This is a genomic window from Parabacteroides faecalis (assembly GCF_022809355.1).
Lineage (GTDB): Bacteria > Bacteroidota > Bacteroidia > Bacteroidales > Tannerellaceae > Parabacteroides > Parabacteroides faecalis.
On sequence record NZ_JAKZMM010000005.1, the window covers coordinates 1 to 115,343 of the forward strand.

112 protein-coding genes and 9 pseudogenes (1 of these 121 running past the window's edge) are annotated in these 115,343 nt (G+C 44.4%); 58 read left to right on the plus strand and 63 right to left on the minus strand.

All coding sequences use genetic code 11. The features are described from left to right. Positions 1-106: 106 nt before the first annotated feature. Positions 107-437: pseudogene (locus MUN53_RS02610) on the minus strand (transposase); the annotation flags it as partial. A 170-nt stretch (positions 438-607) separates the two neighbouring features. On the opposite strand from MUN53_RS02610, the gene MUN53_RS02615 reads away from it, so the two are divergent. From MUN53_RS02615 to MUN53_RS02705, 21 genes and pseudogenes are all read left to right on the plus strand, one after another. After that, positions 608-1,303, plus strand: coding sequence for a flavodoxin family protein (locus MUN53_RS02615; RefSeq protein WP_243323293.1), 696 nt, complete (start codon positions 608-610; stop codon positions 1,301-1,303). An 18-nt stretch (positions 1,304-1,321) separates the two neighbouring features. After that, positions 1,322-1,870, plus strand: a complete 549-nt coding sequence (locus tag MUN53_RS02620) for a cyclophilin-like fold protein (RefSeq protein WP_243323294.1) — start codon at positions 1,322-1,324, stop codon at positions 1,868-1,870. 20 nt (positions 1,871-1,890) lie between these two features. Next, the gene (locus MUN53_RS02625) at positions 1,891-2,757 is read left to right on the plus strand and encodes a DUF3737 family protein (protein WP_243323295.1); all 867 of its coding nucleotides are present in this window, start codon (positions 1,891-1,893) and stop codon (positions 2,755-2,757) included. A gap of 12 nt (positions 2,758-2,769) precedes the next feature. Further along, entirely contained in the window at positions 2,770-3,948 is a 1,179-nt protein-coding gene (locus MUN53_RS02630) for a MalY/PatB family protein (protein WP_243323296.1), read from the plus strand. Between the two features lie 4 nt (positions 3,949-3,952). Then, a complete protein-coding gene (locus MUN53_RS02635) occupies positions 3,953-5,194 on the plus strand; it encodes a DUF418 domain-containing protein (protein WP_243323298.1) in 1,242 nt (413 codons plus the stop codon). A gap of 1 nt (position 5,195) precedes the next feature. Beyond that, positions 5,196-6,620 (plus strand): MATE family efflux transporter, encoded by a 1,425-nt coding sequence (locus MUN53_RS02640; protein ID WP_243323299.1) that lies wholly within the window; start codon positions 5,196-5,198, stop codon positions 6,618-6,620. A gap of 150 nt (positions 6,621-6,770) precedes the next feature. After that, positions 6,771-7,301, plus strand: a pseudogene (locus tag MUN53_RS02645) (flavin reductase family protein); the annotation flags it as partial. Positions 7,302-7,340: 39 nt separating this feature from the next. After that, entirely contained in the window at positions 7,341-7,529 is a 189-nt protein-coding gene (gene dmpI / locus MUN53_RS02650) for a 4-oxalocrotonate tautomerase DmpI (RefSeq protein ID WP_317236336.1), read from the plus strand. Between the two features lie 11 nt (positions 7,530-7,540). Further along, positions 7,541-8,179 carry a flavodoxin family protein gene (locus tag MUN53_RS02655; RefSeq protein ID WP_243323301.1) on the plus strand — a complete coding sequence of 213 codons (639 nt, stop codon included), beginning with the start codon at positions 7,541-7,543 and terminating at the stop codon, positions 8,177-8,179. A gap of 19 nt (positions 8,180-8,198) precedes the next feature. Continuing rightward, positions 8,199-9,146, plus strand: coding sequence for an aldo/keto reductase (locus MUN53_RS02660; RefSeq protein ID WP_243323302.1), 948 nt, complete (start codon positions 8,199-8,201; stop codon positions 9,144-9,146). A 138-nt stretch (positions 9,147-9,284) separates the two neighbouring features. Then, positions 9,285-9,578: a hypothetical protein gene (locus MUN53_RS02665; RefSeq protein ID WP_243323303.1), complete on the plus strand. Its 294-nt coding sequence runs from the start codon at positions 9,285-9,287 to the stop codon at positions 9,576-9,578. A gap of 78 nt (positions 9,579-9,656) precedes the next feature. Continuing rightward, on the plus strand, positions 9,657-9,722 hold the full coding sequence (locus MUN53_RS18375) for a twin-arginine translocation signal domain-containing protein (protein WP_394803028.1): 66 nt from the start codon (positions 9,657-9,659) through the stop codon (positions 9,720-9,722). A gap of 39 nt (positions 9,723-9,761) precedes the next feature. Then, complete coding sequence (locus MUN53_RS02670) at positions 9,762-10,295, plus strand: flavodoxin family protein (RefSeq protein ID WP_243323304.1); 534 nt, start codon at positions 9,762-9,764, stop codon at positions 10,293-10,295. Between the two features lie 303 nt (positions 10,296-10,598). Next, positions 10,599-10,818: pseudogene (locus MUN53_RS18415) on the plus strand (putative quinol monooxygenase); the annotation flags it as partial. Between the two features lie 9 nt (positions 10,819-10,827). Next, positions 10,828-11,043, plus strand: a complete 216-nt coding sequence (locus MUN53_RS02675) for an aldo/keto reductase (RefSeq protein WP_394803029.1) — start codon at positions 10,828-10,830, stop codon at positions 11,041-11,043. After that, positions 11,040-11,746, plus strand: a pseudogene (locus tag MUN53_RS02680) (DUF362 domain-containing protein); the annotation flags it as partial. The gene MUN53_RS02675 and the pseudogene MUN53_RS02680, both read left to right, overlap by 4 nt. An 11-nt stretch (positions 11,747-11,757) precedes the next feature. Further along, positions 11,758-12,267: an ECF transporter S component gene (locus MUN53_RS02685; protein ID WP_243323305.1), complete on the plus strand. Its 510-nt coding sequence runs from the start codon at positions 11,758-11,760 to the stop codon at positions 12,265-12,267. Next, positions 12,267-12,458, plus strand: coding sequence for a Sec-independent protein translocase subunit TatA/TatB (locus MUN53_RS02690; RefSeq protein WP_018711874.1), 192 nt, complete (start codon positions 12,267-12,269; stop codon positions 12,456-12,458). The genes MUN53_RS02685 and MUN53_RS02690 overlap by 1 nt, the downstream gene beginning before the upstream one ends. Positions 12,459-12,473: 15 nt before the next feature. Next, entirely contained in the window at positions 12,474-13,274 is an 801-nt protein-coding gene (gene tatC, locus MUN53_RS02695; protein ID WP_243323306.1) for a twin-arginine translocase subunit TatC, read from the plus strand. Beyond that, positions 13,255-15,573, plus strand: a complete 2,319-nt coding sequence (locus MUN53_RS02700; protein ID WP_243323309.1) for a hybrid sensor histidine kinase/response regulator — start codon at positions 13,255-13,257, stop codon at positions 15,571-15,573. The genes tatC and MUN53_RS02700 overlap by 20 nt, the downstream gene beginning before the upstream one ends. Then, on the plus strand, positions 15,554-16,837 hold the full coding sequence (locus tag MUN53_RS02705; protein WP_243323310.1) for a sigma-54-dependent transcriptional regulator: 1,284 nt from the start codon (positions 15,554-15,556) through the stop codon (positions 16,835-16,837). Before MUN53_RS02700 ends, MUN53_RS02705 begins: the two co-directional genes overlap by 20 nt. Before the next feature lie 3 nt (positions 16,838-16,840). On the opposite strand, the gene MUN53_RS02710 is transcribed toward MUN53_RS02705, so the two are convergent. From MUN53_RS02710 to mobA, 6 genes and pseudogenes are all read right to left on the minus strand, one after another. Continuing rightward, the gene (locus MUN53_RS02710; protein ID WP_243323312.1) at positions 16,841-17,254 is read right to left on the minus strand and encodes a hypothetical protein; all 414 of its coding nucleotides are present in this window, start codon (positions 17,252-17,254) and stop codon (positions 16,841-16,843) included. A gap of 293 nt (positions 17,255-17,547) precedes the next feature. Continuing rightward, positions 17,548-18,666: pseudogene (locus MUN53_RS02715) on the minus strand (TraM recognition domain-containing protein); the annotation flags it as partial. Between the two features lie 121 nt (positions 18,667-18,787). Then, on the minus strand, positions 18,788-20,440 hold the full coding sequence (ltrA, locus tag MUN53_RS02720; protein ID WP_005647985.1) for a group II intron reverse transcriptase/maturase: 1,653 nt from the start codon (positions 20,438-20,440) through the stop codon (positions 18,788-18,790). 640 nt (positions 20,441-21,080) lie between these two features. Next, positions 21,081-22,001 (minus strand): annotated as a pseudogene (locus MUN53_RS02725) (YWFCY domain-containing protein); the annotation flags it as partial. A gap of 36 nt (positions 22,002-22,037) precedes the next feature. Further along, complete coding sequence (gene mobB / locus MUN53_RS02730; protein ID WP_008766671.1) at positions 22,038-23,291, minus strand: conjugal transfer protein MobB; 1,254 nt, start codon at positions 23,289-23,291, stop codon at positions 22,038-22,040. Beyond that, complete coding sequence (mobA, locus tag MUN53_RS02735; protein ID WP_032560424.1) at positions 23,281-23,748, minus strand: conjugal transfer protein MobA; 468 nt, start codon at positions 23,746-23,748, stop codon at positions 23,281-23,283. Before mobA ends, mobB begins: the two co-directional genes overlap by 11 nt. A gap of 641 nt (positions 23,749-24,389) precedes the next feature. Between mobA and MUN53_RS02740 the strand changes: the two genes are divergently transcribed. From MUN53_RS02740 to MUN53_RS18285, 5 genes are all read left to right on the plus strand, one after another. Then, positions 24,390-25,154, plus strand: a complete 765-nt coding sequence (locus MUN53_RS02740; protein ID WP_008766669.1) for a ParA family protein — start codon at positions 24,390-24,392, stop codon at positions 25,152-25,154. Beyond that, positions 25,151-25,606, plus strand: a complete 456-nt coding sequence (locus MUN53_RS02745) for a DUF3408 domain-containing protein (protein ID WP_008766668.1) — start codon at positions 25,151-25,153, stop codon at positions 25,604-25,606. Before MUN53_RS02740 ends, MUN53_RS02745 begins: the two co-directional genes overlap by 4 nt. 2 nt (positions 25,607-25,608) lie before the next feature. Beyond that, positions 25,609-26,064 carry a DUF3408 domain-containing protein gene (locus MUN53_RS02750; protein ID WP_008766667.1) on the plus strand — a complete coding sequence of 152 codons (456 nt, stop codon included), beginning with the start codon at positions 25,609-25,611 and terminating at the stop codon, positions 26,062-26,064. 2 nt (positions 26,065-26,066) lie between these two features. Continuing rightward, positions 26,067-26,816, plus strand: coding sequence for a DUF4122 family protein (locus tag MUN53_RS02755; protein WP_008766666.1), 750 nt, complete (start codon positions 26,067-26,069; stop codon positions 26,814-26,816). A gap of 114 nt (positions 26,817-26,930) precedes the next feature. Beyond that, positions 26,931-27,056, plus strand: coding sequence for a hypothetical protein (locus MUN53_RS18285; protein WP_262918188.1), 126 nt, complete (start codon positions 26,931-26,933; stop codon positions 27,054-27,056). A 75-nt stretch (positions 27,057-27,131) separates the two neighbouring features. Here the strand turns inward: MUN53_RS18285 and MUN53_RS02760 are convergent. The 10 genes and pseudogenes from MUN53_RS02760 to MUN53_RS02805 form a co-directional block, all read right to left on the minus strand. After that, a pseudogene (locus MUN53_RS02760) lies at positions 27,132-27,410 on the minus strand (MATE family efflux transporter); the annotation flags it as partial. 286 nt (positions 27,411-27,696) lie between these two features. Beyond that, on the minus strand, positions 27,697-28,395 hold the full coding sequence (locus MUN53_RS02765) for a hypothetical protein (protein ID WP_008766663.1): 699 nt from the start codon (positions 28,393-28,395) through the stop codon (positions 27,697-27,699). Between the two features lie 2 nt (positions 28,396-28,397). After that, complete coding sequence (locus MUN53_RS02770; protein WP_243323314.1) at positions 28,398-29,060, minus strand: ABC transporter permease; 663 nt, start codon at positions 29,058-29,060, stop codon at positions 28,398-28,400. Next, positions 29,057-29,905 carry an ABC transporter ATP-binding protein gene (locus MUN53_RS02775; protein WP_016270784.1) on the minus strand — a complete coding sequence of 283 codons (849 nt, stop codon included), beginning with the start codon at positions 29,903-29,905 and terminating at the stop codon, positions 29,057-29,059. Before MUN53_RS02775 ends, MUN53_RS02770 begins: the two co-directional genes overlap by 4 nt. Before the next feature lie 123 nt (positions 29,906-30,028). Continuing rightward, entirely contained in the window at positions 30,029-30,619 is a 591-nt protein-coding gene (locus tag MUN53_RS02780; RefSeq protein WP_008766657.1) for a TetR/AcrR family transcriptional regulator, read from the minus strand. A gap of 133 nt (positions 30,620-30,752) precedes the next feature. Next, positions 30,753-31,114: pseudogene (locus tag MUN53_RS02785) on the minus strand (VOC family protein). Positions 31,115-31,273: 159 nt separating this feature from the next. Beyond that, positions 31,274-32,047, minus strand: coding sequence for a class I SAM-dependent methyltransferase (locus MUN53_RS02790; RefSeq protein WP_008766655.1), 774 nt, complete (start codon positions 32,045-32,047; stop codon positions 31,274-31,276). Between the two features lie 204 nt (positions 32,048-32,251). Beyond that, the gene (tnpC, locus tag MUN53_RS02795; RefSeq protein WP_243323315.1) at positions 32,252-34,033 is read right to left on the minus strand and encodes an IS66 family transposase; all 1,782 of its coding nucleotides are present in this window, start codon (positions 34,031-34,033) and stop codon (positions 32,252-32,254) included. A gap of 87 nt (positions 34,034-34,120) precedes the next feature. Next, a complete protein-coding gene (tnpB, locus tag MUN53_RS02800) occupies positions 34,121-34,465 on the minus strand; it encodes an IS66 family insertion sequence element accessory protein TnpB (RefSeq protein ID WP_007567398.1) in 345 nt (114 codons plus the stop codon). A 1-nt stretch (position 34,466) separates the two neighbouring features. Further along, on the minus strand, positions 34,467-34,835 hold the full coding sequence (locus tag MUN53_RS02805; RefSeq protein WP_317236338.1) for a hypothetical protein: 369 nt from the start codon (positions 34,833-34,835) through the stop codon (positions 34,467-34,469). Positions 34,836-35,286: 451 nt separating this feature from the next. Here MUN53_RS02805 and MUN53_RS02810 point away from each other — a divergent pair. The 15 genes and pseudogenes from MUN53_RS02810 to MUN53_RS02880 all read left to right on the plus strand — a co-directional run. Next, positions 35,287-35,487 (plus strand): annotated as a pseudogene (locus MUN53_RS02810) (hypothetical protein); the annotation flags it as partial. Between the two features lie 300 nt (positions 35,488-35,787). Then, the gene (locus MUN53_RS02815) at positions 35,788-36,084 is read left to right on the plus strand and encodes a DUF4134 domain-containing protein (RefSeq protein ID WP_008766654.1); all 297 of its coding nucleotides are present in this window, start codon (positions 35,788-35,790) and stop codon (positions 36,082-36,084) included. Position 36,085: 1 nt separating this feature from the next. Continuing rightward, on the plus strand, positions 36,086-36,418 hold the full coding sequence (locus MUN53_RS02820; RefSeq protein ID WP_032841196.1) for a DUF4133 domain-containing protein: 333 nt from the start codon (positions 36,086-36,088) through the stop codon (positions 36,416-36,418). Continuing rightward, positions 36,415-38,922: a TraG family conjugative transposon ATPase gene (locus MUN53_RS02825; protein ID WP_016270782.1), complete on the plus strand. Its 2,508-nt coding sequence runs from the start codon at positions 36,415-36,417 to the stop codon at positions 38,920-38,922. Before MUN53_RS02820 ends, MUN53_RS02825 begins: the two co-directional genes overlap by 4 nt. A 20-nt stretch (positions 38,923-38,942) precedes the next feature. After that, positions 38,943-39,563 carry a hypothetical protein gene (locus MUN53_RS02830; RefSeq protein WP_008766652.1) on the plus strand — a complete coding sequence of 207 codons (621 nt, stop codon included), beginning with the start codon at positions 38,943-38,945 and terminating at the stop codon, positions 39,561-39,563. A gap of 41 nt (positions 39,564-39,604) precedes the next feature. Then, positions 39,605-40,234: a DUF4141 domain-containing protein gene (locus MUN53_RS02835; protein WP_008766651.1), complete on the plus strand. Its 630-nt coding sequence runs from the start codon at positions 39,605-39,607 to the stop codon at positions 40,232-40,234. Positions 40,235-40,253: 19 nt separating this feature from the next. Continuing rightward, entirely contained in the window at positions 40,254-41,258 is a 1,005-nt protein-coding gene (gene traJ, locus MUN53_RS02840; RefSeq protein ID WP_008766650.1) for a conjugative transposon protein TraJ, read from the plus strand. 27 nt (positions 41,259-41,285) lie between these two features. Further along, the gene (traK, locus tag MUN53_RS02845; RefSeq protein WP_008766649.1) at positions 41,286-41,909 is read left to right on the plus strand and encodes a conjugative transposon protein TraK; all 624 of its coding nucleotides are present in this window, start codon (positions 41,286-41,288) and stop codon (positions 41,907-41,909) included. An 11-nt stretch (positions 41,910-41,920) separates the two neighbouring features. Beyond that, positions 41,921-42,226, plus strand: a complete 306-nt coding sequence (locus tag MUN53_RS02850) for a TraL conjugative transposon family protein (RefSeq protein ID WP_008766648.1) — start codon at positions 41,921-41,923, stop codon at positions 42,224-42,226. Beyond that, a complete protein-coding gene (gene traM, locus MUN53_RS02855; protein ID WP_008766647.1) occupies positions 42,219-43,517 on the plus strand; it encodes a conjugative transposon protein TraM in 1,299 nt (432 codons plus the stop codon). Before MUN53_RS02850 ends, traM begins: the two co-directional genes overlap by 8 nt. 20 nt (positions 43,518-43,537) lie before the next feature. After that, a complete protein-coding gene (traN, locus tag MUN53_RS02860) occupies positions 43,538-44,518 on the plus strand; it encodes a conjugative transposon protein TraN (RefSeq protein ID WP_008766646.1) in 981 nt (326 codons plus the stop codon). A 2-nt stretch (positions 44,519-44,520) separates the two neighbouring features. Continuing rightward, positions 44,521-45,093: a conjugal transfer protein TraO gene (locus MUN53_RS02865; RefSeq protein WP_008766645.1), complete on the plus strand. Its 573-nt coding sequence runs from the start codon at positions 44,521-44,523 to the stop codon at positions 45,091-45,093. Between the two features lie 13 nt (positions 45,094-45,106). Then, positions 45,107-45,982: a toprim domain-containing protein gene (locus MUN53_RS02870; protein ID WP_243323317.1), complete on the plus strand. Its 876-nt coding sequence runs from the start codon at positions 45,107-45,109 to the stop codon at positions 45,980-45,982. Positions 45,983-46,055: 73 nt separating this feature from the next. Then, the gene (locus MUN53_RS02875; RefSeq protein ID WP_370645661.1) at positions 46,056-46,559 is read left to right on the plus strand and encodes a DUF3872 domain-containing protein; all 504 of its coding nucleotides are present in this window, start codon (positions 46,056-46,058) and stop codon (positions 46,557-46,559) included. Further along, on the plus strand, positions 46,550-47,068 hold the full coding sequence (locus MUN53_RS02880) for a glycoside hydrolase family protein (RefSeq protein WP_016270779.1): 519 nt from the start codon (positions 46,550-46,552) through the stop codon (positions 47,066-47,068). Before MUN53_RS02875 ends, MUN53_RS02880 begins: the two co-directional genes overlap by 10 nt. 76 nt (positions 47,069-47,144) lie before the next feature. Here the strand turns inward: MUN53_RS02880 and MUN53_RS02885 are convergent, their stop codons facing one another. From MUN53_RS02885 to MUN53_RS03025, 29 genes are all read right to left on the minus strand, one after another. After that, positions 47,145-48,068, minus strand: a complete 924-nt coding sequence (locus MUN53_RS02885; protein ID WP_008766256.1) for a hypothetical protein — start codon at positions 48,066-48,068, stop codon at positions 47,145-47,147. A gap of 57 nt (positions 48,069-48,125) precedes the next feature. Beyond that, on the minus strand, positions 48,126-48,416 hold the full coding sequence (locus MUN53_RS02890; protein ID WP_016270778.1) for a DUF4120 family protein: 291 nt from the start codon (positions 48,414-48,416) through the stop codon (positions 48,126-48,128). Between the two features lie 243 nt (positions 48,417-48,659). Continuing rightward, positions 48,660-49,178, minus strand: a complete 519-nt coding sequence (locus MUN53_RS02895; RefSeq protein WP_008766255.1) for a hypothetical protein — start codon at positions 49,176-49,178, stop codon at positions 48,660-48,662. An 11-nt stretch (positions 49,179-49,189) separates the two neighbouring features. Continuing rightward, positions 49,190-49,900, minus strand: a complete 711-nt coding sequence (locus MUN53_RS02900) for a hypothetical protein (protein ID WP_008766254.1) — start codon at positions 49,898-49,900, stop codon at positions 49,190-49,192. A 32-nt stretch (positions 49,901-49,932) separates the two neighbouring features. Then, a complete protein-coding gene (locus tag MUN53_RS02905) occupies positions 49,933-50,955 on the minus strand; it encodes an LPD29 domain-containing protein (protein ID WP_008766253.1) in 1,023 nt (340 codons plus the stop codon). Between the two features lie 12 nt (positions 50,956-50,967). Continuing rightward, entirely contained in the window at positions 50,968-51,177 is a 210-nt protein-coding gene (locus MUN53_RS02910; protein ID WP_008766252.1) for a hypothetical protein, read from the minus strand. A gap of 1 nt (position 51,178) precedes the next feature. Continuing rightward, positions 51,179-51,796: a hypothetical protein gene (locus MUN53_RS02915; protein ID WP_008766251.1), complete on the minus strand. Its 618-nt coding sequence runs from the start codon at positions 51,794-51,796 to the stop codon at positions 51,179-51,181. After that, the gene (locus tag MUN53_RS02920; protein ID WP_008766250.1) at positions 51,793-52,386 is read right to left on the minus strand and encodes a hypothetical protein; all 594 of its coding nucleotides are present in this window, start codon (positions 52,384-52,386) and stop codon (positions 51,793-51,795) included. The genes MUN53_RS02915 and MUN53_RS02920 overlap by 4 nt, the downstream gene beginning before the upstream one ends. A 37-nt stretch (positions 52,387-52,423) precedes the next feature. Beyond that, positions 52,424-53,353, minus strand: a complete 930-nt coding sequence (locus tag MUN53_RS02925) for a hypothetical protein (protein ID WP_008766249.1) — start codon at positions 53,351-53,353, stop codon at positions 52,424-52,426. Between the two features lie 90 nt (positions 53,354-53,443). Continuing rightward, positions 53,444-53,731, minus strand: coding sequence for a hypothetical protein (locus MUN53_RS02930; protein WP_243323318.1), 288 nt, complete (start codon positions 53,729-53,731; stop codon positions 53,444-53,446). A gap of 17 nt (positions 53,732-53,748) precedes the next feature. Next, positions 53,749-54,117, minus strand: a complete 369-nt coding sequence (locus MUN53_RS02935; protein ID WP_008766247.1) for a hypothetical protein — start codon at positions 54,115-54,117, stop codon at positions 53,749-53,751. A gap of 16 nt (positions 54,118-54,133) precedes the next feature. After that, entirely contained in the window at positions 54,134-54,448 is a 315-nt protein-coding gene (locus tag MUN53_RS02940; RefSeq protein WP_008766246.1) for a hypothetical protein, read from the minus strand. A 13-nt stretch (positions 54,449-54,461) separates the two neighbouring features. After that, complete coding sequence (locus tag MUN53_RS02945; RefSeq protein WP_032559782.1) at positions 54,462-54,959, minus strand: hypothetical protein; 498 nt, start codon at positions 54,957-54,959, stop codon at positions 54,462-54,464. 225 nt (positions 54,960-55,184) lie between these two features. Continuing rightward, complete coding sequence (locus MUN53_RS02950) at positions 55,185-58,187, minus strand: N-6 DNA methylase (protein WP_008766244.1); 3,003 nt, start codon at positions 58,185-58,187, stop codon at positions 55,185-55,187. A gap of 79 nt (positions 58,188-58,266) precedes the next feature. Then, the gene (locus MUN53_RS02955; protein ID WP_008766243.1) at positions 58,267-59,208 is read right to left on the minus strand and encodes a hypothetical protein; all 942 of its coding nucleotides are present in this window, start codon (positions 59,206-59,208) and stop codon (positions 58,267-58,269) included. A gap of 19 nt (positions 59,209-59,227) precedes the next feature. Then, positions 59,228-60,046, minus strand: coding sequence for a DUF4121 family protein (locus MUN53_RS02960; protein WP_008766242.1), 819 nt, complete (start codon positions 60,044-60,046; stop codon positions 59,228-59,230). A 541-nt stretch (positions 60,047-60,587) separates the two neighbouring features. Continuing rightward, positions 60,588-61,376, minus strand: a complete 789-nt coding sequence (gene lpxA / locus MUN53_RS02965) for an acyl-ACP--UDP-N-acetylglucosamine O-acyltransferase (RefSeq protein WP_243323319.1) — start codon at positions 61,374-61,376, stop codon at positions 60,588-60,590. A gap of 14 nt (positions 61,377-61,390) precedes the next feature. Then, positions 61,391-62,776 (minus strand): bifunctional UDP-3-O-[3-hydroxymyristoyl] N-acetylglucosamine deacetylase/3-hydroxyacyl-ACP dehydratase, encoded by a 1,386-nt coding sequence (locus MUN53_RS02970; RefSeq protein WP_243323321.1) that lies wholly within the window; start codon positions 62,774-62,776, stop codon positions 61,391-61,393. 5 nt (positions 62,777-62,781) lie between these two features. Beyond that, the gene (lpxD, locus tag MUN53_RS02975) at positions 62,782-63,828 is read right to left on the minus strand and encodes a UDP-3-O-(3-hydroxymyristoyl)glucosamine N-acyltransferase (RefSeq protein ID WP_243323323.1); all 1,047 of its coding nucleotides are present in this window, start codon (positions 63,826-63,828) and stop codon (positions 62,782-62,784) included. An 88-nt stretch (positions 63,829-63,916) separates the two neighbouring features. Next, positions 63,917-64,747 carry an orotidine-5'-phosphate decarboxylase gene (gene pyrF / locus MUN53_RS02980; RefSeq protein WP_243323324.1) on the minus strand — a complete coding sequence of 277 codons (831 nt, stop codon included), beginning with the start codon at positions 64,745-64,747 and terminating at the stop codon, positions 63,917-63,919. A gap of 21 nt (positions 64,748-64,768) precedes the next feature. Further along, a complete protein-coding gene (gene prfA, locus MUN53_RS02985) occupies positions 64,769-65,878 on the minus strand; it encodes a peptide chain release factor 1 (protein WP_022454957.1) in 1,110 nt (369 codons plus the stop codon). 87 nt (positions 65,879-65,965) lie between these two features. Continuing rightward, entirely contained in the window at positions 65,966-67,135 is a 1,170-nt protein-coding gene (locus MUN53_RS02990) for an AIR synthase related protein (RefSeq protein WP_243323325.1), read from the minus strand. A gap of 44 nt (positions 67,136-67,179) precedes the next feature. Further along, a complete protein-coding gene (locus MUN53_RS02995; RefSeq protein WP_022454955.1) occupies positions 67,180-68,073 on the minus strand; it encodes a glucosaminidase domain-containing protein in 894 nt (297 codons plus the stop codon). A 64-nt stretch (positions 68,074-68,137) separates the two neighbouring features. After that, entirely contained in the window at positions 68,138-68,818 is a 681-nt protein-coding gene (locus MUN53_RS03000) for a hypothetical protein (RefSeq protein WP_243323326.1), read from the minus strand. Next, positions 68,799-69,623 carry a metallophosphoesterase family protein gene (locus MUN53_RS03005; RefSeq protein ID WP_243323327.1) on the minus strand — a complete coding sequence of 275 codons (825 nt, stop codon included), beginning with the start codon at positions 69,621-69,623 and terminating at the stop codon, positions 68,799-68,801. Before MUN53_RS03005 ends, MUN53_RS03000 begins: the two co-directional genes overlap by 20 nt. A gap of 23 nt (positions 69,624-69,646) precedes the next feature. Next, positions 69,647-69,856, minus strand: coding sequence for a hypothetical protein (locus MUN53_RS03010; RefSeq protein WP_243323328.1), 210 nt, complete (start codon positions 69,854-69,856; stop codon positions 69,647-69,649). Positions 69,857-70,266: 410 nt separating this feature from the next. After that, a complete protein-coding gene (locus MUN53_RS03015) occupies positions 70,267-71,553 on the minus strand; it encodes a TolC family protein (protein ID WP_243323329.1) in 1,287 nt (428 codons plus the stop codon). 32 nt (positions 71,554-71,585) lie between these two features. Beyond that, a complete protein-coding gene (locus MUN53_RS03020) occupies positions 71,586-74,693 on the minus strand; it encodes an efflux RND transporter permease subunit (RefSeq protein WP_243323330.1) in 3,108 nt (1,035 codons plus the stop codon). A gap of 9 nt (positions 74,694-74,702) precedes the next feature. Continuing rightward, positions 74,703-75,728, minus strand: coding sequence for an efflux RND transporter periplasmic adaptor subunit (locus tag MUN53_RS03025; protein WP_243323332.1), 1,026 nt, complete (start codon positions 75,726-75,728; stop codon positions 74,703-74,705). Between the two features lie 198 nt (positions 75,729-75,926). Here MUN53_RS03025 and MUN53_RS03030 point away from each other — a divergent pair, with 198 nt between their 5' ends. Then, the gene (locus MUN53_RS03030; protein WP_317236337.1) at positions 75,927-76,820 is read left to right on the plus strand and encodes a helix-turn-helix domain-containing protein; all 894 of its coding nucleotides are present in this window, start codon (positions 75,927-75,929) and stop codon (positions 76,818-76,820) included. A gap of 95 nt (positions 76,821-76,915) precedes the next feature. Next, entirely contained in the window at positions 76,916-77,395 is a 480-nt protein-coding gene (locus MUN53_RS03035) for a cytidine deaminase (protein WP_243323333.1), read from the plus strand. A 219-nt stretch (positions 77,396-77,614) separates the two neighbouring features. Here MUN53_RS03035 and MUN53_RS03040 read toward each other — a convergent pair whose 3' ends face one another. The 13 genes from MUN53_RS03040 to MUN53_RS03100 form a co-directional block, all read right to left on the minus strand. Further along, positions 77,615-79,474: a ChbG/HpnK family deacetylase gene (locus MUN53_RS03040; RefSeq protein WP_262918187.1), complete on the minus strand. Its 1,860-nt coding sequence runs from the start codon at positions 79,472-79,474 to the stop codon at positions 77,615-77,617. A 19-nt stretch (positions 79,475-79,493) separates the two neighbouring features. Further along, positions 79,494-79,910, minus strand: coding sequence for a PaaI family thioesterase (locus MUN53_RS03045; protein WP_243323335.1), 417 nt, complete (start codon positions 79,908-79,910; stop codon positions 79,494-79,496). 42 nt (positions 79,911-79,952) lie between these two features. Then, complete coding sequence (locus MUN53_RS03050) at positions 79,953-82,913, minus strand: PEP/pyruvate-binding domain-containing protein (protein WP_243323336.1); 2,961 nt, start codon at positions 82,911-82,913, stop codon at positions 79,953-79,955. A gap of 4 nt (positions 82,914-82,917) precedes the next feature. Continuing rightward, positions 82,918-83,655, minus strand: a complete 738-nt coding sequence (locus MUN53_RS03055) for a nucleotidyltransferase family protein (RefSeq protein ID WP_022455033.1) — start codon at positions 83,653-83,655, stop codon at positions 82,918-82,920. Beyond that, positions 83,652-85,082 (minus strand): RapZ C-terminal domain-containing protein, encoded by a 1,431-nt coding sequence (locus tag MUN53_RS03060; protein WP_022455032.1) that lies wholly within the window; start codon positions 85,080-85,082, stop codon positions 83,652-83,654. The genes MUN53_RS03055 and MUN53_RS03060 overlap by 4 nt, the downstream gene beginning before the upstream one ends. Before the next feature lie 154 nt (positions 85,083-85,236). After that, entirely contained in the window at positions 85,237-86,571 is a 1,335-nt protein-coding gene (locus MUN53_RS03065; RefSeq protein WP_022455031.1) for an NADP-specific glutamate dehydrogenase, read from the minus strand. A 164-nt stretch (positions 86,572-86,735) separates the two neighbouring features. Beyond that, the gene (locus tag MUN53_RS03070) at positions 86,736-86,927 is read right to left on the minus strand and encodes a hypothetical protein (RefSeq protein ID WP_022455030.1); all 192 of its coding nucleotides are present in this window, start codon (positions 86,925-86,927) and stop codon (positions 86,736-86,738) included. Positions 86,928-86,950: 23 nt separating this feature from the next. Continuing rightward, positions 86,951-87,559 (minus strand): HU family DNA-binding protein, encoded by a 609-nt coding sequence (locus MUN53_RS03075; RefSeq protein ID WP_243323337.1) that lies wholly within the window; start codon positions 87,557-87,559, stop codon positions 86,951-86,953. Between the two features lie 175 nt (positions 87,560-87,734). Continuing rightward, the gene (locus tag MUN53_RS03080; RefSeq protein ID WP_243323338.1) at positions 87,735-88,622 is read right to left on the minus strand and encodes a hypothetical protein; all 888 of its coding nucleotides are present in this window, start codon (positions 88,620-88,622) and stop codon (positions 87,735-87,737) included. A gap of 30 nt (positions 88,623-88,652) precedes the next feature. After that, on the minus strand, positions 88,653-89,099 hold the full coding sequence (locus tag MUN53_RS03085; protein ID WP_243323339.1) for a DUF6108 family protein: 447 nt from the start codon (positions 89,097-89,099) through the stop codon (positions 88,653-88,655). Positions 89,100-89,109: 10 nt separating this feature from the next. After that, the gene (locus MUN53_RS03090) at positions 89,110-89,613 is read right to left on the minus strand and encodes a hypothetical protein (protein WP_243323340.1); all 504 of its coding nucleotides are present in this window, start codon (positions 89,611-89,613) and stop codon (positions 89,110-89,112) included. Next, the gene (locus MUN53_RS03095; protein ID WP_022455025.1) at positions 89,610-90,134 is read right to left on the minus strand and encodes an RNA polymerase sigma factor; all 525 of its coding nucleotides are present in this window, start codon (positions 90,132-90,134) and stop codon (positions 89,610-89,612) included. The genes MUN53_RS03090 and MUN53_RS03095 overlap by 4 nt, the downstream gene beginning before the upstream one ends. Before the next feature lie 290 nt (positions 90,135-90,424). Further along, entirely contained in the window at positions 90,425-92,374 is a 1,950-nt protein-coding gene (locus tag MUN53_RS03100; protein WP_243323341.1) for an alpha-L-arabinofuranosidase C-terminal domain-containing protein, read from the minus strand. Positions 92,375-92,669: 295 nt separating this feature from the next. On the opposite strand from MUN53_RS03100, the gene MUN53_RS03105 reads away from it, so the two are divergent. The 7 genes from MUN53_RS03105 to MUN53_RS03135 all read left to right on the plus strand — a co-directional run bounded on the left by MUN53_RS03105 (position 92,670) and on the right by MUN53_RS03135 (position 100,460). Then, positions 92,670-93,746, plus strand: a complete 1,077-nt coding sequence (locus MUN53_RS03105; protein WP_243323342.1) for an aldose epimerase family protein — start codon at positions 92,670-92,672, stop codon at positions 93,744-93,746. Between the two features lie 38 nt (positions 93,747-93,784). Beyond that, on the plus strand, positions 93,785-95,062 hold the full coding sequence (locus MUN53_RS03110) for an MFS transporter (protein ID WP_022455021.1): 1,278 nt from the start codon (positions 93,785-93,787) through the stop codon (positions 95,060-95,062). A gap of 94 nt (positions 95,063-95,156) precedes the next feature. Beyond that, positions 95,157-96,308, plus strand: coding sequence for a galactokinase (galK, locus tag MUN53_RS03115; RefSeq protein WP_243323343.1), 1,152 nt, complete (start codon positions 95,157-95,159; stop codon positions 96,306-96,308). 26 nt (positions 96,309-96,334) lie between these two features. Further along, positions 96,335-97,027 (plus strand): NUDIX hydrolase, encoded by a 693-nt coding sequence (locus MUN53_RS03120; RefSeq protein WP_022455019.1) that lies wholly within the window; start codon positions 96,335-96,337, stop codon positions 97,025-97,027. Between the two features lie 110 nt (positions 97,028-97,137). After that, positions 97,138-99,171, plus strand: a complete 2,034-nt coding sequence (locus MUN53_RS03125) for a transketolase family protein (RefSeq protein ID WP_022455018.1) — start codon at positions 97,138-97,140, stop codon at positions 99,169-99,171. A 7-nt stretch (positions 99,172-99,178) separates the two neighbouring features. After that, positions 99,179-99,613, plus strand: a complete 435-nt coding sequence (gene rpiB / locus MUN53_RS03130; RefSeq protein ID WP_022455017.1) for a ribose 5-phosphate isomerase B — start codon at positions 99,179-99,181, stop codon at positions 99,611-99,613. Between the two features lie 214 nt (positions 99,614-99,827). Beyond that, a complete protein-coding gene (locus tag MUN53_RS03135) occupies positions 99,828-100,460 on the plus strand; it encodes a cytidylate kinase-like family protein (protein WP_022455016.1) in 633 nt (210 codons plus the stop codon). Positions 100,461-100,546: 86 nt separating this feature from the next. Here MUN53_RS03135 and MUN53_RS03140 read toward each other — a convergent pair whose 3' ends face one another. After that, positions 100,547-102,088 (minus strand): alpha-N-arabinofuranosidase, encoded by a 1,542-nt coding sequence (locus MUN53_RS03140; protein WP_243323344.1) that lies wholly within the window; start codon positions 102,086-102,088, stop codon positions 100,547-100,549. A 331-nt stretch (positions 102,089-102,419) separates the two neighbouring features. Between MUN53_RS03140 and MUN53_RS03145 the strand changes: the two genes are divergently transcribed. Continuing rightward, a complete protein-coding gene (locus tag MUN53_RS03145; RefSeq protein ID WP_022455014.1) occupies positions 102,420-102,974 on the plus strand; it encodes an NADH peroxidase in 555 nt (184 codons plus the stop codon). A gap of 91 nt (positions 102,975-103,065) precedes the next feature. Here MUN53_RS03145 and MUN53_RS03150 read toward each other — a convergent pair whose 3' ends face one another. Then, the gene (locus MUN53_RS03150) at positions 103,066-103,716 is read right to left on the minus strand and encodes a DUF2490 domain-containing protein (protein WP_243323346.1); all 651 of its coding nucleotides are present in this window, start codon (positions 103,714-103,716) and stop codon (positions 103,066-103,068) included. Positions 103,717-104,116: 400 nt separating this feature from the next. Between MUN53_RS03150 and MUN53_RS03155 the strand changes: the two genes are divergently transcribed. From MUN53_RS03155 to MUN53_RS03185, 7 genes are all read left to right on the plus strand, one after another. Further along, positions 104,117-105,298, plus strand: a complete 1,182-nt coding sequence (locus MUN53_RS03155) for an ATP-binding protein (protein ID WP_243323347.1) — start codon at positions 104,117-104,119, stop codon at positions 105,296-105,298. A 31-nt stretch (positions 105,299-105,329) separates the two neighbouring features. Continuing rightward, positions 105,330-108,878, plus strand: coding sequence for a pyruvate:ferredoxin (flavodoxin) oxidoreductase (gene nifJ / locus MUN53_RS03160; protein WP_243323348.1), 3,549 nt, complete (start codon positions 105,330-105,332; stop codon positions 108,876-108,878). Between the two features lie 233 nt (positions 108,879-109,111). Further along, positions 109,112-110,509: an undecaprenyl-phosphate glucose phosphotransferase gene (locus MUN53_RS03165; protein ID WP_243323349.1), complete on the plus strand. Its 1,398-nt coding sequence runs from the start codon at positions 109,112-109,114 to the stop codon at positions 110,507-110,509. A gap of 66 nt (positions 110,510-110,575) precedes the next feature. Next, on the plus strand, positions 110,576-110,998 hold the full coding sequence (gene ruvX, locus MUN53_RS03170; protein WP_022455009.1) for a Holliday junction resolvase RuvX: 423 nt from the start codon (positions 110,576-110,578) through the stop codon (positions 110,996-110,998). Position 110,999: 1 nt separating this feature from the next. Beyond that, on the plus strand, positions 111,000-111,557 hold the full coding sequence (def, locus tag MUN53_RS03175) for a peptide deformylase (protein ID WP_022455008.1): 558 nt from the start codon (positions 111,000-111,002) through the stop codon (positions 111,555-111,557). A 78-nt stretch (positions 111,558-111,635) separates the two neighbouring features. Further along, on the plus strand, positions 111,636-113,183 hold the full coding sequence (locus MUN53_RS03180) for an acyl-CoA carboxylase subunit beta (protein WP_022455007.1): 1,548 nt from the start codon (positions 111,636-111,638) through the stop codon (positions 113,181-113,183). A gap of 10 nt (positions 113,184-113,193) precedes the next feature. Next, complete coding sequence (locus MUN53_RS03185) at positions 113,194-113,520, plus strand: acetyl-CoA carboxylase biotin carboxyl carrier protein subunit (protein ID WP_022455006.1); 327 nt, start codon at positions 113,194-113,196, stop codon at positions 113,518-113,520. Positions 113,521-113,670: 150 nt separating this feature from the next. On the opposite strand, the gene MUN53_RS03190 is transcribed toward MUN53_RS03185, so the two are convergent. Together MUN53_RS03190 and ettA are read right to left on the minus strand one after the other, a co-directional pair. Beyond that, entirely contained in the window at positions 113,671-114,276 is a 606-nt protein-coding gene (locus tag MUN53_RS03190; protein WP_394803030.1) for a 3-keto-disaccharide hydrolase, read from the minus strand. Between the two features lie 76 nt (positions 114,277-114,352). After that, on the minus strand, positions 114,353-115,343 hold the 3' portion of the coding sequence (ettA, locus tag MUN53_RS03195) for an energy-dependent translational throttle protein EttA (protein WP_243323350.1). Its footprint extends 698 nt past the window's final position; 991 of the gene's 1,689 nt are visible here — the last part of the coding sequence; its start codon lies off the right edge, out of view; the stop codon is at positions 114,353-114,355.

A 115,343-nucleotide genomic window follows, 5' to 3' on the forward strand; every position in this document is an offset into this window, starting at 1 on the left:
GGATGGTGGCTACATATTGATGTTGTGCTGTTGCTTTTTACTGAAAGCTGCTACTAACGACTCATAAATCTACCCTTAATCGTGTATTGGATGATAGTTGCGGATTTTAGGACTTCTTGAAAGTCTGTAATTTGATAAAATAACATAGATTCGATATAAAATCAAAAATAGTAAGCCTGTCAGTGACAAAATTTGTGTCATTGACGGGCTTCTTTTCAAAAAAACAGTATGCTGCGATAGCTGAAAAAGAATTGGATATGAATTTGCTGCATGAAGTTGTATGGATTGAAGAATGTTTAGCTGTACAATATTCTTCAGTTCGTCATTGACAGGTTCATGTAAGGCTTTTTTAAGAGCAGTATATCGTCTACTACATTCATCAGTGAGTTCTTCATCTTGCTTTCAACTTTAGTGATAAACTGTATACCATTAAGGAAATAGCATTTCAGATATTTCTAGACATAAATTGGAATAAAGAGTCTTTCTGATTGATATATTCTTTTTTATGCTATCTGTAATTGGGGTAATCTTCTCTGTAATTCATCTACCGTTTAGTTTATGTTTTCAACTTAATTTTGTAATATAAGAATGATAAAGATAATAAGATATGGAAAGAAGAACATTTTTAAGAAACTGTATACTGACTGCTGGTAGCGTACTGATTGGAGGGTCAGCAATCTTCCGCTTTCTGAAAGTCAGTAAACAGAAAGAAGAGCCTCTCTCCACAACAATAGAGACAATATGTCAGGGTAATGGGAAGAATGTTCTTGTACTGATGAGTGCAGGTACGCGGAAAGGTAATACGGACCGTTTGACTGATGCTTATATCAGAGGGCTGTCTGAAAAGGGGCACAGCGTGACGAAAGTGTATTTGGGAAGTATGCACATGGCGGGATGTCGAGGATGCGGAGCTTGCCAACACAATGGAAACCGTTGTGTAGTACAGGATGACATGCAACTACTTTATCCACTTTTTGTCGCATGTGATATGCTTGTAATGGCCTCACCTCTCTATTTTTGGACGATTACAGCGAAACTGAAATCTTTTATTGAACGTTTATATGCCATTTCTGTTGAGGATAAATATCCGGAGAAGGAAACCGTACTGCTTATGACCGCAGGAGACAATAATAAGCATACTTTCGACCAGGCTTTGAACTATTTCCATATCATCAGCGGAGTGCTGGGAGGAAAAGAGATTGGAACTTATTTAGCGGGAGGTTGCACGGGCTGTGAGAATATTTCCCGTCAAATTGCTCCAGAGCATCTTGAAAAAGCATATAAAATGGGACTGGATTTATAAATATTAAATAGAAAAGATATGAACAAATGTATTATTATTCTGACTTTGTTGCTGATGTCTGTCACAACTGCACTGACTTCTTGTAGCCCAGAAGATGAACCGATAACGGAAAATATAATTCCACCTTCCATTCCGGATCCAGAGGAGCCGGAAGACGATAACGGTGATGAAAATGATAATGAAAATAACGGTAATAATGAAGGAGAAAACCAAATGAATAGAAATATTACAATTCGTGTAGGTGATCGTAGTTTTGTTGCTACACTTGAGGATAACGCTACAGCACGTGCTTTTAATTCTCTACTACCCATGAGAATAACGATGAACGAGATGAACGGGAACGAGAAGTATTATTACTTGTCTAAGAATTTGCCCACAAATAGTTATCGACCGGGAACAATTCGTAACGGAGATTTGATGCTTTACGGTTCGAATTGTCTCGTTTTATTCTATGAAACATTCTCCTCGTCTTACAGCTATACACGTTTAGGACAAATTGATGATCCGTCTGGATTATCTTCTGTTCTTGGTCGAGGCAATGTGACCGTAACTTTTGAAATTAAATAATCTTTAAACAAATATTTCAAATGAAACTTATTAAAGATACCGAATTTGGGGGCGAACGCCCTCTGTTTGAATCACATAATCTTCGTCTGGAGAATGTGATTATCCGCGCCGGGGAATCGGCCATCAAGGAGTGCAGCAACATTGAGGCGGTGGACTGCCGCTTTGAAGGGAATTATCCCTTCTGGCATGTACACGGTTTCAAGATAGAACGCTGCTATTTCGATGTGGGAGGACGTTCGGCCTTATGGTATTCCGACCATCTGGTGATGAAGGATACTGTGATTGATGCTCCGAAAATGTTCCGCGAAATGAGTGAGATCGATATCGAAAACGTTACGATGAACGATGCCGATGAGGTGTTCTGGCGTTGCAACGGTATCCGTGTAAGAAATCTCAAACTGCACGGAGGAACTTATCCATTCATGTTCAGCCACGACATTTATGTGGACGGACTGGAGAGTGACAGCAAGTATGTGTTCCAGTATGTGAAGAACGTTGAAATCCACAATGCCAGAATTACCACAAAGGATGCCTTCTGGGAAGTGGAGAATGTGACCATTTACGATTCCGAACTGAATGGTGAATATTTGGGCTGGCATTCGAAGAATCTGCGTCTGGTCAATTGTCATATTACCGGCGAGCAGCCGCTCTGTTATGCCCATGACCTTGTGTTGGAGAATTGTACATTCGGACCGGATTGTGACCGAGCCTTTGAGTATAGTACGTTGCAGGCCGACATCCGTGGTGCCATAACTAACATCAAGAATCCTACATCCGGACGTATCGTGGCAGATGAATACGGTTCGATAACCATTGACGAGAACATCAAGGCTCCTGCCGATTGCGAAATCCGGCTTAGAGATGAGCACACCTGTTTTACTGACTGATATGTACGGACAATGAAATACGATTTTGACACGATTGTTCCTCGCCGTGGAACCAATTCCTACAAGTGGGACAGTATGCCGGCCGGTAAGGACGTACTTCCTTTATGGGTGGCCGACATGGATTTCCGTACGGTTCCAGCCATTACCGAAGCATTGGCAAGGCGGGTGCAGCACGGCATATTCGGGTATGTGCGTGTTCCCGATGAATATTATACGACCGTAACCCGATGGTTTGAAAGGCGTCATGACTGGTATATCGATAAAGAATGGATGATATATACCTCCGGAGTGGTGCCGGCTGTATCTGCTGTCATCAAGGCATTGACAGAACCCGGTGACGGTGTGGTCGTGCAGACTCCGGTATACAACTGCTTTTTCTCGTCCATCCGCAACAACGGATGCCGCATCGTCAGCAATCCGTTGATATATGAGGACGGTACATACCATATTGACTTTGATGATTTGGAGCGCAAGACTTCTGATACAAGTGTAAAGCTATTGCTTCTGTGCAACCCACATAATCCGGCAGGACGTGTATGGACCCGTGAGGAGCTGTCCCGTATAGGGGAAATCTGTCATCGGAATAACGTGATGGTTATCACGGATGAAATACACTGTGAACTTGTCTTCCCGGGACATACCTATACTCCGTTTGCCTCAGTCTGCGAGGAGCATTTATGGAACTCGGTAACTTGCGTATCACCCAGCAAGTCATTCAATATTGCAGGACTGCAGATAGCCAATATCATAGCCCGTGACGAAGAGGTACGTCGGCGTATAGACCGAGCCATCAATATCAACGAGGTGTGCGATGTGAATCCGTTCGGCATAGAGGCCACTATCGCAGCCTACAATGAAGGCGAGGAATGGCTCATGTTGCTGCTAGACTATCTGAAGGCCAATTATGACCTTCTACGGGATTTCTTCCATACGTACCTGCCGGAAATATCTGTCACTAAGTTGGAAGGAACCTATCTGGTATGGACTGACTGCAGGATATTCAAACAGTCTTCCGATACATTGCAGTCCCGTCTGTTGGAAGAAACCGGACTTTGGCTCAACAGCGGTACCATGTATGGAGCCGAAGGAGAAGGATTTTTGCGTTGGAACATTGCCTGCCCGCGTACGGTACTAGAAGATGCTTTGGAAAGATTCAAATGTTTTGTTGACTCATTAAGTACTGATAAGTAATGATATGGAACATACACTAACCAATGACCTATCGCCTGTAAAATCATCGGAGCGCGTTGTCATTCTGGATGCATTGCGTGGCTTCGCTCTTTTGGGCATTGTCATCGCCAATTTCCCAGAGTTTTCACTGTATACGTTCATGTCAGCAGAAGATACAGCACTGCTGCCGTTTTCTGCTGCCGACAGGTATGTGCGATATTTGCTCTATTTCTTTATTGACGGTAAATTTTATACCATATTTTCCCTGCTGTTCGGCATAGGTTTTTCCATTATTCTGGAGAATGTGGCAAAAAGAGGTGGAAATGCGATGAGGGTATTCTACAGGAGAATGTTTGTCTTGGCATTTATTGGAGCATTGCATCTGATGTTTATCTGGAGCGGAGACATCCTGCTGCTCTATGCATTGCTCGGGATGCTTCTTCCGCTTTTCAGAAAACTGTCGGACCGCATCTTGCTTACTGTTGCAGCCGTGTTGTTGTTCATTCCTGTAGTCATTGATTTTCTGTGTGAGGCCACGCGAACTGACCTTTCAGCCCCAGTAGTGCAGATGCAGCGGATGTATTGTACCCGATTCGGTATTACAGATGATAATTTTGCTTACTGGCTGCGTGACGCCTCAAGTTACAGGGAAGTTTTCCAGTTTCTGATTCAGGGAGCGCTTGTCCGTATACAGGAATTCATCGACGGGAACCGGTATTTCAAGGTGCTGGGACTATTTATCATCGGATTCTACATCGGACGACAACATCTTTATGCCCGTCTTGAAGAGAAAAGAATAGGGTTGAAAAAAATTTTCGGAGCAGGAATTCTTATAGGATTACCATTCACAGTACTATATGCATACAGTACTGTGAACAGTCATCCATGGGGATTGGCCATGCATAGCCTAATCTATTTCTTTGGAGTATATCCATTGGCTTTTGCATACATATCCGGCGTCTGTCTGCTTCTAGTCAAGCATCCAGGCCTAGCTGTTTTCCACCAGTTTGCAGTCCCCGGAAGAATGGCCCTAACAAACTACATAGGACAGTCTGTTATAGGTATCCTGCTATTTTACGGTATAGGATTGGGGTTTGGCGCAGGAATCGGGTTGGGTCTTGTAGTATTGATTGCAGCCGGCGTTTGGATGTTACAGGCGATAATCAGCAGAGTATGGCTGCATTATTGTCAATTCGGCATTCTGGAATGGATGTGGCGTATGCTGACATACGGCAAGACATTCAGACTTGTCAAGAAACGGAGTTGATATGTTGGAGGAAAAGAAAACAGACATTCTGCTCGGCTTTATCCGTGACGGCAAGCCGATGACACTCAAACAGCAGTTACGCCTGACCGTGCAGCTCAGTGTTCCTGCCATCATCGCGCAACTGTCATCCATTATCATGCAGTATATCGATGCGGCTATGGTGGGGAGTCTCGGTGCGGAGGCATCCGCTTCAGTCGGACTGGTAGCGACAACCACGTGGCTTTTCTGGGGGCTTTGTTCGGCTGCCGCTACCGGCTTTTCCGTACAGGTGGCGCACCGGATTGGAGCAAATGATATGAAGGGAGCCCGTATGGTGTTGCGACAGTCACTGGTTGCCACGCTTTTCTTCAGTCTGCTGCTGGCTGCTTTGGGAGCGGCAATCAGCCCTTCATTACCGGGATGGTTGAGGGGAGATATCTCCATACGCCAGGATGCTTCCGTCTATTTCTTCATTTTCTCCCTTTTCCTGCCTGCCCTGCAAATGAATTTTCTGGCAGGTGGCATGCTGCGATGCAGCGGAAATATGCATATCCCCAGTCTTATGGGAGTTATCATGTGTGTACTGGATGTCATATTCAATTTCTTTCTGATTTTTCCGGTGCGCGAGTGTTGTGTTTCCGGAGTGTGGTTCACTATACCGGGAGTCGGACTTGGAGTGATCGGTGCGGCATTGGGTACTGCTGCGGCAGAAATGGTTGCAGCGGGAGTCTTGTTATGGTATCTTCTGACACACTCTGATAAATTGAAGCATGTTCGCAGTGAAGGTAATTTCTGGCCGAAAACTAGAACTTTGAGAAAAGCACTCCGTATTGGTCTCCCTATGGGAATAGAGCATGTGGTCATTTGCGGTGCCCAGATTCTGACAACGGTTATTGTGGCTCCGCTCGGAGTTTTTGCTATCGCTGCCAATTCTTTTGCCATTACGGCCGAAAGTCTGTGTTATATGCCTGGTTATGGAATAGCAGATGCGGCGACGACTCTCGTAGGGCAAAGTATCGGAGCCGGACGGCGGAAACTGACCCGCAGTTTCGCACATATCACTATTCTGATGGGCATGACCATAATGGGGATGATGGGAATACTTATGTATGTATTCGCTCCTGAGATTATCGGTCTGATGACTCCTGTCGAGGAAATACGGACACTTGGCGTAATGGCCTTGCGAATAGAGGCATTTGCCGAACCGATGTTTGCTGCCTCGATTGTGGCATACGGTGTTTTTGTCGGTGCTGCCGATACGCTTGTTCCGTGTCTTATGAACTTCTTCAGTATATGGGCAGTACGCCTGACATTGGCCGCCTGGCTTGCCCCGGCATTTGGTCTGAAAGGTGTATGGATAGCCATGTGTGTCGAGTTATGCTTCCGTGGACTGATTTTCCTTATTCGGTTGAAACGGGAACGGTGGATGAAACAGTTCAGCATATAACGTAAAATCGAGTATAGGGGTATAAATATCGGTAATTTGTCTATGCGCATCTTTACCTTTTCAAACTATTTTTGCAGGAGAATCAGTAAGTTAAGAGCAAAATAGATATGTTGTAAGTTTATAAAAATTAGAATAATAAATTAATATACAATGAAAAGAAATTTAGGTAGTGTACTTGGCCTGTATCCGACCCCGTTAGTGGTCGTCGGTACATTTGTTCAGGAAAAAGTCAATTGGGTATTGGTTGCCCATGTAGGAATCATCGGTCATAACCGTATTCTGGTTTCACTTGCCAAACCGCATTTCACCAATCAGGGAATTAAGGTTTCCGGACGCCTGTCTGTAAACATCGTGGATGAATCCTTGCTTCAGTCCGCCGACTATGTCGGTTGCGTCAGCGGAGCAAAAACGGACAAGTCGGAAGTATTCGCCTTCCACGTGAGCGAATTTGGAGCTCCCGTTATCGAAAACTCACCGCTTGTCATGGACTGTGAGGTGCTGGATAATTACGAGACCGACACATTTGACAATTTTATATGCAGTATTTCAGCTACTTACGCTGAAGAGTCAGTGCTTAATGAAAACGGTAAGATCGATTACCATAAACTGAAACCGGTCCTTTTTGAAATGCCGACATATTCATATTTGCGCACTGGTGAAGTAATAGGTAAATGCATGTCTTTTGGAAAATCACTGAAAAATAGATAAGGAGGAATAAGTATGCCATCAATAACCATGGAATTAGTAAAGATGAGCAGAGAGAAAAAGGCTCAGCTTGTTAAAGATGTTACGGAAGCGACTGCACGTGCAACTGGTATAGATCCACAGGCCATTTTTGTATTTATAAAGGAAAATGAACCTGAAAATGTTGGTGTCGGGGGTATATTGTTACCGGATTTGAAAAAGTAAATGGAATAGAAATGGAATCTCTTAAAGTATTATTGGTAAATGGCAGCCCGCATAAAGAAGGATGTGTTTATACCGCTTTGTCTGAAATAGCAAAGACATTGAAGGCGGAAGGCATACAGTCCGAAATATTCTGGATAGGGAATCAACCTTTGGCCGGCTGTATCGGTTGCGGAACATGCATAGGCAAGAGATGTTGCTTCCGAAAGGATATTGTCAATGACTTCACGGCATTGATTGACGAGTATGACGGATTTGTCTTTGGAACTCCTGTCCATTATTCAGGAGCCAGTGGTTCCATGACATCATTTATGGATCGTGTATTCTTTATTGATGAGTTCAATGGAGAACATTTTGCCGGCAAACCAGCGGCAACAATAGCTACCTGTCGTCGTAGCGGTGGTACGGCGACTCTTGATCAATTGAACAAATATATGGCCGATTGTAACATGCCTATTGTCCCGTCTCAGTATTGGAATATTGTCCATGGAAACAATGCTGAAGAAGTTCTGAATGATGAGGAAGGTTTGCAGACAATGCGAGTTTTGGCAAGAAATATGGCATGGCTGCTGAAATGTATTCAAGCCGGACGGAAAGCCGGAATAACTTTCCCGGAACATGGGCCGCACACCATGACTAATTTTATACGTTAAACTAAAAAAAGAATGTACTATGGTAAATAAGCCGTCAATTGTATTGGGAACATGGTCGTGGGGCACAGGAATGGCCGGTGGCGATCAGGTATTTGGAAATTATCTTGGAGAAAAGGAGTTGCGTCCTGTTTTCGAGGAGGCAATGAAGAACGGTTTGAATCTGTGGGATTCGGCTGTGGTATATGGTATGGGATCATCAGAGACCCTGCTTTCTACCTTTACCCGTGAATACCCGCGTGATGAGGTATTCATTTCCACTAAATTCACACCGCAAATTGCCGACAATCAGTCCGGAGACCCGGTTGCGAAGATGCTGGAAGGAAGCCTTGAACGCTTCGGAACGGATTATGTCGATATCTACTGGATTCATAATCCGGCTGATGTGGAACGCTGGACTCCTTTCCTTGCCCTGTTGGTTAAAGAAGGAAAAATCCGTCGTGTAGGCGTATCCAATCATAATCTGTCCCAACTCAAGCGTGCGGAAGAAATCCTCTCTGCCGAGGGTATTCACGTGTCTGCCGTACAGAACCATTACAGTCTGCTTTACCGCTCTTCCGAGAAGGCCGGCATATTGGACTACTGCCGTGAGAGAGGCATCGACTTCTGGGCATACATGGTATTGGAACAGGGCGCCCTGAGCGGAAAGTACGATACGACCCATCCTTTGCCTCAAGGAAGCCAGCGTGGAGAAACCTATAATCCGATGTTGCCTCAGATAGAGGAGCTTGTCCATGCAATGCGTTCCGTAGGCGATAAATATGGAGTGTCCCCTGCTCAGGTGGCAATTGCCTGGGCAATAGCCAAAGGTACTACTCCCATTATCGGTGTAACGAAAGTGGAACAGGTTCGGGATATAGTCCAGGCTCTTCAAGTTACACTTTCACCGGAAAATATGAAGACGATTGAGTATGCGGCAGAAAATACGGGTGTAGATACACGAGGCTCGTGGGAAATGCCGATGATTTGACAATGCCTTATTGGAAAAGACGTTTCCGTTGTCGGAGTGGAGTGTTGAAGTTTATCTGAAGTTCATGGACGAAGCCGGCATTGGCCAGTCTGTGGTTTCCATGCCTGCCATGCAGCTACAACGAGTCGTGCGCCAAGGGTGAAAACCAAGTATCAGAGTTGGTTCCTTTTCTGTACTTCGCTTCCATTGCCTGGTATAGGTGCATCCGTTCGGGAGACCATTTATGCACTGGAAACACTCGGCACAGCGATATCAAGCTGGAAACAAACAACCGAATATGTTGTTGATGCCGGACTTGATACACTCATGGACGTTCAGAATGAGTGGCAGGTTGTGGTGTTCCTACATCTGCACAAACCACCCCCACACCGATATATGAAGGCATCTTCAGAAGACTGGATTGAAACGCTTGTAGGACAGGATGAGAGATGATACGAAGCTGTCTGTTTCTTTACCCGGAATCTTTACCAGAAATGCTGAAACGTCATTCCATAGCAACAAATAAGGAATCTGGATAGAAGAGATTTTTTGAAATATTCGGCATCAGCGGTAGCGACAGTTTTATTGTCACGGTAAATCGTAGCCGATGAATTATTTAATGAAAATAAATATAATATGAAGATTGTAGTATTGACAGGAAGTCCCCGACGCAACGGTAACACGAATTATCTGGCCGATCAGTTCATCGCCGGGGCGCAGGATAAGGGGCATGAGGTGTTCCGTTTCGATTGTACCACCCATAAAGTAAACGGTTGTATGGCTTGCAATCGCTGCGGCATGGATGGTGACTGCGTCTTGAAAGACGATTTCAGTATTGTACGCTCACATCTGCTGGAAGCAGATATGGTGGTATTTGTGACTCCTATGTATTATTTCGGATTTTCAGCACAGATCAAGAGTGTCATTGACCGCTTCTACGCCATCAACGGACGAATAAAAGGTGTTCCTAAAAAGACGGCCTTCCTGATGGCATATGCTAATAGCGCATATAAGGATGCTGAAGCCATGCGGGTACATTACGCTACTTTGGCAGATTACCTTGGTTGGAGAGATATGGGGTCTGTCATAGCTCCGGGCGTATGGACAGCCGGTTCAATACAGGAAACCAAATATGGAAAAGAAGCCTATCAACTTGGTAGAGGTTTATAACCATTAGTGGCACGTTTACTTATAGAATACTGTTTCGGAGATATTTATACGCGTGATGGTCTGAGTTTGCGGCCCCGTGAATTACTTATTTATTGCATTTTCAACACACTGGAAGCCGATTTCCAACTTAAGTCCCATACTTTGGTAAATGTAAAGTTATGAACAGGCGGGGAAATACTTTTGACCGGTGTTATCCAGTATTTGCCTTACATCGGTTTTCCGCCTACCATGAAAGTGCTGAATGCCATCAAGAATGTCGGATGTGAAACTGTAGATCTGGCCAGATAGCTGGTGCGTCTCTTGAAGATTGAAGTCTCTATGCGTCTTGAATCGGGAGTATTGACACTCTATGCCACAGCGAAGAAAGAAAACTTGAACAAAGTCACGATTCTGGAGATTTAAGCAGATGAAGAAGCTTATCGCAAGCACATCCAGACTCTGCATTTCCAAAAATACAAACAAGGAACGCTCAATATGTTCACTTGAACTGATAGATCCCACACCGTTTATCCCCGGACTAAAATCAAATGACATGGAAAAGAGAATATTGGGAAAGAACGGACCGACAGTATTCACTATAGGACTGGGCTGTATGGGCTTCACGCAAAGCTATCCGTCAAGTCCAGAAAAAAGAGCCATTGCAATCTTGTGTAAGTCTATAGAAACCGGTATCACTTTCTTTGATACTGCTGAGGTCTACAGCATGTTCAGAAATGATGAGTTCGTAGACGAGGCACTTGAACCCTAGTACAGAAAGTAAACGGAACCATTGTGGAGTGCAATACGGCATACGATGGAGATCGTTCCAACACGGAAAGTCATCTTAAGGCAGCTGCCGATCACGAGTTTACTGCCATTGCTACGTTAGATATCATGGATACGGAAGGCGAAACTGCATTACCCGTTATAGGCGGGAAACACCTTACGCGCAACATCGTGGGCAAGAATTATCTCAATTATGACTTCACGATTATCCTCTCCCATTTCAAAGGTCGTGCAATGGGTGGATTCGGTGGAGCCATCAAGAATATGTCTATCGCAATAGCGTCCTCCAATGGCAAACGCCTGATTCATTCCGCCGGTACAAGCACCATAAGTTGGGGAAATCTTGCTCTGGACGATTTTCTGGAATCGATGTCAGAAGCAGCCAAGGCTGTAGCTGATCATTGCGGGGGAATATCCTGTATATCAGCGTAGCCAATAACCTGTCCGTTGATTGTGACTGCGATTCTTCTCCAGAAGATCCCAGGATGGGTGATATCGGTATTCTGGCCTCACTGGATCCGGTGGCTCTTGACAGAGCCTGTACGGATCTTGTCCGCTCATCGGATGACCACTGGAAAATCCATTTGATTGAACGTATAGACTCACGCCACGGTATGCATACGCTGTATCATGCCGAGGCTCTAGGAATTGGAAACCAGAAATATGAACTAGTAGAACTTGATTGAATTATTATTTTATGGAAGCAGTAATTAAACTCTATTCATTAGGGTATAAACAAGCGAAAACGTATTTGGCGGCTGCGCTTTTCACCTTGGGGAATATGATTGTCCCCCAGCTTTGCCATACGGTTCATATGGGAGGTCCGACCTGGTTGCCTATCTATCTTTTCACATTAATAGGCGCCTATAAATATGGCTGGCGCGTCGGCCTGTTGACAGCGATAGCTTCACCATTGCTCAATTCCGCACTTTTCGGAATGCCTGCATTGTCTTCATTACCGGCTATTCTTCTTAAATCTGTCTTGCTTGCAGGAATAGCAGGATATACGGCACATAGATTTCAAAAGGTATCTGTTTTTCTGATGCTCGTGGTGGTATTGGGTTATCAGATATTAGGAGCATTGGGAGAATGGCTGTTGAAGGGAGATTTTTATCTGGCATCACAAGATTTCCGTATCGGCATTCCGGGAATGCTCATACAGATTTTTGGTGGATATTTGTTTGTTAAATACTTAATACATAAATAATGATGTTTGGAATTGGTACACAAGAAATTATTTTTATCATACTGATTGTTCTTCTATTCTTTGGAGGGAAGAAGATTCCGGAACTGATGAAAGGCATAGGTAAAGGTGTCCGCAGTTTTAAGGAAGGTATGAATGGGATTGAAAAAGAATTGGATGTGAAAGAAAACAATTCTTCCACAAAAAATGAATGAAAATGAGGAGAGACCATGCAGAAAACCGACATGACATTTTGGGAGCATCTGGATGTATTAAGAAATTCTTTGATTAAGATAGTATTAGCTGTTGTTATTTGTGGTTTAGTTGCTTTCTTTTTCAAAGATACGATGTTTGATGTCATTCTTGCTGCCAAGGACACAACTTTTGTTACCTATCGTTGGTTCAATGAAATATGCAGATTAATGCATCTTCAGACTATGGATCAGTTTTCTATAAAGCTGATAAATACAGGTCTTGCGGAACAGTTTATAATTCATATGAAAACCTCAGTCTGTGCAGGTTTCCTTTTGGCCTCTCCTTACGTCGTTTATCAACTTTTCCGGTTCATTTCTCCAGCATTGTATGACCGGGAACGGAAATATTCATTGGGAATAATAACCGGTGGATATATTATGTTTATCATAGGTGTCCTGTTCGGTTATTTTCTCATATTTCCATTGACCTTGCGCTTTTTGGGAACTTATCAGGTCAGTAGTGAAGTAGAAAACATGATTTCTATACAGTCTTATATTGGTACTTTTATGATGATGAATTTATTGATAGGAATAGTGTTTGAACTACCGGTACTATGTTGGCTTTTGGGTCGTTTGGGCTTGTTGGATTCTACTATTATGCGCCGTTTCCGCAAACATGCAATAGTGGCTATTCTTATTATTGCTGCCATTATAACACCCACATCAGATATATTCACACTTATGCTGGTTGCATTGCCAATTTGGTTGTTGTATGAAATAAGCATTTATGTTGTAAAGGATAAATCATATCACTCGAATGAGCAGTTTGTTACGTAAAAAAATATTTCTGTGTTATATTATCATAACAGCTATAGTTCTATTTCTGACTGTTGTTATGGTCAACGAGCGTTTCCGCTTTCGAAGGTTTGAGGGCGTTATAAATGAAACGAATTATGCCCGTGAAAATATTCATAAAGCTCATTTGTATATTACCAGGTTGGCAACTTTAGGCGAATCGGTTATTGCATGGGATGAATCAGATTATAACAGATACCATTATCAGCGTCTTAAAACAGACAGTATTCTGCTTGAACTAAAATCCGGGTGTGGAAATTTCTTACGTCCTATTCAGATAGACTCTTTACGGGTGCTGCTTGAGACGAAAGAGACACACCTGTTCAGGATAATGAAAGCAGTCCAATCCTGGGTGGAGTCTGACAGTCTTCTTGCTAATGAATTACCTGCATTAGCCACCCAAACGGTCAGGATTAAGACAATAACACAGAAAAAGAAAGGAATTGCCGGATTATTTGGGAAAAAAGAAACGGTACAAGTTCCATATATTACAAATGAAATACAGGACTTTAATAAAAGATTGACTTCTGCTAGAGATTTGCGAAACAATCAGATGGAAATTTATGTGGACAGCTTACGTTTACAGAATAGACTATTAAACCATAAGTTATATGATTTTGTTTCTTCTCTTGATAACCAAATACAGCAATCATTTACAGAACAATATCAGGAAATAACGGAGACAAGATGGAAATCTTTCCGACTGTTTGCTATAGTGATAAGTATTGTTATCGTTCTGTTTGTTATTTCTTTTTTCATTATACTATCTGATTTACGTAAGGAAGAAAAGATAAAAGTTAAACTACAGCAATCTGTTCAGGAAAATGAGGATTTGCTTGAAATGCGCAAAAGAATAATTCTGACTGTTTCTCACGATATACGTGGTCCTCTCGGTAATATTCATAACTGTGCTGATTTGGCTTCCCAAACACGGGAGAAAAAGAAACGTGAACCATATTTGGAGGATATACGTCATTCCTGTCATCATATCCTGCATTTGGTTAATGACCTGATGGATGCCTATCGGATCAATGAAGCCGGTGATTTGCGTAACGATACGCCATTTTATCTTGACCGTTTCCTGCAACGCATCTCAGACGAGTTTTCCCGCAAGGCTGTTGCAAAGGCCTTATATCTTCAATCTGAACATCAAAATTCATCTTTTGTTGTAAAGGGTGATGCTGATAAACTGGAGCAGGTGCTTGCCAATTTACTGACCAATGCTATCAAGTTTACTCCATCAGGAACCATAAGTTTTTATTCAAAATATTTGGAAGGAAAACTGCACATTGAAATCAGAGATACCGGTATCGGAATGGATGAGGAAACGCAGAAAAGAATATTTGCTCCGTTTGAACGTGCTGCACAGAATGTAAATTCGGAAGGTTTCGGCTTGGGCCTTTTTCTGACAAAGGGACTGGTCAAAGTCCTGAATGGTATTATAACTGTGGAAAGCGCACCGGGAAAGGGAAGCATTTTCAGGCTTGAGATTCCTTTACCTGAAACGGATGAACTTGTGGAAGAGGACAAGCCTGATAGTGATTCAATAACTATTTTACCGAAGAATGTGCTTGTTGTGGATGATGATCCTATATTGTTAAAAATAGCGGAGGACATGCTTGGACGTAAGGGAGTTTCCTGCACAACCTGTATGAATTTTCAGGAAGTCGTGGCTGCTCTTGGGAAATCGGATTATGATATTGTGTTGACAGATCTACAAATGCCAGATACCGACGGGTTCGCTCTGTTAAGATTACTCCGAAATTCAGATATTGGAAATTCAAAAACGATTCCGATAGCAGTCATGACAGCCCGTGGTGACAGCAATACAGATATTTATGAAAAAGAAGGGTTCGTAGGTTGTATTCATAAGCCGTTCAATATACATGCATTGCTGACTTTTTTATCATCCGTTATGTCTCAAGCAAAAGTATCAGATGCCGGTGAATTTGATTTTTCCCGTTTATTGGAAGGTACGGATGATAATATGCATATGTTATCTTTGGTTGTCGATGAATCCAGAAAGGAACTTGAGGACCTGGAATCAGCCTTGAAAGATGATAACCGTGAAGTTATGAGAAAAACAATCCATCGAATGATACCTGTATGGGAAATGCTAGGAAAGGAATACTTGTTGCGTGATTTTCAAGAACGGTTACATGATATGGACAGTAGTGATGAATTTATTTGTGAACATGCAATTCAGATTATAGAGTGGGTAAAGAAATTGATAGAAGAAACAGAAAAAGAATTAAGGAAATATGAGAATACTGATTGTTGAGGACAATATGATACTCTGTGGCTTGATTGAAAAATGGCTGCAGAAGGCTGGTTATGATGTATTGACGGCTATAGATGAACCTGGCGCACGTAGTATCCTGAAGAAAAACGAAATCAGTCTGGTATTGGGAGACGTGCGCCTGCCGGAAGGTGACGGTATCAGCCTTCTGGAATGGATGATACGTTCTAAGATGGAAGTTCCATTTATTGTCATGACAGATTATGCCTGTATTACGGATGCAGTCCGTGCTATCAAACTCGGTGCTAAGGATTATTTGCAAAAGCCTGTTCATCAAGAGCAACTGATAGAATTAGTACATAGTATACTTAAACAGCCTGTTATTGTACGTAAAGAGCGTTCTTTTGTTGAACGTACCAGTGAAGCTGCCAGAAAAGCCGCTTCACTGGCTCGTCGTGTGGCACCTTCAGAACTTTCAGTCCTGATACTTGGTCCGAGCGGAAGCGGTAAGGAAGTGATAGCCCAGATGATACATCGTTATAGTGACAGACGTGAGAAGCCTTTTGTTGCCGTCAATTGTGGAAGCATACCTAACGATTTGCAGGCTTCTGAATTTTTCGGTGCAGTCAAAGGAGCTTTTACAGGAGCTGTTGCTGATAGGAAAGGACATTTTGAGACGGCCAACGGAGGAACCTTATTCCTGGATGAAGTCGGTAATATGCCGTATTCCATGCAGATTCTTCTTCTGCGTGTCCTTCAGGAAAAGGAGTTTAATCCGGTAGGAAGTGATAAAGTGAAACATACGGATGTACGTATTATTTCTGCTACCAATGAGGATATGAAAAAAGCGGTGGAGGAAGGTCGCTTTCGTGAGGATTTGTATTATCGCCTTGCAGAACTCGAAATTGTTCAACCGCCATTAAAAGATTGCAAAGACGATATTCTTCCGCTTGCCGAATACTTCAGAAAAGAACATTCCGGTAGAATTCATGTCAAAAATGAGGGATTTACGGAAGGAGCCAAAACATGTATGTTGAATTATGACTGGCCGGGTAATGTGCGGGAATTGAACGCAAAGATCAAACGTGCGGTAATTGTTGCGGATAATGCATTATTGGATGTTTGTGACTTGGGACTGGACAATGTAGATTGTAGTGACAATCCGGATATTCGTATCATTCAGGAAAAGGAAAGGATACGAAATCTGCTTGATAAAAATCATGGTAATGTCAGCAAGACAGCAGCGGAACTCGGTTGCAGTCGTACAGCCCTGTATAAGAAAATGAAGAAACTTGGTCTGAAGTAATCTTTATTCTTTAAGGCGGTATACCAGTCTGCATACATTGTTTCGGAATGTTTTGGACTCACGTAAAGTCCATTGTCCGAATTGAATCTTTCCGGTTATGCTTTTCCCATTTTTGTATGATATTGGAAGCAGGTAAATGACCAGTTCATCTGCGAGTCGGAAGAGAAATACTCCACCGGCATATTCGGCACTTTTTTCGTCCTGTACTTTCATAAAGAAGGTACAGTTATTGTCTCGTCTCTCTTTTGCATCCATCAAGTCAAGCATACCGTAATGCGGATACATGTTGAATGTAGCCCGCTCTTCCCAATAAGGGAAGCCGTTCCGGTCTGTCCTGAGCCATTCCATCAGTATCTCATTTTTGTCCGGCAGGAAACCGTCCAATGTGACGGGCATAATAATCTGAACTTTTGCCATACCTCTGCTATTAAAAATAAAAGCATGAAACCCATGCTGTTTTTAAACTGAGGCTCTGGCAAGCCCAAAACGAAAAACATGCATGGGCTCACGCTATAGGGTACAGCATAAGCCTCACGCAATAATCTTCGTTTTTGAAATTTTGCCAGATTTCAGTTTAAGACACTTGCGACTTATGTATATAATCGACGGAAAACATCCCGTAATCCGCCGTTATGTTCTATTTCAAGTTCAAAGATAAGGAATGTTCCCTGAAAATCAAACTGATTCAGGATTTATTTGTCATTCTGTATCTATTCAGCTTTTCTTTTCTCCTCTTCTGCATTTTCTATTCCCAGCCGTTCACATAGTTCCGGGTCGTTCTTTATACGTTCCATCTCATCGTTAATGATAGCCTGGGCATCCGCCTTTATCTGGTCATAATTACGCTGTATCTGCTGGAGCATGATGTCATTCCCTTCACTGTCCTTGAACGTGTTGATAACCGGGATTTTTTTATAAGCCTTTTCTTCCGCACTTACTTTGGCATGGTCCACGATAATTTCCGCATGGAAAATCTTTTGGTCGATTTTCTCACCGAAATTGTCCGACACGGAACCGACAAACGTACCCTGTGAAAGATTGGAAATCTTGGATGCAGGAATCAGGGAGTCCAGCTGGGTATTGATTGATGTGGAAACATCCTGACGGTTGATGGATATGGACTGCCGTTTTTGTAGAATCTTACCGAAGCGTTCGGAAAGTGTCTTGGCCGTTTCACCGACCACCTGTCCACTGAATATGTTGCCGACTGTATTTTGAATCACCTTGCTCTCCTTTTCACCGTAGTCACGATTAAGCTGGCTGAAGTCCTGAAATCCCAAACAGACCGCCACCTTGTTGGAACGTGCCGTTGCAATCAGGTTGTCCAGTCCTCGGAAATAGATGGTTGGAAGCTCATCTATAATGACCGTGCTTTTAAGTTGCCCTTTCTTGTTTATCAGTTTGACGATTCTGGAATTATACAGTCCGAGCGCAGCGGAATAGATGTTCTGGCGGTCCGGATTATTGCCCACACAAAGGATTTTAGGCTCTTTCGGATTATTGATATCCAGAGAAAAATCATTGCCTGTCATGACCCAGTACAGCTGTGGAGAAATCATTCTGGTAAGCGGAATTTTCGCGGAAGCTATCTGGCCTTGCAACTGATCCTGTGCCCCACCTTTCCATGCATCCATGAAAGGGGAGAGGTAATTCTCTAACTCAGGATAGGATGTCAGGATGGTAAACAAATCAGAGTAAGGTTTATTCAGCAGTTCCACGGCATGAGGAAAACTGCAATAGATACCGTTTTTGTATATTTTCAAATACCAGATTATAGCTGCCAGCAGGATAATCGGAGACTCTACAAAGAAGTCACCCTGTTTTTCAATATCGGGTAAGTCAAGGGCATTGCTGCCCCCTTCTCCCCTAAGAACCGTACGTGAGAGTTTCCCCTCATACGGCTCAAGCAACTCAATATTTCTATTTGTTGTTAGAAATCGGCTCATACTTTCAACATTTTCGTTTATTTCGCTTGTAGCAGTTGTTGTGGACAAGTTGCCGTACAATCGAACCACCAACAGATATTTCGTTGACGTTCCATGCTTTTGTACAGTCTATTTCCTTGCCACATAACGGACAAATCCGGTTCTGCTTGTTCCATAAATATAAGAGAGACTTACGTCCTTTGAGAGATTCCAGCATTTGTTGCTCCTTACGCTGAGAGAAATAATCATCGTATTCCGGGTCAAAAGGATTTGCCTCTCCCTTGACTTGCTTGTACGGAGTATAATGTATATCCGACAATCTTTTAAGGGTCAGGTAGTTCACTTTCATACTTTTCGTTTCATATTTCCACGCAAACGTCCATTTGCGTCCCCGAATTTCATGCCAATACCTGTCTGCGACCCAAGACTTGCGTTTCTTAGGGTGACGACGTAAGGCCCATTTCTTCGTGAGATTATAAATGTGGTAGTCGCAACCATGAAAAGCATCGGTCGATGCACCATATCGGTAATAGTTACCCCATCCTGTGATTACAGGATTGAGCATTCGTATCAGCGATTCCTGCTTACACATCTTATGTCCTTTGACTATGTCACTGATTTTTGCCCTAAAGCGTTTCTGTGCGTCTTTGGACGGAGATGTGTATAGCTTTTTGCCGAACTTCCTTACATTGAAACCCAAGAAATCAAATCCGTCATATATGTTCGTAATAGTAGTTTTCTCTTCGGATAAGGTAAGACCTCTTTCTTTGAGAAATTCTATCACTATTGGTTTGACTTCGTTTTCCAATAGTTCCTTATCTCGGCCTGTGATTATAAAGTCGTCAGCATAGCGAATAAGATTTACCTTGTAATGGAATGTCTTGTTGTTACGCCATAGTCTTTTGAATCTTTTAGCCAAGAGCGGCTGAAGCCCGTCAAGTACCATGTTTGCAAGTGTCGGTGATATGATACCTCCTTGTGGCGTACCCTCTTCTGTCGGGAATAGTTTTCCGTTGAACACAGCTCCACATTTCAACCATTTTCTGAGTATTGTCTTATCCATAGGGATATTCTCAATGAGCCAGTCGTGGCTGATGTGGTCGAAACAGCCTTTTATATCTCCCTCCAAAATCCATTCGGGAGAATGTTGGCGGTTTAAAACCGTATCAATCTGACGGATTGCGTCCATTGTCCTGCGCTTCTTTCGGAAGCCGTAGGAGAAACGGTCGCCTGTCGTTTCGGCTATCGGTTCCAATGCCATGAGATATAAAGCCTGCATCGCCCTGTCTTTCATGGTCGGTATTCCCAACGGTCGGAGTTTACCGTTCTTTTTCTTGATGTGAACCCTACGGAGTGGCTGCGGATTGTAGCCACGGCGTTTCAGTTCACTGATTGCTTTGTACTTGCGCTTGGGAGAGTCCCAAAGCTGTTTATCTACTCCAGACGTTTTCTTCCCTTTGTTGGAAGTAACCCTCTTTACAGCCAATGCCTTGGCGTAAAAAGAGTGAGTGAGCATCCATTGCAAGGCTTTCACCTTGTTATGTCTGCCTTCTTTCTGAGCCTTTACAATACGCGCTTGAAGCTTTCGGACATAGGCTTCGCACTTGGACCAGTTCATACCGTCCCAAGTCAGATTCCTGTTGTCAGCAGGCGCACACGATGTCTTAGTTTCGTTCATTTGCTTTCCTCCTTTTGAAAGTTCTAAAAGTTATCTTGTAAAGAGTTACCATATACGGAAGTCTGCCCACTTTCGTGTCGGATGATGTTATCCACAATCAGCCCGTGATGTCGATTCAATCCGTATCCTCCCCATTACAGGGAGGCGTTCGCTTTCTCCGTTATCTCATACCTGCACCCCTTTCGGCTTGCCTTGCGGTTCGCTTACTCGCGTTGTTACGAGAGAGATACAGGCTTGCCCTGTTCCACGTAATTGACAAAAGGATAGTTTAGGTTCTGTCAAGTCCACCGGCAGTGCCATGTCCGTGTAACCCCAACATGGGCAGGGGTTATCCGACTGCTTACCTTTTGGTGAGAGCTAAAGTATCTTCCGCTCCTTCAAACCTCACGATGGCTAAAGACAGTTCACTTATGTTAACCATGCTATCCAGCCTCGCCACTCGGCAGTATGATACTAACCGCCCTTGACGTTCCCTCACGGTTCAGTCTTGTCCTTTCGGAGAGTGTACTTTGTCCTATAAGCTTGGCACAACCCATCACTGGAGATGCACCTTATAGTAGGCTACCGCTGACGGAACAGCGGGTTAAATCATGCAACTAATATCACTGTTTAACAATCAATTACGCGACTTTACAGGTCACACCCAGGTCTTGTTCAAATTGAGCATAATCGTGTAGGCAGATTCGTAGGCATCCGAGATGTCCGCCATGAATTTCGGGTTGATGGGATTGCACCTGTGCGAACGTCGCGGATCATCGAAATTGATGACATAAAATTCCGGCTTCACTTTGTAATTCTGAGTGTGTTTAAGTAGATGGTTATAAGCAATTTCGGACAAATCTGGAAACTTATAATCGTAAATATACATGGCGAAGGATTTTTCAATCTGCTGTTTTATGTAGTTGTTTACCACTGCGTAGCTCTTACCCGAGCCGGGAGTTCCAAGCACGATGGACGCACGAAAAACATTTACAACATTAATCCATCCGTTCCATTCCCTGCCTTGATAGACGAACTTTGTCGGCAGGTTGACGGAATACTCGTTCTCCATGAGCCGTGTCTCCTGCATGAAACTCTCGTTGGCGGTATTGAATACATCTTCCATGAGGTTGTGTTTCAGCATCCGGCTTATCCACACGCCGGACATCAACAACAGGATATACCCGGCTGTAAGTGTTGCCGTGTACAAGGTGGCATTGACCATCGGACTGAACGGCAGGTCGAGCATCCACCAGTTCATGAAAAACAGCACCAATCCGGCAAGGAAAGAGGCATATATTTTCTGCCATGTCATCTTCTGATTCTTTACGCCTTTTGTTCCCAAACACGAGAGGGCAAGGAATATGACGGCAAATACTTTTGTGATGAGCAGGTTGCTGAAAAGCCCCGCTGTCCTCTGGAAATTCAGGAGTATCCTGTCGACTACCCCGATATTGATACCCATATCCACGAATGAACGGTAGCAGTACCAATAGACGTGGATGACAATAAACACGATGGATATGGCACGCATGAACTCCATGACCTTGGCCAGTCCCCTCAAATCATCTTCTTGTTGCATAATGAATATAGTTTTAATGGTTTATAAAATCTGTAATCAGGATATTCCGCGGGAACGGCGTTTCTTTTTCTTCTTGCGTTGCAGCCTGCGGGCAAGCGCCTCTTCCTGCGGGTCGGGACCGTTGGCGTCAATGCCGAAGATTCCGAAAGCCTGTTCGATGGAGCTTTCCATTTCGGAGGAGAAAACGCCTTGCCGATTAAGAGCAGGCATTGGCATATCCAAGTCAGGCATATTGGTCGGACTGTTAAACAGCCGCTCAAAAGCGTTTGCCGAAAACTCTTTTCCAAGTCGGGAACCGTTATATACCTCACGGTTCTTATGGTCGATGAAAGTTGCGCCATAGATACGTCCTTCATCATTTTCACGGAATACCACATCAATACCTTTCCCGGCGAGCAAACGGGTGAACTCCTCCTTGTTTCCACGGCATCCGTGCATGGCAAGCGCCACTTCGTTCCGTATCTTCGGTTGCCATTTCTTGTTCTTGTATTCACGGGCGTTGTACCCGATACGCTTTTCCAATCCCTCGTAGCCGTAGCGTTTTTCGATAAGAGAAGATTTGACGGGCGTACATATCGGCTTGCCACTATCATCGGTCATCGTATAGACAATTCCATTATAGGGTGTTCCTTCAAATTCGCCTTTTACTTGTTTCGCCTCGATATTGAAACAGGAGAGCAAGGCGCTGTACTCGCCGAAAGACTGGAAACGATAAGTGGAGAATACACTCTTGACGATATTGGAAACCTGCCGCTTCACATCACCATTTTGGTAGTCAGCCTTTTTCAGATACGGCTCCAATAGTTCCTTGCGCTTGTCATCCACCTGTTTCAACCCGAATTTCTTTTCCAGTTCCCGGCAGGCTTTCATCGAGCGGTTCCACTCGTAGGCGTCGTCTATCTTTTCACCTTTTTCGTTCACGCAGGTGGAAACGATATGGATATGCCTCCGGTCTATGTCCTCGTGCATATATACAATGTAAGGCTGGTTGCCATAGCCCATTCGCTGCATATACTCCCTGGCCAGTTCCGTGAATTGCAAATCCGTGAGCCGGTCGTCCAAAGAAGGGTTCAACGATATATGCAGGACTGGCTTTTCTGTATTCTTGTTGGCAAGCAGGTAGTTGTCAAACGCCCACAGGGTCTGTTGCATGACACGCTCCGTGTTCCCCGACACATTGGCAATCATGCGGTTCCCGTAAATGATGCGGGCTGTATTGTCGTTCACTTTCTGCTGGTTGTAGATGATTGCACCGTAGAGCGAAGCACCTCTGTTGATTTTAGCCACCATTTTCCTCCTCCTTCCGTTGTTTTATCAGATAGTTTTCTTCAAACTCACGGGTCAGCATGATAATCCGCTTGCTCAGCAACACTAAGTCTATTGTTGCTTTTTCCAGATTACGGAGCAGGACGAAAGCCCGTTTCTCCCCGAAATTTGTCTTTACGGCTTTCACCGTCTGGTTGTAGTTGTTGCCGATACTCTGGAATTGGTGGTAGAAATTGGTCAGGCGGATATAATAATCCATCGTCGCCTTGTCTATTCTCACCACCTTGATTTCCTTGCCGAAAATCATTGTCTTGATAAACTTGGAGCGTTCTTTCAATCCTGATTTTTGGAATTGAATATCAAAACGTCCGTTCTCTTCCGAGTTCAACCGTACCACATAACGATGCACGGCAGGGTCGGATTTTGGTTTCCTGCCTGCGCTTTTTCTTGAGTTTTTCTTCTTGTTTTCTTCCATACGCATTGATATTTTCAGTTTCTAATCTTCCGGCCCCGGATTCACGACTTTGGAGTGAATCCTCCCCGAGCCGTCAGGCGAGTGGCAAGTTGTTTTGAGTGCCCGAATTTATTTCGGGTGCCTCAAAACACAACTTGCTATGTTCGCTTGAACATGAATTTTCCTTCCGTCAAATTGTGTTTGACCCTCCGGCCTCATTCTTCGGCTTCGGGAAAGCCCCGCAGCGGTGTCCGTTCCGTTGTCGGTGCAAAGTTACGGCGGTATATACTACTGTAAAATAGTGAGTTATATGTAACGTGATGACAAACGATGACACAGGTCGTCACCTCCCTTGAAACATGGTGCCGGTATGAAAAAATACCCTTTTATTTGCAGCGTGAACGGATGAAACCGCACTTCCGATAATGGTATAATGGTCATATTGTTTGATGCTTCCGTTATCGGTCCGGATAGTGGAAGCAATGTCGGATATGACAGTTATCGGAATGTCATGACCAACAGACCGACCATTAACGGAAAGATGCTATAACGGATAAGTTACCGGTCGGAATAACGGATGAAGCATATCGTGGTCGGTTGGAAGGAAGCGTTCACGGATTGACGGATGAAACAGATATATATTCAATAACCCATTAAAAGAAAAGATTATGAGCAAAGAGCCTTTATTCGTTGCAGTCAGCAACCAAAAGGGAGGGGTCGGGAAATCGGCCTTGACGGTAGTGCTTTCCAGCTACCTCCATTTCGAGAAAAACCTGAACGTGGCAATCATTGATTGTGATTCTCCACAGCACAGCCTCGTGCGCATGAGAGAACGGGATAAAAAAGCCATTGCCAACAGTGCCTATTTTCAACAATTGTTACAGCAGCAATGGAATCGCGTACCAAAGAAAGCTTATCCGATTGTCGGGTCTACTTCGGAAAAGGCAAGGGAAGCCGCGGACGAGCTTGCCGCAAGCGGTGACTATGATCTGATTTTTGTGGATTTGCCCGGAACAGTGGAATCCACGGGGGTGTTCCGCACCATCGTCAATATGGATTATGTCCTGACTCCCACCACTCCCGATCTTATCATCATGCAGAGCACGCTCGCTTTTTCCACGACGGTTCTTGATTATGTCAAGAACACGAAAGATGTGCCGCTCAAGGATATTCTCTTCTTCTGGAACAAGTTGAAAAAACGTACCAACGTGGAAATTTACAAATCCTATGCAGAGGTCATGAGGGAACTGCATCTGACTGTCCTTGACACCAAACTTCCCGATTTATGCCGTTACGAGAAGGAAATCACACATGCAAAACGTGATTTTTTCCGCTGCACCCTGCTGCCTCCGCCTCCCAAGCAATTGGAAGGAAGCGGTCTGAAGGAACTGGCGGAGGAGCTTATTGTCAAACTTAAATTGGAACACGCATGACAAAGAAAAAGGTGGAAGTGAATGAGGATATCCTCAAGAATATCATTGTCGGGGATATTCCTGTATTCGGCAGGGCGCAACCCATGAACGAGAATACGGAACAACCCGGACAGGAATCCGTACCCGTCAAAAATACGGGACCGGCTCCAGCTACGGAACCGGTTGAGATACAGTCTGAGAAAACGTCCCCTGTAAAACCTCGAAAAAAGAAAGATGAAGCGGGTAGCTATAGAGACAAGTATCTGGTAAACATTCCGGCATCTAACCGTTCCCATGTCTATATAAATCGCGAGGTGGCCGAATGTATCAAGCGCATCCTTCCGGTCATTGCCCCGGACATGAGCATATCGGGGTATATAAGCAATATCCTCGTTGACCATATCCAGCAGCATTGGGAGGAAATCAGCGAATTGTATAACAAAGAATATTACAAACCATTAAAACCATTTTAGTCATGACACAGATTATCTTTCACATTGCGGCCATTGCCTGCATCGTTTACACATTTTGCCGTTTCGGATTGTTCATTCACAAAAGAATGCGCAAGAACAAAAACATCGGAAAGCACGTCCACGTTCCTCCGCCCGAAACTTCCGGCAAAGCGGAACCGGATACCTGGGAAGACACCGCTTGTACATCTGCCTTAAAGGATGTCATCAACACGTCTTCAATTCAAATCGTTGAAGATCCATCGTATCGAACGACATATCTGGTAAATCACCCTATAGGTAATCGAATCCAGGTTTACATAAACAGGGACAGCTATGCCTACATCAAACGTTTTTTGGCAGTTGTCGCTCCGGAGACATCCATGTCAGGATATGTAAGCACAATCATTGATGAGCATCTGACAAAATATGAGGATGAGATGTCTGAATTATACACGGAAGCCATAAATAAACCCCTGTAGCCATGGAAGCAAAAATTTATTTCACGATAAAACTCGTGTGTGCGGTTTTCATATTCCGGCAACTGTGGATATTCATCTTCAATCGGGAAATGTATGGCATTTGGGAGAAAGCCTACCGCTTGATGCGCATAGTCCGCATCAATCTATGGAAATACCGGAAGAAACGTTCGGAACAAAAAGCGCGTGAGGCCAATAAAAAGGCAAGGCGAAGGGAAAAGACCGACGCACACAACAGGCATACGGCACAGCCGTCTTCTGCTGTTACTGAAGATGTAATCGGCAAGACAAAAATTGTCTATCTCGAAGACCCGGAAGTGGCGAGAAAAACTCCGACACGTTCCGAACCTATGGAAAAAGAGTCGATAGAGGAGGATGAGGAAATCGGTCCGGATGATGTAATACAGGAAGAAAAAGGTCTCACCAAAGAGGAAAAAGAAGAATTGATGGCTCCTGTGGATGCTGAACCTGACCCGGATTTTGACACAGCCATGACCTTTGAGGATATAAACAATGTGGCAGAGGTGCTGATATCTGAAAATCCGGATGAAGAGAAAGCCATACGTGCAGCCACTACCATACATCACAAGATGCACGATACGGTTATACTATCTTTTCTCACGGACAAGTTGAGTAATCAGGAAAAGGTAAACCGCCTGGTCAGCGAATGTCTGGATGAATCGGGCAGACCGTTGGCAAAACGAAAGACCGCATCCAAGAAGGTGGAGGCTTTCAACATAGATAAATTCGTTTAATTGTTTCTTTTTGCTGTCATAGTTTTTGAAGGCATGTCGATGTGATATCGGTGTGCCTTTTCATTTTCAGAGAATATCATCGGATAAAATTCAAATAATCATATCGTTATCATAATGGCAGGATTCGTACCTTTGCAAAAAATGAATGATTATGGCAGTGACAAAAGCGATATTGGAGAAATGGATGGTGGAGCAGAAACGCCACCGCCTTTTCGACAAACAGGTGCAGATGGCCCGTGAACTGGGATTGAACCCTGGCAAGCTCGGAAAGATAGATAACCACAAGCAGGATCACGAAAAGAAAAGCCAAAAAGCGACAAGAAAAAGATGAGTCCTACAAAATGTTCTTCCCGTTTCCGAATACTGCTGTTCCCCGTTACGGCGGGCAATTACCACTTGCAACCCCAAACTGAACCCGAAGCCGAGCATATAAATCGCCAAGAACCATATTCCGGCAATGGCGGATGCGCCCAGTTCCACATCACCCACATGCCCCAAGAACAAGGCATCGGTAATATTTATCAGTTGTTCGATAAGGATGCTCATCATTACAGGAAAAGCGATGAGCCAAATTTTCTTATAGGTATAATCCATTTGTTCAAACCAATATGATACAATAAGCCATGCCGCTTGGACAGCACAACAATCTTGTAGATTTACAATTAGGGATAATGACAAGGCAGTAATAGACAAACTTAAACGATAAGCCTGTCTATTGCTGAATAGCGTTAATCGAGGGCGCTATTCGCCCGGCGTAGCTATATGCACAACTGCCATTTCATATTGTTGAACAACTATTCTTTTTCTGTTAGGGCTACAAAGATAGCGTTTTTCCCTGAATTTGTATCTGTAAACTATCAATTAGCAGTTTTAGGAGAAACTATATTTTTGTGCTATACCTATTATATAATATGCAAATCAGCCCCCCGGAAAGAAAGATAGCTGGCAGAATAAACCAATAGTTGTTACTTATCAGAAACTTGGCTATCCAAAAAGAAGGGAGAAATGAAAATACATATTGGGTACTATCTGTAATGACAAAAGGTATGATCAATCCCACCATAACCAAAGCAGATACTTTTGCAAGTGCCATACCTTCCACTTTATTCCCCGCGTATGCTAAAATAATCATAGCAGCCACAACGCTTAGTATTGTAGCCAATATGGATATGATAAATGTAGTCCATAATGACATATCTGATACGGAACAGAAAGAAAGCAGCACGAAAGAAACAATGGCTGCAAATAAAACAGGAATAATCAATCTTGATATAAGATAACCCTTCTTCCCAAGTGGGGTGATTGTGATATACCTGTTGATTTTCATATCTGTTTCATCCAATACCACCAAGACCGAAGCGAAGCAAATCATGTAAGGACACATAATTGCAAGGAATAAATCCAATATCGGATAATATAGACTGAAATCCTTTAGCATCGGATAATGCTGTACAATTAAGGGGAAAACAAACCTATATATTGCCGCTAATAGTAACGGAATACATATTATTGCAGATAACATACCATCTGAGAATATGTTTCTGATAAACATTTTGAAAGAAATAATATTCTGATTCATAATTATATCGTCATCATTTTTTTTACTGACAGACAAGAAAAAATATACATCGCAATGCACCAAATGCTTATTGCCATTAGAGATATGACACTGATATTTCCAGACATAAGTTCTATCAGACTTATACTTGGATGTAATAGCATAACTCCCGATTTATAGCCCATTGTATAAACAGATATGGGAGCTACGGATATTATTAAAGTGGGAACCATAATCAGCATAAAGTTATTCATGGTTGAAATGAAAGCGGAAAGTGATATTCCAACCAGTGTGAATAATGCTGAACCTAACATAATTCCAACAGCAAGATGTATGTAAGAATGTTCCATGCCTGAGAACAATGCGATGAGAACTCCACTTAGCAAAGAAATTAGTCCAATGGAAATTACCTTTGACAAAATGTATGCGTGTATCGATATGGGCGAAACAGCTAATGCCTGCATTACTTTTTCGCTTTTCTCGAATAATATGATTGCTCCCATAAACATTAATCCAATCAGCACGGGGTCTGAAAATATAAGGGTAGTTGTGCATAGTTCTTTCCACTGCATAGGAAGAATGCGCAATACAGCAATATACACCAGTGTAAATAGCGTATATAGGGCATAAAAACCATATTTGTATTGTTGCCGAATATCGCCAAAGTATAAACCTTTAAGTTTCATAGTAATTTCCTCCCTGTTATTTCTGAGAATATATGGTCTAATGTCGGCTCATTGCTATGTATTGACAATAAGGCATTAGCTTGAATCAGAGATTGCAGCTTTTTGTCTGTACTTATTTTGTCAAGTGCGATTGTAGTATTCAATTCTTGTTGATTCTCCAAATATGAATATGTCACTTCATTATAACGCCTTGACATGATAAGATTATGAGGAGTGTCCATAGCTTTAATGTTGCCATCGACAATAAATGCCACACGGTCACAAAGTTCGGTCGCATCGTGCATATTGTGAGTAGTCAGAATGATTGTCACTCCTTTATTTTTAAGCTCACGAATAATGTCTTTCATCACTTGGGAGTTTGAGGGGTCTAAACCTGATGTTGGCTCATCCAAAAATAACACTTTGGGTTGATGAATGATTGACCGGGCAAAGTTTAATCTGGATTTCATTCCTTTAGAAAAACCTGCCACTTTCTTGTTGGCATGTTGTGACAGTCCGACCATTTCTAATAGTTGTTCGGCAGGAATAAGCTTGCTGTCATATAAAGAGCCAAAGAATTTTAAGTTCTCCAATGCGGTGAATTTCTCATAAAAACTAGGAAATTCAAAATCGACACCAATACTCTCATAGAAATGGTCAGGCTTATTTCTAATTTCATTATTATTAATAGAAACACTCCCCTTATATTTAGGGAGCATACCTATTAATATCTTTTGAAGAGTGCTTTTTCCTGCTCCAGAAGGTCCTAAAAAGCCAAATATTTCTCCGCTTCTTACTTGAAAATTCATATTCTCAATAAATGGTAGTTGAGAATAACTAAACGATAAGTTTTTTACTGTAATCATAATTTTTAATTTTTATATTTTATGACTAAATTAGTCTATATGGTCATATTGTGAATTCAGAGCATCGCCATGTAGCATATTTGCACATAGTCAGTTGATATTATATAATCTTATTGTGTTGGATTAGTCTTTAAGTAGTTGCTTTACTATTCCCCTAACTATAAACTTGAAAACTTCATTGTAAATATCTGTTCCAATTGTTTTCTCGTTTAGAATAGTCAAGAATGCAGCTCTTAAAGCCCCTGCAAATACCTTTGTGTCAATTGATTTACTTTCTGGAATAAATTTCAGCACTTCGTTTGCCAGCATGACATCATCATCTACGTGTTGTGAAAGTACTTCTTGAGGGAGCTTTCTACTTAGATATTCCACGTCACTATTCACAAAGACAGATACAAAGTATGGCTTGTTGTTGATTAGCAAGTCAGATATAATATCTGTCAATGTATCAACCGTAATATTATCGGTATGCTTATTTATGGCATTAAGAAATTCTTTTTCCAATTTCTTATGATAGTCTATTATTGTATCAAAAAAAAGAAGTTCTTTTGATGTATAGAATAGATAAAATGCTCCTTTAGAAATATTAGCATATTTAACAAGCTCATCTACAGAAGTTTTACGTACCCCTTGTTGCTGGATAAATAGCAAAGCTCCTTCTTTGAGTTTATCCTTTATAAGCTTCCTTTCGTTGTCATCAAATGCTTTTGCCATACCGTGTGACTATTTTATTATTATTGGTCACTGCAAACATAAGCGTTATTTTTGAATTGACAAAGAAATATCAGTTTATTTTTCCCCAGAAAGTTACTTCATATCAACTTGCAGTTATATCTTTCGACACAAATTAGTCAGTGTAAAGTCCAATGTGATTGCCCGCAGGGTCAGCAAATACGGCAAAATACCATTTCCCATCGGCTTGAATTTTAGTCTTGGGATAACTATGCTGCCACCTTGCTTCATTACTTGCCGGATTGACCTGTCAATGTCTTCACAGTTAAAGTGAATTAATACACCATGCTCTGAGGGTTTGAAGTTCGGTGCATAAGATATAGTACCTACCGTTTGTCCGTCCTGCACGAAACAAGCCATTTTCTCGTTATTATATTCGGCTACCATAAGTTCAACTCCCAAGATTGTTTGATAGAAATTTACTGATTGGTAGAAGTAGGTAACGGGAATTTCAAAGAATGCGATTAAATTTTTCACGTTCTTTTTCTTTTAGTTGCTATTTTGTCCTGCGCTAAGACAGTGCAAAATTACGATTGGCATAAGGAACTGGATAGAACGAAGGGGACATTTTAGAGGGTGCAACTTCACACGTTGTTGCCCCCTCCCTGTTGTTAACTTTCACTGACAGTGAAAGTTTTAGATTTTCTTTCCGATATAAAATACATAGCCATAAAAGCCTTTATACTTATTGTATAATGCTTCTTCAAGATGCTGAAACTCTATGATTTTCTTTACGGTTTCATTATGGGGATATTTTTTCAGCATTAGTTTACGGGCTTCACTCAAAGGCTGATAGTAATGTTCCGTCCAGCATTTTTCCGGCAACACAAATGAAGCAACTGGGAGATAGCCAGCTCTCTGCATTTGTGCGACTTTAACAGGAATTGTATCTATCTCTTGATACCCCTGCATCCAAAAATCGTGTATTTCAGCCGGACGCTTTTCTGTAAACCATGAACTTTCCGAAACTGCAATATACCCATTAGGTTTCAAATAATCACGCCATTCATTTATACCTCTCTCAAAGCCGATATTATAAATAGCACCTTCCGACCATATCAAGTCTAAAGATTCTTTTTCAAAAGGTAGATTGTCCATTGAGCCGACAATCCCCTTTACTCTATTTTGCAAATTCAGCTTTAAGGCATCAAGATTAAACTTGTCAATAAACCCTGAAAAGAAATCAAGTCCTGTAATAGTTCCTGATACATTTTGTGCCAAAACCATAGTTTGACCTCCCGTTCCACAACCAATGTCTGCAATCTGCGCAGTATCACTCAGATTATCAATGAAACTTAAAGCCTTTAATGTAACATCAGGACTTCCCGGACCTTGCCTTTTTGTATTAAGAAAAAAATCACAAATTAAATTTACATCAAACCCGTAAATTGTGTTGTTATTGTTATTCATTTTTATTGTATATATTGTGTACAGGGAAAATATGATGATACCTTACCTATACACAGATTAAAATTATAATATAAGCACACGAAAATAGCCCCCGAAAAGAATTATCCGAGAGTAAACGTAACCATTCTATTTTCCGCCACGACAATTTTATCGGCTGTTTTTCAGCCGATAAAATAAAAATGTCCGTAAGAAAATATTTTTGTTTTAACATTCCGATTGATAAAAACATGGCAGAAGGGCTTTTTTGTCGCAGTCCTTACCATGAAGAATACATTCAAACAAGTGCTTCAGGTAATCCTGAGGATCTATGTCATTAAGTTTACAGCTTTCTATCAGAGAGAAGATGAATGCCGAGTTTCCTGCTGCATCCTCACTGCCGATGTTCATACAGTTCTTGAGCAGCAGCTTTACAGGTTTCATCCTTTGCTCACAGAGGTTGTTCGATATTTCCGCTGCACCGTCCTTGAGGATATTTTTCAAGGATTTCCACTGGTTTATCGTATAGTTCACAGCCTTTCTCATCAGTTCGTTTGCCATGAGTTTGGTATCCTGCATCATCATGACCACCTTATGATGGATACGTTCAAGAATAGGTCTCGTAAGCTTAAGTCTTTTTTCCTTAATCTGCTCACCGCTGAGTTTCATTGTGCGGAACAAGTCTTCATTTCTGAACATATCACCGATAGGGTCTATTATATCCATCGCAGTTCTGTCTGATGGCAAGGCATCGACCCACAACCTCCTGCAGTGTGTCCAGCAGCCTATATGAAGCACCTTTGAGTCTTCTCCGTCGAACATCCTGTAAACCGTATATCCGTCTGTAGATACAGATCCCATAAAATGTTCAAGGAAGGTCTTTGCTACATCAGAGGCTCTGCTGCCGTTATTGTAATGATAGTAAACCAACTTGACATGCTTTGCAAAAAAAGCCCATAAATACTTTCTCCTGTAAGCCTTGCCTTCCGGTGTTTCAACTCCGACAAGTTCGGTCGTCTCGTCAACCATAAGGTATTTTGCCTGTTGTACAAACTCCTTGAAGACATCTTCCATAAACTCCCTAAGTCTGGAGATTCCGTTATGGATATAGCTGTTCAGCGTGGTGTTGCTTATGTGGATGCCTTCTCTTGCAAGCAGTCTTATCTGTCTGTTTTCAGGCATACTTAAGTCATATTTCAGACAAAGCAGACGGGCAAGCAAATCAGGGGAAAAGATTCCTCCAAGGTTTTTCAAGGGATGCTCCATCGTGTTAGTGAAAGTACCGTCTGCAAGCTTTACCCTTGCCACCTTGTACACATGTTCCACGTTATGAGCACGAACATGTTCTATAAACCTGTATTCCCACACATCAGCCATTCCGTTACGGTTCATAAGCCTTGCGCCATCCGGGAGTTGGTAATAGTCTTCTATCTCATGAACAATTACCTTACCCACCTTCAGTCTGGTCTTTTCTGCACGGGGAGCAGTTTCCTTTTTCCTTGAAGGTCTGCAGTCCTGTGCAGATACGTTACCGGAAGAGGTATTGCTGCCGGTACCGTTACCATCGGTCTTATTATCATCATCACCTTTCTTGCCAGAACCGTCGTACTCGGACTTCTCCATTGCAGACTTGTCAATGTTACGGTTGTTCAGCAGCCTTCTTTGTTCTGAGGTACGGCCGAAACGGTGTTTCCTGCTGCCCTCAAGCTGAAGCCTGAGATTGGATATCTCATTTGCCAGCATCATGTTCACCTCGTCTTTTGCCTCAAGCTGCTTTCTCATAAGTTCCATCTCTTTCCTGTAATGTTCAACCGTACTCAATTGCTTTTCGAGGGATTCTTTGAGGTCATTGATTGTATCAACCAGAGCCTTGGAGTTCTCTTTGTTGGATTCTTCAATAGCCTTAAGCCTCGCAATCAGTTCGTTTACTTGTTTGCGAAGTCCTGCCTTTTCCTCATTAGCCAGACCCAGCTGGCAGCAAAGTAACTCGTATGCCCTTTCATCAATCATGATATAAAGGTACGGAAAATCAGGCAGTTACGCAAACTTTTTATCGTTTGTTTTTGCATCATTTTGTTGATAATCAATGTATTAATATTAATCTTTCGGACTAACGTACATCTTGTCAACTACTATACTTTCAGTAAGATAGGCCATGTCCGACCATTGTATCCGGTAGCATTTGGAGACTTCATCAAACACAGGTTTCTTGAATCTCCCCATGACAGGACGTTTCTCGTAAAGCACATAAAATCCGCGTTCATAATGAAGTATTTTCACAACTTTTCGGTTCCTGGACATAAACATATATACATTGGATGCATCGCTCGGGTCAAGTGACATCTCTTCCCTTATACTCTCACACAGGCGGAAGATTCCTTTCCGCAAATCAACATTACCGTTAAACAGGTAATAGTTCAGGTTAGCACTCAGTCCAAGCATATCATCCTATCATTTTATTAAGCAACAGGCTCAAGTCAAGAACTGTGGTGTTTCTCAGGAACAGTGTGGCACCTGATGTCAATTGCAGCTTAACCCATCTTATAGGAGGTTCACCTTCAGGCTGTTTAACTTCCATCTTCACGGTTGGACTGTTGCAAGGCTTGCCGGTTATCCGGACTTTGGCAACCTTGGGCTGCTCAACCTGGACTGTCTTGCCTAACTTCTCGCTCCACAGCTGGTGACGCTGCCAGTTCATGAACTTGTCGTAATTTACTCCATAATCAGCACAGAACTCCCGAAGATCCTTGGTCTCGCTGCATAACTGGTAGAGGTCATATACCTCCTGGTAGTTTACTTTCTCTTTTGCCATAATCATTTTTGTTAAAGGTTACGGCGCAAAGATATGTCGGCTAACAACTTATGTCAAGGCGGAAAATAGAATGGTTACAGAGTAAACGTAAAGAACAATCTACATTAGAAATGCAGATTGCTTACAACACAATATCCGATTGGTTTGTTTTCTTCATGCGAGCGAAGGTAGTGAATTATTTTATGCCATGCAAATTCAGCTTTGAATTTAGGTCGAGTATGCCTGGGCATTTCAGCCCAAACCTACTCGACCCAATCGTAAAAAGTTTATTTTCAATGATTTGTGTTTGTAGAAATAGAATGGTATCTTTGAACTGAAGATAAAGGCAGACACAATCCCGACAAGGGAAGCCAAATGTCCTTTGAAAAAAGTACCTAATTCGTATCCATCAAAAGATTGAGGTACGCTAAAATATTGATTTTAAGACTTGTGAACTGCTCGATTCAAGTCCCGAGCGGAACCGAGGAAAGTGCCGCTTCCACAGCTTATAGAGCACATCTATTTCAAGCGGTTCAAGCGTGAGAAACCGGAAACGGTCAAGCCGCTGAAACAGATTCTGAAGGAAATGGAGACCAAGAAGAAGCTGCAAAAAGAGAAAAAGGAGGAACGGAGGAAACAGCGTGCCCTCTCTTCCGATTCCGCAGCAGAGTAAACAGCGTTCACATGACATGAAGCGAAGTCTGAAAGCCGTCCGGTTTTCAGGCTTCGCTTTTTTGGTGATTCGAACCAATTGTCGCTTTTTCATTCCTCATGAAGAGTGCCCGTTTTTATTTTCTGTTTTTCCCATCCTTCCCTGCCCAAAATCCTCTTTTTTATCGTTTGGAAAATCCTTGCTGATGTAACGTGATGACATACGATGACACGCATCGTAAGGTTTGTAAATCAATGAATTAAACGCTATATATTCGCTGTCGAAATGATTTTTTGTTTCACCAATTAAAATTTTCGACACATGAAAAAAAGATTCTTTTCGGCAGCTTTCATGCTGCTTGCGACAGTCGGGGCTTTCGCCCAGGGTAACGGTATCGGCGGCATTACGGAAGCCACCAACATGGTCACTTCCTACTTCGACCCCGGCACCAAGTTGATTTACGCCATCGGAGCCGTCGTCGGCCTGATCGGGGGCGTGAAGGTCTATTCCAAGTTCTCCTCGGGCGACCCTGACACCTCGAAGACCGCCGCGAGCTGGTTCGGCGCATGTATCTTCCTTATCGTGGCCGCTACCATCTTACGCTCATTCTTCCTGTAACATGGCGAAGTATCCGGTCAACAAGGGGATAGGCCGCAGCCCGGAGTTCAAAGGGCTCAAGAGTCAGTACCTGTTCATCTTCGCGGGCGGGCTGCTCGCCCTGTTCGTGGTGTTCGTCATCATGTACATGGTGGGTATCGACCAGTGGGTCTGCATCGGTTTCGGTGTCGTTTCCGCTTCGGTGCTTGTCTGGGCGACATTCCGAATGAACGCGAAGTACGGCGAATGGGGGCTTATGAAACTCCACGCGCTGCGTAGCCATCCCCGCTACATCATCAACCGGAGGAAGTTCCTTCGGTTGATTTCTCCAACCGCAAAAAAAGGAAAAGTATGAGAAATGTAATGAAAACAGCAACGCTGGAAAGCAAATTCCCGTTGCTCTCGGTGGAGCACGGATGCATCGTCAGCAAGGACGCGGACATTACCGTGGCTTACAAGGTGGAGCTGCCTGAACTCTTCACGCTCACGAAGGCGGAATACGAGGCCGTCCACTCGACCTGGGCGAAAGCGGTCAAGGTGCTGCCGAACTACAGCATCGTGCACAAGCAGGACTTCTTTATCGAGGAAAGCTACCGTCCCGACATTTGCAAGGACGACCTGAGTTTTCTCAGCCGCAGCTTCGAGCGGCATTTCAACGAACGCCCGTATTTGCAGCACACCTGCTACCTGTTCCTGACCAAGACGACTAAGGAACGCAACCGCACGACCAGCAGCTTCAACGCCCTCACGCGGAATTTCATCATCCCGAAGGAAATGACGGACAGGGAGACCATCACCCGTTTCATGGAGAGCTGTGAGCAGTTCGAGCGTATCGTCAACGACAGCGGTCTCCTTCGCATGACACGCCTGACGGATGAGGAAATCACGGGAACGGACACCTCTGCGGGAATCATCGAGAAATACTTCTCGCTCTCGCAGGAGGACACCGCCTGCTTGCAGGACCTGTCACTCGGTGCCGGGGAGATGAAGATAGGCGACAACTACCTCTGCCTGCACACCCTTTCCGACCCGGAGGACCTGCCCTCAAACGTGGCTACCGATTGCCGCTACGAACGGTTGTCCACCGACCGGAGCGACTGCCGCCTCTCCTTCGCCGCGCCGATAGGCATCCTGCTCACATGCAACCATGTCGTGAACCAGTACCTCTTCATCGACGATTCGGCGGAGAGCCTGCGCAAGTTCGAGCAGACCGCGAGGAACATGCACTCGCTTTCCCGTTACAGCCGTTCCAACCAGATCAACCGCGAATGGATCGAGGAATACCTGAACGAGGCGCACAGCAAGGGGCTGACTTCTATCCGGGCACACTGCAACGTCATGGCATGGAGCGACGACCGGGAGAAACTCAAACGCATCAAGAACGATGTCGGCAGCCAGCTGGCACTCATGGAGGCGAAGCCGCGCCACAACACGGTAGATGTCCCGACGCTGTTCTGGGCGGCGATACCCGGCAATGCCGGTGATTTCCCGTTCGAGGAGAGTTTCCACACCTTCATCGAGCAGGCGTTGTGCCTGTTCATCGGGGAAACGTCCTACAAGGATTCGCTATCGCCGTTCGGCATCCGCATGGTGGACCGGCTGACGGGCAAGCCCGTTCATCTGGATATTTCCGACCTGCCGATGAAGAACGGTACAATCACGAATAGGAATAAATTTATACTCGGACCCTCCGGTTCGGGCAAGTCTTTCTTCACCAACCACATGGTGCGCCAATATTATGAACAAGGGACCCACGTGCTTTTGGTGGATACCGGAAATTCCTATCAGGGACTGTGCAACCTTATCCACGCGAGGACACACGGCGAGGACGGCATCTACTTTACCTACAAGGAGGAAGACCCGATTGCCTTCAACCCTTTCTACGTGGAGGACGGCGTGTTCGACATCGAGAAAAAGGAATCCATCAAGACGCTCATCCTGACCCTTTGGAAACGTGACGACGAACCGCCCACGAGAGCCGAGGAGGTGGCACTGTCCAATGCCGTGAACCTCTTTTTGGCGAATATCCGCAAGGACAGGAGCATCAAGCCCTCCTTCAATAGTTTTTACGAGTTCATCCGTGACGAGTATCAGGACATCCTGAAGGAAAAGCGCACCCGCGAGAAGGATTTCGATGTATTCAACTTCCTGAACGTGCTTGAACCTTACTACCGGGGCGGCGAGTATGACTACCTTCTGAACAGCGACAAGCAGCTTGATTTACTCGGTAAACGTTTCATTGTATTTGAGTTAGACAATATCAAGGACAACAAGGTACTGTTCCCGATTGTGACCATCATCATCATGGAAACCTTCATCAACAAGATGAGGAAGTTGAAAGGTGTCCGTAAGATGATATTGCTGGAAGAAGCCTGGAAAGCCATCAGCAAGGAGGGCATGGCGGAATATCTGAAGTATCTCTTTAAGACCGTCAGAAAGTTCTTCGGCGAGGCCGTTGTCGTCACGCAGGAGGTCGAGGATATCATTTCGTCTCCTATTGTCAAAAGTACCATCATCAACAACAGCGACTGCAAGATTCTTCTTGACCAGCGCAAATACATGAACAAGTTCGACGAGATACAGGCGTTGCTCGGCCTGACCGACAAGGAACGTGCGCAGATCCTTTCCATCAACATGGCGAACAATCCTTCCAGAAAGTACAAGGAGGTCTGGATTGGTCTGGGAGGTACACAATCGGCGGTATATGCCACAGAAGTTTCACTTGAGGAATATTATTGCTACACGACTGAGGAAACGGAAAAGCTGGAACTGTTCCGTCTTTCCGAAAAGTTAGGTGGCAATATCGAGCTTGCCATCAAGCAGTTGTCGGAGAGCAAACGTGAGAAGAACATCTTATAAACCATCTAAAAATCACAAGTATGTATAGCGATTTGGAATCAGACCAGAGGAAACGCGAGGAAGTCATCTCGTCCCTTTATTGGTCATTGATGCAGAATTGGGACATTCCGAAATCCATTTATGACCATTACGGATTTACAGAGGATTACCGGCTGTTCCATCAACTTGAAGAGTTGGAGCCTGCCGAATACAAGCGGAAAAGAGAAACCGGTGAAGTTCCTGATATTCTGGAAGTGGATGCAAGGCTGACCCGCACAGTCGAAAAGGTCTTTGAGAGTTTGTGCGGTAAACCTCCTGCACCGTATCTCGACAAGATGAACGAGGAACTGGAGAAGTTGGGACAGATTGCCGCCTTGCCGGATTCCGTCCATGACATCCTCCATATCACTCCTGCCTTTCTCGTCAAGTACGGTATAGACAAAAATGCCTCTGCCACGGAACGCTCCTGTCAAGCGGAGAAAGCATATCGGGCACTGGATGCCAGGTTTGTGAAGATGACAGGACGCAGACCGTATGCCGATGAGCTTTTCGCTTCCCTCAGACAAAGGAAGGAAAAGACGCCGGAGGCGAAACGTCCGAAGCAGGTACACAAGCCTATCCTCCGCAACTCGCCGTCCAAAGGGCGAAAGATGGGACTTTGACATTCAACAGAATTTTATTCACCAATTAAAACAGTTACATCATGAAAAAGAAAATTCTCATGCTGTGTATGGGCTGTTTCTTCATCAGCCTTACAGCGAAAGCGCAATGGGTCGTGAGCGATCCCGGCAATCTTGCCCAGGGTATCATCAATGCCGCCAAGAATATCGTTCACACGTCTTCCACCGCGAGCAACATGCTCAACAATTTTCAGGAGACAGTGAAGATTTATAAACAGGGCAAGGAGTATTACGATGGACTCCGCAAGATCAAGAACCTTGTCCGCGATGCACGTAAGGTGCAGCAGACCATCCTCATGGTCGGCGACATCACGGATATCTACGTGAACAGTTTCGAGCGTATGCTCAGCGACCCTTATTTCACGCCGGAAGAGCTGAGTGCCATTGCAATCGGTTACACGAAGTTGCTGGAAGAGAGCGCACACCTGCTGAACGACCTGAAAACGGTGGTCAACGAGAACGGACTTTCGATGAACGACAAGGAGCGGATGGATATCATCGACCGCTGCTACACCGATATGCTGCAATATCGCAGCCTGGTGCAATATTACACCAACAAGAACATCGGCGTTTCCTACCTGCGTGCCAAGAAACGGAACGACCTGGACCGTGTGATGGCCCTTTACGGCTCACCGAATGAACGTTACTGGTAATCCCTAATCCGATTCACTTATGGTATTGTTGGCAATAAATTTCGACAACCTGCATCAGATCCTGCAAAACCTCTACACGGATATGATGCCGCTCTGCTCGCAGATGACGGGTGTGGCGAAAGGACTCGCGGGGCTTGGCGCCCTGTTTTACGTGGCCTACCGGGTATGGCAGTCTCTGGCAAGGGCGGAGCCCGTGGATGTCTTTCCCCTTCTCCGTCCGTTTGCGTTGGGGTTATGTATCATGTTTTTCCCGACCATCGTGCTGGGCACGCTGAACAGTGTCATGTCGCCTATCGTGAAAGGTACACATTCAATACTGGAGGCACAGACCTTCGACATGAACGAGTACCGTGCGCAGAAGGACAGGCTGGAGTTCGAGGCGATGAAGCGCAATCCCGAGACGGCCTATCTGGTCGACAAGGAGTCTTTCGACAACAAACTGGACGAATTGGGGGTTATGGACGCGATAGAGGCCTGCGGGATGTATGTAGACCGGGCAATGTACAACATGAAGAAGGCGGTTCAGAATTTCTTCCGCGAACTGCTGGAACTCATGTTCAACGCGGCCGCCCTTGTCATCGACACGCTGCGGACGTTCTTCCTGATTGTGCTTTCGATACTGGGACCGATTTCGTTCGCCCTGTCCTGCTGGGACGGTTTCCAGGCCTCGCTCAGCCAATGGTTCGTCCGTTATATCAGCATTTACCTGTGGCTCCCGGTGAGTGACCTCTTCAGCAGTGTGCTGGCACGGATACAGGTGTTGATGCTCCGGCAGGACATCGAACAGCTTTCCGACCCGAACTTCATCCCGGACGGCTCCAACGGGGTTTACATCACTTTTCTGATTATCGGTATCATCGGGTATTTCACCATCCCAACAGTGGCCAACTGGATTATCCAGGCAGGAGGCGGTGCAGGCAATTACGGCAAGAACGTGACCCAGACGGCATCCAAGACCGGTTCCGTGGTGGCAGGAGCCGGCGGTGCGGCGGTAGGCAACATCGCAGGAAGGCTCATCAAATAGTAATAACCATCTTAAAACGACATTGGAATGGAATTCAAATCATTAAAAAACATCGAGACCAGTTTCAGGCATTTGCGTCTGTTCGGTATCGTCTATCTCTGCGCGTGTACCCTGCTTGTGGGATATTCGGTGTGGAAGGCATACGGCTTTGCCGAGGCGCAGAGGCAGAAAATCTATGTGCTGGACGAGGGGAAGTCGCTCATGCTCGCCCTCTCGCAGGACCTGGAGCAGAACCGTCCCGTGGAGGCGAGGGAGCATGTCAGACGCTTCCATGAGCTATTTTTCTCGCTGGCTCCTGACAAGAGTGCGATAGAGGGCAATATCCAGCGTGCCATGTTCCTGAGCGACCGCTCTGCCTATGCCCATTACCGGGATCTGGCGGAACAGGGCTACTACAACCGGATCATCTCCGGCAACATGAGCCAGCGCATCGGGATTGACAGCGTGAAATGCGACTTCAACAGCTACCCGTATGAGGTAGTGACGTATGCCCGCCTTTCCATCATCCGGGAGAAGAGCGTGACGGAGCGCAGCCTCGTCACGCGGGGCAGGCTGCTCAATTCCACCCGCAGCGACAACAATCCGCACGGCTTCATCCTCGAAGCCTTCCGTGTGGTGGAAAACAGGGACATCAGAGTATATGACCGTTAAATTTTGAATGTATGAAAAAGATGCTTGTAAAAATCAGGGACTTGGCCGAAGAAAAACTGCGCGCTGCCTGCGCCGGGTTGAGTCCTGAAAAGAGAGTGATAACCATCGTCGTGCTGACCGTCCTGTTCGCGCTTGGGAATTTCTACATGATTTTCCGCGCCATATACGACATTGGACGGGAGGATGCCAAACGTGAGGTCATCGAGATAACCCCGCTGGATATCCCGGACTTTATTCAGGCGGACACCCTTACGGACAGTAAAATCCGCGAGATGGAAGAGTTTTTTAACCAGTTCAACAAAGAAGACAATGAGTAACGATGCAAACAAATTGAGACAGAGGCAGGAAATCAGGAAATACCTGGTCTTTGCCGGAATGTTCCTCCTGTTTGTCGGCTGCATGTGGCTGATTTTCGCGCCGTCCAAGGAGGAACGGCAGAGGGAGGAAAGGAATGCCGGTTTCAATTCCGAACTGCCCGACCCGAGAGGGGCAGGTATCGAGGCGGACAAGATTGCCGCCTACGAGCAGGCGGACATGAAACGCAGGCAGGAAGAGAAGATGCGCACGCTGGAGGATTTTTCCGCGCTTGCCGATGAAAACAGGCAGAATGAAACAAGCAGTCCTGTCGTGGAAATACCGCAGGAGCGGGAATCCGAAAGTGCATCATCCTATCGTGGCAGTGGAAACCGCAGGAATGGGGCCATATCTTCGTCCACATCCGCCTATAACGATATTAACGCCACGCTCGGCAGTTTCTATGAGGCACCGAGAGAAGACCCCGAAAAGGAGGCATTGAAAGCCGAGGTGGAGCAGTTGAAGCAGGCTGCCGCGGTACAGCAACCCGCACAGATGACCTACGAGGAGCAGGTAGCATTGCTGGAAAAATCTTACGAACTGGCCGCCAAATATACGCCGGGCAAGGATGGCGCAGGTACGGAAAAACGGGAAGAAACCGAACCTGCCGCCAACGGCAGGAAGGCAAGAGCCGTTCCCGTGGGACAGGTCTCCACACCGGTGGTGTCATCGCTTCCGCAACCCGTCAGTGATTCCGTACTGTTGGCACGGATGGCACAGACCGGATATGCTGGATTCCATACCGCCGTGGGAAAGACGGCTGACGGGCATACGAGGAATACCATCCGTGCCTGCGTGCATGGTGACCAGACCATAAGAAGCGGGCAGAGCGTTAGGTTAAGGCTTTTGGAACCGATGCGTGTCGGCAGGTATGTCCTTCCACGCAACTCCCTTGTCACGGGCGAGGGGCGCATACAAGGCGAAAGGCTCGGCATTGGAATCATACAGGTGGAGCACGACGGCATCATCATTCCCGTGGAGCTTGCCGTGTATGACAATGACGGACAGGAGGGCATCTTCATTCCCGGCTCGATGGAAGCGAATGCCGCCAAGGAGGTAGCGGCCAACTTGGGACAAAACCTTGGCACGAGCATATCCATCACCAACCAGTCAGCCGGAGACCAGCTGCTCTCCGAACTCGGCAGGGGTGCCATACAGGGAGTGTCGCAATACATATCCCGGAAGATGCGGGAGGAAAAAGTACACCTCAAATCCGGTTATACCCTGATGCTTTACCAGAACGATAATCAATAACCCATTAAAATTCACAAAGTATGAAAAAGATTTTTGTAATGTTTGCCCTCATGACGGGCGCAGTGAGTGCTTTTGCACAGAATGCAGCCGATTCTATATCGGCAGAAACAGGCAGAGTCACAATGACCAGGGAACTCTATCCCGGGCAGGAGGATGGCGACCTCTACCACGGTCTGACCCGGAAGCTCACCTTTGACAGGATGGTTCCCCCGTATGGGCTGGAAGTGACCTACGACAAGACCACGCACATCATTTTCCCCTCCGCCGTCCGCTATGTGGACCTCGGTTCCCCGAATCTTGTGGCGGGAAAGGCCGACGGTGCGGAGAATGTTATCCGCGTAAAGGCGGTGGTCAGGAATTTCCGTGACGAGACGAACATGTCGGTCATCACCGAAAGCGGCAGTTTCTACACGTTCAATGTCAAGTATGCGGACGAGCCGTTGTTGCTGAACATCGAGATGAAGGACTTCATCCATGACGGCAGCAAGGTGAACCGTCCGAACAACGCGCTTGACATATATCTAAAGGAACTGGGCAGTGAATCCCCCAAACTCGTGCAACTGATCAACAAGAGTATCCACAAAGAGAACAAACGCCATGTCAAGCACATCGGTAGCAAGGCTTTCGGCATCCAGTACCTCCTGCGCGGTATTTATACCCATAACGGGCTGCTCTATTTCCACACGCAGGTACGCAACCAGTCGAATGTGCCTTTCGAGGTGGATTTCGTGACGTTCAAGATTGTGGATAAGAAGGTAATGAAGCGTACAGCCATCCAGGAGCAGATTGTTTTTCCTCTCAGAGCCTATAACTATGCCACTTTGGTAGCTGGAAATAAGGACGAACGTACCATGTTCACTTTTGACAAGTTCACCATCCCTGCCGGTAAGGTGCTGGTCGTGGAACTGAACGAGAAAAGCGGCGGGCGTCACCAGTCGTTCACCGTGGAGAGCGAGGACATCGTGAGAGCCAAAGTGATCAACGAACTTAAAGTGAAGTAGCCATGCGTAAGGTCATCTATATGTTAGTAGCGGTCGTATCGCTTGCCCTGTTTTCAGGGCAGGCATACGCCCAACGCTGTCTCCCCGGCATGAAAGGCGTGGAGCTGCGGGGCGGATTTGCGGAAGGCTCGAAATCACCCTTGAACCATTATGCGGGATTCGCGGTATCGGGATATACCAAGAAAGCCAACCGCTGGATTGTCGGTGCGGAATACCTGTTGAAGAATTACGAGTACCGTAACGTGTCCGTTCCTCGTGCGCAGTTCACTGCCGAGGGTGGGTACTATCTGAAATTCCTGTCCGACCCTTCCAAAACACTGTTCCTTTCCATCGGCGGCTCGGCTTTGGCCGGTTACGAAACCGTGAATTGGGGGAATAAGATGTTGTATGACGGCTCGAAGTTGCTCGCCAAGGATGCCTTTATCTATGGCGGGGCGATAACACTGGAGCTTGAAACCTATGTCACGGACCGTATCGTGCTGCTTGCCAGCGTCCGGGAACGCGCCATGTGGGGAGGTTCATTATCCGTGTTCACTATGCAATTCGGGCTGGGCGTGAAATTTATCATCAATTAAAACATCACGGCTTATGAATATAGAAGATATAAGGAAGATTCCCATTACGGATTTTCTGGCACGGATGGGACATGAGCCGACGGCCCGGAAAGGGAATGAATGGTGGTATTCCGCCCCTTATCGGGAAGAACGGACACCGTCGTTCAGGGTGAATATTCTAAAGAATGTGTGGCAGGACTTCGGCATCGGGCGTGGCGGGGATATATTCTCGCTTGCAGGAGAAATCATTGGCAGCGGTGATTTCAAGTCGCAGGCTAAATTCATTTCGGAATCATTGGGTGGTATTGTTCCGGAAATAGTTTTCCGTCCGAAAGAAAAATGTTTCGACACCACACCTGGTGAAGAGAATTGCTTCGTGAATGTACGCATTGAGCCATTGAACAACAAAATCCTGCTCAATTATCTGAAAGAGCGTGGCATTTGCAGCGATGTGGCATTGCCGAACTGTGAGGAAGTCAGATATACCTTGCATGGCAAGCGGTACTTCTCCATCGGATTCAGGAACATCAGCGGTGGGTATGAGTTGCGCAGCCGCCTGTTCAAGGGCAGTATGTCGCCGAAGGACATATCGCTCATCGACAACGGTTCGGACACCTGTAACATTTTCGAGGGGTTCATTGACTATCTCTCATGGATGGTGCTCGGCCTGGGATGCGGCGATGACTACCTCGTGCTGAACTCGGTGGCTTTATTGGAACGCTCGTATGGTTTCCTTGACAAGTACGACCGGGTCAATTGTTACCTGGACCGTGACGAAGCGGGGCGAAGGACACTGGAAGCCCTCCGCAAACGCTACGGCAACAAGATAGAGGACTGTTCTTCCCTGTACAAGGGATTCAAGGATTTGAACGAATACCTGCAATATTGGGAAGGAATTATTGAACCATAGAAAAACCATTAAAATGACAATGAACATGAAAAAGAAAAATAAGATGAACGCGTTTGCCGCTATCTTTTCGGCAATGCTTGCGACTGTAGTAGCAATAGCCCTGGTATCCTGTGACAATGATTTGGATGTGCAGCAGGGATATCCCTTCACAGTGGAGACGATGCCAGTACCCAAACGTATCGTGAAAGGCGAGACCGTGGAAATACGGTGCGAACTCAAGCGTGAGGGCCGGTTCTCCGATGCACGGTACACCGTCCGTTATTTCCAGCCTGACGGCAAAGGCTCGCTCCGCATGGACGACGGGATGGTGTTGCTGCCCAACGACCGTTATCCGCTTGACAGGGAGGTGTTCCGGCTGTACTACACTTCCGAGTGCGAGGACCAACAGAGTATTGACATATATTTCGAGGACAACAGTGCCCCTGCACAATTATTCCTGCTTAGTTTTGATTTCAACAACGAGAAAAAGGATGACGCAGAAGATGATACGGGAGGAACCGGCAGAATTCCCCGAACCGGTGGGGAACTTGTGAAAAATCCTTTGGTGAACATTGAAACGGTTACGGTATGCGAGTGATTGTAGCGGCTATATGCCTGATTCTAACCTGTAACTGTCTGGCGGCTCATCCACGGGGAGGCGGTGGCTCGCCTCCCACTGCCACGGAAATCCCGGATTCGCTTTTCGAGCAGGCCATCGCCTGCATCAAGCGGTTCGAGGGTTGGCATGGAAAACATCTGCCTTATGTGGGCTGGGGTCACAAACTTTTGCCGGGAGAGACGTTCAGACCGGATATGAGCAAGGCACAGGCGGATTCATTGCTCAGAGCGGATTTGAGGAAACTGTGCAGGATGTGCAGCCGTTTCGGAAAGGATGCCCTTTTAGTCGCCACCTTGTCTTATAATGTGGGATATTACCGTGTGGTCGGCTATGGCAAGATACCCAAGAGCAGGCTTATTCAAAAGTTGGAAGCCGGGGACAGGGACATTTACAACGAGTATGTCTCATTCCGGTGCTACAAGGGGAAAGTGGTACCGAGCATTGAACGGAGAAGAAAAGTGGAATATATGCTACTGTTTAAGAAGTAAAAAAGAAGAGGGAGAATCATTCGGCATCAGACCGCCAGGTTCTCCCTCTTTTGTGATTTCAATGGAATCCATCCGTTCAGCCTACCGGTATGGCGTCCATGATTTCCGCTTCTTCTGGCAGGCGTGACAGCAATAGCTCCGCCATCGCCCCGTTCTGCGGAATCAAAGCCGGAAAGTCCGTCTTACCAGGTTTGTATATCTCCGTAGCGACATTGTAAAGATCCCAGGCGGTAATCTGTCCCTTTGTCATTACCAGCTTCAGCACCTCTTCCGTGAATACCGATATCTGCCCCTGATTCAAGGGATAGGTCTCCACGGTGGAGGAAAGGTTCTTGTCCGCGCTGTCGTGGGAAACACGCAATGCCGTCAACAGTCCTATATACATATATATTTCTTCCAAAGGGATAACTCTGCGTTTCAATCTCTGTATCCGTTCGATGTCCTCGTTCATGTTCACCTCGAAGTTTGCCATCCAGCCATCCACGGTGTCGAACAACTCTTCTGTAGTCACCTTTTTCTTTCCATAATTACATACGCTTCTTTCCGGAGAAAGGATGCACTGGTTATGGCAGATTTTCACACAAGGGCCTATGGCCGCCTGTACCCCGTCCTGGTGGTAGGCTACGACAAGCGTGGTCGTCAGCTCGTCGGTTTCCCAGTCCTTGATGCGGATGGTGGTGAAGATACGGCGGAGTATATGCGCTTCCACCGCCTTTTCCCCGTGGATTTGTTCCACTTGCGGGAGTATGCTCACGCCGGGTTGTGTCTTGTTCCTGTTTTGTGCGGCGAAGATTTCCTCCACCTCGTAGTCAAGGTTGTGCTTTTCACAGATATCCATCATGCGCTGGATGACCTGGTAATGGTAGATGCCCTGTACCGGATTGTTGTAAATGTCATTCTCCTTGTAGGTACGCTGTAATGTCTCGAAGTCCATCACTTCGATTCCGTTCTGCTGGAAATCAAACTGCTGTTGTCTTTCCAATACTGCCAGATTTGCCATAATCTTGAAGTTTATTAAGTTAATACTATGTTGATGTTACTTTTCCTTTTGTTCCGGTCAGGTATGTATCTGCCATCCGTGGAACGGTTCCAGTGTGACGGCAAAAGACCTGTCCGGTATTCCGTGATAAAGCAGGCCTCCCACGATGCCGGTTCTTCCATCGGGATAGCGTTGCGTGAAGCCGAACGAATACGGGGCATGGTCGTAGTAGAGCGATATTTCATTGGGATGGTCGGGATTCTTCTCCCAGCTTTCCAGCCTGTCCAGGCACTTCTGGAACGAGGTGTCGCCGATGGACTCGGCATAGCGCTTTACATTCTCGAAATGTTCTTCATTCAGGATTTTCATGACTTTTGCATTTTATCTGTTAAACACGTCCGGCTCCGGGAGCCGGTATTTTTATTTCTCGCCTGCCTGACTGTCCCGTGTCCGCATCCGGCAAGGTTTGGCGAAAGAAAATACCGCAGCAGCGGCGAGGATGATTTTCTTTCAGCCAACCCCGAAGGGACCTGACCTTGCAGGATACACAGGACACGGGGCTACCTTTGCAGGGTGGGAAATAAAATAATAGCCCCGTTGTTGCCTGTTTTGTCAGATACGATTCAATTTTTGCATGGATTCCATCTCAGAACGGATTTCATGTTCCAATGCCGTGTATTTTTCCTTTTTCATACGCAGTTTTTCACGAAACCCTACCAGCTGTTCATCTGTATTTTCATCAAAGAACAGGTTGTTTGTACGCTGGTATTGGATATACTCACGTTCTTTACGCTCCGCGATGGAGATTTGGGCTTTGGCTGCTGACAGTCTTGACAGTGAGGAGTTGAAATTGGTACGCAGTCCGGTACGTCTGTCATAATAGCTGTAATAGGTATTGATTTGCCTTTTGGGGTACAGGCATTGCAACCGGGCTTCACGCCAGCGGACTACCCAACGGTAACGCTTGTGCAGTTCCCTCGGAAGGTCATACGAATGAAGCCGGATTGGATTGCCGGCTTCATCCTTGCATTCGATGGAAATGAATACCCAGCGTTCAACCCGCAGTTCACGCTCGGCACGTGCCAGTTCCCTGGCATATTCCATCCAGTCGTCCATTCGTTCCTGTGCCATATCGAGAAAGGTCAGCTTTCGGTAATTGTTTCCAGAAATGTCAGGTAAGCGGCAATAGCCTTGTGGCAGCCGGAAAAATCAGGCGTGCGACAACCGCGTTTCTTGTAGAAACGAATGCTCCCGGACTTATTCAACCCGCATACATGACGGTTCAATGTCCCTTTGGTCCGTATATGGATTTCAAAGCCGTCCCGTTTGGTTATTTCAAGGAACATATTTGCCGGGATGTATTCCCCGTTCAGAAACTTTTGTTTCTCCTCGTCAAGTTCCTGTTGCCACTTCGCTTCCTCCAGCCTGCGTTTCTCCTCTTCCTGTTCTTTTTGCTCCTGCCGTCTTTGTTCCTGTTTCTTCCGGTACGCTTCACGGGCTTGCAGCAAAGGAACTGTGTCAAGTCCGAGTTCTTCAAAAACACGGATCGACAAAAGGGAGACATGGTTCCCGTTTTCCGCATCCTGAAGCATATTCGCAATCCAGTTTTTGCAATACTTGACAAGTTTTTCTTTTTGTTCCTCCCTTCCAAGCATTTCCCTGGAATACTGCCCGCAAGAGAAATAGATGTTTTCAACCTTGCAGACCACATGGAAATAATCATAGTTTTCATTCCCGTATTCGTTCTTGTCCGATAACGAGAGATAGATGTTTTCCGCATACGCTTCCAGTTCCATGTACGGAGCCACGACGGTATTTCCGTCAAACTTGTATTTCAATACTTTCGCTTTCATGATTCATTCTTGTTTTGACATTTCGAGTTGTCTCAGTTGGTTTGTATTCGCCTTGCCTGCCATGCCTGATGTGCAATAATGACCTCTTCGCGTTCTTGTTCCAGCAAAGTCTTCGTCTCCGGGGTATATCCGAGGAATTGGATGTATCCGCCATTATACCCTGTGAGTCTGCACCGCATTCCGGCCTGTTCTAATTTGTCAATCCGCTTTTGCGCGGTTTTGGCACTTGAATACTCTTTCGGCCAGAAATAATGCTCGCCTTGTGAGCCGTAATGGTCTTCCCCGAGTATCATCTCGCCGATATGCCTCCTGTGTTCGATGAAACCGAACCGTGCCGTACCCAATGCCTGCCGCAGGGCCTTGTGCGCCGTACCTTCGGGGTGCTTGAACACTTCCTGCTTCTCCTTTCCCTTGCAGGCGAGTTTCGGCAATTCCACCTTGTAAGGTTTCCGGTAGCTGCCTATGCCCAATGTCAGGTAGAAATTGGTGTGGAAATAGTCCGTCATGGCATTGCTGTCATCGAAGTTGTACGACATGACAAAGTCGCAGACATTCATCATCACCTCCTTCGCACGGTCTGTAAGGTCAGGATTCCACTCTATGTTGTAGTGGTTGATGGTGTCCTGCACCTTGCCGGATTCCTTGGTGAACGCCTCGAAGTCCGCGCTCATCAGCTTGATGTAAATGGAATTGTAATTCTCCCGTCTGACGGAGAACCTGTATCTGGGATAGGTTTCCTTGAGCCAGGTCCGCACCAGTTCCACAATCTCGGGAGCGTGCTGTCCCTTGTAATTGCGGCCTTTCCACCGGTATTCGTTATATACATACTCGGCATATTCCTTTGCCGTGGCCCCGGAATAGTCATATTCGTAGCCGGTGGTGTCAGCGGACATATTAGTGGAGTCCTTCCACACGTCATAAAGTTTTTCAAACTCGACGTTCACCTGCTGCATGACGGCAGTGTCACCACCCTTGTCCGGGTGGTGCTGCAATGCCAGACGGCGGTACTCTTTCTTCAAGTCCGCCAGACTGTGTATGTTCTGAAAATAAGTCATAACCGTAAGTTTTTATGCCCCTGCAAGGCGATTGATAAAATATTCCTGATAGTCGAGGTCGAGACCGAGATTGCTGCAAGCGAGTTCAATGTCGCCTTCCCTCAAATCATCCACATCCTGTAATTCGTGCAGGTATTGAAGTTCGGAATCCAGATACTCCTGCGCTTCTGTCTTGTCGCAACTGCATGAGTTGCAGATTAAGTCAATGATATTTTCTCCCATATTATTCATTGTTAGAGGTATGTTTGTTATAGACATTTCGCTTTCCGTCGTAATCCAGATTATACCACCATTTATCGGTAGCACCGGCAAATGTCTGTGAACTATTGTTGGAAAGATAATCCGTTTCTTTCAGTCCTGTAATGCCTTCCAAAGTCCTGATGTCATTGCCGGTCCACCAACTTTGCATTATCTGCTTGAATTCTTCCAACGAACAGAAGTCAACATTCTCCTCACATTCTTCACACCATTTGCCATCACAATCATGTGCCGTATCGCAGATATACATTTCTGTATTCGCATCTATCCAGGCCTGTGTCTCCACTTGCCTTGAACCACATTCTTCGCATACCAGAACTTTAGAATCATCAGGCTCTTTTCTAAAAGCCTTGCCGTCATAAAGCGATACGGCACGTTCCACCAGCAAAGTCCGGCTGCATTCCGATAATTCGGTATAGAACCGTTCCGCCGCACCATAAATGGAATTTTCAGCCTGTGCGTTCCATTTTTCCCAAAAGTGCAGGTAGTCACCTCCGAACACGACTTTACATTCCTCCTTGCTCCATGCGTTCCACATATAGTAGAAGAAGCTGGAGACTGCATTTTCTGCGTGGTATTTCATGATTTTTCAGTTTCAGGTTCAACATTTTCTTTGCCTTCCAATTGCCTCCATACGACATCATACATTTCGTGGAGCCAGTCGATGTTCCTCGTTCCGAGTTCAAACGGACTGTGACATTCCACTTCATAACCGCTCTCTTTCTCCTCGGCAAAAACGGTCAGGCTGTTTTCCGTTACCCGAAGTCCTGTTACCATACATTCATACGGATCACCGTTCTTACTGAACCATATCACCCAGACCGGGTCGTATCCATCATCTTCAGGGAACCGTATCTCGGTCATGCAGTGTGCTTGAAGCAATTGTCGTATCGCTTCAATGATATCCGCTCGTAATTCCTCAATTCTCCCGCTAAAATCAATGGATGCCGAAGTCCCTTTCCCGTTTCGTTGAGCCACAGAAAGAATCTGTGTGTCGGGGTGAACCCCGAAATTCCAGTCTACATCTTCATCATCGAGAGTAGTGTGGATATTGCCGCCCAGAACCAGCCCACAGTCCTCAGACACCATTTGTCTTGCTTCATCGTGGTCTTCAGCCACTACCGTGTAAGTGCCCTCGAAGGCATACCTTACTCTTACATCATACTTTGCCATAATTCTTATGATTTGATTGTTTGTAATTGATTTAACATTAAGAGACTATGCTGACAGGATTGTTGAAAAATGAATCGTCCACGCCATACACATGCTGTATGGAATAGTCGTACTTGGATCGTTCATCGTCCAGACGGAAACGGAAGCCGTTACAGCCTTTGACTTCCAGCTTGAGCTTCACATCTTGTTTCAGTTCCATTTCAAGCAGGCTTCCGCCGCCATACGTGGAACTGAACAGCCCGCAACAGTTCCCTTTGGGGATAATGACCTCTTTCAGCGAGAAGTCTGCATCATACAACTCTTTCAGACTTACCTTTCCGATATAGGTCAGCAGGTTCGCACCGCAACAGGAATTGATAAGTTCCTCGTAGAATTGCTCGTATGAGACCTGTTCTTTCCCGTTCCTGCTTTTCCGGTTCGGGAAACGCCCGTAAACTTTGTAGCCGTGGCTCGTCAGCAGTTTCTTTACTTGCGCCGGATTGAGGTTCAGGCTGTCTACCATGTCCCCGAAATAGGATTCCTCGTAACTGTAACCGCCCTGCGATTCAAACCAGTTGGAGTTGATGCAGTCGTAGTCGGAAAGCATCTCCACCCGGATGGGAATGTCATCCGTGTACCTTATCAGGTCTTTCACTACGTCCGAATCGTTCCTGCTGTAAATCTCGTCCCGGATTGCATCCTCATGTTCATCGAAAAAGGCATCGACCTCGTGTTCGTCAAAGTCGTTGAATACAAAGCATTCTTCTTTCAGCTTTTCCATAATCCCATGAACAGCTTCATATTCCGCATCGCCATACCATTCGCCCGCCTTTTCCCACAGGCAATCGCAATTCCGCCTGTCCAGACATTTCCGGATGATGTCAAGGTGGTTGTCAAGGTTGTCGTTATAATCCGTCCATACCAGCGTGTAGGATGGTTCCATGAGGGATTTCACGAAATCCAACGTAAGCGTTCTCTGTTCTTCCATTTTTCTTTACCTGTGTACGGCAGGGTTCTGTTTCCCGTACATACCGTTATAAATGACAGAAGCGACCTTCCGGCCGCCTCCGTATTACTATTACCCATACAGTTCTTTCACTATCTCGTCATACCTTTCCTTTACCATCTCCGTCTTACGGTTGAAGTGAAAATATGCGGTGTACCTGTAACCGGTACTTGGCTCTCCGCCGCATTGTCGTATTGCCGTGTCAATATCCCAGTCAATATCACCAATGCCGAGTGATATGCTTGTGCCTTGCAACAGACAACGGGCAAGCCGGAGCGCGGAATCCTTCTTGTTTTCCTTGCGAAGCCTGTCGAGAGCCATCATTGCAATTTGCCGGTTTGAAATCTTCAACTCTTCCATATATTCATCTGTTTGGGTCAGACAATCCCGGCCAGTTGTTTGAACCGCGCTACGATCTCATTGCACTTGCTTTCGGCAAGCCCTTCATGTTTTCGGCAAATAGCACAATATTCCTTCCAGGGCCTGCCTTCAAGCTCGTGTTCGTATGATGACATGACCAATTCCGGATATTCCTCAAAAAGGATATTGAACGCTTTTCTCCATTTGCGAACCTGCCACGAACCGCTTGCTACCAATTTTATGAATTCAAACATCTGTTTGTCCGTTTTTACATCCAAGTCATAAAAATGGTCTGTTTTCGGCCATACGTTGTTGGAATGCTGCCAGGTCTCAATCTGCTTGTTTTTGGCATTGTATGCCATTTTTGTGATTATCTGGTAACTCATGTTGATATATATGTTTTCAGTTCATTATCATATTGTTCCTTTTCCTGTCGCGGCTTGCCAGCATACCGAAATGGATGCTGAATATGCGCTGTCCGAAGCAGATTGGTGAATTGTACTCCATGCGCTGCCACAGCGTGAAATGGTCGTTTGCGTAAGACCAGCGGAAATGTCCCGACAGCGAGCCGAAGGTGGGATTGACGTTTCTTCCGATAAGCATCCGGTTCACGTCCACGATGTTGTCGGAGGTCAGGATGATGTTCAGGATTTCCACGAAAGCCATCTGCGTGAAACTGTCTGTCGGTAAGACCGGTCCGAGAAAATTGATGTTCATAAGCGTTTGTCTTTTAATCGTAATTGTCATCGAATACTTCAAAACGAGGGAAACAGTTATCGAAATAGTTGCCTGATATGCCCGGATAATACAGCAGGCTGTCATCCCCGCTGTCCGGGCAGGAGTCATCGTCGATATAGGTCACGTTCCCGAACAGTTCCAGGTAATGCGCTACCAGCAGGTGCGGGTCTTCCGTACTGATATCGTGTCCGTAACGGTCGCACCAGTCGAAGAAAAAATCCTTGTCGGGTTCCTCCAGCTGCTCCATTGCCTCCCTTATATCAAAGAAGTTGGGACAAAGCCATTCCCTGTTGATAAGCGGGTCCGGGATTTCCTCCCATTTCGTATACCTGTACTCCGGTGTTTCCTCTTCGGGAAACAATTCGGAGCAGGTGCATAGGAATTCTCCCATGTCGCCGAAATCGGACATACGCAGCAGGCTGTCCCTTTCCTGCCGGATGTCGATGAGATGCTGCGTGGTCACTGCCACTTCTGCCTGATTCAAGTCCATAATCTTTTTCATTACAGTTATTGATGCGGAACCGGGGATTTTATTCCACAGGCTCCAAAAGGTCCGGGCCCCGGCTGTGCAGGGTTTTTCGGGGAAATACCGGAGCCTCCGGCGAGGATGATTTTCCCGAAAACCGCTTGCGGCTTGACCTTGCCCAGCCGGTAAAGGCGCGGAGTTACCTTTGCCTGTGGAATGGAATCTGCGGTTATTCATGTTTTTTCATTTTTAGCCGGTTATGCGCTGGCTTCCCCAGCTGATATGTATCTTGCCCTCCCTGTCACGTTCCCTGACCAGCAGGCTCTCGATGACGGACATAGTGACGTCAAACTCCTCGAAGATGTCTGACTGTTCTTTCACCTCACCACTTTTGATGAACTCGTTCAGCCGCTCCTTGGTAAGTACCAGTGCCATCAGGTTCTGCTCCACGGAATCCTTGTAGGTGACATAATGTACGTCCTTCAGTTCTTTGGAATCAAGACGTATGAAGCGGAAGTAGAACTGCTCCATCTTCGGGATATTCCATTGGAGCGATTCCAGAATCACATCGTTACAGGTCGGGATGTTCACCGAACTGCTCAGACTCTGCTGTGTGCAGACCAGTATGCCGTTGACGGTGGAATCGAACTCAGTCACGATGCTCTGCCGTTTCTTGAAGGTCACGTCGCCTTTGACCACAAACACCGGACGGTTCGGAAAGCATTCGCGGAGATGATTCTCGTAAAGGTCGAACGCCGCTATGGAGGTGCAGCCGACAGCCACCTTGCCGGGAATCTTCCGTATCAGTTTCTCGATATATCTTGTCTTGTTCGGAATCCCGTCGCCGAAATAGCCATCTATCAGGTGCGGGACGGAGCACGCCTTGATGAGCAGCTTGATCTGTCGCATGAGCCTAAGCCCGGCATCCTTCTTCGCGTCTCCCGTACTGTTGTAATACAGCTCGCAAATGCGGCAGAATTCCTCGATAATGACGCGGTAAACCTCGTGCTCGCCTTCAGCCGGGCTGACCGTATGGGTACGTATCTTGTACTTCTCGCCTGCGAAGTCCCTGAACTTGCGGGTGATGATGGTCTTTCCGATAAGCTCCGCCAGTTCCTCCTTGTTGTACACGTCCTGGTTCTGCTTCTCTATGCCGAATACGGTGGATTTTCCGGGGCAATGACAGGAACGGAAAAGCACATGGCCTCTGAAAGCCGGGAACGGCTCTCCGTAATGCCGGTTGCTTTCTTCCTCTATCTCCTTGTCTCTGTTCTCGTGGTATATCCGGTCGCACCAGCAGACCATGTTGACGGAATTGTTGTACAGCAGTTCAAATTGGCTGTACAGTTCCGCGATGTTGTTCCGCGTGGTGGTTCCCGTGTCGAGTATCTTGTATTTGAGACGGCGGAAAATGCTCAAGACAAGCCTTGTCCGTTGTGAAGACGGGTTGGTTATCTCATCGGATTCATCGAAAACCAGGCAGAGTTTCCCGGATGTGCGTCTGACAAATTTTGACAGTCCACGCTTCAGTTTGGAGAGTATGGAGGTGGAGAGGATGAGTAATACACCTTCAGGTACTGTTTCCAAATCGGCATTACTTCTGACTATACGGAATTTCTCCCGATTGATTGTCAGAAACGGTATCCAAGTCATATTGGTGGCAATGGCCGGAGCCAGAATGACGGCATTGCGTACCTTATGGAATTTAAGCAGGTATTTTGCCCGATGATACACGGCTGCCGTCTTGCCGGAACCTTGCTGCCAGTTCAGCAAAGCATAACGCTTCTGCAAGACCAGGTTCAGGTCGTGTTTTTGAAGTGATGTAAACTCACATATCTCACCGTCCTTGTTTCTGAAAGTGGTGCGATCGAGGTATTCTTGCAGAAATGGGTCTGGTTGCATTTCTGTAAACTGCCGGTTCTGGTTTTCGTATTGCCTGCGTTTCTTGCGTATCAGTTTTTCCGCTGCACGTATCTGGCGCATGTTCTTTTCAGTCGGCAGTTCCGGTAAGGGAAGTTCGCTCCGTCCCAGCACAAGGTCATTGATACTTGCCGCCTTGTGTGAAACCTTATCCAGCAGACGGGGTGCATACTGTTTCAGCTTGAAGCCGTAGGAGGTCTTCACCAGGGCCACTTCCTTGCGTGGTACGGTATTCTGCGAGGTGATATACCTGCGGATGATACCGAGGACTTTGGTCGTGGTCAGCTTGTTCTTCTCCCATTGGTTTACCTGTTCCCGGGTGGCATTTTCCGGCGGTTTCTGGTTACGGAACTTCGTGACCAGTGCTTCCGCTTTGTCTATGTGTTTGTTCAGCTTGGTGTGGGCTTTCAACTCGTACATGTACTTGGCGAGTTTGTACTCGAATACCTCCAGTTCCTCCTTGTCAATCCGGTTGGTCTCGCGCATCAGGTCGAAGCGTATTTTGTGCTTCATCAGCCTTGCCTCGCGGATGCGCTCTTTCAATTCAGACATGGAGATGAACTCTTCCGCGTTGTAGGCCTGCATCTCGATATGCAGCGACTTGCGCAGGAACACCATTACTTTCGTGTTGAAGTTGTGGACTCCCGTGGAAGCGAAGGCATTGGGATTTAACTTCACTTGCCCGATGAACGAGAACCGGCTGTTGATGCCCGTTATGCGTGTCTTCTCCCAGAACTCGCTCTGCATGAACGAGCTGGGAACAATGACCATCAGGATGCCTGCCGGGTTGAGCACATCGTAGGCTTTTTCCATATAGTATTCCTGTGACAGCCTGTAATCAAATTTCAGGTTGAAAGGCGGATTGCCGATAATGATGTCAAAGCGTTGTTCCGGGTAATATTGCCGGATGTCGCATTTCTCGATATGGGCGTCCGGGTAGAGATACCTTGCAACGGCCACCGCCTTTCCGTCTATGTCGAAACCGTAGGTGTTATGATGGTTCGGAAGGTGGTTGAAGAAGTTTCCCATGCCGCAGCACATGTCGAGTATCATCTCGGAAGAGGCCGGAGACAGCATATCCACTATGTCTCTGCATACTTCATGCGGGGTGAAGAACTGTCCCATCTCATACTCTTTCTTGGCCTCCGCGTACTCGTTGTAATTGGCAAAGTCGGACTGTTTCAGGTTGTGCAGCCCGCCGATGCCGGTATAGCAGTTGTAGATGCTCTCCGCCGGAATCAGATCCTTGCCGGAGTCTATGGCGAAAAGAATCTTCTCGTTGACCTCGGCCCGCCTGTCCTGTGGTATCTGTTGGGGTATGATGGCGTACATATCTTTAATAGTTTACGGTTGGAAATGAAGACACCCCGCAAGAGTTGCCTTACGGGGTGCTGTGGGATTCTTCTCATGGTCAGTTCTCCGGTAATGTGATTTCATCCAATCGGAGACGCTTGAAGCAGCTCTCGGCTGCCGCGCTGTCCTTGAATTTGACGTCGATACGTCCGTTCTTGTAGAATCGGATTTGCTCGGCGTTGGTGGTCGTGAGGTCGTACCAGTCATTGACAGACACGTCGTTGTCATCGAAACGGATAATCATTTTCGAGTTGCCGCACAGTACATCATCCGCACCGTAAGCGATACCCGCGCATAGGGTTTCCAGCTCTCCACTGTAATTGTAACTGATTTTGCACCGTTGGTGGTATTGTATGTAATAATCATCGAAGCGAATGATTTCGGGAAAGACAATCTTGTCCTTCTTCAGCTCCGTTTTGACCTTGCTCCAGCAGGAAGGCTTGACTACCTTTGCGACTCTGGCAAGCAGTTCTTCCACTGCCGTTTCCCGGAAACTCTTGCCACCTAAATGCTCGATAACCGCATCCACGTATGTCCCATAGACCGGACGGAAGCCCATGCGGAGTGTCTTTTCGTTTATCCTTTGTTCCGGCACCGACACGTTGTACGTCCTGTTGAAGTAGGCGATGATACGGTTGGCGAAGTTAGAGTTGGCGTTGTGGTTCTTGTCTACCAAATCGTTCAGCACATCGAACGGCTTGAACTCGTTGTGCGAATAATCGTCCTTACCGTTTCTGAGCGAGTAAAGGTCACGCATGGATATTTTCCCATTGTCGTCGTATGAGAAGTCCCGTTCTGTTCGGTATTGTTCCGCCTCTTCCTTGAAGATGGTATACCAGCGGTCTATCCGGTCAAGCGTCTTGTAGAGCATGTCCTGCTGGTTCTGACAAAACAGGCGGTCTTGCTCGGTAATCTTGTCCTCGTTTCTTACTTGTACGCTCAATATTCCTGAAAGCAGGTCGGGAGCGTTGCCGGGTTTGAATGATGTTGTCGTTTGCATATCTGTTTGATTTTAAGTGTTAGAAATCCTGTGATTGGATACGGTGGAAATAGGTGATGTGCTTCTCCATGTCCTTGACAATCTTCACCTGCTCGGGATGGAAATTAAGCCTTCGCTCCACTGCCGGGACATCAATCTTTTCCCATTCCGACAGAGGCAGGAAGACATATTCCCTGCGGAAGCACCATACCACGATCTGGTTTTTCCAATTCCCCTTGAATACCGTTCCCTCATAGTCTTGCAGGAATTGCCGGAAGTCCTCTTCATTGTGAAAAGCGATATCAAGACTTTGGTAGAGGTTTCTCGCTTCCAGGTCTTTGTGAAGATAAAAACGGCGGTATGTCTCTGTCGTGAAATCACCATAGAGCGGTTCCGGCTCACGGTAAATCCATTGTGGGACTTTTGCCGTGAATGTAACTGATCCGTGAGCGCACGATCCGCAATGTCCCCAGTCTTTGAATGCTCCTTCCGTCCAACCGTTGAATTTCAGATCATCCGTTTTTACATGGTGGAAAGCTCCACCGCTGACGCTCAGGCGGATATTATCCGCAGATTGCCATACGAATGGGACATACGGCTGTTCGCAGATGGAAAGCAGGCCTTTCTTTTCATCCATACTGTCTATGAGTGCATTGCCGTAATAGTCCCCATGACGGCTGAGATAAATCAGCCTGTCACCGGTTTGCGGTGTGATTTCCGAGCGCGTCTGCTCTATAAGTTCGACATAACGGTTGGCCATATCCACATCCTCCTGCGTCAGCCAATGTTCATGGTCGTACAAAACATTCAGTGTCTTGAGCGTTTCAATACCGTACTTGTTCTTTGTTGCCTGTAACATGACATTGTTTTTTTGTTAGTCCGGCTTTTCGGGGCCGGAGTTCCCGTAACTACAGGCTTTAAAAGGTCGTGTTCCGTACATGCAAGGTTGGCGGGAAAAATACCGAAGCCCTCCGGGGCGAGGATGATTTTTCCACGCCACCCGGAGGGCTTGACCTTGCTTGTACGATAAGAACACGAGTTACCTTTGCCTGTGAGTTACGTGAACTCGGCTACGGTACAGATGTCATTCTTGATTTGGATTATTTTTGAAATCACCGTGAAGATTATACCCGGAAAATTCCGGTATTCAGAGGAAAAACATTATCTTTGCAGAAAGATAAAGAGTTATTTGACAGCATGAGGAATATAGTGATTCTAAACAGTTTGCATTTTTCTTATCCGTTGCCCATTCTCATGCGAGTTTCATATAATACACTGATAGTCAAACAAAATACTTCTGACTATTACAAATATAGTAAATTTTTAATAAGAAATATAGGTGTGATAAATAAAAAAGTCCTGCTTGTTGGGCAGGACTTTTGAATACAACTATTTATGAATTACATTTCGTCGATAGAACCACGAACAATGCCTCGTTTGGAAGATTTGATAAAGTTGAGGATCAAATCACGTTCCTCACTGGGCTCGTATTCTGTCTCGATAGCTTTGAGTGCATCCGAGTTGTTCAGTCCGCGGGTGTACAATGTACGATAGATATCTTGGATCAGATATACTTGCTGATTGGTAAAACCTCTGCGGCGAAGTCCTACAATATTGATTCCGCAATAAACGATCGGATCACGTCCGATCAGTGTATAAGGAGGAATATCTTTTCCGATACGTGATCCGCCCTGAATCATGACGTGCTTGGAGATACGTGAGAACTGATGTACCAATGTACCACCGCTGACGATTGCATAGTCGTCGATATCCACTTCTCCTGCTATCTGTGATGCATTACCTATAATAACATGATCTCTGACAACACAGTCGTGAGCCACGTGTGAATAAGCCATGATCAAACAATCATTTCCAACGATTGTTTTTCCTTTGGAAGCTGTTCCTCGGTTAACGGTTACACACTCGCGGATGGTTGTATTGTTTCCGATCTCGGCAGTGGTAATCTCGCCCTTGAACTTCAAGTCCTGCGGAATACCGGCAATGACAGCTCCCGGGAAAATACGGCAGTTATTACCGATGCGTGCTCCATTCAGGATGACAGCATGAGGGAATATATGGCAATTGTCTCCGATGACAACGTCCTTCTCTATAACGGCAAAAGGATCAATCTGGACATTTTCGCCGATTGTCGCTCCTGGATCAACTACGGCTAATGGTGAAATATTCATCTTGAAAATATAAGTTATTTGTTTTTAATGATCTGAGCCATAAATTCAGCTTCGCTAACCAGTTTGTCGCCCACAAAGACATATCCTTTCATTGTAGAGATACCACGACGGATCGGAGCCAGTAATTCCAGACGTAAGATTAATGTATCACCCGGAACTACTTTCTGACGGAATTTTACACCATCTATTTTCATGAAATAAGTAGAGTAACGTTCCGGTTCATCTACTGTATTGAGAACTAACAAACCTCCTGTTTGTGCCATGGCTTCTACTTGTAAAACTCCTGGCATAACCGGTTCCTGTGGGAAATGTCCCTGGAAGAAAGGTTCGTTGGTTGTTATGTTTTTCACACCTACGATATAATTCTTGCCCAACTCGATGATTTTGTCGACTAGCAAGAACGGGTAGCGGTGAGGAAGCAGTTCGCGGATACGGTTGATATCCATGACCGGTTCAGCATTCGGGTCATAGATAGGAGCCTGTACATCGTTTAATTTAATCTGTTTACGGATGATACGTGCTAATTTGTTGTTGATGCTGTGTCCCGGGCGGGTTGCAATGACACGGCCTTTGATCGGTTTGCCAATCAAAGCAATGTCTCCAATTACATCCAGCAGCTTGTGGCGAGCCGGTTCGTTGTCGAATACCAGTGGTTCGTGGTTAATATATCCCAGTTCCTGGATGTTCTGGTGGGGAACATTCATCATGTCTGCCAATTTATCCAATGCTTCTTGTGACACTTTCTGGTCGTAAATAACAATCGCATTGTCTAAATCTCCTCCTTTGATCAAGTTGTTTTGCAGAAGCATTTCCAATTCCCGTACAAATACGAAAGTACGTGAAGCAGCAATTTCGGTAGGGAAGTCTTTTACATCGTTCATGGTAGCGAACTGATTGTTCAATACCGGTGAGTTGAACGAAATCAAAGTATTGACACAGAAATGATCATCGGGCAACAACATGATTGATGCACCAGTTTCTTCGTCTTTTACTTCAACTTTGTGCTTGACGATATAATAATCCCTTGCTGCATTTTGTTCCTGAAGTCCTACTTTCTGTATTTCTTCCACATAATGGCGGGCACTGCCGTCGAGGATAGGAAACTCAGGAGCATTGACTTCGATTAAGCAGTTATCAACACCCATAGCATACAGAGCTGCCATAGCATGTTCGATCGTACTGATTTGTATATCTTTTCTGCCGATAACGGTACCACGTTGGGTGTTTATTACGTTTTCTGCCACAGCATCAATAACAGGCTGCTCAGGCAAATCAACACGTTTGATCTTATAGCCATGGTTCTCAGGTGCAGGATTGAATGATACCTCAATATTCAATCCGGAATGTAGTCCTTTACCTTGCAAGCTGAAACTTGCGGCCAGCGTATTTTGCTTCTGCATAGTCTTTATTCTTTATTTATTAATTTCTTTAATTCTGCTATTTCTCGTTGTAACTGCCCCATGGTCCGGTACATATCCGGCAATCGGTTGAAGATTGCACTCGAACGCATAAATGCTTTGGCTTGAATAGCTGGTGCACCTAAAACGGTTGTTGGCTCTTTGATGTCACTGATAACACCAGACTGTGCTCCGAAATTTACATGGTCTGTAATCTTGATATGACCGGCAAGCCCTACCTGGCCTCCGAACATACAATGTTTTCCAATCTTGGTAGATCCGGCAACACCAACTTGGGCAGCCATTACGGTGTTTTCTCCAACTTCTACGTTATGAGCTATTTGTACCAAGTTGTCTAATTTAACACCTTTATGAATGATGGTTGAATCCATAACGGCACGGTCGATTGTGGTATTGGCTCCAATCTCTACATCATCTTCCAGAACAACATTTCCCAATTGAGGGATCTTTTTATAAAGGTCGCCTTCGGGAGCAAACCCAAATCCGTCAGATCCGATGACTGAACCTGCATGCAGAATATTGTTATTCCCGATCACACAGCCATCATAGATTGTTACATGAGGATAAATAATGCAATTATCACCGATTGTTACATCATCTCCGATGTATGCCTGAGGATAAATCCGGCAATTCTTACCAATGGTTGTATTTTTACCGACATAGGCGAAATGACCGATGTAACAATTTTCTCCGACAGAAGCACTTGGGGCGATAAAAGCAGAAGAATCGATACCTGTCTGTTGTTTTTGTTTGTGTTGTTCTACCATATTCAGCAAAATAGCCAATGCTGCATAGGCATTTTCCACACGAATCAACGTGGCAGGAATCTGTTCTGTTGGAGTAAAGTCGTTATTCACCAAAACAATACTTGCCTTTGTGCTATAAATGTAGTGCTCATATTTCGGATTTGCCAGGAAGGTCAATGTCCCCGGTTTTCCTTCTTCTATCTTCGAAAAGCTTTTCACTGTTACTTCCGGATTACCTTCGACGGTTCCGTTTAGAAAGGCTGCAATTTGTTGGGCTGAAAACTCCATTACTAATTCAATTCATTTATTCATTTGGAAGATGCAGGCAACGGGCTTTTTGTTGCATGTTGCCTGTCATCTTTATATCGTTATATTATTAAATTATTCCTTTGTCTTTTAAATAGCCGGCCATTTCCTGTTGAACAGCTTTGGCTGCTTCGCGAGATGCTGCAGCAAAGTTTTCTGTTTTATCTACATAAATGATCGCTCTTGAAGAATTAACCAACAAACCGCATTGGTTGTTCATTCCATATTCGGCTACTTCTTTCAAACTTCCACCTTGTGCACCTACGCCCGGAACAAGCAGGAAGTGATTGGGGGCATGTTTACGGATATCGAGGAACATTTTGCCTTGTGTTGCTCCGACAACATACATCATTTGTTCGTCGGATGCCCATTCCTGAGATTTCTTCAGCACTTTTTCGAACAGACGTTCTCCGTTGGCGTCTTCCAATAACTGGAAGTCATGTGAACCTTTATTAGAAGTTAATGCCAACAGAATAACCCATGCTTCCGGATAGATCAGGAAAGGCTTAACACTGTCTTCACCCATATAAGGAGCAACCGTTACGGCATCTACCTTGATATGATCGAAAAACGAACGGGCATACATTTCGGATGTATTGCCGATGTCGCCGCGTTTTGCATCTGCAATGATGAATTGATCCGGATAATTCTCACGGAGATATGAAACTGTTTTCTCGAAAGCCATGATTCCTTTTACACCCATGCTTTCATAGAAAGCCATATTCGGTTTGTATGCCACGCAATAATTGGCAGTAGCATCGATAATAGCTTTGTTGAATGCAAAGATCGGATCTTCTTCTTGCAATAAGTGTTGCGGGATTTTCTTGATGTCAGTATCCAGTCCAACACATAAGAATGATTGCTTTCTTTTGATATTTTCGAATAATTGTTGTTTGTTCATCGTTGTAAATTTTAGCATGTGTTATAATTCTGATTCTTTCAGCCTTTCCGCATTTTCTGCTACAATCAGGTGATCGATGCAATCCTGAATGTCTCCATCCATAAAAGCCGAAAGATTATAAATCGTATAATTGATCCGATGGTCGGTAATTCGGCCTTGCGGATAATTATAGGTTCGGATTTTAGCAGAACGGTCGCCTGTCGAAACCATTGTTTTACGGCGACTGGCTATGTCATCAATGTATTTCTGGTGCTCTTTATCATAGATAAAAGAACGTAAACGAGTCAATGCACGTTCTTTGTTCTTCGGTTGATCGCGTGTTTCGGTACATTCGATCAAAATTTCTTCACTCACTCCCGTAATGGGGTTTTTCCAGACATAACGTAGTCGAACACCCGATTCTACTTTGTTGACATTTTGTCCGCCGGCTCCACCCGAACGGAATGTATCCCATTTTATCTCGCCTTCATTAATTTCTACATCGAACTCGTCGGCTTCCGGTAAGACAGCCACTGTTGCGGCAGATGTATGTACTCGTCCTTGGGTTTCGGTAGCCGGGACACGCTGCACGCGGTGAACACCTGATTCATACTTGAGCGTTCCGTACACTTTTTCACCTGTTACCGAGAAGATAATTTCCTTAAACCCGCCGGCTGCTCCTTCATTGAAGCTGGATACGGCAATTTTCCATCCTTTGGATTCGCAGAACTTGACGTACATCCGGTATAAATCTCCGGCAAAGATAGCGGCTTCATCACCACCAGTTCCTCCTCTGATTTCGACGATGGCATTTTTATCATCCTCCGGATCTGCAGGGACCAGCAATAACTTGATCTCTTCTTCCAGTTCAGGAATCCGGGCTTCGCAAGTTGCTATTTCTTCGCGAGCCATTTCCCGAAGTTCCGGATCGTTCTCATTCATCATCAGCCGAGCTTCCGACAGGCCGTTCAGACATTGCATATATTCCTTCCGGGCTTTCATGATCTCACTCAAGTCTTTATACTCTTTCGTGAGCTTGACATACCGTTTTTGGTCGGCAATGACATTCGGGTCTGTGATGAGTGTTCCGATTTCATCAAAACGAGAAACCAGTCCGTCCAGCTTTTCTAATAATGTATTGTTCTCTGCCATTATCTCCTTTTAGTACATTTATAATATTGTATCCTACTCTGAAGGAATAGTGATACATATCATTCTAATAACTCTTGTGAATGCTGATTAATATTTGAACTCTCCGAACTCAGAACGTATAATCAGTTCTTTCTTGTCGCTCTCTTCAATGTGTCCAACGATACGGGCATCAATATTGAATGATTGGCTGATAGCGATGACTTCTGCTGCATATTCGGCCGGAAGATATACTTCCAAGCGATGTCCCATGTTGAATACTTTATACATTTCGGCCCAGTCGGTATTACTTTGTTCCTTAATGGTGCGGAACAGAGGCGGAACCGGGAACAAATTATCTTTGATCACCCGGCAATTATCACCGACGAAGTGCATCACTTTGGTTTGTGCACCTCCTGAGCAATGTACCATTCCGTGAATTTGCGGGCGCAAAGCGTCTAATAACTTCTTGACTACCGGCGCGTAAGTACGGGTCGGAGAGAGAACTAATTTACCGGCATCAATAGGTGAACCTTCTACCGCGTCTGTCAGTTTCAGATTTCCTGAGTAAACCAGTTCTTCAGGAACGGCAGCATCATAGCTTTCCGGATATTTCTGGGCTAAATATTTGGCAAATACATCGTGGCGGGCACTTGTCAGTCCGTTACTTCCCATACCGCCGTTGTATTCTTTTTCGTAAGTAGCCTGTCCGAATGAAGCCAGACCAACGATGACGTCACCCGGCCGGATATTGGCATTGTCAATCACGTCTGAACGTTTCATACGGCAAGTAACCGTACTGTCAACGATAATTGTCCGAACCAAGTCTCCTACATCGGCTGTTTCACCTCCGGTTGCATAACATCCTACACCCATCGCACGCAATTCGGCCAGCAGTTCGTCTGTTCCGTTAATGATGGCTGAAATGACTTCTCCCGGGATTAACAATTTGTTTCGTCCGATGGTAGAAGACACCAGAATATTATCAACAGCACCTACACAAAGCAGGTCGTCAATGTTCATGATCAGAGCATCCTGAGCAATGCCTTTCCATACAGAAAGATCACCTGTCTCTTTCCAGTACAGATAAGCCAATGATGATTTTGTTCCGGCTCCATCTGCATGCATGATATTACAATATTCCGGATCACCTCCCAGAATATCAGGGATGATTTTACAGAATGCTTTCGGGAAAATACCCTTGTCAATGTTCTTTATTGCATTGTGAACATCTTCTTTCGATGCGGATACACCGCGCAAATTATAACGTTGATCGCTCATTGTTTATATTGTTAGGACTGCAAATATACTGTTTTTTATCTTATTTATCTAAGTTTTAGGACATCTCCTTCTTCAGGAATGTAATCTTTGTCTTTTTTATTCAATTTATAGAGACTTTTTACCTGAATACCGTATTGCTGAGAGATGCTGTGCATTGATTCGCCGATTTGTACAACATGGTCGTAATGCGGCTTGTCTGCTTTGCTTTTTTTCTTTTCCAGATAGACGATGTCGTCGGCCTGCAAAGGGAAATCCTTAGGAATTTCATTGTACTTGCTTAGTTTACGAGTACTGATTCCCACGCTTTTGGCTATATCTTCCAATGAATCTCCCGGTCTGGCATGGACATAAAGCAGTCCATGGCTTTTATAGATGGTATGACGTACAACCGCTTTTTTCTGAGACTTTCTTTCTTTCTTGGCTGTGTCATACTGATAGAGTTCGTAATCTTCGATGACTTTGATCAGTTTATTGGCATATTTCCGGTCGGTTGCATAACCGCATTTCTGCAATCCTTTGGCCCAGCCTTTGTAATCGCGGATATTTAGGCGGAACAAAGAGGCATAACGCGGACGGAGAGCCAGGAATTTGGAATGATCTTCGTATGAATCTTTTACGTTGCTGTATTTGCGGAAACACTCGCCACGACGGTCGTCGTCGTGATAAACACGCTTCCCTTTCCAGTCGTGGCATTTGATACCGAAGTGATTGTTTGACCGGCGGGCCAGGTCGCTTTGTCCGGCTCCTGATTCCAGCAAGCCTTGGGCCAATGTGATACTGGCTGGTATCTTGTATTTATGCTGTTGCTCGATTGCAAGTGATTTATATTCGTGGATATATCGTTTGTAGGATGTCAGTTTGTGCAGACTTTCGGCACCGGCAATCTGTACAACCGACCATACCAACCATATCAAGAGAACATGTTTCTGTATTTTCATGTTTGATGAACTTTGTAATTTATCTGCAAAGATAAAAGATTAATCGGTCGTTAATAGAATTTCTTTATAAAAACTGAATCTTCAGTCCAAAAGAAAGGCTCAAATAGTCTTTAGGCTTCAGATAACGGTTAGTAGCTCTGCTGATGAGGAGCATGTCGCATGTACTGATCTCATAGAATAAAGAGATATCTTCGGAGAAGAACCGTTTCTCTTCCGGAATGTCTAAACGGATGCGTTGTCCTACAAAGATGTGGATACGCATTCGGGTGGAGAATTCATAATATCCGTCAGGATATCGGTCGGGTTGCTTTCTCCAAAACTGATCGCTGAAGATCGTGTTTAGGTAAAGTCCGCAGGATAAGGGTTCGATAAGCAGGGGTGTCTTTCCGATAGGAAATGCCCAAGGAGTGAAGTTTTCTTTCAGGGTAAAAGTCATTTTTGCCTTATCCGACGAATAACGGGGAACAAATCCGAACAAAAGGTCGGTTTCCCATTGGCCGTTTTTCCCGTAATCCCATCCGAAGCCGAAGGAGAGTAATCCCATATTGCCGGCAAATTGTATTTTCCCGTATTGGGGAACAAGTCTGTCCCAGCGTGTCTGATATTGTTGGATTCTCTTTTGATAAGAAGGAATAAACGAAACTGTATCTGTCTTTTCCTGCCCGGTTATCGGACAAGACATACTGAATATTCCGGCTATGGCAACGAATAATCCTGTCCGGTGCTTAGAACTCAACCACTTCATAGTCGTATCCGTTTTCGTTGATGTCGAACAATAGGTAACTTCTTTTCCCTGCACTCGGGCATTCATAATACAGAATACCGTCGTTGAAAAGATCGTTTACTTGGAATTTATGGCCGTGCCCATGCAGACAAAACATCAGGTTGGGGAACTGTTTCAGATAGGCTTGGAATATTTTGGCCACATTGTTGTTGAACTGGTCGTCGTAAGGCTGGGTATGCATGACGACAATTGTCCTTTTCACTTCAGGAGAAGTATGTTCGAGTTCTTCGTCGAGGAAAGTAAAATTGAGTACAGAGAGCGGATCGTCGTATTCCAATGCATTGGTCTGCAGACATAAGAAGCGGACATCACCTGCTGTAAATGCATAGTTTAACGGACCATAAACTTCTTTGAAAGTTTCAACTCCTGTACCCAAACAGTCGTGATTGCCAATAATACAAGTATAAGGGCAATTCAGTTCATTCATGATATCGCGCATCCAAAGGAATTCTTGTGTCATACCGAAATCGGCTTGATCGCCACCATGAATGACAAAGTCAACATCGTCCTGCTGGTTGATATGCTGAACCATCTCTTCGGTTTCGTCATACCAGCGTTGTGTATCACTGATCAGAGCAAAACGGAAATGCTTTTTCCCGGTCAGATCGGCTTCTATTCGGGCTGTGTTCCGGCCGTTTATTCCCGTTTCTCCTTTAATCCGTACGTCATACGGATGATAATCTATCAGCTCACAACTATGGGTTAGTATGCACAAAACCCCAAGAAACAGATACCCGATCTGTTGTTTCACTCTCTTTCCCAGCATGACTCAAAACCTCTTATCGATAGTTAGCCGTTTAAAACGTAATAGATTCCTTGCTCGTTTCTGTCTTGTTTGATTTTGTTTTCCTGTATCAGTTGGACCAACGCCAGGCATAATTCGGTATTCCCCAATTGACAGATCTTTTGCAGTTCGTTGAATGTATAGTGTACCATCTGATACATACAGGCATATACTTTCTTACTATTGTTGATGATTGTTTGTTTGTTGAGTGCCATAATCTAAAAAGTTTTAGTGGTCCTTTTGGTACGATACCAAAAAGACTGTTGTTCGTTTTTTGTAGTAGCAAATATACGCGGGGAAGTGATAGGGATAAAGGTCTATTTGGAAAGAAAAATGGTTCGTTTGAATAGCCCCTCTGTTATTAATCTGAAAGGGTGGTTTAAATATCCTTTCGGATCTTTCCGGGCAGTGCCGGTCCTACAGAAAACTAATATAAAACTAACTATTTTTTAATTTTTCGACAATTGTCGAAAAGCTTTAGCACATTTGTCAAAAAGCTTTAGCACATATATGGAAAAGCTTTTCGACAGCTGTCAAAAAATTAATTCTTAATAGGATTTATATTAAAATCTAAGAATGTTAGCTTAGAAAGCCTATAACGTCAGGATCGGGTGCAGATGATGTATCACCGTCCGGTTGCCTGCATGTATTCCCGTTTCTTGACTTCGTATTGGGCATAGGCTTCTACATATTTGTCGCGACTCTGCTGGAACAGGGTTTGTGCGTCGAGCCATTCGCTCATCGTGCAGGTACCGGCACCGTAATAGTCGGTTTGGATGCGCAGATTTTCGGTAGCCTGTTCGATCGAAGAAAGGGCAATGCCGACTTGCTTGTAGGCATCATTCAAGTCATTCCAGGTCTGTTGCATGCGGATCATCAGCATCTGGCTTTGATCTTGCAACTGGTTTTCAGCATTTCTGACCTGAAGTTTCTGTTTCTTGATGTCGTGCGAACCGCCCCACCATCCGGAGATAGGGATCGAAACCGTAGCAAAACCCATCCAAAATGTATGGTCTCTGTCCATCAAGTTCTCATAGTAGTATCCGCCACCCAAAGCAACGGTAGGCAGATTCTTGCCGATGGTTATGTCTTTTTGCAGGCGGCTGGCTTTCAGGTTCTGTCGCAACAGATGATATTCGCTGGTACGGACCAGGGCATTTTCGGGAACTTCAAACAGATTTGACGGGTTTTCGGGCAGTTGGTTATCCATTGAAAAGGCCACATCCACACTGTCTGAGCCTAATCCCATATATTGTGCCAGAAGATTCCGGGAAAGAGACAAGGCATTTTCAACCTGAATCCGGCTACTTTGTGTCTCATTCTGACGGAGACGGATTTGCAACAGGTCGTTGCGCGTGGTGATTCCGGCTTCGACTGCCGCTTCTACATCTTTTGTCAGTCTGTCCAGTTGGGTTTCGACAGCAGCCAGCGTTTGAAGTTTCTCCTTGAGTGTGATGATTTGCCAGAAGTAGTTTTCGGTTGTCAGTCTGACTTCATTCTCCGACAGGTTATATTGCAGGCGACTGACTTCTTCGCCTACTTCAGCCAGCTTGTTTCCATTAACGATTTGTCCACCTGTGAAAATGGGCATCGAGGCAGAAACACCTCCGATGACACCATTTTTCATAAGCGACATTTGCATTTCCGGACTCATCTGTAATTCAAATAGACCGTTGTTGGCGATGAATCCTGCTCCTGTAGCACTCACAGATGGGAAGTATTTAGTAAAAGCACTTTTCCGGTCATGGGCAGAGATCTTTTTGTTGTTCTCTGCATTTTTCATGCGGACATTGTTGGAGAGTGCCTGTTCGAGGCACTCATCCAACGTGTATGTCCGCTGGGCATTGGCAGAGCCCAGCGAAACGATACCAAAAGAAAGCATGAAGAAGAATATTTGGATTGTATGTTTCATTGTTCAGTTATATTAAATCGTTTACAAACTGTTTATTCGTTTTCGAAAGCTGCCAATTGTGCCCGTTTCCGGGTAGAACCGCTGAATATGAGCCAGTAGCTTACCGGAAGTACGGTCAGCAGTAAGAGCATGGTGATCAGTGTGCCATAACAGATAACGGTTCCCATCGGCATCCACAAGCCGCTTTTCCCTAAAATCATCGGGATAACACCCATGGAAGCAGCAGCCGAGGTCAGGAAGATCGGACGCATACGGCGGCGGGCAGACTGATAAATGGCATCACGGACGCAAAGTTTCTCTGTCTTGCGGAGCTCTTCGGCATAATCAATCATGATGATACCATTACGTACGATGATACCCATCAAACTGATCAGACCCAACACACAAGTAACACTGAAATCAACTCCTTGTACCAGGATTCCTGTTGCTGCACCTAATACACACAAGGTCATACTGGCAAATATCAGCAGCGCAATATTGATCTTGTGGAAGTGGACAACCAGAATGAAGAATATGATGGCAGCAGCTACGACAAGGGCGTTCATCATAGGAGGCATGTTTTCTTCGCTTTCTTCCAAATCTCCTCCGATGTTTAACGTAATTCCGGGGCTGAATGTCATTTTATTCAGTTTCCCCTGAATCTCTTCAATAAGAGCCATGGCATTTTCTCCACGTTCCACATCTGCCAATACACTGATGGTGTAAACTCCATTCCGGCGAACTACTTGTCCGTTTTCCCAAGTAGGCTCAATGTTGGCAATTTGTCGCAGCGGAACGGTGCTTAATCCGGCTTGTACAGGAATCTGTTCGTTAGCTAAGTCCTGTGGAGTCGACCGGTCGGATTTCTTGCTTTTCAGTACAACCGGGATATTGTAGTCGCCTTCCCATGTGTTAGTAATAGGCAACCCTTTTCCGTAGCGCATGGCAAGTGTTGTCTCAACTCCCATATTGCTTACACCCAGTCGGGTCGCTTCATCTTCCTTCAATACCACTTTGGTGGCAGCCTGCGGTTCGTTGAAATTGGTATGAATCAGTCGCAGCTCAGGAATCTGATGCAACATGTTCACGACTTTATTGGCATTCTCAGTTAATATGTCTACAGATTCTCCACTCAGCCGTATTTCAATTGGATAAGCCGATTGACTGTAGCTTAACTGCTTAAAACGGACTGATGCTTCAGGGAAATAATCCGTGAATTTGGGAGTATATTCGTCTAACAATTCTTCCGTCGCTTGTACGCCGGTCGTATTGATGATGAACTGAGCATAATTGGTTCCTGCAATTTGCGGAGCGTATGTTGTATGGAAACGCGGTGAAGCGCAACCCTTGAAAGATGTCACTGAAAGTATTCGTGGATCTTTTTGCAGTATGTGCGAAAGACTGTCGGCAACACGGGTAGTTTTGTCGATGGCTGTTCCCGTTGGAAGTGTGATCTCAACAGCGAACTGGTTACGATCAGCTGTAGGCATTAATTTCTGTGGCAGGTTTGACATCAGATAAGCTCCTGCAACGACTGAAAAGATGCCTAAACCAACGGTAGTCTTTGGCCAGTGGAAACAAACATCCAGCAACCGGTTATAACCTTCCTGCAAAGCATCCAGAAAAGAGAACTTCTTTTTCCCGTCTGCCTGTATTGAGCTTTTCAATGGTTTTCGGATGAAAAAAAACTGCATGAAGGGTACCAGCATTGTTGCCACAAGCAGAGAAATACCAAGGATAAGTGTAATGGCCCAAGGAAAACTCAGGATGAAGTCGTGGATCATACCCGTTGTCATGAATAAGAACGGGAAGAAGGTGATACTGATGGCCATCGTAGCTGAGAAGATAGACTTCAGGAAGTGCGTGGTACTTTCGATAGAAGCATGCCAACGCGATTGTCCTTCGCTGATTTTCTCCAGATAATTGTCGATGATGACGATCGAGTTATCCACAATCATACCCAGGGTCACGATCAGTGCTGCCAGCGTCACCGTATTCAGTTCGATACCGAAGGCATTAAACAGACCTAATGAGATGAAGATTGTAATCGGGATTGTTGAAGCTGCTACTAAAGCTACCCGGAGCGGCAATAACAACATGACGACAATGATAACAGCCACAATGGCGATCACCAGCTCTTTCAGGAAGTTGGTAACACTATCATCTACGACTTGACTCTGGTCTGTGATCCGATAGATGTTTACTTCTTGCGGTATGGTTTGCTTGAAGTCCTCAATAACTTGGTTGATCTCATTTCCCATCTTGACAATGTTCTGTCCTTTCTTCATTTCAACACTCAGAAGAATACATTTCTTGTCGTTGTTGCTGATGTAACTGTCTGGTTCCGGATATTCTTTGACGACACGGGCCACATCTTTCAGGCGAATGTTATTACCCGAAGGATCGGTATAGACAATTTGCTGCTCTACGTCATAGACTGTATTGAATGACTGTGCAACATATACCGGCTGTACATATTCATCACTTTTGATCTGTCCGCCAGTTGTTGTAAATCCCTTTGTAAAGAGTGTGGTAGCCAATAACTGGTCGTTTAGTCCATATTGACTTAGCCTGTCATTATCCAGATAAACCGATATTTGTTCTTTCAGCAGACCACTTACGCTCAAACGTCCGACACTGGGAATTTGTCGCAAGCGATTTTGCAGTTCTTCCATATACTTATCGAGTTCACGATAGGTCTTTTCTTCACTTTCCATGGTGATCAGTAAGGCCGAAGTATCGCCGAAGTCATCAACTACTTGCACGGCAAGTACATTCTGTGGTAACTGCGATTTGAATACAGCAACACCATGCTTGAACTTACTCCAGAATTCGTCTTTGTTGTTCAGGTCATCGTTGAGTTCAACCTGGATATAGACAATTCCATCACGGGTTGTTGAGAATGTTTTTTTCTTCTTTACTTCTTTATATGTGAATATATAATCTTCAAGCGGTTTAGTGACCTGTTCAACCATTTCTTCTACGGTGTTACCCGGAGCTACAGCTACAACGAGTCCTTGACGAATCGTGAAGTCCGGAAATTCATTCTTTCGCATATTCGGCAAGCTGTAAATACCGAAAGCGATGAGGCAACAGACTACCAGGATGACAATTTGCCGGTAGTGCATGGCCCATTCGATTGCATTACGTTTTCTTTCCATACGATTAGTTTATAAGCTGAGCATTGTATTTTCACAAACTTTCTGTTGGCCTTCGGTGATGATCTCATCGCCATTGTCTAATCCCGACAAGACAACTACACCCGAAGCTGTATAATCTCCACAAGTGATGAATTTTCTTTGGGCTGTTCCGTTTTTATTTATCCAGACAAAGGTCTGGTTCTTTTCATCTAATTGAACGACGCGGGCTGGGATGACAAACTGATTGTTTTCTTCAGTATTACTGATCGCAACTTCCGTTACCATGCCGGGCATCAAAGTCTTGTCCGCATCATTTATCTGGATTTTGACCTCATACGAACGAGACAACGGATTGGCTACAATTCCCTTTTCAATGATTTTACCATGAAAGGTTCGTCCATTCAGGGCTGGTACTTGGATTTGTGCCGGCTGAGATATGCTGATGTGGGCAATCTCTGTTTCCGGAACAGCTACTTTTACCTTTAACTGATTAACAGCAACCAGCTTGACAACTGGCATTCCCGGAACGACGTTTTGACCACTTTCGGCTGTCTTTTCAGCAATGACACCACTAAAAGGAGCATACAGATTGCAGTCTTCCAAGTTCTTTTTGGCAACTTCGTCCATCGATTGTGCCTGCTGCAGTTTGCTCTGTATTTCGATCCATTTGATTTCGGGCAAGCTTCCTTTATCATAAAGTTCTTTCATACGCTGGTAGGCATCTTCGGCTTGCTCGAGTGCAGCCTGTGCCGCTTTATAACTACTTTTATACGTGGCCGGATTGACGGTAGCAATCAGTTGTCCAGCCTGGATGTGATCGCCTGTTTGTACCTTTAACTGCTGGATTGTTCCGGCAACGCTAAAGCTTAGAGCCGTTTCACTCGACTCTTCGACAGTACCAGAGTATGTTTGTGTCTGATAGTTTCCTACAGAACGCACCTGCATGACTTTTACTTTGATAGGCGATGCCTGATGAACTGCTTCTTCCGAATCAGAGTGGCAGTTTGTCATCCATAAAGGAAATGACAACAGTGTTACTAGAATAAATTGCTTCATTTTTTATTGCTTATTAAATTTGCGTGCAAAGAAATAGGCTTCGGAGAGAAAACTGGCTTTCTGATTTTCCTTGTAACTGTTCTCTTTTTCTTGTTGGTTGCGTAAAAGGAAATGGAGGATAGTGATTGGGAAAAATGTACCACTGGTCAGAAAGTAATATTTCGTTATTTTGCATGCCAGAAATAATAAACGAAACGAATGATGGAAAAAGAAATATTGACAAAGAAATTTGGCGACAAGGAAGTAGAGGAGATTGCTTCATATTCGGATGAACGCATGGTTTTTGTAGATAACTTACAGAATCTGGATCCGAAGATAAGTGTTAGGATCGAAGCCTTTGTTGTAGTATTATGTCTTAAAGGAAAAGCATCATTGTTTGTTGATGATCAGTTTCATGAGATTCAGGTTAATGATGTTTTTATCTGCCATCCGAATATTATTTTGGAAAGCAGTATGATCAGTATGGACTTCGAATGCCGTAGTATCTGTTTGTCGCCTGAATACGTACGACAGCTGACAGTCATTAATAATGACAGTTGGGATATCCGCTTGTTCTTGGAAAAGAATCCAGTTTTGTCGTTGACGCAAGATGAGGTTCGTACCTTTTGCTGGTACTATGATTTGCTGAAGTATAAACTCACGACGAAGAACAAGAAATACCGTAAAGAATTGGTTGATGCCTTGTTGCTGGCTTTCCTGTATGAGTTCCATGATACGCTGGACCGGTTTATTACCTTGAAACCTTCTTCTTATAAGTCGGCAGAAAACTTGTTTAAGACATTCATCGACCTTCTTGCATCTAGCTATCCCAAGAAACGTTCAGTATCTTATTATGCGGATTGCCTGCATGTATCACCGAAATATTTGTCGGCCGTATGTAAAGATATTTCCGGTCAGCCTGCATCAGACCTGATCGATCAGTACGTGATGAAAGACGTCGTTTATCTGCTTCGTAAAACAGAGAAGAGTATTAAAGAGATCACCAACGAATTGGATTTCCCGAATATTTCTTTCTTCGGAAAGTATGTCAAGAAGCATTTAGGACTTTCTCCGCGCATGTATCGCGAGAAGCAGGAAAAGGAATTCTTATAGTTTGTGTTCGTAAAGAAATCGTGTACTGTTTTCTGCTGAAATTGTTGGGATTTTGTTTTCTACTGTGTATCTTCGGGAAATAAAATCATTTATATATGAAAGAACAGCAAATACAGATTAAATATGTAACAGCTGCATTGTCAGAATTATCTGTTTCAGATCGGAATTTATATGAATCGGCTTTGAAAGCTTCGGAGCATGCCTATGCGTCCTATTCTCATTTCCAGGTTGGAGCAGCCGTTTTATTGGGTAACGGAACGATTGTGACAGGTGCGAATCAGGAAAATGCTGCCTATCCGTCAGGTTTGTGTGCCGAGCGCATAGCTTTGTTTGCTGCAGGCGCCAATTATCCCAACGAACCGGTTGTTGCCTTGGCCGTCATTGCTCAGTCGGAAGGAGAGGTGAGAGATGAGATTTCTCCATGCGGTGCCTGCTGTCAGGTACTTTTAGAAAGTGAATCTCGTTCAAAGTGCCCTATGCGTATTCTGCTATGTGGCAAAACAACTGTTCGGATTATCGAATCGGTCTCTTCGCTTCTTCCGTTTAGCTTTACACCCACGGACTTGTTGAAATAGTAAGCATGTAGTTAGTAGCAGATGCAATCTTGAAGAATCTTCTGACTTTTCTTGGTGGACTACTAACTACATGCCTGTTTCTTTTTCTTTATTGACAGCAAGAAGGTTCTTCCAACACAAGAACACGACTGTTAGGAAGATCGGGAATATATATCTTTCCATCTTTTTCCTATAAGTAATAATGGATAGGATGGAAATCTTGAATTTACTACTTTCAGGTTAAGGAAGTGCCGGTAAGATATATTTCCATATCAGATTGATTTCTGCCTGCATGTCTCCTATATGAGCCGTGGTAACAATTACCGCATCTTTCTCTGGCAAGATAATGATGTATTGCCCGTTGGCTCCATCTGCCCGTATAGCATCATGTCGGCAGCGCCACATCTGATAGCCATAGCCTTGCAGCCAGTCACTATTCTTGACCGTCAATCCTTTACCCTTGAGTTCTTCCGGATGAACACCTGCTGGTACGGAGGCTATATGCGATGTTGTTGCTTCGTTTATCCAGCTTTCAGGTAACAGCTGTTTCCCTTTCCATTGACCTTTTTGGAGAATGAATTGTCCCATCTTGGCCATATCTTCTGTCCGGATGTAAAGTCCCCAACCTCCGCAATTGATACCTTGTGGACTTTCGTCCCAATGAATACCGGTAATACCTAGCGGGCGGAACAGGCGAGGATAGAGGTAATCAATGACTTTCTGTCCTGTTACCTTTTGGACAATGGCAGAAAGAACGTAGGTGCCCATACTGTTATAGCAGAAGAATGTTCCGGGCTCATGCTCAAAAGGTGTGTTGAGGAAATCTTTTACCCAATTGTTGTTTTTGGAAGAACGGATTTTTCCTGTCGGGTCTGTATCATGTCCACCAGACATGGTTAGTAAGTGACGGATTTCTAGTTTCTCCAGATTCGGACTGATCGTAGCAGGAGATTCATCCGGAAAGAAAGAGATAACTTTATCGGTTACTTTCAATAGCCCTTCAGAGACAGCAAAGCCAATGGCCGTTGCAGTAAATGTCTTACTGACGGAATTCATGATATGAGGTTTATTCCAGGCTCCTTCACTTCGCCAATGTTCTGCTATTACCTGTCCATGCTGAAGAACCATGATGCTATGCAAGTCTTGCTTTTCTTTTTCTACTGCCTGCAGATATTTGTCAATTGCCTTGGTTAATTGAGGTGTAGCTTCAGCTCGTGGCAACGATTTAGTCAGATCGTTGTAACTAATCAAGCGAATGTTACGTTTCTGAATTGCTTCTTTGACACGTGGACTAGTAAATAAGTCTGTCACGCCCTGACGGTCTTCTGCAACATTTTCGTATCCAATGTGTCCGACTGTTTTCATTTCCTCGTTATCAAGAGCAGGATGGTCAATAAACATATAGTTTTGATTGGGCTCCAGCTTGTCAAGCATCTTGATGAAACTGGCTTCCTTGTCGGCTGCTGTTTTGTTTGAGCCTTCGTAGCCTGCATATGAAAAGTTATACTCTTTCATTGCATTGACCCGATCTACTGCCGACAGATTGTATTCATCGGCAAGACGATGTACCAGCTCTGCAACTTTAGGATCAAAACCCGTAGAAAGCATATGTCCCGAAAGATGGCTGATTTGAGGAATATTCTTTAGAGCTAATTCGATCTGTGCTCTGAATTCCTGTTCTATTTCTGCCAGATTCCACTTGTTTTCCATAATGGCCAGACCCGGATAGTTTGGATTGGCATTCATCATGGGGAAAAAGTATCCGTTACTGTCTATCAGACTTGGGCAATGGGTTAATGGTCTCCATTTGATGTTGTCCCATTCGCTGGTGATGGTCAGATGCAATCCGACATCAACACCCGGATTTTCTCTTAGCAATTTGGCCGCTTCCGGAAACCAGGGTGTTACAGCCATGACTTCAATAGAAGTTTCAATGCCATTCTTGTATCCTTCGATGCAAGCAATGTTTGCGGCACGGAATGAACCCATGTCGTCGGCCCGGATAATTAAATTAGGACCTTCCGTTTGTCCCCATCCGGCTGTTACCAAACAGGAGAAAACGTATCCCGTGATTACTTTAATAACACTATGTTTTGTCATGATCGGTAATATAATTCATTTAGTCAACCTGTGACTCAACCACACAGAATGTTCCCGAAGCTTTTCCTACCAGTTTGTCATCACAATAGATTTCGCACTCACAAAAGTGTAACCTTCGTCCAGGCTTGATTACAAAGCCTCTCGCAATTAGTTCGTATCCCCAAGTTGCCCGAAGAAAAGAGATTTTCAATTCGGCAGTTAGTACATCGTTTTCTAAAGGCGTCATTGTGTAAGCGGCAAATCCGGCAATGGTATCAGCCAGTGCTGCCAGGACGCCACCATGTGTTACACCGCTGTATTGGCGTTGCTCGTCTCTTAATGGCATCCGAGCTTCGACAAAACCTTCTTCTATCTTCGAGAAATGAATCCCAAGAAAGTTGACATACGGATTTGTCGCTATACGTTCCTTTATTTTCTCTATAATTTGTGTATCCATAGACTTGTCTCTAATTTGTTTGTTAGTATGGTTTCATGCCTTTCAGGGTTTCATGACGACACCCAGACTACGTTTGCCGTCCATTTTGATTACGATTGGCGCATGCAAACGGACATGACGCAGATATTCGGTCTCTTCTACGGCAGGAAGTTGGTTGAGATAATCTTCATCAAACCAGCCTTCGCCTTTGAACGGATTGATCGTGAAATAACCTACACCAAAAGATGTCAGATTCTGGAAGAAATGTGTTCCTTGACTCGGATCAACCCGATAGTTCTCCAATCCGCATTCAACAATTACTTTGGCATTACTGATGTGCGGCCATTTTACTGGAATACCCAACCAAGGATCACTGCTTCCCCAACGTCCTGGACCGACTAACACATAGTTAGTCTCTGTACCGGTAAACTTCCGGTTCATCTTCTCGATGTCGTAGGCAATCAACTGGTTGTTGGCGGCATTGAAAGCTCCAGTCTTCACATAAATGACATCCTGTACATCATTGATGATTCCATGCCCCAACACGCTGGTAGATGAAAGGATGGTATCTTCCTGTTGTATTACTGAAAGATCTTCATTCATCACCTCTTTGTTATCGACGATAGGCCGGATCTGCAATAAATAGAAGGTAGCTATGCGGGGATCTTGTTTGTTCATGTTGATGGCAAACTCGATCTCTACGGGTCGGCCCATTTCTTTTTGTCCGATCTGAAGTAACTGGTCTAGTGTGCTGGCCAACGGAAAGACATCGTGCTGCAAGACATTCACGAACGAAAGGATCTTACGTCCACCCGGATAATAACCATCTCGAATAATCATATCATACGGATCATAGGTCGAAGTGATGAACTTGAGCGAACCGTCGGCATCAGCTTCTTTCAGTGTCAGTTTCTTCAGATTGAATGCATCATCTACCGAAAACTTATCCACGATGTTCTCCGGATTCAAGTCCAGGGCATAAAAACGGGTTTGGGTTTCACGCAAAGCAAAATCCGTCGAACTCATCTGCAAGATATTATGCGGATGGCGTGGGGAGAAACGAAGTGTCAGCCCTCCGTCGACAATGTATTTTCCTAAGCCTAATGCGATATTGGCAATTCCGTCTTCGGCCTTCTCATTGCCGATCGGGTAGAAGTTTAAGGAACGTGCTACACCGGAGATCGTCGGATAATAATGGTCGCCATATTGCGTACCGACTACTTCCTGCAGGACAATTGCCATCTTTTCCTGATCGATCAGGTTGGATGTGGCCGTCATATAGGCTTTGCTGTCCTGATAAAATACTGAGGCATACACGGCTTTGATCGCATCACTGAGTGAGCGTAGCATTTCATACTTGTCTTCCTGCTTCGGAATCATATAGGTTGAATAGATTCCGGCAAACGGTTGATAGTGTGAATCCTCCAGCAAGCTGGAAGAACGGATGGCAATCGGTCCTTTTACGACTTCCGAGAATGCCATCAAGTCTTCTATCAGACGCGAAGGAAGACTGGCCCGGAGGAAGTATTTGAGGATGGTATCGTTGTCGGTATCGCTCAGGGCGATAGGATATAGCTCGTTTGTTTCCATGAACTCATCGAAGATGTCGGTACAGATCACGACCGTCTTCGGAATATTCACGGCAAAGTTCTCCTGCTCGAGTTTGGGATATCGCTTGATCATGGCTCCGATGAATGCCAAACCACGTCCTTTTCCTCCCAAAGAACCGTCTCCGATGCGGGCAAAGTTACTATACTCGTCGAAACGCTCTTTCTTGTAGATGGCCACAACGCCACTATTCTTCATCCGACGATATTGCACAATCAGGTCGAAGATCAGTTTGCGGGCTTCATCCATGTCTTTATAATCGCTCACATCGACATTCTTCAAGACTTCGGCGGGCGGAAACATGGCACGCGAGTAGAAGAAGCGCGAGAAATGATTGCGGCTCAGATGATAAACCAACGAATCATCAGGGATTTGAAATACTTTCTTCTGCAAGTCTTTCAGGTCCTTGATCCGCATGATTTCCTCTTTTGTCTTCGGATTCAGGATGACAAAGTCGCCGAAGCCAAAGCGTTGCATGATTTTCTTGCGTAAATCCTGCGGATAGCTCTTTGAATTCTTGTCTATGAAGGAAGCACCCAGCTCATGGGCATATACTTCGTTGGCCGATTCGGATGACTCAAGGATAAACGGAATGATCTTTCCGGTTTTCCGAACGTATTGACCGAATTTGTAACCGGCATACGGATCTTTTACTCCCGTATGCATGAAGCTCATGTCGGAGATAATTCCCAGGATATTATTCTGGTACTGCTCGAAGATCCGGACTGCCTCTTCGTAGGTGCGGGCCAGTTTGATCTTAGGGCGTCCACGCATACGTAATGTCTGCTGATGAGGATTCAGAGCTTCCTTAGCAAATTCCTGACTTTGTTCCAAAACGAATTTGTACAGATGAGGCAAGGCGGATGAATAGAACCGGATAGAATCTTCCACCAGCATAATGATCTGTACACCTACACTGGCCACGTCGTCAGGAGCATTCATCTTGTCCTCGATCAGCTTGATGATAGCCAACAGCAATTCTGAGTTACCTAACCAACTGAACACATAGTCGATCGCACTCAAATCTTCATTCGCCACTCGTTTGGAAACTTCCTTGGAGAAAGGCGTCAGGACTACGATCGGAATATGCGGATAATGTGTTTTAATTTCGGTTGCAGCGGCAAATATATCCCGGTTATCCATGTTCGGCATGCAGATGATCAGCTCGAAGTTCCGGTTTTTCAACTCGTTCAAAGCTTCCTCTTCTGTCGTTACCTGCGTAAACCGAGGCGGATAACGAAGGCTTAACGCTGTATATTCATTGAATATCTGTTCATCCACACGTCCGTCGTCTTCAAGCATGAAGGCGTCGTATTTGGTGGCGATCAGCAATACATTATATATACGTTTGTTCATGAGGTTGGCGAAAGGAGTATCTCTAAACACCAACTCTCGTAGATTTGGAATACCGCTCATACTGTCATAAATTTTCTTTGACCCATGTTTCGGCCAAGGTTAATGTTTCTTTTTTCCCTACATCCAATAATTTCAGATCGGCAACTTCGTAGGCCTGAATATTGGTCTTTGCGCAGATTGACAGGTAAAACTGGATGATGGAATATTTGCCTGTCCAGTCTTCCATCCAGCGAAAGATTTCAGGAGAGAGCACATGGATGCCACTGAAAGCGAATTGTTGGTACTGATCTGGATTGAAATACGGATAATAGGATTTTACTTCTCCTGTTTCCCGGTTTCTCCATCCGCAGAGTTTGTTCTCCTTATTAAAGAGCAGATAACGGGATGTTTTCCGTTTGCTGACCAGAAGTGTTGCCAATGCCTTACTCTCGAGATGCCGGTTATAGAGTTCTTTCAGGTCGATATTGGAAAAGATATCTACGTTGTGAACGAGGAACGGTTCATCTCCGTTAAGAAAAGGGGCAGCATGTTTGATGCCTCCGCCTGTATCCAACAGATATTCGCGTTCATCGGAAATATGGATATCGATTCCGAAGTTATTCTTTTCCTGCAGGAAGTCGATAATTTGTTGTCCCAGGTGATGAATGTTGATGGTGATATCGGTGAATCCTGCATCTTTCAGTTTAAGGATGATATGTTCCAGCATAGGTTTTCCGCCCACCGGAACCAACGCTTTGGGTACGGTGTCGGTGATAGGCTTTAACCGGTTCCCTAAGCCTGCTGCAAATACTAGTGCTTTCATAGGTTAGACTCAAATATTTGTTCGATGTTTTGTTCTCTGTGTGTTAAATGTATTTTGACTCCGAACTTCTGGTTCAGATGTTCTGCCAGATGTTGGGCTGAATAAACCGACCGGTGTTGCCCGCCTGTACAGCCAAAGCAAATCATCAGGTTGGTAAATCCCCGGTCCATATATCGTTTGACGGAGGCGTCTACGATGGTAAATACATGTTCCAGGAAATGGGTTATTTCTCCGTCTTCCTCCAGAAAGCGGATAACGGGTTCGTCCAGTCCTGTAAAATGATTGTATCGTTCGTATTTACCGGGGTTGTTGATGGCACGACAATCGAATACAAAGCCGCCGCCGTTGCCGGTCGGATCATTCGGAATTCCTTTTTTATACGCGAAACTGACGATCCGCACTTCCAAAGTACGTTTCTTGAGGTCGTCAGAGAATTGTTTCAGTTCGGTCAGCTCACGCAAGACATGGCTGAGGTACGGATATTCGGGATAATCTTCCTTGAGAAGTTGCCGCAAGTTCTCAATGGCAAACGGAACACTTTGGATGAAGTGCGGCTTCTTTTCGAAGTAACCGCGGAATCCGTAGGCTCCTAGTACCTGAAGTGTGCGGAACAATACGAAATGACGTAACTGACTCATGAAGTAACGTTCGTCTACCGGTATGTATTGCCGCAGGGCATCCATATATTCATGCAGGAGTTCCTGACGGAGTTCTTCGGGATATTTCGCCTTGGCCTGCCATAAAAACGAAGCGACATCATAATAGACCGGCCCTTTCCGTCCGCCCTGGAAGTCAATTAACCAGGGTTCTCCGTTTTTGATCATGACATTTCTCGACTGGAAATCCCGGTACATGAACGTAGCCGAGGAATTGCGTAGCAAGACATCTGCCATTTTCTGGAAGTCATCTTCCAGACGGTCTTCCTGAAACTCCATTCCGGTAGCTTTCAGAAAACAATATTTGAAATAGTTCAGATCCCATAAAATGGACCGTTGATTGAATTCGGCCTGCGGATAACACTGGCTGAAGTCAAAACCGTCGGCTCCGACAAACTGAATGGTAGGCAACAGACGAATGGTTTTGTGTAACAGTCTTTTCTCTTCTTCATCGAATACACAACTTTTCCGCCCTTTTTCGATTGCATCGAAAAGAAGCGTATCGCCCAAATCTTCCTGGAGATAAAAGCGGCAATCGTCTGACTGGATGAAAACTTGCGGAACAGGAAGCCCTTTCTCCCGGAAATGGGCTGACATATAGATGAATGCCTTATTCTCGTCGGGAGCAGTTCCGCTTACCCCGATCAAAGTCTGAGGTCCTGTCAGTCGGAAGTATCGCCGGTTAGAACCCGATGAAGGCAGCTCGGTGATGTCTTCTGCCGGCTGGCCGACGTACGACTGGTATAAGTTTTTCAGAATCGTTGTTACCATGTTCTTCGTTTATTTATCGGCTAAGGTAACAAGATTCGGTGAAAAAAGAAACACTTCAGCTCTTTCTTGCAAGAGAAAAACTGTATCAGACGAAAGAAGCAAGCCAAAATTACTTTGGCTTGCTTCTTTATATAGGGTATTTGTATGCTTCTGCTTATAAAATACCTTGTGCCATCATAGCCTTGGCTACTTTCATGAAGCCTGCCACGTTTGCACCTTTCACGTAGTTTACATAACCATCCGGTTGTGTACCGTATTTTACGCACTGTTCGTGGATATTCTGCATGATGCTCTGCAACTTCTGATCTACTTCTTCGCTTGACCAGCTTAACTTCTGAGCATTCTGAGTCATTTCCAGACCTGATACAGAAACACCACCTGCATTGGCTGCTTTACCCGGAGCGTACAGAATCTTCGCTTTCAGGAATTCGTCGATTGCTTCCGGAGTAGAAGGCATGTTGGCTCCTTCTGATACAGCGAAGCATCCGTTAGCCAATAAGGCACGAGCGTCGTCGCCATTGATTTCGTTCTGTGTAGCACTTGGCATAGCGATATCGCATTTTTCGTTCCAAGGACGTGCACCCGGTACATATTTTACACCGTATTTTTCAGCATATTCGCGGATACGGCCTCTGTACAGGTTCTTCAATTCCATGATATAATCCAGCTTTTCGCGATCAATACCGTCCGGATCATAGATGTAACCGTCAGAATCAGACATGGTAACTACTTTAGCTCCCAATGTGATCAGCTTTTCTACTGTATATTGAGCCACATTACCCGAACCAGAAACTGTTACGACTTTACCTTTGATGTCGATGTTGCGAGTCTTCAGCATCTGAAGCAAGAAATATACGTTACCATAACCAGTTGCTTCGGGGCGGATCAGTGAACCACCAAATTCCAGACCTTTTCCGGTGAATGTACCTGTATTTTCGCGAGCCAGTTTCTTATACATACCGTACATATAAGCAACTTCACGACCTCCTACACCGATATCGCCGGCAGGAACGTCGGTATCCGGACCGATGTGACGCCATAATTCCAATACGAATGCCTGGCAGAAACGCATGATTTCAGCATTGCTCTTACCACGCGGGCTGAAATCTGAACCACCTTTGCCACCACCCATCGGCAGTGTTGTCAGTGAATTCTTGAATGTCTGTTCGAAGGCCAGGAATTTCAAGATAGACAAGTTTACGGAAGCATGGAAGCGGATACCGCCTTTGTACGGGCCAATTGCGTTATTATGCTGGATACGATAACCCATGTTTGTCTGGATTTGTCCTTTGTCGTCCATCCAAGTAACGCGGAAAGAAAAGATCCGGTCAGGAATGCAAAGACGTTCAATTAAGTTAGACTTTTCGAATTCAGGATGTTCGTTGTACACTTCTTCAATCGTACCTAATACTTCTGAAACTGCCTGATGATATTCAGGTTCGTTTGGAAATCTGCGTTTCAGTGTGTCTAAAACTTCACTTGCTTTCATTTGTCTTTAATTATATAAAATGTAATACCTTTATGAATTATCCTCATTTGTTGTCTCCTTATTGGGAGAACGCTGCAAAGGTATATTATTATTTTTAAAATGCAAACAAATCGACGTAAAAAATATTTGATTTATGACAAATCTCTTTTTTTATCGGATAAATCTTACGATTTGTTATCGCCTCGCCGCTTTATGTTCTTATAGATAGGAACAAACACAATGATACCGGAAGTAACGATGGCGAAGATCGTTTCGCCGGTTATTTCTTTGCTGTAAGTCAGTAACATATAGCATAGAATTCCCCATAAGAGAGTAATGCATACGATTTGACTATTTGATAGTTTTCGTCTGGCCATGATTTGTTTTTCCTTTCTTTTTATTACTCGAAGTTTCCTTCGGTTGGTTTATATACGGGAAAATGGTGCAAGCCGATGTTTTTTAATTTACCGGCTTCTACCAATGCTTTTAGTCGCCGGCTGGCAGTTGTCCGGGTAAATCCGGAAAGCTGTTCGAATTGCTGGCGGTTGATAGATTCGTGCGACTGGAAATAACGGGTTAATAGTTTTTCCAGGTCTTCGGTGGTATGTTCTTTGGAATGGGTTTTGTTTTCTGCCCGTTTGAAGTGGGTGTCTTTCAGTTGCTCCTTGAGGCGTACTTCCGGACGGAAAGCAACCGATTTGAAATGAATCGACTGAGCCCTTGTTTTGTCGGTAGTTTCAATTTCAGGACACGTGAGCGTGATCTGCAGATAACCGAGTCCGTCGATGTATACACGGTTCCCATTCTTCAATTCTTCCACAATTACGTCTGAAAGTGAAGTCAATACGGCTTTGACATCAGCCGTTGTCACCGTACAGCGCGTATGGATTTTGCGGGCAAGCTCGTCGGTTGAGATGGTCTGGTTCGTAACAACCCGGGCGTGATAGCGTGTTTTCTCGGTACTATCCTTTTGTTTCGGGTTTTTGTAGAAATCATAAATTGCAGTCATACAAGTACTTTTTTGTTCAGGTTATTTCGTATTTAGAGGTTGAACTCGTAGATGTTTACCGTTTCACCCGGGAGAAACGATCGTTTCACCTTTGTGGAATGATAAAAATACCTAAACAAAGGTACATATTTTTAACTAGGTTCGCAAATAAATGCTGTGGTTTCTTGGTTGTTCTTTACATAAAAACACTGATGCCGGCGGTGAATGTCTGGAATTCGGGTCCGAAGTCGGTATTCAAGACATGGCAAGGTGAATAACGGACATAGGCACCAATGGAGTGGAACACCAGATGCGCCTGCAGATCAACGCTTATTTTCTGCTGATGGATGTTCTTGTCCAGCAGTTTGACTGCGTTCCCTTCGGCATCTTTGTAGTGGGTTTTCATGCTGCCGTAGGTATTGATGCAAAGCTCCGGTCCGAGGCTGAAAGAGAAGTTGCGCCCAAGATCGCGGGTGTACATAAACGGAACTGTCAGGCTGAATAGCTTCAGACGGGAGAAGTCAATGTCGGCCTTGTCCGGATAGGTACCGATATTGATGTGCTGGTTCTCGTCTTTGATGAAGCGGGAATAACCGTTCATGCGATAATTCCGCCAGCGCATACCGAAGCCGACCGAGAAACGGTTCTCGTCTTTCCAGGGACGCAGACCGAAGTTGATGAGGTTTCCGCCGATTTCATACGAACTGCTCATGTTGACGTTCATGGCTTCGGGAGCACCTATGGCATTGACGAATCCAAAATAAATCCCTCCGCAAAAGACTTCGTCGGAACTGTATTTGTTTTTCCGGTTCTTCTTCTCTTTACTGAACGGAATGTTGAAGTTCCAGTTGCCGGTTTTCTGTTGCGTAACGGCATAATTCCCTTCATTCAGTGTGATCTTCTTGACATACGAATAGTCCGGATTATTCTCACTTCCTTCGACACGGATTTCCTGTTCCTTGTCGTTGGTGATAATTGTTACTTTGTTGGGCCGATTGATCACGATACTGTCGTTTGCCTGATATTGGCCCCATGCCGGCCAGGTAAAAGCCAGCAGACTGATTCCTGCGATTAACTTTTTCATTGTATATCTCTTTTACGTTTTTAATTCGGATTACTGAAACATTTCTTTTAGCTCTTCGAGCGTGGCTGCCCCTTCCATGTAAATGACGATTACTTCGGGATAATCGGGGTTGCGCAGCGAAGCATTGCGGAAAAACAGGTATTGGTTCGTTCCCTTGTCGTTCCCCGGGAAGCAGAAGAAACCGTAATAAAGTTTTCCGCCAATACTGCCTGTTTCCTTTTCGGCTGCCTTTTGTGCATCCGATTCTACCAATGCCGTGATCGTTGCGATCTCAGTCGAATCGGCTTGCAGGGTAAGGCTTCTGAACAAAGTCAGATGATAAGGCGCCAGCTTCTTGCCTTTCACCAGGACTTCCACGGCTCCTTCGCGGTTATTGTAACGGCCGTCGAAAAGGACTTTCGAACGGAGCTTCTCTTGTGCATGAAGTCCGTTACAGACGACCATCAGTCCACATAATATTAACCATACATATTTCATATACCTTATATTATTTATAGTCATTTTTATCTGTTTCATTCAAATCTTCGGCCGAGTCAAACAAACTTTCCAACTGGCTTTCTACCGTAAAGTCTTCCGTATCCTGGCTGACCTGGTTCATAGATAACCGCATGTGCGACAAGACGAGTCCGCTGTCGGTACATCGTTGTCCGTTTATGTAGGCGATGCACTGATTCCGTTCTTGCTGTCTGAGTACGTACAACGAACCCGAAAGCAAACAACAGAAAAAGACGGCTGCAATGCTTCTCCATTTCCATGCCTGAAAGGAAGAACGTTTCTCGTTCTGTTGCCGGTACCGGCTTTTCCCGATGGCCAGATAGCCCATAACGGCCTTCAGCTCATCGAAAGCCGGATCTTGTGCTTCCGCAGAGCACAAGAATAATTTCAGTTGTCTTTCTTCCTCATCAGAAGTCTCTGCCTCGAAATACTTTTCGGCGAGTTGTAGCCATTCCTGGCGTGTCCGGTGCGGAAATTCTACATGCTTTTGTTTCATCTGCCTTTTTCCTCCATTTTACGGTACAATTCTCTGATTATTTTTCGGGCCCTGCTCAGTTGAACCCTTACGGCTGTGGGCTGCATATGCAGGTCACTGGCGATACGATCATAGTCGTCACCTTCAAATTCCTTCCGGCGCAAGATCTCTTGCTGGATAGGAGAGAGTTTGGATTGTATAATCTGTTCGATCGTTTCGTAGGTCTCGTCGATCTCCAGTCGCTGGTCGATACTCTCGGTTGTTCCTCCATCCCGATCCGGATCCAAAGCAACTGTCGGGTAACGCTGTTGTTTCCGCCAAGAATCAATGCAGACATTTCTGACGGTTGTCATCATCAAAGCTTCGGCTTCCTTCGGCGAATGAATGGAGTCGTGATGCGGCCACAGTTTACAGAAAGCTTCCTGTAAGGCATCTTCCGCATCTTCTTCATTGGGAAGTATGCGCAAGGCAAAACGTCTGAAACGTTCCTGCAAATGAGAGAAGGTGACAACCAGTGTGTCTTTATTCTTGCTGTTCAACATCCGATTTTATCAGTTTTCTTTTCTTGTTTTATAGGGAAAACGTATGTTGCCGAATTTTGTAACAAAGAAAAGTAATTTTTTTTGGATAATTTGTGGCGCGTAGGAAGGCGAGTTACGGGCATAAAAAAAGGCTATCCTCACGGACAGCCAATCTTCATTGTTAACCTTAAATCTAATACCATGAAAAACACGATGCAAATATAGAGGGTTTATGTTATGTAACATAATATTTGACCGATTTTCTTTTGGTATTTAACTAGATTTAATATTTGGATGGTAAAATATCCTCTTTATAGCGGAATTCGATAGACCGAGAAGCTGAATGGCTTGATAGTAAGCTTTGCTTTGGGAACATCAAGCTCGATGCTGGATTCGGTAGGAACAAGCTGGGTGTTTCCTAAATCCAGCGATTGTAAAGATTGAACTTTTGCGGTCCGTTTCCCGTCGGCAAATCCTTCCAGATTCCACGTGATGCTACGCCGATACATGCCGGTATTGACAACCTTGATGATTAATTCGTTGGTTTGTTTGTCGAGAGCGGCCGAAGCATATAAGTCATTTTCTCCGGCAACCGGCTGATTGTTTCTCGTCAGTTTTACGACATCCGTGCCTTTATTCCGCGAATACATCTGTTGTACATAATAATTCGGAGTCTTGAATACAGACAAGTTGTCAAACCAGATCAGGTCTGGTCTCCATTGCCAGGCATCCACATGCGCAAACAAAGGTGCATAAGTACATAACTGAACCACATCAGCATTTCGCTCCAATCCGGTCATGAAGGCCGCTTCGCAAAGAGCAGCCAGGAAACTGTTGGCTTGTGTATCGGTATGGCAAGCATATTCTCCGGCAAAGACTTTCGGTGCATTTCTGTCGTACGAATCATATCGCTTGGCATTCGAGAGGAACCATTCCGGGTGACGATAATAATGTTCGTCCACCAGATCAACCTGCAGGTTCTTCATCTCTGACCATAAATAATCAAACTCTTCTCCGGAAGCTTGCGGACCCGATCCGCCAACTATTTTTATATCCGGATACTTGGCGCGTATCGCTTCAACGAAAGGTTTTAGTCTTTCTACATAAATAGAACCCCATTGTTCGTTGCCGATCGCGATAAACTTCAGGTTGAATGGAGCCGGATGTCCCATTTCTGCTCGTATTTTTCCCCATTTCGAAGAAACCGATCCATTGGCGAATTCTATTAAATCCAACGCATCTTGTATATAAGGTTGCAATTCGTCAAGACGGGCATGTTCATCCATATCGTCATTTTCGTATTGGCAGGAAAGTCCGCAGTTGAGAACAGGCAGCGGTTCAGCTCCGATATCTTCGCTTAATAAGAAATATTCATAGAAACCAAGTCCCAGCGACTGATAGTAATCCGGGAATTTGCGGTACGAGAAAGTATAAAACCAACGGTTAATATTGGTAGGCCGGTTTTCCACCGGTCCGATGGTATTTTTCCATTGGTATCGGGTGGCACGAGTCGTCCCTTCAACAATACATCCGCCCGGGAAACGGAATATGCCGGGATGCAAATCCTTTAAAGCTTCTACCAGATCGGCCCGCAAGCCATTGGGACGTTTCTTGTAAGTATTTTCAGGGAATAATGAAATATGATCCATGTCGATTGTTCCGGGATTAATCAAGGTGAGACGCAAGTGAGCCCGCTTTTCGGTTTGCTGCGGTGTAAGTGTGACCTGGTATTTCTTCCAGTCATTACCCGATACCGTCAGTTCTTTGGTTTCGAAGATATGATTGCTCTCACTGATCAGTTCAATCCGAATACGGACAGGCGTCTTTGACTGGACACGGGCATAAGTAGAAAGGAAATAAGATTCACCCGCTTTGATACCCATTCCTTTAAATCCTTCGTTTTCTAATCCGGTCTGTGTAATTTCCTGACCGAAAGACAAGCGGACATAATGCGGGTTTCGTTCAAAGCAAGGATCTTTTTCTTCAATTTTGACTGTTCCGAACGGAATCCAACCCATTAAAGCATCCTGAAACTCAAATGAACGGTTCTTGACAAGTTCGGCATAGATTCCTCCATCGGCACCAAAGTTGATGTCCTCGAAGAAAACACCATACATCGTAGATTGTACGGGAAACAGAGATTGTTTTGCCTGGATGTCAAACTGGATTTCTTGTGCGTTGTCTTGGGCACAAACCGGCAAGACACTGATGCCTGCACTCAAACAGCAAAGGCATGCGAGCTTTTGGATTTTTGTTTTCATATTCATGTATTCCTTTAAGGTGTAATTTATACAATTGCTAAGATAGAAAGAAAAAATGAATCGGCAATTAAAATTTTTACTATATTTGAACGTTCTTTCGGCAGACAGCAGTAAGCGAAAGCCGTTTAAAGGAAATATTTTGACAGGAAATGTAATTGAAACATTTAATTTTCAGCAGAATATTTGCTTTATTATGTGATAGATATATAAAATGGTGTTATATAACATCTTTATTGTTGGTGCTGTATTGAAAGAAGAATTTTACTTTTACAATCAGTTTATAAACTTAATACGCATGGAAAACGTAAAAACAAAGTCTGGTTTATGCTTTGAAGCTTTTAATAAGCAGGTTGAAGGAAAACAAACTTCGATTTGTGTGCTCTCCAATAAAAAAGGTACGGAGGCTGTTATAACAAATTATGGTGCCAAGATCGTATCATTAATGGTTCCTGATAACAAAGGTGAATGGGTTGATGTCGTATTGGGTCATGCATCCATTGACGATTATCTGACTTCTGGAGAACCTACTTTCGGTGCAACGTGTGGCCGTTATGCCAACCGGATCGCGAAAGGACGTTTCGAACTGGATGGAACCGTGTATGATCAGTTACCTATTAATAGTGGTCCGAATAGTTTGCATGGAGGTTTGCGAGGCTTTCATTTCCGGGTTTGGGATATGGAACAGTTAGACGCTCAAACTGTCCGCCTGACCTACGTGGCTGCCGATGGGGAAGAAGGTTATCCGGGAGAATTGACTGCCGTTCTTCTTTATCATCTGACAGACGAGAATGAAATGGTTATTTCTTATCAGGCAACAACAACCAAGCCTACAGTCGTCAATCTAACTAATCATTCTTATTTTAATCTTTCAGGAGAAGGCGACCGTTATATCGGTGATCACGTTTTGACAATTCATGCAGATGCTTATTTGCCAACCGACGAAACGGCTATACCTTATGGTCCGTTGGAAAAAGTGGCAGGAACACCGATGGATTTCACCGAGCCGCATGAAATCGGGGAACGGATTAATGAGAATTTCCAGCAATTGATCTTCGGTAAAGGATACGATCATTGCTATGTATTAAATAAGGAAGAAAATGAGATGGCCTTGGCTTCGCGTTGTTATTCTCCGAAGACAGGTATTGTCATGGAAACTTATACAACCGAGCCGGGTATTCAGCTTTATACCGCCAATTGGTTAAATGAATCAATCATCGGTAAAAACGGACATCCTTATCCAGAACGTTGTTCTTTCTGTTTGGAAACACAGCATTTCCCCGACAGTCCGAACAAACCAGAGTATCCATCAACCGTTTTGCGTCCGGGCGAAACATTCCAGAGTCAGACTGTATATAAATTCACAGTAGAATAAATCATTAAAACATTAATAATTAAACGACTTTAAAACAAATGAATTCAACTAGTCAAAAAAATTACACATTGCCTATCATTATGATGGTGGCATTGTTCTTTATGATCTCGTTCGTGACAGGTTTGCAGAATCCGTTCGGGGTAATTGTTAAAAACCAGTTCCAGGCAACAAACCTGATGTCGCAGTTGGGTAATGCCGCTAACTTTATTGCTTACGCCTTTATGGGTGTACCGGCAGGTATGTTGTTGCAGAAGATTGGTTATAAGAAAACCGCTTTGCTGGCAATCATTGTAGGTTTTGTAGGTGTGTTTATCTCTTATTTGTCAGGTTTGGCAGGAAGCTATGCTGTTTATTTGACAGGTGCTTTCGTTTCAGGTTTCTCTATGTGTATGTTGAATACCGTAGTAAACCCGATGTTGAATACCTTAGGTGGTGGTGGTAACAAAGGAAACCAGTTAATCCAGGTTGCCGGTTCTGTTAATTCCATTGGTGCAACAATCGTTCCGGTATTGGTAGGTTATTTGATGGGTGATGCTGCTCGTGCAACAATCAGTGATGCAGCTCCTGCTTTGTTCTTGGCAATGGGTATCTTCGCTTTGGCATTTATCGTATTGATCAGTATGAACATTCCGGAACCAAGTCTGGAACGTCAGCAGAAGAATACAGGTGCTCCTGATAAATACAGTGCATTCTCTTTCCGTCACTTTATTTTGGGTACTATTGCTATTTTCATCTATGTAGGTGTTGAAGTTGGTATTCCAAACTTTATGAACTTGTTTGCTACAAGCGATGAGCTGGGCATTGATCCTACAACAGCTGGTAGTTTGGTAGGTACATATTGGTTCCTGATGATGGTTGGACGTTTGTGTGGTGCTTCTTTAGGCGCTAGATTCTCAAGTAAGTCTATGTTGACTTTGGCTTCAGCTGTAGGTCTTGTATTTATCCTGATCGCCATCTTTGCTCCGATTACAACGAAAGTAAGTATGCCGGTATTCTTGGCTAGCTTGTCATTCGGTATGGTTGAAGTTCCTATTGGTATCATGTTCCTGGCTCTTTGTGGTCTGTGTACATCTATTATGTGGGGTGGTATCTTTAACTTGGCAGTTGAAGGTTTGGGTAAATATACAGAGGCTGCTTCCGGATTCTTTATGGTGATGGTTTGCGGTGGTGGTATTTTACCATTGATTCAAGGTGTTGTAGCAGATATGGCTGGTTTCCAGGTAAGTTATTTCGTTATCCTCTTTGGTTTGGCATATTTGCTGTATTATGCTTTGGTAGGAAGCAAGAATGTCAATAAGGATATTCCGGTAGAATAAGATCTTAATCGTTTTGTTTGTGAGTATAAAGTAGCTAAGTAGGGTTACTATTCTACTTAGCTGCTTATTTTTTTAATTGAATATTATTATCATTATGAAAGAGAAGATTAGTAAAAAGTTTCAAGAGCTGTTTAATACATCGGGTACTTTCTTTGCATCACCTGGTCGTATTAATTTGATAGGAGAACATACTGATTATAATGGTGGATTTGTTTTCCCGGGTGCTATCGATAAAGGTATGATCGCAGAAATCAAACCGAATGGAACAGGAAAAGTCCGTGCTTTTTCTATCGACTTGAATGATTATGCAGAATTTGGTTTGACAGAAAATGATGCACCGCAGGCTAGCTGGGCTCGTTATATCTTCGGTGTATGTCGTGAAATCATCAAACGCGGAGGTAATATTCAAGGATTTGATACTACATTTGCAGGTGATGTTCCTCTGGGTGCTGGTATGTCTTCTTCTGCAGCATTAGAAAGTACTTATGCTTTTGCTTTAAACGAATTATTCGATTTAAATATAGATAAGTTCGAGTTGGCAAAGATCGGACAGTCAACAGAACATAACTATTGTGGTGTGAACTGCGGTATCATGGACCAATTTGCTTCTGTTTTTGGAAAGAAAGGTCATTTGATCCGTTTGGACTGCCGTTCATTGGAATACAAATATTTCCCGTTTGATCCGGAAGCAGCCGGTTATAAATTGGTATTGTTGGATTCAGTGGTAAAACATGAATTGGCTTCGTCTGCATACAACAAACGTCGTCAGTCTTGCGAAAACGTAGTAGCTGCCATTAAGCGTAATCATCCGGAAGTAGAATTCTTGAGAGACGCTACCATGGACATGTTGAACGAAGTTAAGGCCGATGTTAGTGCAGAAGATTATATGCGTGCTGAATATGTCATTGAAGAAATTCAACGCGTATTGGATGTCTGTGATGCCTTGGAAAAAGGTGACTACGAAACTGTTGGAGAAAAAATGTATGGTACGCATCATGGCATGAGCAAACTGTATGAAGTCAGCTGTGAAGAACTTGACTTCTTGAACGACATTGCTAAAGAATGCGGCGTAACTGGTTCTCGCGTGATGGGAGGCGGTTTCGGAGGCTGTACTATTAACTTGGTAAAAGCAGACAAATACGATGCTTTTGTTGCGAAAGCCTTTGCTGAATATACAAAGAAGTTCGGACATGAGCCTAAATTGTACAATGTCGTAATTAGTGATGGTGCCAGACGTCTGGCTTGATTTACGTTTATAAAATCCTAAATATTATGTCAACATTATATTATCAAGGTGAGTCTAAATTTTTTGTAGCAGTTGATTGCATCTTGATTGGATTCGATAACCGCGAGTTGCATGTTCTGTTGTATCGACGTTCATTTGAACCTTTGAAAGGTTCGTGGTCTTTAATGGGCGGATTCGTTCGTGAAGGAGAAAGTGTGTCGCAGGCTGCAAATAGAGTCCTGACAGATTGTTCTGGAGTTGACAATTTATTTATGGAGCAAGTAGGAGTTTATGGCGAGATAACCCGTGATCTAGGAGAGCGGGTTATCTCTGCTGCTTATTATGCACTGGTCAATATGGCTAGTATAGATGTAGATACGCTGAAAGCCCATGATGCTGTTTGGGTTAAGATAACCGAACTGCCAGAACTGATTTTTGATCACGAGCAAATGATAAAAGATTCGATTGCTATTTTGCAGCGTAAAGCAGCAACTCATCCAATCGGATTTAATCTGCTCCCTGAAAAATTTACTTTACCACAATTGCAGACTCTTTATGAAGCTATTTATCAAGCTCCGTTGGATAAGAGAAATTTCCGCAAGAAGATTAATTCTATGAATATATTAGAGAAGCTGGAGGAAAAAGACAAAAGTTCATCAAAACGAGGCGCTTTCTATTATACTTTCAATAAGGAAAAGTATGACGATTTGTTGAATAAAGGAGTTTGTTTTTCTTTGTGATTCTTATGTATGTCAAATTTATTTTCATAAAAAGTGGCGTATTCGTGTCACAGCGATTGCTTTACTAATGAATTATCTTTAAATTTGCAAACGAATTAACGAATAGCGATATGAACGACATTAAATTAATGAATAGAGCAGCCGATAATATACGTATTCTTGCTGCATCAATGGTTGAAAAAGCTAAATCAGGTCATCCTGGAGGTGCGATGGGTGGTGCAGACTTCGTAAACGTATTGTTCTCTGAATTCTTAGTGTATGATCCGAAAAATCCAAAATGGGAAGGTCGTGACCGTTTCTTCTTGGATCCGGGACACATGTCACCCATGTTATATTCTGTATTGGCTTTGACTGGAAAGTTTTCTATGGATGAATTGAAGAATTTCCGTCAGTGGGGTACAGTAACACCAGGACATCCGGAAGTAAATGTAGAAAGAGGTATCGAGAATACATCTGGACCATTAGGACAAGGACATACCTATGCTGTAGGTGCAGCTATTGCAGCCAAGTTCTTGCAAGCTCGTTTGGGAAAAGAAGTAATGGACCAGACGATCTATGCATATATTTCGGATGGTGGTATCCAGGAAGAAATTTCTCAAGGAGCAGGACGCGTAGCCGGAACATTAGGTTTGGACAATTTGATTATGTTCTATGATGCCAATAATGTTCAGCTCTCTACAAAAGTGGATGAAGTAGACAATGAGAATGTCGCTTTAAAGTATGAGGCATGGGGCTGGAAAGTTATTTCGATTAATGGCAATGATGCAGATGCTATTCGTCAAGCATTGAAAGATGCAAAAGCAGAAAAAGAAAAACCTACTTTGATTATTGGTACGACTGTTATGGGTAAAGGTGCTTTGGGCGCTGATCATAGCAGTTACGAAAATAAAGTTTCAACACATGGCCAGCCTTTATCGGCAGCAGGTGTTTCTATTGAGGAAACGATTAAGAATTTAGGTGGTGATCCTGAGAATCCATTTGTTATTTTCCCTGAGGTTGCTGCATTGTATGCGAAGCGTGAAGCTGAACTTAATGCGTTGATGGAAGAAAAGAAAGCCGTTAAGAAGGCTTGGGCAGAAGCTCATCCGGATTTGGCAGTGAAAATGGACAACTGGTTTGCCGGCAGAATACCTGAAATAGATTGGGCAGGCATTCAGCAGAAAGCTAATCAGGCTACTCGTGTTGCTTCAGCTACCGTATTGGGCGTATTGGCTTCATCGGTTGAGAATATGATTTGTGCTTCTGCCGATTTGTCTAATTCAGATAAGACTGACGGTTTCTTGAAGAAGACACATGCATTTGTGAAGGGTGACTTCAGCGGAGCCTTTTTCCAGGCAGGTGTGGCTGAATTGACTATGGCTTGTATCTGTATTGGTATGTCATTGCATGGCGGTGTCATTGCTGCTTGCGGTACGTTCTTTGTCTTCTCTGATTATATGAAGCCTGCATTGCGAATGGCCGCTTTGATGGAACAGCCGGTTAAGTTTATCTGGACACATGATGCTTTCCGTGTGGGAGAAGATGGACCGACTCATCAGCCAGTAGAACAAGAAGCGCAAGTGCGTTTGTTGGAGAAGCTGAAGAATCATAAAGGCAATAATTCGATGTTGGTACTTCGTCCGGCTGATGGTGCAGAAACAACTGTTGCCTGGAAGATGGCAATGGAAAATACATCGACACCTACTGCTTTGATCCTGTCACGGCAAAATGTAGTGGATCTTCCTTCTCAGGGAGACCGATATCAGGATGCTTTGGGAGCAGAAAAAGGTGCTTATATCTTAAACGAAGATGCGAATCCGGACGTTACGCTGATTGCTTCAGGTTCTGAAGTTTCAACATTGGTTGATGGTGCTGCATTATTGCGTGCTGATGGTGTAAAGGTTCGTATCGTATCTATTCCTTCTGAAGGATTGTTCCGTAGCCAGGCTAAAGATTATCAGTATTCTGTTATTCGACCGGATGCCAAGAACTTTGCGTTGACAGCTGGTTTGCCGGTAAGCATGGAAAGCTTGGTTGGTTTCAATGGCCGTGTATGGGGAATGAGTTCTTTCGGTTATTCAGCTCCTTATAAAGTGCTCGACGAGAAATTAGGCTTTACAGGTCAGAATGTATATAAACAGGTAAAAGAATTATTGGCAGAATAAGAATCTTATGAAAGTAATCGGATTGTGTTGTGATCATGCAGGATTTACTCTGAAGGAGTTTGTAAAGAAGGTCTTGACGGAAAGAGGTTGGGAATTTAAGGATTTTGGAACAAATTCCACTGAGAGTTGTGATTATCCTGACTTTGCACATCCTTTGGCAAAGGCTGTAGAAGAGGGTGAAGTTTATCCTGGTATCGCTATTTGTGGATCAGGCAATGGTATTAGCATGACCTTGAATAAGCATCTGGGTATTCGTGCTGCCCTTTGCTGGAAAGAAGAGCTGGCTGCGTTGGCCCGTGCGCATAATGATGCGAATGTATTGGTTATGCCGGGACGTTTTATCTCTGAAGAAGAAGCATTGAAAGTCTTGGATGCTTTCTTCAGTACTCCTTTTGAAGGCGGACGTCATCAGCGCCGGATCGATAAAATTTCTAAGTTTTGATTACGAAATGAAGTAAAAGGATAAAGAATCCGTCTTGTGTTGTGCAAGGCGGATTTTTTTATTTCCCGTTTATGCTTTTATTGATCCGTTCTGCGTGGTTGTGAAATAAACAGTTTACTATGTTCTCCTTGGTTTTTTATCGTTGAAATTTGTTTTCTTGAAAGAAAACAGATAGATTTGCGATATAGGTTTTATAGAAAAACACGACATAGAAATGGAAAATAATAAGAACCGAATGATATTGACGATTGGTCGCCAGTTTGGAAGTGGAGGCCGCGAAATTGGAATGAAATTGGCGAAGCTTTTGGGTATTGGTTATTATGATAAAGAACTGATAGCCGTAGCTGCTCGCGAAAGCGGCTTGTGTACCGAAGTCTTTGAGAAGGCTGACGAGCGGGCTTCGAGTGGAATGGCTTATGCCTTTACTATGGGATATCCGTATATGGGTATGTTTATGCCGTATAATGATATATTATCCAATGATGAGTTATTCCGTATTCAAAGTGAAGCGATCCGGAATCTGGCTGCCAAAGAATCGTGTGTGATGGTTGGCCGTTGTGCCGATTATATTTTGCGGGATGATCCGGCTTGTATCAGCTTCTTTATTCACAATAATCCGGAGATTCGCGTTCAGCGTATTGTCGAGAGCATGGGCGTTTCTGTTGAAGAAGCGAAGAATCTGATGACGAAGACGGATAAAGGACGCGCATCTTACTATAATTATTATACAAATAAAACATGGGGCGCTTCCGCTTCTTATAACCTTTCCATCGATGCTTCGATATTAGGTATTGATGATACGGTTGATTTTATCAAGACTTTTGTGGAGAGAAAGCTACGGAAATAGTTCCTGTCTGTTGATTTATACAGAAACTTCCACTTCTGTATCCGCTTTGTTCGGATAGAAGTGGAAGTTTTTTGTAGGAGTAATATTTATTGTACTTCAAGTACTACAATCGACTGGGCGGGCATTTGGATATGTAATGTTCCGTCCTTTTCAATCTTTGCACCTTTGAATTCTTTAGGTTCTACTTGGTTGGGTTGCTCGAATGTATTATGTGCATTGATGTTCTTGCCAGCCAGGATACGACCGCTTACTTCTTTGAGTTGCATGCCTTGCAAATCAATCTGTATGTCTTCGGTTTGTTCGAGGTCGACATTGGCCAGACTGATGTGGATTTTTCCGGCTTTATCTTTCGAGGCTGAAACACTCAGCATCGGAACTGTACGATTGTCTCTCACTTTTACCTGATCACAAATCAGATCTAACGGCAACCAAGTGGCATCTTGATGCACTTTATACATTTCGAATACATGATAGGTAGGCGTCAGGAGCATCTTTTTACCATTGGTAAGGATAACCGATTGAAGCACGTTTACGATTTGTGCAATATTCGTCATCTGGATGCGGTCGCAGTATTTATGGAACAGGTTTAATGTCAGTGCAGCAACGAAAGCATCGCGCATTGTATTCTGCTGATAAAGATGGCCGGCATTGGTCCCCGGTTCAACATCCCACCAAGTTCCCCATTCATCAACCATCAGGGCAATGTTCTTTTTCGGATCATATTTATCCATGATTTGGATATGTTTCTGGATGACCGGTTCAATTTCCAAGCATTTTCCCATGGTCCAGTAGAAATCATCCGGATCAAATTCGGTTGCCGAACCTTTACTTCCGCTCCAACCTGTTACCGTATAATAATGTAAGGAAAGACCATCCATACGGCCTCCTACGTTCTTCATCAGGACTTCTGTCCAGTTGTAATCATAATCGCTGGCTCCGCTGGCTATTTTAAATAGCTGATTCCCGTCATAATTCCGGCAATATGTAGAGTAGCGGCGATATAAGTCTGAATAGTATTCCGGACGCATGCTTCCTCCGCAGCCCCAGCTTTCGTTGCCGACTCCGATATATTTAACCTTCCAGGCTTTGTCTCGTCCGTTTTGTCTTCTCAACCGGGCCATCGGACTATCGCCTTCCGAGGTCATATATTCAATCCATTTGGCCATTTCTTCCACACTTCCGCTACCGACATTCAGACTTACGTAGGGTTCGCACCCAAGCAGTTCGCATAAATTCAGGAATTCGTGTGTTCCGAAGCTGTTGTCTTCGATAGTTCCTCCCCAGTTGTTATTCACCATTTTAGGGCGTTGCTCTTTAGGTCCGATTCCATCCATCCAATGATATTCGTCGGCAAAGCAACCGCCAGGCCAGCGAAGTACCGGGACTTGCAATTTCTTTAAGGCTTCCAATACATCGGTCCGGTAACCTTGTGTGTTCGGAATATCACTGTCCGGACCAACCCAAAGCCCGCCATAAATACAGCTTCCCAGGTGTTCGGCAAAGTGCCCATACATGTTTTTGTTGATTGTTGTTGTACCTTTGTCCGGATAAATGCGGACTGACGCATCACGTTGTGACCATGCTGGTAATGCGATGGCTGCTAATAGTAAAAGAAAAGTTTTCTTCATGGGTGTTTGTTTAAGATTATTATTAAGGGCAAATATACACTTTCTTTGGAAGAATCCCAATATAAACACAAAAAATTGAATGAAAAGATTCAGACTGTGCTTATGGATTGGAAAATGAAACCCGTGAGAACCGTTTTCAAAAGAAACGGGAATCATTTTTGAAAGTCACGAAAATCGTTTAGTGCAACCGTATGATTTCGGGTGATAAATTTTTTTGATATCTCCATAAAAGAATTCAATCGGAAGTTACTTGAATAATTCGGAAGGAGAGCGTATCTTTGTGATACAATAAAAGAATTAATAGTAATAACAACCAATAAAATTAGCGATTATGAAAAAGAAATGGATTTGTACAGTATGTGGTTATGTTCATGAAGGTGACGAAGCTCCAGATTTCTGTCCGCAGTGTAAACAACCAAAGAGCAAGTTCAAAGAATTAGTAGAAACAACAGGTGCTTTGTCTTTTGCAGACGAACATGTACTTGGCGTAGCTAAAGGTTGTGACGAAGAAATGATCAAGGATTTGAATGCTCATTTCATGGGAGAATGTACGGAAGTGGGTATGTATTTGGCCATGAGTCGTCAGGCTGATCGTGAAGGCTATCCTGAAGTAGCAGAAGCATTCAAACGCTATGCTTGGGAAGAAGCTGAACATGCAGCTAAATTTGCAGAATTGCTGGGTGATGTTGTTTGGGATACCAAGACAAACTTGGAAAAACGCATGAATGCAGAACAGGGTGCTTGCGAAGATAAGAAACGTATCGCAACTCGCGCTAAACAATTGAACTTGGATGCTATCCATGACACTGTTCATGAAATGTGCAAGGACGAAGCTCGTCATGGTAAAGGATTCGAAGGTTTGTTCAACCGTTACTTCAAAAAATAATATATATTCTTCGGTTCTGTAACCGGTATTCCAGGATAGCAGCAATGACTTCCGGGAATACCGGTTTTTTTATGCACAAAAGAAAGCAACATTAAAACCGATGCGAGAAAGTCAGGCCAATTCCTTGTGGTGCATTGACCGGATCAGGAGCATATAGGAAGTGATATCGGTAGTACAGCTGGATCTGGTTGCGTGAATTCAGCCGATAATCGCATCCGGCCGACAAACGGAGGCGGTCGAGCGCCATACTTCCCCGATAAGTATTGTTGAATGTCTCGGCATATACAAAGGGATAAAAATCTGATTTCGGAATGTGATATTGCAAAGTGAGCATGGACCGCAAATAACTGGTCGGTTGCTTTTTATGTTTGGCATACGTGCTCTGGAAACGTTCCCGAACAGAAAATACAAACGAACCGCACGGCTGTTTGGCCGTTACATATAATAAATAGCGATGCCGATGTTGTGTGTTGTCATACAGATTGAGTAGATGCATATAAGCCACACCCGCCTTTATCCGAGGATGTATCTTATAATTAAGTTCGGCTGTACCCAAAAGCCATTGCAGTTGCGAAAAGTCAATAGCCGATCGCAAGTCTTCTTCCACAGTGAACGAAAAGTTTTTGTAGATTTTCCCCGTCAGACTGATTTTTAACGCCTGGCTAAATCCTTCTTCACCCTGGATATGAAAAGGTAACAATAAATACATGCAGGTAAAAAGATACAGAAGTCGTTTCTTCATCTTGTTTGTGCTTTATGCTTAGTCTGATATTGCTACAAAGATAAGTTATTTCGCTGGTCGAAAGGTCTGTTTTTTAGTAGGAAATCGATTGCTGTATGATTTTTAGGCTTTATGCCTGAAAATTGATCGTTCCACCCGGGTGGAATGATCGTATCACCTAGGTGGAACGATCGTATCACCCAGGTGAAACGATCTCTTCACAAGGGTGAAACGATAAAAATCTGTCATTTAACAGATTTAGTTGACTTAAAATCTCTTTATAAATAAAAGGGGTTGACGCAAATAAAAGCAATGCGAATGAAAATTCATCCCTTCAGAAGGTAAAATTGCAAACTCTGCTTTGCAATTTTATAGAAGTTGTTTATCTTTGCGCTGTTAATGACAAAGTGAGAAATAGCAGGTGGAATCATTTTTTCGTACACATAAATATTTGGTGGAACATTTGCAACCTTCCGTTCGGCGGGAATTGATGGACGAGATCAATTGGAATGACCGTCTGATAGGAATTAAAGGTTCCAGAGGTGTTGGAAAAACGACTTTCTTGTTGGATTATGCACGTGAATACTTTGGCGCAGACAATAAGAAATGCCTGTATGTCAATTTGAATCACTTTTATTTCACGGCGCGTACATTGGTCGATTTCGCTGATGAGTTCCAGCGTAACGGTGGGGAAGTATTATTGATCGACCAGGTATTCAAGTATTCAGACTGGTCAAAAGAGCTGCGGTATTGTTATGATCATTTCCCCAATCTGCGCATAGTCTTTTCCGGTTCGTCGGTTATGCGCCTGAAGGAAGAGAATCCGGATCTGGCCGGAAAGGTTGTCTCTTATAATCTGCGGGGATTCTCTTTCCGTGAGTTTCTGAATATGATGACGGGAAATAATTTCCCTTCCTATTCGTTTGCCGAACTGATCCAGCATCACCGGCAGATAGCAGAAGACATCTCGAATCAAGTAAATCCCTTGGACTATTTTCAAGACTATATGCATCATGGTTTTTATCCTTTTTTCCGGGAAAAGCGGAATTTTTCGGAGAATCTGCTGAAAACGATGAACATGATGCTGGAGGTAGACGTACTTTATATTAAACAAATAGAGCAAAGTTATCTGCCCAAGTTGAGAAAATTATTATATTTGCTGGCTGTATATGGCCCGGGTTCGCCCAACGTGAGCCAGTTGAGTAAAGAAATAGAGACTTCGCGGGCAACGGTGATGAATTACATCAAATACCTGGCTGATGCCCGTTTGGTTAATATCTTGTATCCACGAGGAGAATCATTTCCGAAGAAGCCTTCGAAGGTTTATTTATACAATTCGAATCTGATGTATCCCATTTGTCCGGTGGAAGAGGTGAACAAGAATGTAGCGCGCGAGTCGTTCTTCTTTAATCAGCTTCAGAAAGACAATGAAGTGAATGCAGGCATTAAGAATGCTCATTTCTTGGTGAATCAGTCATATCATTTTCGGATAGAAGATAATATGAAGTTTAAAAACAGTGCAGATATGTATTACGCCGTTGACCAGACAAAGATAGGTGAAGGCAATCTGATACCGCTTTGGCTCTTCGGCTTTTTATATTGAGAATCTTTACATACTAATAGTTTATAGATCTATGACAAAAGAAAAGAAATTTATCACATGTGACGGTAATGAAGCAGCTGCACATATTTCGTATATGTTCAGTGAAGTAGCTGCTATTTATCCGATCACTCCGTCATCTACTATGGCAGAACATGTAGATGAATGGGCAGCAGCTGGCCGCAAGAATATCTTCGGCGAAACTGTAATGGTTCAGGAAATGCAATCAGAAGGTGGTGCTGCTGGAGCTGTTCATGGTTCTTTGCAGGCAGGTGCGTTGACAACTACTTATACCGCTTCTCAAGGTTTGTTGTTAATGATCCCGAACATGTATAAGATTGCAGGTGAATTACTGCCTTGCGTATTCCATGTTTCTGCCCGTACATTGGCTTCTCATGCCTTGTGTATTTTTGGCGACCATCAGGATGTTATGTCTTGTCGTCAGACAGGTTTCGCCATGTTGTGCGAAGGTTCAGTTCAGGAAGTGATGGATTTGGCTGGTGTTGCTCACCTGGCAACATTGAAGTCACGTGTGCCGTTCATCAACTTCTTCGATGGTTTCCGTACTTCACATGAAATCCAGAAGATTGAAAAGTTGGAAAATGAAGATTTGGCTCCGCTGATCGATCAGAAAGCGTTGGCTGAATTCCGTGCCCGTGCCTTGAATCCGCAGAAGCCGGTAGCTCGTGGTATGGCTGAAAACCCGGATCACTTCTTCCAGCACAGAGAATCTTCTAATTCATTCTATGAAGCTGTTCCTGCTATCGTAGAAGAATACATGAACGAAATCAGCAAGATCACAGGTCGTAAATATGGCTTGTTCGATTACTATGGTGCTGAAGATGCAGAACGCGTTATCATCGCTATGGGTTCAGTAACCGAAGCTGCTCGCGAAGCAATCGATTATTTGACAAGCAAGGGTGAAAAAGTTGGTTTGGTATCTGTTCACTTGTATCGTCCGTTCTCTGCTAAGCATTTCTTGGCAGCTGTACCTAAGACTGCAAAACGTATTGCTGTTCTGGATCGTACAAAAGAACCGGGAGCTAACGGCGAACCGTTGTATCTGGACGTAAAAGATTGTTTCTATGGCGTAGAAAATGCTCCGCTGATCGTAGGTGGCCGTTATGGTTTGGGATCTAAGGATACAACTCCGGCTCAGATCTTGGCAGTTTATGAAAACTTGGCTATGGCTATGCCGAAGAATCAGTTTACAATCGGTATCGAAGATGATGTAACTTTCACATCTCTGCCTAAGAAAGAAGAAATTGCTTTGGGTGGCGAAGGCATGTTCGAAGCTAAGTTCTATGGTTTGGGTGCCGACGGTACAGTAGGTGCTAATAAGAACTCTGTGAAGATCATCGGTGATAACACGAACAAATACTGCCAGGCTTATTTCGCTTATGACTCTAAGAAATCTGGAGGTTTCACTTGTTCTCACTTGCGTTTCGGTGACCATCCGATCCGTTCAACTTATTTGGTAAATACGCCTAATTTCGTTGCTTGCCACGTTCAGGCATATCTGCACATGTATGATGTGACTCGCGGTTTGCGTGAAAACGGTACCTTCTTGCTGAATACAATCTGGGAAGGTGAAGAATTGGCTAAGAATTTGCCAAACAACGTAAAACGTTATTTCGCTCAGAAGAATATCACAGTTTATTATATCAATGCAACGAAGATTGCTCAGGAAATCGGTTTGGGTAATCGTACCAATACTATCCTGCAGTCTGCATTCTTCCGTATCACAGAAGTAATTCCTGTTGATCTGGCTATCGAACAGATGAAGAAGTTCATCGTGAAGTCATACGGTAAGAAGGGTGAAGATGTGGTTAACAAGAACTATGCTGCCGTTGACCGTGGTGGTGAATACCATCAGTTGACAGTTGATCCGGCTTGGGCTAATCTGCCTGCTGATGAAAAGGCTGCCAACAACGATCCTGCTTTCATCAACGAAGTAGTTCGTCCGATTAATGCACAGGATGGTGACCTGTTGAAGGTTTCTGCATTCAAGGGTATTGAAGATGGTACTTGGCATCAAGGTACTGCTAAATATGAAAAACGTGGTGTAGCAACATTTGTTCCGGTATGGAATGAAGCGAACTGTATCCAGTGTAACCAGTGTGCTTATGTTTGTCCTCACGCAGCTATCCGTCCGTTCGTATTGGATGAAGAAGAACTGAAGGGTGCAAACTTCGCTACAATCGCAGTGAAAGCTCCGGCTACAATGAAGGGTATGGCTTTCCGTATGCAGGTTGACGTTATGGACTGCTTGGGTTGTGGTAACTGTGCTGATGTTTGTCCGGGATTCAAGGGCAACAAGGCTTTGAGCATGGTTCCGCTGGAAGGTCAGGAAGCAGAAGCTGCCAACTGGGATTACTGCGTAGCTAATGTGAAGACAAAACAGAGCTTGGTTGACGTGAAGTCGAATGTGAAGAACTCACAGTTCGCTACTCCATTGTTTGAGTTCTCTGGCGCATGTTCAGGTTGTGGTGAAACTCCGTATGTGAAGTTGATTTCTCAGTTGTTCGGTGATCGTGAAATGGTTGCCAATGCAACAGGTTGTTCTTCTATCTATTCAGGTTCTGTTCCTTCTACTCCGTATACAACCAACGAAAAGGGTCACGGTCCGGCTTGGGCAAACTCATTGTTCGAAGACTTCTGTGAATTTGGTTTAGGTATGGAATTGGCCAACGAAAAGATGCGTGCTCGTATCCAGAAGGCTATGGAAGAAGCAATCGCTGCTGAAGCAACTCCGGCTGAATACAAAGAAGTATTCCAGGCTTGGATTGAAAACCAGAACGATGCAGACAAGACAAAAGAATTGGCAGAAAAGATCATCCCGATGGTTGAAGCTGCTAAAGATAAATGTGCTAACTGCGCAACTATCGCTGAATTGTCTCACTTCTTGGTTAAACGTTCTCAGTGGATCATTGGTGGTGACGGTGCTTCTTACGATATCGGTTACGGAGGTTTGGATCATGTAATCGCTTCTGGTAAGAATGTAAACATCTTGGTATTGGATACTGAAGTTTACTCTAATACAGGTGGACAGTCATCTAAATCTACTCCGGTAGGTGCTATTGCCAAGTTTGCTGCTGCTGGTAAGCGTGTACGTAAGAAAGACCTGGGCTTGATGGCTACTACATACGGTTATGTATATGTTGCTCAGATTGCTATGGGTGCTGACCAGGCTCAGACATTGAAGGCAATCCGCGAAGCTGAAGCTTACGACGGTCCTTCTTTGATCATTGCTTATGCTCCTTGTATCAACCACGGTTTGAAGAAGGGTATGGGTAAGTCACAGGCTGAAGAAAAGGCTGCTGTTGAATGCGGTTACTGGCACTTGTGGCGTTACAACCCGGCATTGGAAGCAGAAGGCAAGAATCCGTTCACATTGGATAGCAAAGAACCGGATTGGAGCAAGTTCCAGGACTTCCTGAAGGGTGAAGTACGTTTCGCATCTGTTATGAAACAATATCCGGCTGAAGCTGCTGAATTGTTCCAGGCTGCTGAAGACAATGCTAAGTGGCGTCTGCGTAGCTATAAGCGTTTGGCTGCTGAAAACTGGGATGTAGAAGCTTAATTTCAGGTTTTACACGTGCGGTTTCCGCGCAGGCCGGCGTAAAGCTGGCAAACTTGAATCCAAATAATTGATAAGGTGTGCCGATGGAGATGAGTTACTCCATTTGGCACACCTTCTTTTCTTCCAATCTGTTGTTTGGGCGCTTAGAATGCTGTTTTGTTCGGATTTTGTAAGAATCCTTCTTGTCTGCTCGAAATAATTAGGTATATTTGTGTTACGTAAACAGGGAAAAAATGGAATTTGATAAAAGACATAGCTATTTAATTCAATGGTTGATCGGGATTGGCGATTTGGCAGTATTGAATTGTATGTTCATTCTTATATATAGCCTTTTAGGACCTTATTATACACGGGCAATCGAATATAATATCCGAGAAGTCCTTTTGCTGCTGAATTTCTGCTATTTCCTCTCTTTGTATTTTGTACCCATACAATTGCATAAGTCGATTGTTTATTTGGATAAGGTAGTTCAGCGGGCCTGTGGACTGTTGACGTTGCTGATATTCCTGTTTAGTACATGTCTGATATTCTTGAACATCGGAGATGTTCTCGCCATATTCTTATTGTTGTATTATGTGTCCACGCTGGTTGTTTTCTCCTGTTGGCGTGTCTTTGTGCGTATGCTGTTGAAGTTCTATCGCCGCAAAGGATACAATTTCAAGAAGATAATCATTGTGGGAGCAGGAAAGAACGGAATGGAATTATATCGTGTCATGAAAGACGATATATCATCCGGCTTTAATATCTTAGGATTCTTTGATGATAATCTGGTATTGAAAGATATTCTCCCGAATTATCTGGGAACGACTGATCAGGTAGAGAAATATGCCTTGGAAAAAGATATTGATGAGATCTATTGTACCTTGCCGGGAACGAACGATGAAAAGATCCTTCGCCTCTTGAATTTCTCAGAGAAAAACATGATACGTTTTTATATGGTTCCTGAGATTTACCGAAACATCAAGAAGAGTATGGTGATGGAAATCATGGAGTCAATCCCGTTGTTGACATTACGCCGTGAGCCATTGCAGGCGTTTTACAACCGGGCCTTGAAACGTGCTTTCGACATTGTTTTCTCACTGGGCATTCTTTGTACGATCTTTCCTTTTTTATACATCATTGTCGGCTTCCTGATCAAACGGAGTTCGCCGGGACCTATCTTTTTCAAGCAGAAGCGTACCGGACTGTATGGACGGGATTTTGAATGTTATAAATTCCGTACGATGCGTGTAAATGCTGAAGCTGATACATTGCAAGCCGTGAAAGATGATCCCAGAAAGACGAAGATTGGAGATTTCCTGCGGAGAACTAATCTGGACGAATTCCCTCAGTTTATCAATGTATTGAAAGGAGATATGTCGGTGGTTGGTCCACGTCCGCACATGTTAAAGCATACCGAACAATATTCTGCCCTGATAGATAAATATATGGTCCGGCATTTGGTGAAACCGGGTGTGACAGGCTGGGCACAAGTAACAGGCTATCGCGGTGAAACAAAAACGCTGGAGCAAATGGAAGGACGTGTTAAGCGTGATGTATGGTATATAGAAAACTGGTCTTTCTTCTTGGATCTGAAGATTATAGTGGTGACATTGCTGAATATGTGTCGGGGAGAGAAGAATGCATATTGACAAGTGATGCACAGATTTTCAGCATTTGTGTAATTCCGTATTTATAAATATTGTATCTTTGCAGCCATGGGAAGAATTGTAGCAATCGATTATGGCCGAAAACGGACAGGGGTAGCTGTGACAGATACCTTGCAGATTATAGCAAATGGCCTGACAACAGTGCCGAGTGGAGAATTAGTCAAGTTTTTGTCCGATTACGTATCGAAAGAGCCGGTTGATTTATTTATAGTAGGGCAGCCTAAACAAATGAATAACGAGCCTTCCGAAAATATGAAATATGTCGAGGCCTTTGTCTCTCATCTGAAAAGAACAATTCCTCATATTCCGGTAGAGTATTATGATGAGCGTTTTACCTCAGTAATGGCTCATCAAGCGATGCTTGATGGTGGATTGAAGAAGAAAAAACGTCAGGAAAAAGCCCTGGTGGATGAGATCAGTGCGGTGATAATTCTTCAAGCTTATTTAGAAAGTAAAAAATATAAATTATAATATGATTTTACCCGTATATTTATATGGTCAGCCTGTTTTGAGAAAAGAGGCTGAAGCGGTTCCTCAGGATTATCCTGATTTGAAACAATTGATTGCAAATATGTTTGAGACGATGTACCATGCTGATGGTGTAGGCTTGGCTGGACCACAGGTGGGTTTGTCGTTGCAAATCCTGGTTCTTGATGCCGACGTATTGAAGGATGATTATCCGGAATGCAAAGGATTCAAGCGTGCGATGATCAATCCTGTATTTCTGGAGAAGAGCGAAGAAACTGTTTCGATGGAAGAAGGTTGTTTGAGTTTGCCTGGTATTCATGAGAAAGTAGCTCGTTCGGTACGGATTCGTGTTAAGTATTATGACGAAAACTGGCAGGAGCACGAAGAAGAAGTTACGGGTTTTGCAGCTCGTGTCGTTCAGCACGAATGCGAACATCTGGCAGGACATGTGTTTATAGATAACATTTCGGCTATCCGTCGCCAGCTTAATAAATCCAAGTTGAACAATATCATTAAAGGTTCGGTACGTTGTTCATACCGAGCAAAAGCTATAGGGAAATAAAAAGATATAGTTGTCGCCTTGTTTGAATAGCATTCCTGCTAGGTAAACAGGGCGAAGTAATTTATAAATATTAGTTTTATGACAGATTTAAGTAAAAACATTCAGGCCCTCAGAGAAAAGAAAGCTGTTGTGGAAATGGGTGGAGGCGAAGCTGCTATTGAAAAGCAGATTGCTATGGGTAAGATGACTGCCCGCGACCGTATTCTTTCTTTGTTGGACAAGAATTCTTTTCACGAGTATGACTTGTTTGTAAAGCATGATGGTCGTGATTTCGGTATGGACAAGAAAGACCTGCCGGGTGATGGCGTTGTAACAGGAACTGGTACTATTTTTGGTGCTCCTGTATGTATTTATGCTCAGGACTTCACGGTTGCCGGTGGTTCATTGGGTTTGCAACATGCTCGTAAGATTACAAAGATCATGGATCATGCCTTGAAGATGAAGTGTCCGATCATTGGTATCAATGACTCAGGTGGTGCTCGTATTCAGGAAGGTGTGGGTGCATTAGCTGGTTACGGAGAGATTTTCTATCGGAATACGATTGCTTCAGGTGTTATTCCTCAGATCTCTTTGATCTTAGGTCCGTGTGCCGGTGGTGCTGTTTATTCTCCTGCCTTGACAGACTTCGTCTTTGTAGTTGAAAATATTTCTAAGATGTTTATTACTGGTCCGAACGTAATCAAGACTGTCTTGGGTGAAGATATCTCGATGGAAGATTTGGGCGGAGCTCGTGTTCATGCTGAAATTACAGGAAATGCTCATTTCTATGCCAAGAGTGAACAGGAATGTTTCGATCAGGTAAAACGTTTGGTTAGCTTCATTCCTTGGAATAACCAGGAACGTGCTAAGATGGTTGAGCCGAAGGAACCGACTGCAATGTTGAATATTGAAGAAATCGTTCCTGCTGATCCTAAACAGCCGTATGATGTTCGTGATGTAATCAAATGTATCGTTGATGACTCAGACTTCCTGGAAGTACAGCAAATGTGGGCTGCCAACATCGTGATCGGTTTCGGTCGTATGGGCGGTGAAACTGTTGGATTTGTAGCTAACCAGCCGATGGTATTGGCTGGTGTATTGGATTGCGACAGCGCTGATAAGGCTGCTCGTTTCATCCGTTTCTGCGACTCATTCAACATTCCAATCATTACGCTGGAAGATATGCCTGGTTATTTGCCTGGTGTTGATCAGGAACATGCAGGTGTTATCCGCCATGGTGCGAAAGTATTGTATGCATATTCAGAAGCAACTGTTCCAAAGATTACAGTGATTTTGCGTAAAGCTTATGGTGGTGGTTACATTGCTATGAACTCTCGTCACCTGGGTGCAGACTTTATGTTTGCATGGCCAAGTGCAGAAATTGCCGTAATGGGTCCGGAAGGTGCTGCTAATATTATTTTCCGTAAGGAAATCATGGCAGCTGAAGATCAGGAAGCTATGCGTCAGGAAAAAGTAAAAGAATATATCGAGAAGTTTGCTAATCCGTATGTGGCTGCATCTCGTGGTTTTATTGATTCAGTTATTGAACCGAAAGAAACTCGTTCGTTGTTACTGCATGCTTTGAAACTTTCTATTTTGAAAGAGGAATATAGACCTGCGAAGAAACATGGTTTGCCTCCATTCTAAATATTTGCCTATGGAAGAGAATAAGAAAGAATTGGTGGATTTTGTAGTTACTGCCCGTAAATACAAAACGACACTGACTGAAAAATTCAAGAATCGTCCGGTATGGCATAAACCTTTTCCCGGAGATGTGATTTCTCATCTGCCAGGAACGATCGTTGAACTGGAAGTGAAAGTAGGAGATGAAGTGGAAGCTGGTCAATTACTGTTGATTCATCAGGCCATGAAGATGCTGAATCGGGTAGTAGCTCCTGTTGCAGGCGTCGTTGAAGCTGTGAATGTTCAGATTGGCGAACAGATTCCGAAGGATCATTTGATGATTCGTATCAATCCGAAATGATGGATGAGGACTGGTCTTATATTTATGGACTATAAAATAAACAGTTCAGCAAAGTCTGCTTTGCTGAACTGTTTGTTTTTATGGGTTTCATCTTTTCCCGGTGTGTCATGATGGCAAAATGCCATATGAGCCAACCGATTCGGATGTTATTTATTCCCACGGAGTCAATGTAACATTGCGGAATTGGATCGGGCCGCCTTCGCTTTGCAAACCGATGTGACCTTCTTTGACCTTGTTTGTTCCTGTATTCTGATAAACACCGTTGATATATACAGTAATGACTCCATCTTTCACGAAGATGTTGGCTTCATTCCATTCTCCGGCTTTATTCTCACTCGATTTGGTATGTTTCTGAACAACAGGGAAAGCAGGACGAGGTTGTCCGGGCTTGTTTTGGAATTCAGCCAAATCTGAGCCACCTAATAAAACGAAGTCACCAGCATCACCGGCATGCAACTGGCATTCGACACCGTTCGGGAACGGATTCTTCAGGTCTTCAATCAACAGGAAGATACCGCTGTTGGCTTCTTTGCCGTCGGGCCATCTCCATTCAACATGCAGTTTATAGTTACTGTATTTCTGTTTGGTGTACATATAACCAAAAGGCTGACCAGCGATTTGAATCATGCCGTCTTTGACAGAATATACTTGTTCTGCAGGAACTGAATTCTTGTCAACTAAAAATTCCCAATTCGACAAGTCTTTCCCGTTAAATAATTTCTCTGTTTTCTGTGCTTGTACAGACAGACTTCCCATCAGGGAAATACCTGCTATACCTAAAATAGCTAATTTTCTTTTCATGGTTCTCTATGATTGTTATGTTTGTTATGGATTAATCAACTATTAATTTACGATAGCGTACGCGTTTAGGTTCTTCATAACCTGATTGCTTACGTTTGTATTCTTCGTATTCGGAATAACTTCCTTCGTAGAATACGACATTTGAGTTTCCTTCGAATGAAAGGATGTGTGTACAGATACGGTCGAGGAACCAGCGGTCGTGTGATACGACAACGGCGCAACCGGCAAAGTTTTCCAATCCTTCTTCCAAGGCTCTCAAGGTGTTGACATCAATATCGTTGGTCGGCTCGTCGAGCAGCAAGACGTTGGCTTCGGCTTTCAGGGTAAGAGCCAGATGCAAGCGGTTACGTTCACCACCAGACAAAACACCACACAGCTTTTCCTGATCAGCACCAGCGAAGTTGAATTTCGACAGATAAGCCCGGGCATTGATTTCCTTTCCACCGACACGGATAAATTCATTGCCTCCGGATACAACCTGATAGACAGATTTCTTCGGGTCGATGTCTTTATGTGTCTGGTCGGCATATCCGATACGCACTGTTTCTCCGACTTCGAAAGAGCCGTTATCAACCTGTTCCTGTCCCATGATCAGTTTGAAGAGCGTTGTCTTTCCGGCTCCGTTCGGGCCAATGACGCCGACGATACCGTTAGGCGGTAGGGTGAAGTTGAGATCATCGAACAGCAGCTTGTCGCCAAAGGCTTTGGCCACATGATGGGCTTCGATGACCTTGTTACCCAAGCGCGGACCGTTCGGGATGAAGATTTCCAGCTTGGCTTCGCGTTCTTTCTGGTCTTCGTTCAGCAACTTCTCATACGAGTTCAATCGCGCCTTTCCTTTGGCCTGGCGAGCTTTGGGAGCCATATTGATCCATTCCAACTCACGTTCGAGCGTCTTACGGCGTTTGCTGGCCTGCTTTTCTTCCTGTGCCATGCGTTTGGTCTTCTGGTCAAGCCAAGAAGAATAGTTTCCTTTCCAAGGAATACCTTCGCCTCGGTCTAATTCCAGAATCCAGCCTGCT

Bases quoted from the DNA above. Each gene is read 5' to 3' on its own strand.
- MUN53_RS02615 (WP_243323293.1), top strand. From the start codon at position 608: ATGGAAAGAAGAACATTTTTAAGAAACTGTATACTGACTGCTGGTAGC.
- MUN53_RS02620 (WP_243323294.1), top strand. From the start codon at position 1,322: ATGAACAAATGTATTATTATTCTGACTTTGTTGCTGATGTCTGTCACA.
- MUN53_RS02625 (WP_243323295.1), top strand. From the start codon at position 1,891: ATGAAACTTATTAAAGATACCGAATTTGGGGGCGAACGCCCTCTGTTT.
- MUN53_RS02630 (WP_243323296.1), top strand. From the start codon at position 2,770: ATGAAATACGATTTTGACACGATTGTTCCTCGCCGTGGAACCAATTCC.
- MUN53_RS02635 (WP_243323298.1), top strand. From the start codon at position 3,953: ATGGAACATACACTAACCAATGACCTATCGCCTGTAAAATCATCGGAG.
- MUN53_RS02640 (WP_243323299.1), top strand. From the start codon at position 5,196: ATGTTGGAGGAAAAGAAAACAGACATTCTGCTCGGCTTTATCCGTGAC.
- dmpI (WP_317236336.1), top strand. From the start codon at position 7,341: ATGCCATCAATAACCATGGAATTAGTAAAGATGAGCAGAGAGAAAAAG.
- MUN53_RS02655 (WP_243323301.1), top strand. From the start codon at position 7,541: ATGGAATCTCTTAAAGTATTATTGGTAAATGGCAGCCCGCATAAAGAA.
- MUN53_RS02660 (WP_243323302.1), top strand. From the start codon at position 8,199: ATGGTAAATAAGCCGTCAATTGTATTGGGAACATGGTCGTGGGGCACA.
- MUN53_RS02670 (WP_243323304.1), top strand. From the start codon at position 9,762: ATGAAGATTGTAGTATTGACAGGAAGTCCCCGACGCAACGGTAACACG.
- MUN53_RS02675 (WP_394803029.1), top strand. From the start codon at position 10,828: ATGGAAAAGAGAATATTGGGAAAGAACGGACCGACAGTATTCACTATA.
- MUN53_RS02685 (WP_243323305.1), top strand. From the start codon at position 11,758: ATGGAAGCAGTAATTAAACTCTATTCATTAGGGTATAAACAAGCGAAA.
- MUN53_RS02690 (WP_018711874.1), top strand. From the start codon at position 12,267: ATGATGTTTGGAATTGGTACACAAGAAATTATTTTTATCATACTGATT.
- tatC (WP_243323306.1), top strand. From the start codon at position 12,474: ATGCAGAAAACCGACATGACATTTTGGGAGCATCTGGATGTATTAAGA.
- MUN53_RS02700 (WP_243323309.1), top strand. From the start codon at position 13,255: ATGAGCAGTTTGTTACGTAAAAAAATATTTCTGTGTTATATTATCATA.
- MUN53_RS02705 (WP_243323310.1), top strand. From the start codon at position 15,554: ATGAGAATACTGATTGTTGAGGACAATATGATACTCTGTGGCTTGATT.
- MUN53_RS02710 (WP_243323312.1), bottom strand. From the start codon at position 17,254: ATGGCAAAAGTTCAGATTATTATGCCCGTCACATTGGACGGTTTCCTG.
- ltrA (WP_005647985.1), bottom strand. From the start codon at position 20,440: ATGAACGAAACTAAGACATCGTGTGCGCCTGCTGACAACAGGAATCTG.
- mobB (WP_008766671.1), bottom strand. From the start codon at position 23,291: ATGGTGGCTAAAATCAACAGAGGTGCTTCGCTCTACGGTGCAATCATC.
- mobA (WP_032560424.1), bottom strand. From the start codon at position 23,748: ATGCGTATGGAAGAAAACAAGAAGAAAAACTCAAGAAAAAGCGCAGGC.
- MUN53_RS02740 (WP_008766669.1), top strand. From the start codon at position 24,390: ATGAGCAAAGAGCCTTTATTCGTTGCAGTCAGCAACCAAAAGGGAGGG.
- MUN53_RS02745 (WP_008766668.1), top strand. From the start codon at position 25,151: ATGACAAAGAAAAAGGTGGAAGTGAATGAGGATATCCTCAAGAATATC.
- MUN53_RS02750 (WP_008766667.1), top strand. From the start codon at position 25,609: ATGACACAGATTATCTTTCACATTGCGGCCATTGCCTGCATCGTTTAC.
- MUN53_RS02755 (WP_008766666.1), top strand. From the start codon at position 26,067: ATGGAAGCAAAAATTTATTTCACGATAAAACTCGTGTGTGCGGTTTTC.
- MUN53_RS18285 (WP_262918188.1), top strand. From the start codon at position 26,931: ATGGCAGGATTCGTACCTTTGCAAAAAATGAATGATTATGGCAGTGAC.
- MUN53_RS02765 (WP_008766663.1), bottom strand. From the start codon at position 28,395: ATGAATCAGAATATTATTTCTTTCAAAATGTTTATCAGAAACATATTC.
- MUN53_RS02770 (WP_243323314.1), bottom strand. From the start codon at position 29,060: ATGAAACTTAAAGGTTTATACTTTGGCGATATTCGGCAACAATACAAA.
- MUN53_RS02775 (WP_016270784.1), bottom strand. From the start codon at position 29,905: ATGATTACAGTAAAAAACTTATCGTTTAGTTATTCTCAACTACCATTT.
- MUN53_RS02780 (WP_008766657.1), bottom strand. From the start codon at position 30,619: ATGGCAAAAGCATTTGATGACAACGAAAGGAAGCTTATAAAGGATAAA.
- MUN53_RS02790 (WP_008766655.1), bottom strand. From the start codon at position 32,047: ATGAATAACAATAACAACACAATTTACGGGTTTGATGTAAATTTAATT.
- tnpC (WP_243323315.1), bottom strand. From the start codon at position 34,033: ATGATTGATGAAAGGGCATACGAGTTACTTTGCTGCCAGCTGGGTCTG.
- tnpB (WP_007567398.1), bottom strand. From the start codon at position 34,465: ATGCTTGGACTGAGTGCTAACCTGAACTATTACCTGTTTAACGGTAAT.
- MUN53_RS02805 (WP_317236338.1), bottom strand. From the start codon at position 34,835: ATGGCAAAAGAGAAAGTAAACTACCAGGAGGTATATGACCTCTACCAG.
- MUN53_RS02815 (WP_008766654.1), top strand. From the start codon at position 35,788: ATGAAAAAAAGATTCTTTTCGGCAGCTTTCATGCTGCTTGCGACAGTC.
- MUN53_RS02820 (WP_032841196.1), top strand. From the start codon at position 36,086: ATGGCGAAGTATCCGGTCAACAAGGGGATAGGCCGCAGCCCGGAGTTC.
- MUN53_RS02825 (WP_016270782.1), top strand. From the start codon at position 36,415: ATGAGAAATGTAATGAAAACAGCAACGCTGGAAAGCAAATTCCCGTTG.
- MUN53_RS02830 (WP_008766652.1), top strand. From the start codon at position 38,943: ATGTATAGCGATTTGGAATCAGACCAGAGGAAACGCGAGGAAGTCATC.
- MUN53_RS02835 (WP_008766651.1), top strand. From the start codon at position 39,605: ATGAAAAAGAAAATTCTCATGCTGTGTATGGGCTGTTTCTTCATCAGC.
- traJ (WP_008766650.1), top strand. From the start codon at position 40,254: ATGGTATTGTTGGCAATAAATTTCGACAACCTGCATCAGATCCTGCAA.
- traK (WP_008766649.1), top strand. From the start codon at position 41,286: ATGGAATTCAAATCATTAAAAAACATCGAGACCAGTTTCAGGCATTTG.
- MUN53_RS02850 (WP_008766648.1), top strand. From the start codon at position 41,921: ATGAAAAAGATGCTTGTAAAAATCAGGGACTTGGCCGAAGAAAAACTG.
- traM (WP_008766647.1), top strand. From the start codon at position 42,219: ATGAGTAACGATGCAAACAAATTGAGACAGAGGCAGGAAATCAGGAAA.
- traN (WP_008766646.1), top strand. From the start codon at position 43,538: ATGAAAAAGATTTTTGTAATGTTTGCCCTCATGACGGGCGCAGTGAGT.
- MUN53_RS02865 (WP_008766645.1), top strand. From the start codon at position 44,521: ATGCGTAAGGTCATCTATATGTTAGTAGCGGTCGTATCGCTTGCCCTG.
- MUN53_RS02870 (WP_243323317.1), top strand. From the start codon at position 45,107: ATGAATATAGAAGATATAAGGAAGATTCCCATTACGGATTTTCTGGCA.
- MUN53_RS02875 (WP_370645661.1), top strand. From the start codon at position 46,056: ATGCTTGCGACTGTAGTAGCAATAGCCCTGGTATCCTGTGACAATGAT.
- MUN53_RS02880 (WP_016270779.1), top strand. From the start codon at position 46,550: ATGCGAGTGATTGTAGCGGCTATATGCCTGATTCTAACCTGTAACTGT.
- MUN53_RS02885 (WP_008766256.1), bottom strand. From the start codon at position 48,068: ATGGCAAATCTGGCAGTATTGGAAAGACAACAGCAGTTTGATTTCCAG.
- MUN53_RS02890 (WP_016270778.1), bottom strand. From the start codon at position 48,416: ATGAAAATCCTGAATGAAGAACATTTCGAGAATGTAAAGCGCTATGCC.
- MUN53_RS02895 (WP_008766255.1), bottom strand. From the start codon at position 49,178: ATGGCACAGGAACGAATGGACGACTGGATGGAATATGCCAGGGAACTG.
- MUN53_RS02900 (WP_008766254.1), bottom strand. From the start codon at position 49,900: ATGAAAGCGAAAGTATTGAAATACAAGTTTGACGGAAATACCGTCGTG.
- MUN53_RS02905 (WP_008766253.1), bottom strand. From the start codon at position 50,955: ATGACTTATTTTCAGAACATACACAGTCTGGCGGACTTGAAGAAAGAG.
- MUN53_RS02910 (WP_008766252.1), bottom strand. From the start codon at position 51,177: ATGGGAGAAAATATCATTGACTTAATCTGCAACTCATGCAGTTGCGAC.
- MUN53_RS02915 (WP_008766251.1), bottom strand. From the start codon at position 51,796: ATGAAATACCACGCAGAAAATGCAGTCTCCAGCTTCTTCTACTATATG.
- MUN53_RS02920 (WP_008766250.1), bottom strand. From the start codon at position 52,386: ATGGCAAAGTATGATGTAAGAGTAAGGTATGCCTTCGAGGGCACTTAC.
- MUN53_RS02925 (WP_008766249.1), bottom strand. From the start codon at position 53,353: ATGGAAGAACAGAGAACGCTTACGTTGGATTTCGTGAAATCCCTCATG.
- MUN53_RS02930 (WP_243323318.1), bottom strand. From the start codon at position 53,731: ATGGAAGAGTTGAAGATTTCAAACCGGCAAATTGCAATGATGGCTCTC.
- MUN53_RS02935 (WP_008766247.1), bottom strand. From the start codon at position 54,117: ATGAGTTACCAGATAATCACAAAAATGGCATACAATGCCAAAAACAAG.
- MUN53_RS02940 (WP_008766246.1), bottom strand. From the start codon at position 54,448: ATGAACATCAATTTTCTCGGACCGGTCTTACCGACAGACAGTTTCACG.
- MUN53_RS02945 (WP_032559782.1), bottom strand. From the start codon at position 54,959: ATGGACTTGAATCAGGCAGAAGTGGCAGTGACCACGCAGCATCTCATC.
- MUN53_RS02950 (WP_008766244.1), bottom strand. From the start codon at position 58,187: ATGTACGCCATCATACCCCAACAGATACCACAGGACAGGCGGGCCGAG.
- MUN53_RS02955 (WP_008766243.1), bottom strand. From the start codon at position 59,208: ATGCAAACGACAACATCATTCAAACCCGGCAACGCTCCCGACCTGCTT.
- MUN53_RS02960 (WP_008766242.1), bottom strand. From the start codon at position 60,046: ATGTTACAGGCAACAAAGAACAAGTACGGTATTGAAACGCTCAAGACA.
- lpxA (WP_243323319.1), bottom strand. From the start codon at position 61,376: ATGAATATTTCACCATTAGCCGTAGTTGATCCAGGAGCGACAATCGGC.
- MUN53_RS02970 (WP_243323321.1), bottom strand. From the start codon at position 62,776: ATGCAGAAGCAAAATACGCTGGCCGCAAGTTTCAGCTTGCAAGGTAAA.
- lpxD (WP_243323323.1), bottom strand. From the start codon at position 63,828: ATGGAGTTTTCAGCCCAACAAATTGCAGCCTTTCTAAACGGAACCGTC.
- pyrF (WP_243323324.1), bottom strand. From the start codon at position 64,747: ATGAACAAACAACAATTATTCGAAAATATCAAAAGAAAGCAATCATTC.
- prfA (WP_022454957.1), bottom strand. From the start codon at position 65,878: ATGGCAGAGAACAATACATTATTAGAAAAGCTGGACGGACTGGTTTCT.
- MUN53_RS02990 (WP_243323325.1), bottom strand. From the start codon at position 67,135: ATGAGCGATCAACGTTATAATTTGCGCGGTGTATCCGCATCGAAAGAA.
- MUN53_RS02995 (WP_022454955.1), bottom strand. From the start codon at position 68,073: ATGAAAATACAGAAACATGTTCTCTTGATATGGTTGGTATGGTCGGTT.
- MUN53_RS03000 (WP_243323326.1), bottom strand. From the start codon at position 68,818: ATGAAGTGGTTGAGTTCTAAGCACCGGACAGGATTATTCGTTGCCATA.
- MUN53_RS03005 (WP_243323327.1), bottom strand. From the start codon at position 69,623: ATGCTGGGAAAGAGAGTGAAACAACAGATCGGGTATCTGTTTCTTGGG.
- MUN53_RS03010 (WP_243323328.1), bottom strand. From the start codon at position 69,856: ATGGCACTCAACAAACAAACAATCATCAACAATAGTAAGAAAGTATAT.
- MUN53_RS03015 (WP_243323329.1), bottom strand. From the start codon at position 71,553: ATGAAACATACAATCCAAATATTCTTCTTCATGCTTTCTTTTGGTATC.
- MUN53_RS03020 (WP_243323330.1), bottom strand. From the start codon at position 74,693: ATGGAAAGAAAACGTAATGCAATCGAATGGGCCATGCACTACCGGCAA.
- MUN53_RS03025 (WP_243323332.1), bottom strand. From the start codon at position 75,728: ATGAAGCAATTTATTCTAGTAACACTGTTGTCATTTCCTTTATGGATG.
- MUN53_RS03030 (WP_317236337.1), top strand. From the start codon at position 75,927: ATGATGGAAAAAGAAATATTGACAAAGAAATTTGGCGACAAGGAAGTA.
- MUN53_RS03035 (WP_243323333.1), top strand. From the start codon at position 76,916: ATGAAAGAACAGCAAATACAGATTAAATATGTAACAGCTGCATTGTCA.
- MUN53_RS03040 (WP_262918187.1), bottom strand. From the start codon at position 79,474: ATGACAAAACATAGTGTTATTAAAGTAATCACGGGATACGTTTTCTCC.
- MUN53_RS03045 (WP_243323335.1), bottom strand. From the start codon at position 79,910: ATGGATACACAAATTATAGAGAAAATAAAGGAACGTATAGCGACAAAT.
- MUN53_RS03050 (WP_243323336.1), bottom strand. From the start codon at position 82,913: ATGAGCGGTATTCCAAATCTACGAGAGTTGGTGTTTAGAGATACTCCT.
- MUN53_RS03055 (WP_022455033.1), bottom strand. From the start codon at position 83,655: ATGAAAGCACTAGTATTTGCAGCAGGCTTAGGGAACCGGTTAAAGCCT.
- MUN53_RS03060 (WP_022455032.1), bottom strand. From the start codon at position 85,082: ATGGTAACAACGATTCTGAAAAACTTATACCAGTCGTACGTCGGCCAG.
- MUN53_RS03065 (WP_022455031.1), bottom strand. From the start codon at position 86,571: ATGAAAGCAAGTGAAGTTTTAGACACACTGAAACGCAGATTTCCAAAC.
- MUN53_RS03070 (WP_022455030.1), bottom strand. From the start codon at position 86,927: ATGGCCAGACGAAAACTATCAAATAGTCAAATCGTATGCATTACTCTC.
- MUN53_RS03075 (WP_243323337.1), bottom strand. From the start codon at position 87,559: ATGACTGCAATTTATGATTTCTACAAAAACCCGAAACAAAAGGATAGT.
- MUN53_RS03080 (WP_243323338.1), bottom strand. From the start codon at position 88,622: ATGAAAAAGTTAATCGCAGGAATCAGTCTGCTGGCTTTTACCTGGCCG.
- MUN53_RS03085 (WP_243323339.1), bottom strand. From the start codon at position 89,099: ATGAAATATGTATGGTTAATATTATGTGGACTGATGGTCGTCTGTAAC.
- MUN53_RS03090 (WP_243323340.1), bottom strand. From the start codon at position 89,613: ATGAAACAAAAGCATGTAGAATTTCCGCACCGGACACGCCAGGAATGG.
- MUN53_RS03095 (WP_022455025.1), bottom strand. From the start codon at position 90,134: ATGTTGAACAGCAAGAATAAAGACACACTGGTTGTCACCTTCTCTCAT.
- MUN53_RS03100 (WP_243323341.1), bottom strand. From the start codon at position 92,374: ATGAAAACAAAAATCCAAAAGCTCGCATGCCTTTGCTGTTTGAGTGCA.
- MUN53_RS03105 (WP_243323342.1), top strand. From the start codon at position 92,670: ATGGAAAACGTAAAAACAAAGTCTGGTTTATGCTTTGAAGCTTTTAAT.
- MUN53_RS03110 (WP_022455021.1), top strand. From the start codon at position 93,785: ATGAATTCAACTAGTCAAAAAAATTACACATTGCCTATCATTATGATG.
- galK (WP_243323343.1), top strand. From the start codon at position 95,157: ATGAAAGAGAAGATTAGTAAAAAGTTTCAAGAGCTGTTTAATACATCG.
- MUN53_RS03120 (WP_022455019.1), top strand. From the start codon at position 96,335: ATGTCAACATTATATTATCAAGGTGAGTCTAAATTTTTTGTAGCAGTT.
- MUN53_RS03125 (WP_022455018.1), top strand. From the start codon at position 97,138: ATGAACGACATTAAATTAATGAATAGAGCAGCCGATAATATACGTATT.
- rpiB (WP_022455017.1), top strand. From the start codon at position 99,179: ATGAAAGTAATCGGATTGTGTTGTGATCATGCAGGATTTACTCTGAAG.
- MUN53_RS03135 (WP_022455016.1), top strand. From the start codon at position 99,828: ATGGAAAATAATAAGAACCGAATGATATTGACGATTGGTCGCCAGTTT.
- MUN53_RS03140 (WP_243323344.1), bottom strand. From the start codon at position 102,088: ATGAAGAAAACTTTTCTTTTACTATTAGCAGCCATCGCATTACCAGCA.
- MUN53_RS03145 (WP_022455014.1), top strand. From the start codon at position 102,420: ATGAAAAAGAAATGGATTTGTACAGTATGTGGTTATGTTCATGAAGGT.
- MUN53_RS03150 (WP_243323346.1), bottom strand. From the start codon at position 103,716: ATGAAGAAACGACTTCTGTATCTTTTTACCTGCATGTATTTATTGTTA.
- nifJ (WP_243323348.1), top strand. From the start codon at position 105,330: ATGACAAAAGAAAAGAAATTTATCACATGTGACGGTAATGAAGCAGCT.
- MUN53_RS03165 (WP_243323349.1), top strand. From the start codon at position 109,112: ATGGAATTTGATAAAAGACATAGCTATTTAATTCAATGGTTGATCGGG.
- ruvX (WP_022455009.1), top strand. From the start codon at position 110,576: ATGGGAAGAATTGTAGCAATCGATTATGGCCGAAAACGGACAGGGGTA.
- def (WP_022455008.1), top strand. From the start codon at position 111,000: ATGATTTTACCCGTATATTTATATGGTCAGCCTGTTTTGAGAAAAGAG.
- MUN53_RS03180 (WP_022455007.1), top strand. From the start codon at position 111,636: ATGACAGATTTAAGTAAAAACATTCAGGCCCTCAGAGAAAAGAAAGCT.
- MUN53_RS03185 (WP_022455006.1), top strand. From the start codon at position 113,194: ATGGAAGAGAATAAGAAAGAATTGGTGGATTTTGTAGTTACTGCCCGT.
- MUN53_RS03190 (WP_394803030.1), bottom strand. From the start codon at position 114,276: ATGGGAAGTCTGTCTGTACAAGCACAGAAAACAGAGAAATTATTTAAC.